The following is a 115343-nucleotide window of genomic DNA, read 5'->3' on the forward strand; positions in this document are numbered from 1 at the left end:
CTTAATAAAAATAAAATCCCCTGCTTTCCATCAATGCTTCCCTTACGCTGTGAAAATAAAATCAGCAATACCGCAAGTACACCAAGTGCAATACCAATGAGCTTAATGGCATTAAAATATTCACTGAAAATAAAATAGGCTGCGCTAAGAGAAAGCACAACAGATAAGCGCTGAGCCAATTCGGTTTTTAAAATACCTGCTGTTTGCAGTGAGCGTGCTAAGCAATAAAAAATCGTCGGCAGTAATACACCCAAAGCCGCAATTAAAACCCACGGCGTTTTATTAATCGAAATATGGGCTAGATCCGGCTTAAACCATAGAAAACATAAAATACTCGCAGATGCATAATTCCATGTGATCATTTGTGCAGGGTTAAAACCCCGATCACGACAGAGTTTTAGAATTACTGAAACGAGAACACTGCAAATCGCGGCAGCAAAGATCAATTCCATGACACGCTCTTATTCTTGAGTTGTATTTAAAGCAATTTTTCTAAGTTCAAATCAAAGAAAAGCCCACTTAATTGTGGGCTTTTCTTCAAAAATAATCTATCTCAAGACAAATTATTTATAGTGACTCACCATTTTCTCTAAAGAAATTGGACGAATCTTGTCAGCATTACCCGCTGTACCAAATGCTTCATAACGATCGATACAAATTTGTTTCATTGCATCAACAGTTGCAGAGAAGAATTTACGTGGGTCAAATTCAGCTGGTTTTTCAGCCATCATACGGCGCATAGCACCTGTAGATGCAAGACGTAAGTCAGTATCGATGTTAATTTTACGAACACCGTGTTTGATTGCGTCTACAAGTTGGTCTACTGGAACACCATAAGTTTCGCCGATGTTACCACCGAATTCATTAATTACAGCTAACCATTCTTGTGGCACAGAGCTTGAACCGTGCATTACAAGATGTGTATTTGGTAAAGCAGCGTGAATTTCTTTAATACGGTCAATCGCTAAGATGTCACCTGTAGGTGGGCGAGTAAATTTGTACGCACCGTGTGAAGTACCCACTGCAATTGCAAGTGCGTCAACATTGGTATCAGCTACAAATGAACGCGCTTCTTCAACTGAAGTTAAAAGCTGAGAATGATCAAGTACGCCTTCAGCGCCTACACCATCTTCTTCACCAGCCATACCAGTTTCAAGGCTACCTAAACAACCGATTTCGCCTTCTACTGAAACGCCACACGCATGTGCCATTTGAACAGTACGACGAGTCACGTCTACGTTGTATTCGTATGAAGTTGGCGTTTTACCGTCTTCACCTAAAGAACCGTCCATCATCACTGATGAGAAGCCAAGTTGAATAGAACGTTGACATACGTCAGGGCTAGTACCATGGTCTTGGTGCATAACCACAGGAATATGTGGCCATTCTTCGATTGCTGCCAAAATCAAATGACGCAAGAACGGAGCGCCTGCATACTTACGTGCACCCGCAGATGCTTGTACAATTACAGGTGAATTTGTTGCATCTGCTGCAAGCATAATTGCACGCATTTGTTCTAAGTTGTTTACGTTGAATGCTGGTACGCCGTAAGCATGTTCGCCGGCGTGATCCAAGAGCTGGCGCAATGAAATAAGAGCCATAATATCCTCCCAGGTAATGCCGCATATTCTACATGCTCAATCATTTCAATTCAGCAACAAATAACACTATTTAAAAAAAAATCCCTGCATTTGCAGGGACTTTTTAAATAAAGACAACAATCTTAGTGAGCTGCTGCTGCTGAAGCGGCTGTTTCAGCGTCAGCTGTTGCTTCGTCTGCAGGTGCATTTGCAATTTCAGCAGGAACATCTTGGTTCTTTTCATCCAATACTGGCTTATCAAGTTCATCAATGGCTTTTTGTTGTTCTGGCGTTGTTTGAGCATTGTCTACGGCAACAGCAGATGCTTCTGATTCCGTTGGTGCAGACTCTTTTTTAGCACAAGCTGTCAAAGTTAATGGAGCAATTAAAAGTACAGCAAGTGCAAGTTTTAAGTTCATCGTTGTTTCCTACTACTGCGAATTAGGTGTTGCGATGAATTTTATTGCAGAAATATTGCACTTTGATGACGGCAAAATGAATAGACCATAAAAAAAGGCTGACCGAAGCCAACCTTTTTTAATACTGTATTATCTTATTGATAATGCTTCATTAAGCACATTCGATAAGCGCTGCTACAGCAGGAAGAGTTTTACCTTCAACGAATTCAAGGAAGGCACCACCACCAGTCGAGATGTAACCAATTTTGTCTGCAACTTCATATTTATCAATTGCAGCAAGCGTGTCACCACCACCCGCGATCGAGAAGCCTTCAGATTCTGCAATCGCTAAAGACAATGCTTTTGTGCCTTCGCCGAATTGATCAACTTCAAACACACCTACTGGGCCATTCCATAGAATAGTTTTTGAAGTTTTCAAGATTTCTGCAAATGCTTTGGCAGTTTCAGGACCTACATCCAAAATCATGTCGTTATCTGTTACATCTTCAACTTTTTTCACAACAGCTTTAGCAGCAGCTAATGAACCGAGGAAGTCTGCAAAATCAATTTCAGCAGCATCAGCAACAACAACATCTGTTGGAAGTGGTACAGATACTTTTGCAGCAATGGCTTTTGCTGTGTCGATCAGGTCATTTTCACAAAGTGATTTACCAACATTAAAGCCCGCAGCAGCTAAGAATGTATTGGCAATACCACCACCCACGATCAATTGATCACAGATGTCAGATAGTGAAGTTAATACATCTAATTTAGTAGAAACTTTTGAGCCTGCAACAATCGCAACCATTGGTTTTGCAGGAGTTTTAAGTGCACGACCTAGCGCATCAAGCTCAGCAGCAAGTAAAGGACCTGCAGCAGCCACTTTTGCACAACGTGCTACGCCTTCAGTCGATGCTTCTGCACGGTGAGCCGTACCAAATGCATCCATAACGTAGACATCACAAAGTGCTGCATATTTAGCAGATAATTCAGGATTGTTTTTCTTTTCACCTACGTTGAAACGGCAGTTTTCAAGTAAAACCACTTGACCTGGCGCAACGTCAACACCATCCAAATAGTCAGTGATCAGTTGAACGTCTTGACCCAAAGCTTCTGTTAAATAAGCGGCTACAGGTGCTAGAGACTGTTCTGCTTTAGGCTCACCTTCAACAGGACGACCTAAGTGTGAATACACCATTACAGCAGCACCTTTTTCTACAGCTGCTTTAATTGTTGGCAACGCCGCACGTAACCGTGCATCGCTTGTAATCACGCCATTTTTAACTGGTACGTTAAGATCTTCACGGATCAGAACACGTTTACCCGCCAAATCTAGGTCAGTCATACGCTGAAAGTTCATGCATTACTCTCTTTTATTGATATCAAAACGCGACGATTTTAAATGATTATGCAGAAAAACGTTAGCTTCTTTTGCAGAAAAGCTATGTAGAGCCAAAGTTTTGTTATGATAGCGAAAAGCCTTATAAAGATTCAGCGCTTATGTCGATTCATCCAGACCCAAATATTAATCGTTTAAATGTTTTAGGCGAACCCTTGGCAAGCTGTTGTTTTGATCCGATTACCGGATATTTTAGAAATGGCTTTTGCCATACAGCAACAATAGACCTTGGTCAGCATACGATGTGTGCACAAATGACATCTGAATTTTTAAACTTTTCCCAAAAAGTTGGCAATGACCTAATCACACCCTTACCCGAAGTTGGTTTTCCAGGACTACAACCTGGTGACTTCTGGTGTATCTGTGTGACTCGCTGGGTGGAAGCGTATCAAGAAGGATTTGCCCCACCTATTAAAATACAAGCGTGTCACCAAGCGGCGCTGTCTTATGTACCGCTTGATGTACTTATGGAATATGCAGTGTAATGAGTACTCCCAAAATCATTTTGGCTTCGAGCAGCCAAACCCGTAAAGACCTGATGGACCGTTTACGGATTGATTATCACTCAATCGTACCAGATATAGACGAAACACCTCGCGGTGAGAACCACGCCGATGAGTTAGCGAAGCGACTGGCATTTGAAAAAGCTTCAGCGATTGCAAACCAACACCCAGACGCGATTGTGATTGGTTCTGACCAAGTCGCATGGCGCGAAGGCGCACCAGATATTTTTATCGGTAAACCGCTTTGCGATAAAAAAGCCATCAAGCAGCTTCAAGCCAATTCTGACAAAATCGTTTATTTCAGTACTGCACTCAGTGTCCAACAAAAATCGATAGGTTTTGAACAAACCCTTGTCGAGCACTATAAAGTGAAATTTCGCAAACTAAGCTTGCCTGAAATTGAACGTTATGTTCAGGTTGAACAACCGTTACACTGCGCTGGCAGTTTTAAATGTGAAAGTTTAGGGATTAGCTTATTTGAAGAAATGATCGGGCAAGACCAAACTACACTCATGGGTATGCCGATGATTAAACTCTGCAATATTTTGCGTGAGCTTAAGATCTTAGTCCCATAATTTTAAAATTATTATCTGTTACAGCATAATAAACACATCATTAGCTCTTTATGGGCTAATGATTAAAAAGTCACTTACTTATTTATTACAACCAAGAACTGAAAACATGAAAACGTTTAATTTAATTTCATCTAGCCTCATTAGCATTAGCCTTCTATTTTGTTCGACAAACGGTCATACCAATACAGTGAATCAAACTGTGACCAACTCTCAGCAATACAATAAAAACTTAGTCAATGAATGGGTTCAATATAAATTTATCTTTGCTGAATTAGAACAACAAGGCGCTGCAATGCAGGAGCAAATCATTCAACAGCTAGGGACTAAAACCAAAACCGGTGGTAGTAGCACGCCAGAACAACAAATCAATAAACTGGTTGCTCTAGGCAAACAAAAATTTGAAAGCATTCAACCACAAACAGTTGAAGTGAAAAAACTTCTAAAACTACAAACCGAAAATGTTGAAATGATGGCAAAAGTCATGCCGAATCATTTCAAATTAATGTCTGACAAAGAAAATACTAAAATTGACACCAATGCACATTTTGAGCAATTCATGAAATTTTCAGCGACTACGGCTGCTGCCAATAGCTATGATTTGGAAGTTGAAAAATTAGTCATGCAATATCTCAAAGACAATCCTTTAAAATAGTCTCAAGTTAATCGAAATAATTTAATGAAATAGAGCCTTGCTAAAAACTGGAATCTCAAGGGACAATATATCCATTGAAATTGTATGTATTTAGCTATGGCTCATTCTCTTGACATCCTCGGCGGTATCAGCGCTGAACAATTCCTTGCCGAATATTGGCAGAAAAAACCATTATTGGTTCGTAATGCACTCCCTGAAATTGCCCATATACTAGAACCCAAAGACATTCTTGAATTGGCTTTAGAAGATAACGTCACTGCACGTCTCATCAAACAAAAAGATCGTGATCCTAACCAATGGACAGTAAAATCTTCTCCACTACTTAAAGCTGATTTTCAAAAAATGCCGAAACTGTGGACTTTATTGGTTCAAGCTGTCGATCATTATTCTTTTGACCTAGCCGAGCTTTGGAAGCAGTTTTCATTTATTCCGCAATGGCGTCGTGATGACATCATGGTGTCGTATGCACAAAAAGGTGGCTCTGTCGGACAACATTTTGATTTTTACGATGTATTCCTCGTACAAGGCTATGGTCACCGCCGTTGGCAATTAGGTCAGATGTGTGATGCAGATACTTCATTTGTCGAAGGTCAACCGCTTCGCTTACTGCCAGAAATGGACGTTCATTTTGATGAAGTGCTTGCTCCCGGCGACTTACTTTATGTACCACCAGGCCTATCACACTATGGCGTAGCTGAAGATGAATGTCTGACGTATTCATTTGGCTTCCGCATGCCAAATGTCACTGAAATGATGGATCGAGTGACAGACAAATTCACAGACAATCCTCTACTTAAAAATCCATTAACTGACATTTTACGTGACCAAATCAGTGCGATTGGCCAAGTGACTGAAAATGAACTTGAGTATTTAAAAGAAAAGTTATTTGAACAATTGCAAAATTCAACCGTACTTGAAGATGCAATCATGAGCTTAATGTCAGAACCTAAATATCCTGACAATATTCCTGAAGCAGAAGAAATCGGCACTGGTGATTTAGAGGAAGCTCTAGATCAAGGCTATCAACTCATGTTAGAACCTGCTTCACGCTTACTTTACACAGAGCAAGATGGTGATATTTTGTTTTGGGCAAATGGTGAAGGAATCTGTATCTCAGACGAATTTGCATTGCATTTAAAAACCATTGCCGATGGTCAAAGTCTAGCGCTAGACGAATCTTTATATGATGCTGATATTTTAGAAGATATTGCCATGCTATTAAATGAATCTGTACTCATGCTCGTCCCAACAGAAGCTGAATAAAATCAATAAAAAAGGGAGCGTCACGCTCCCTTTTTATGCTACTGAATAGCATTATTTTCGCTTTCTACGATTTAAAAAATCTTCGACTTGATCGGCTTTTTTCTCCACGATGACGCGATAAACCCATACAATCAATAACACCAATCCAATAAACCAAAGATAGCGCATTACACCGTATTGACTGCCTTTGCTTTGTCAAATTTGTAATTCAATACTTTGAAACTCCACATTCCTCGACTCTAACAAACTCAGTTGACTGGTCATGCTATTTGGGTCGTTGGCAGCATTGACTGAAAAAGGTGCACCATCCATGACAAAAGTAAATTCTTGTCCTGCATCCAATGTCTCTAATCGTTCAACCTGATCAACACCTGCGTCCATTTGCATGAGATTGCTTGAGGTTTGTTGAATAGCAGCATTGTAGTTATCAATTTGAAATTTAACGGATACCTCGCCACTGGTCATTGCCCTACCTCTGACCAACAAGACTGCACGATATGGGTTTTGGCTCGATGTCGCCGTGTAATCCACTGCAAAATTTTTAGTGTTTAATGCATTTGTATGGCTTTGACTTTCTGTGAGTAATTGCTGAATTTCTTCGGTGCTTAACACTGATTGTTGGAACAAAATCTGCCCATACTCACCCGGTTTAGGCGCTTGATCCTGCGAACCACAAGCGGCGATAAAAGTGACACAGCAGAACAATGCAATGCGCTTTAGGTTATTTAATATCTAATTGATCATCATTTTTATTATTTCAACATATTATTTTATGCAGCTGATTTTAAATTAATTTCTGTTTGAATAATGGTACAGCCTTGCTGAGAATGAATTTTGAAATTTCCGCCTATACGCTCCACACGCATTTTCATACTTCTCATACCGATACTCATGCCATGATTAGAAACACTCTCAACATCAAAACCGATGCCATCGTCTTCAATGGTTAATAACAATGCGCCATTTTCGAACTGTGACAGCGTCACATTGACATGATTTGCTTGGCTATGTTTCACAATATTGGTCAGGCTTTCTTCAATCACTCGTATTAAAGTCAGACACTGAATTGCCGTTGGTTTGATCGCCCACTGCGAAGGAATACACCATTTGGCATTCATTTCCACTTCATCCATCAACTGACTAAAGCGATGTCGAACAGGTGCGATCCAGAGCAAAGGTGAATCTGGCACTTTACTGTCTAAAGATGATCCACTATCAATAATTTGCCTTAAATCATCGCGCAATAATTTCAACATCGACAAGAACTGTCTGTTTGGAATATTACTTTCACACTGATCAACCAAGATCATCGAGCGCACAATGGATGCGCCCAGACCATCATGCAGATCATGCGATAATTTAATCCGTTCCTGCAGGCGTACATTACTCAGTTCAAGCTGATGTTTATCATTCAAGCTACTACATAGTTCATCACTGACTTTCTGAACTTCAAATGCCAAATCATCATTATATTTTTCAATTTTCTGTATATTTCGATTGAGTCTCGCCCCCAAAATCACCACGATAAATAGGGTAATAATCGGTGAAGTAAAGGGAGATAACGGTGTAAAACCTTCTTTTGGAAAGAATACCAAGGCTGTGATGTCTGCAATAACAATCACAATGATCGCAGTCATACACATTGCTAATAAAGTGTAGTCTCTACGTTTTTCTTTAAAACTAATCCAGCAAAGATAAATGTAAGTGATAAAAAAGAGGATGCAATATAATAAGAAAATGAGGCTCGAAATTTCCGCATTTTGTTCAAATGGCCAAATACACACTACACCAATCAGAGATGCTGTCAGCATGGTAAATGACAGCTCAATGCGAGGAAATTTACGCCCAAGAAAGCGCAAAATATAGATGCTAAAACACTGAAAGTACAGCATTGAAAATATCAAATTGGCTTTGGTGGAAAAAATCGAATCTGGGTATGGAAAGGTTTCAGTAGTCAGAGCATTACTGAGAAATAAAATCCACAACACTGTTGAAAGCGCAAACCAGCCAAAACTGGTATCACGAGGACGCATCAACCAAATAATGAAGCAAATTAGACCCAAGACCCCGGAAAGAAAAATATTTAACTGTAAAATGGTTCGACGTGTCCATGTGGCTTCTTCGGCCTGCTCCAACGTTGCCATTACATTATTAAATTTAACTGGTCCTAATCCTGCATTTAGACTCGAGTAGCCATACACATAGATCAAAGTTTCATTATGATCATGTTTGATTCCACTTATCGGTAAAATCCAATAGCGCGCAACATTCCAACTTTTAGAAATCGGTTCTTGAAGATTTTTATTGGTCCACAGCAAGTCGCCATTCAGAAAGACTGAACCCGTATTAATGATATAATCAATATATAGTACGATGGGTTCTGCCAAACGGGCATTATTTTTACAGTACCAAGACCAGTCTAGTTTATACCAAGCACCACCTTGATAACCTTCCCAGTCTTTATCTTCTTTCCAACGATCAGGTAATTGTGTGGTTTTCCATCCCGTTCTGGGTAATTCTTGATTGGATGGTGTTTTCACCCGTGAAATGCTATTCACAGTTACATTACATTGATCATTTACAGGGAATACTTGCTCTGCATGACTCAAGCTCCCCCATACTAAACAGAGGATAAATAAGAAAAAATATCCTCCTTTACGCATTATAGAATACCCATAGATCTTGCTGTACTCACGGCTTTGGTTCGTTTCGTTACGGCTAATTTGCGATAAATATGTTTAATATGGCTTTCTACGGTATAGCGAGAAACAAAAAGCTGTTCAGCAATCTCACGGTTACTCAAACCTTGAGCAACCAAACATAAAATTTCTTTTTCACGACTGGTCAAGAGGTTCAGGTCTGCTTCATCGGCGACTGTTTGTTCTGGACTTGGCGCTTCGGCTTCGGATATTTGTTTAAGGATTTCTCGTGCAATAAATGGGTCAATCGGCGCCCCACCACGTAAAATACTCCGAATAGATAAAAGTACTTCAGCATCATCACGTTCTTTTAATACATAGCCCGTTGCACCTGCTTTAATTGCGGCAAATAAGCTTTCTTGTGTACTCCATGCAGAGACAACCAAGATCATGGTATTACTTTCGAGGGAACGTATTTTTTCAATAATTTCGATACCACTACCATCAGGCAAACCTAAGTCAACTAAGGCTAAGGATATCGGTTGGGTCTCTACGGCTTGAATAGATTCTTTAACATTTTTGGTGAAGATAAGCTCTTCACGCTTATAACCCAGCTCTGTCAAAATTTGACGTAAACGTAATTGAATAATTTCCTCATCTTCAACGACGAGCACCGGTACGGGTAGTATGACTTCTTGTGGTGACATGATTTACTTCCCCCGAAAAAATGAAATGTCTTTTACATTAATGAGTTTAATCCTTTTAGGATATCCCTATAATTAAGTAAATTTCTTATTTTTTAACAATTTATTCTAATTCAATTGATGCAGCTATGATGCATTTTTCTTCTAATTTTAAATCCATTTAACATTACAATACGTGTATAGCCATCAGTCTGACTATACACTGCACTTAGCTTAAACTTGAGTGAGATTAGCTCAAATATTGCTTCTTCAGATATTTTACAATTTTTTCAGATTCAAAAAGTTCTACACCAGTATTAGGATCTTTCAAATATGGCACTTGAATATTGTTCCCCATGATTTTTAACACTTGTTCACGCTTGCCACCTTTCAGGGGTACATATTTACCAGGTCTTAAGCGCATTACCGCTAATCCCTGATCTTGCCAACGTTCCTTAGCCACATTATGAAAGATATATGCCAATTCCATTTCAGACAATGCGCTACGTACGATACGTGTATATGGACTCGCTTCAAAACCCCATAGTTCTAAGAGTTGACTTGGAGCATCACGATGAATGACTTTACGGTGCACCCACACGCCTTGAGCCCCATTAATTAAGGTTCCAACATAGGCAACATACGGAATTTTAGGATAATTGGCATATTTCCTAGGAGTCTGACCTGTTTTGCCATAATGTTTAAATAGATGATGAATTATTTGCTGAGATTCGTACAAACGATCCCCAGTATTGTCATCCACCAAGAAAGGGAATTGCTGTTTTCCACCTAATTTCTGTACCTCTAAACGGTACTTTTTAGCCCCTTTGGGACATGGGTAAACCTCATAATCCAAATTAAGTGTGGTCAAAACTTCACGCACACGACGGCAATACGGAGAACCTTCAAATTCGTACAGTTTAAGGGCTTTATCAGGTTGTTTGGGATAAGGCGTCCCATTTGTACCTCGTCCGCCCTCTGCTACGCCTGAGAGCAACGCTTGCGCCACTTTTAATTGATGCAACAACATATATTCTTCCTTTCTTCTTTTATTTCGTATTTTTATACAACAGCCGAGAGTCCTCAGCTGAAGTTTGTATTTTTTCCAGATTTATATCGTCGTATATAAGTAAGCAATGCCAACTGATTCCATGACTAAAAACTCAAACCCACTTAAAGAACAACCAATTGCTCTTTTGAAACAACAATGCCGTTATTGTCAGCATAAATAAAATCACCAGACTGAATGTTTACACCACCAAAACTTAATGGAATATCTGTTTCACCCACGCCTTTGCGGTTACTTTTTTGTGGAATCGCAGCCAAAGCATGCACACCTAAATCAAGTTCGGCAATCGCATCAACATCACGCACGCAGCCGTAAATAATGACGCCATTCCAATGATTGTTAACTGCAGATTCAGCAATCATATCACCCATCAAGGCACAGCGCATCGACGCACCACCATCCACAACCAATACTTTACCCGTACCATCGGTTGCCAATAATTCTTTAACACGAGAGTTATCTTCAAAACATTTGACCGTCATCACCTGACCGCCAAAACTTTTTCGTGCACCATAACTTTGAAAGAATTTACCATCCAACGACGGGATCACCACTTGTAATTCTTTATCTGGATGATCATCAAGTAAATCACAGGTGACGAATGGAACTGTAGACACGGTATTTCCCTCATTTAATTGTTAGTATGCGTAAATTATCATAAATCTCGAACTTTTCAGTCTGAGTTTGTGCTGCATCGACCATAGTATGAGCCACTTGCTGTGCTGTCACTGGCTTAAATTTGAAACGGTCTGGTACAAAATGCGAAAAGCGCATATAAAGTTTCTGTGTCGCATCTTCTAAACGCCGAGATTCATGACGCTCGCCAAGTAACAGCGAAGGCTTTAATATCGAAAGTTGATTTAACTTTAAGGTTTTTAAATAATATTCCAATTCCCCTTTGACTCGATTATAAAAAAATGCGGAATTGGCGTCAGCGCCCATAGCACTAACTATGATCAAATGGGTTTCTGTATATTCTAATAATTCAGCAAAATGCGCATTGATGCTAAAATCGATCTGATAAAAATGATCTTTAGACCCTGCTTTTTTAATGGTCGAGCCTAAACAACTAAAGGCATGACTATAATCTCTCACATCATCCTGAGTCAGAGAAAGAAAGTCACTGATCACCATTTGTTGAACTTTTGCCAGTCCATTCAGTTCATGGTCACGCTGACGTACCACAGCCGTAATATTCTTACATCCTGTATTTTGACTGAGCTGACGAACCAATTCCCGCCCGACCAATCCTGTTGCCCCAATGACAATTGCATTCTCTATACTTTTAGTCATTTTTCATACAATCTCAATAACTTTAGACTAATCTAACGTTTTCTTTAAAATTTTTCTGCATCTAAAATGTTGTCAAAGCATGTCAAGACTTGACTTAAGCGCTTAGTTTAATCACAATATGGCACTTGTTTACGGGCTGGTGATAGTTCTTCTGATGTTGGTTTTCAGATGTAATTTCAGCCCGCCCAGACCAATCTATTTCAAGGAGTGCACGAGTGGCAAACTCTGCTCAAGCAAAAAAACGTGCTCGTCAAAACGTTAAAGCACGTCAACACAACGCAAGCTTACGTTCTATGGTTCGTACTTATCTTAAACGCACAGTAGCTGCTATTGCTGCTGGTGATTACGCTGTCGCTACAGAAGCTTACAAAAAAGCTGTTCCTGTAATCGACCGTATGGCTGATAAAGGCATCATCCATAAAAACAAAGCTGCTCGTCATAAGAGCCGTTTAAATGCACAAGTTAAAGCTTTAGCTAACTAATTTGTTGCGATGAAAAAAGCCCTTCTTAGGGCTTTTTTTGTGCCTATCGATTTTTAAAAGCAAAAAAATAAGGTCCTTATTGGACCTTATTTTCTATTTACAGATTATTTATTAATCAGTTTCATGTTCGTCGCTGATAAATATGTCCATAATAAGTTTTGGCTTGCTGTCAAATTTGTCCAACGTTGATTGCCACCATTGGTACAGCTATATCGAATTAAATCCGCACGGTTATTTTGCAAACGTCCCGTATTTAAATCCATACATTGACCACTTTGACGAATCGTTGTAGTCGCAGGGTCCATGGTCCAAATTTGGTTGGTTTGGTTTAACACGCAACGTTCTAGCGTCACTTTAGCTGAACCACCGTTGCCTGTTACGCATTGATCTGGATTTGACTTGCTGTGTATCCGACCAATCGCATCATATACCCACTGTTCCGATTCGTCCGCAGTACATCCGCTTGGACCACTAATATATAAGTTTAATTTTCCATCGGTTAATGTTTCTGCTTTCAAACAGTTATTACCATTTTTGATCAATGTTGCCTGATCAAACAAACCTTCCTGAGATACTGAAAGCTTTGTCATAAATGCTTCGAGTGCGCTTTGTGCCTCAGGAACTTGATTGGTTAGGTCTTGTGCATACACATTCATCCAACGATTTAGTCGGTATGCTGTGTTTTGTTGCGACTCATAACGGGTTAATTGCTGACGCGCCACACTATTCATCAATGACTTGTCATTTTTATAGGACTCATACAGCATTTTTTCAGTTGGATTTAGTGCAACAACAGCATTTGCAGCTTGCGCTTCCAAAGCACTTTCTAATTGAGGAAGTTCGATAGCACGCAATGCACTATAACCATGCTGACGTCCAATTTTGACAGCCGGCTTGATCGCTGTGCTGTAAACTGGAATATCAATATTTGCTAATAACTTGGCTTCTTCACCTGCTTTTTTACAGTATAAATTGACCTTCTGTGGTTGATCTGCCAAAGCTAAATTGACATGCAGTTTATTGGCATTACTACCTAATCGTGCAGGTGCTAAAGCAATATTGTTGACTTTATTCGTGTATTGCACATTCAACCAACATGCCGCTTGGTCTAAAGTGGTATTGGCAGCAGTTAAGTCATACACATTGCCCCAGTTTGAACGTGCAGCAGGATACAACAAACCAACTTGATTGACTGGATCATAGCCCCCTAAAATGGTAATAACAGGCTGACCAAAGACCCGTGGTCGTGGATAATTTTGATCTGCGTTATACCAAACCGGAGCCGTAGAATTTGGCATCTTCGGTTGAGCGACTTCCATTTCACGAGTGGTTTTGTTCCACTTTTTGTAGCCGGTAGGCGAAGTTTCATCCCAGACATAACGGTCAAAGTGTGGTTGAATTTTCAGGAATGTGCTGTAACCCGTATAGTGTGTGTAGCGTGATACATTACTATCAGGATACCCGCCGGACATGGCATCTTTTCCGTACGGAAACAAATTTTTAAAATTTGGGATACCATTCGCTCCATCCCACTTCCATGTCGCCGTCCATGATAGATTTCCGCGCATCATATTGCGATTGGCAATATAACCCCATCCACTGTCCGCATGATGTGCAGCCCAAAATAGATTGTCACCTACCTGACCAGGGTAATGTCCTAAACCATAGTGATGGCCAATTTCATGGCTAAATTCATTCCCTACAGAATCATAAAGCGTGAGCATGCCATTACCACCACTCAGTCCATGAGTATGCACACCATTGGCATAGTTCCCCTTCGTATGATGGACAACTACTGTTTGGGTTAATTGTGGCTGACTTTGGTTGGCCATAGATGCACTGGTAATACCCCAGTTAGCAAGGTTTATACCAACACTAAAGGTTGATTTACCGACATCCTCACGCATGTCTCCTGCATAAACACCACCATCTCCGGCACTTTTACTGTCATAAATAACACCTGAAGATACCATTGCACGTGTTAACTGAATATCATCATATTGTGCAACCGTCATTTCTGCTGCAGGAATGGTTTGGAAATAATCTGTGCCCGCTTTTTCAGGCTCTAGTAGCATATAGTGGCCGGTAGAATTTGGCTTATCTGCCAACATACCAACACGGATATTATTTAAAACCAATTCACCTGGTGCAGCAAAATCGATTTTATCCTCAGCCAATTCACCGCTGACTTTATTTGCGTCAATAAATTTTAATCTTAGACCGGGTTTAACTTCATCCCAATTGAGCTTCGTGGTCCACGCGCGTTTACTGTACCAAACATCTGGACGACCTCTTTGCCCACTCTGGTCTGAAACAGGCATTTGCGTCGGATCATCCAATGTCGCGGTACGAATTAAGCGGTTGTTTTGATAGATTTCTACTTTGAGTTGCTTGATGTTTTGCATATCAAGTGTTGGCATCACGATAAGCAGCGCTTCTTTTTCACTGGTTAACCGTGGCATTTTCTTGGATTCGTTCGCATTCGGATCGACGACATGACTTTGACCAAATTGAACTTGCGCTGAAAAGTTGCCGACTAAATCATTTCGTATTTCACGAACAGCATCATTTGCATCGTAGTCATAAAAGCCAATACTGGTATCATCGACTATGTCTTGGGTCGGTTCTGGATAACTTGAAGTTGATGCAGAACCACTTGAACTATCACCACCGCCTCCGCCGCCACAAGCAACTAACATCAATGACACAATACAAATTGATAACTTGTTATATGAAAAACCTATCACACTTTTCACTACCACTCCCCAATTAGCCACAATAAAATCCAATAAAGAGACTTATATAAAATATATAAATCAATAATTTATAAAAAAGTTAATGCTATTTTCTTTTATTTAATTATTCAATTGCCGTGTTTTGTCACTTTTTAACAATTCAAATAAAATCTAAATATTTAGTATTGTCTGAATCACGATTGGTGTGACAGGTACTTCACTTTTCAACTAAAATTAAGATGTAGGCCTTTAAATACAATCGTATATTCCCGACAAAAATTGTCAGGATATTTTTAGAAACTTTGTAAATAAAAATTTTTAGAAATGGTTTAATCCCATATATTTTTTATGGTATTTTAATTTTCATCCTAGGCAGCCATTGCTGTACAAATGAAAAGAGGGATAAAAATGTCGATTAACCAATTTTTGCCATCATTAGAAAAATTTGCAGAAGCAGAAAATCAATATATTGAATATTTTACATCGAAAGGTGAAAAAGACATTTTAGGTAAAGTCATTTCAAATATGAAATCAACCGCTGAGATTCAAGCCTCTCAAGGCGTAGACTCATGGTTAGCATATGGCGTGTATTTACCGGCTGTAGAACGCATCTTTGCGCTGCATCAAGGGGAAACGGAAGCTGCATTTTTTGAACGCACACAATATCCAGTTGAACTCGTACAAGCGTATAGCATTAAAGATCATGACATTGCCACATTGATTGCCGCAGACAAATACAGTCGAATCCACCAACAACATCTCCCTGTCAATACTAGCCGCTGGCCTTATAGTGACGACGGTTCAAGTATTGATTTAAATCAGTATCCTGCACGAATTAAAGCCAATATTTAATCTTTTATTTAATGAAATATTGAAGCAGATAAAAAAGGCATCCCGTACATGGATGCCTTTTTTAAATATTTTGTATGCGCAAAAATACTTAGAGTTGCTGCTCAGCCTGCTGAAATTCACGAATATTTAATTCATTTAGTTCTCCACGCCAAATCCATTTCAGTTTTGACTCAAGGAATACATCTCCTTCAAACCAAACAAATAAACCTTCCATCATTTTCGGCCAGTCTTCGCGTGTCACGATATTTTTACCTGAAATAATGGCAAGAATTGCAGCCAAAATCGTATCATGACTCACCGCTAGACTCAGACCATAATCATTGGTTGGATGAGTGTTGTAAATCAACTCCAAAACATCTACCACCCCATGAATGGGCTGTTTCATACCCGGCAAAGCATTATTCACAAAACTATTGATAAAGCCTAAAGCACCTTGCTTTTGAAAGTATGGTCCTGCTTTTTTAATATCGAGCACAAAACTTCCCGGCTCGACCAATAATCCTTGTTCAATGATCTCGATATGGTGGGTATTCGGTTCAATCGTGACATTATCTGCACCTTGAATCATCAATGCCGCCGTATCCACACAGCGCTGAATTGGACTCGAAATACAGTGCTGAATAACACGATCGGTATTTTCAACCAAATAGCTGCCCCACGCTTCGGCTAAATCACGTCCTTGATGGGTCAGTTGCAAGTCATAACCGGCCAAGCCTTGTCCTTGTACAACTTCACGAATGGAATGACGTGTAAACAATGTTACAGGCGTCTTTTCATCCGGCAATAAGTCTATTGCTTTCAGCATACTAGGAGGGAGCAAATCTAGGGCCATAATTGACAGTTCTTAAATGCAGGAGATTTAACGGAGTGTGCTGACACTATAGCATGAACCCGATTTAGCTCAAGTTTTGTCAGGCATGTTTGCCAAAGCATTTAAGGCCAATTCTTTCATTTCGGCATTTTTAAATGCAATAAATCCACCATTTAATAAAGTCGTGCGTTGGTTATATAGAAATGCGCGACCTTTAAAATCAACCAAACCACCACCAATACGCTCGATTAAACATTGTCCAGCGCTCGTATCCCATTCACAAGTCGGATGAAAACGCGGATAAATATCCACTCGATCTTCTAACATCATACAAAACTTATATGCACTACCAGCATGGTAGGCCTGAAAAGGAGTGAGTTTTTCTAAAGCGTCTAGATAGTCCGTATAAATCGGCTTATTTTTGGCACTTTGACTCAAGCCAACGTGTACGACACTCTCTGCAGAGGTTTGAACATATTCATACCATGTAGTGGACTGGCTATCATATTTCAGCGGCAGTCCCGCAAAGGGGCAAATATATACGCTATATTCCCCCGGGATCGCCAATATGGCAAAAGTGGTATTGGCCCCATCTACCAAACTCAGATTAATGGTAAATTCAGGTCTTTTATGTAAAAACTCTTTGGTACCATCCAAGGGATCAAGGAGCCAAAATTTTTGCCATTGCATACGTTCAGACTTGTCACCTTCTTCTGACAATACAGGCAAGTTAGAAACTTTGGATAATGCTTGAGTAATATAGCTATTTGCACGATAGTCAGCTTGCGTTACAGGTGAATCATCACTTTTACGTTCCACATCAAAATCCGCACCTGAGCAATAACGCTGATATTCTTCTCGCAAAATTTCGCAAGCTTGTGTCACAATGGGAACCAACTGCAAAATCAGTGGGTCTTGCGGTGCTGTTGTTGTTTTAAACATAGAATACCTTTATATGCCAAATTACTCAGAAAAGCCGACGATCATTTTTGATATGGACGGTACTTTACTCGATCTTGCCTATGATGATTTCATTTGGAATGAGCTGCTGCCAATTCGCTATGCTGAACAGCATCAGTGCTCACTCGAACAAAGCAAGCAAACGCTATTTAGTTTTTATCAACAGCATAATCATACCCTAAAATGGTACTCCTCTCGCTTTTGGACGTCACAAGTTGGCGTTGATGTTCTGGAAATGCAAATAGAACAAAAAGCCAAAGTGGCTAAACGTGAAGGTTGCATTGAGCTGCTTACCTATCTAAAAGAAAATGGCTATCCTATTTGGCTTGCGACCAATGCCGACTATGCTGGCTTACAATTCAAACTTGAAGAAACCGGTCTTCGTGATTTTTTCGATGTGATCGTCAGTTCAGAAACGCTCGGTCATGCCAAAGAGTTTATTGAGTTTTGGCAAATATTAGCAAGCAAACATTCCTTCGATGCAAAAAACTGTTATTTCATTGATGACACTGAAAAAGTGCTCAATGGTGCAAAACTTTTTGGGATCGAACAGCTCTATTCGATTCAGCAGCCTTCATCTGCCAAAGCGCCTCGCGAGACTTGCAATTACCCAATGCTGTCCGCATTAACAGATTTAATCCCTATTTTAGAAGCTCAAATGATTGAGCAAGCCGAGGAACAGAAAAAATATGCGTAAATCAAATCTAGCCGAAGATGCGGTTGGTATGCGTATAGACAAATGGTTGTGGGCTGCACGTTTTTTTAAAACCCGCTCTATTGCCAAAAATGCGATTGAAGGCGGTAAAGTTCATCATAATGGCGAACGCGTTAAAGTTTCTCGTGAAGTTCGTGTAGGCATGGAATTAACCATTGCACAAGGCCTTGAGAAAAAAACTGTGGTGGTGAAAGCACTGTCGGATGTTCGTGGGCCTGCCCCAACCGCTCAGCTGCTTTATGATGAAACTGAGGTCAGTATTGCAAAACGGGAATTGCTCGCATCACAAAGAAAATTGCATAATCTAGCTCGGCCAGATCATCGACCAAGTAAAAAAGATCGTCGAGATATTGGTAAATTTAAAAGAGAAAATGATCAACAGTTTGACCAGCAATGGTCTTATAATGATGATTAAGTTAAAGCGTCACAACATGTCGCACCTGTTGTGATTTTCATAGAACAAAAGGATGATTTCTGTCACTATACACTCGTGGAACAGATTTAAACTGAATACATCCACTTGAGTATATTGTTTCGTGACATCGTATTGAGGTTGTAAGATGGATGATAATAAAAGCAAGGCGTTAAATGCGGCCTTAAGCCAAATTGAAAAGCAGTTTGGTAAAAACACCGTTATGCGTCTTGGTGATAATACCGTACAGGCAGTTGAAGCTGTCTCTACAGGTTCTTTAACATTAGATATCGCACTAGGTATTGGTGGTTTGCCTAAAGGTCGTATCGTAGAAATCTACGGTCCTGAATCTTCTGGTAAAACGACTATGACATTACAAGCTATTGCACAATGTCAGAAAGCTGGCGGTACTTGTGCATTCATCGATGCTGAACATGCATTAGACCCTCAATACGCACGTAAACTTGGCGTAGATATTGATAACTTACTTGTTTCACAGCCAGACAATGGTGAACAAGCACTTGAAATTGCAGACATGCTGGTACGTTCAGGTGCCATTGACCTGATCGTTGTCGACTCTGTAGCTGCACTGACCCCTCGCGCCGAAATTGAAGGCGAAATGGGTGACTCACACATGGGCTTACAAGCTCGCCTGATGAGCCAAGCACTGCGTAAAATTACCGGTAATGCGAAACGTTCGAACTGTATGGTGATCTTCATTAACCAAATCCGTATGAAGATTGGTGTAATGTTTGGTAGCCCAGAAACCACAACTGGTGGTAATGCACTTAAATTCTATGCATCTGTACGTTTAGATATCCGCCGTATTGGTCAAGTGAAAGAAGGCGACGAAATCATTGGTTCAGAAACCAAAGTGAAAGTTGTGAAAAACAAAATGGCTCCTCCATTCCGTGAAGCGATTTTCCAAATTCTTTATGGTAAAGGCGTGAACCATTTAGGTGAGCTTGTTGACCTCGCAGTACAACAAGAAATTGTTCAAAAAGCAGGTGCTTGGTATTCATACCAAGGTGACAAGATTGGGCAAGGTAAAAACAATACCATTCGCCACTTAGAAGAACACCCTGAACTTGTGCAAACTATCGAAAAACTGATTCGTGAACAACTTCTGACTACGGGTACAGCACCTGTAGAAGACAAAGACGAAGAAGAACCAGACTTTTTAGATGCTTAATTACAGCATACTTTAATAGTAGACGAAACGCCCTACGGGGCGTTTTGTTTTGCACTCAAAATTTGTATTAAAATGACCCCATGACTAAAGACCATTTTCCACTCTTGCTCGACTACGAAGCACTAAAACAACAGTTCGCAGAAGCTGAAGAACCTACCTGCGCAAATCATACTGCACAAACTGACATTTCACATGACAATACTTCGGTGACCGATCACTCTGCGTTGCATTTTGATGCCAATGGTAAAGATGTTCATGCTGAAAAAAAACCAGGACTGCGCGGCTCTCGTTTACGCTCCTACGCCTTTGCAGTACTCACACGTAAAGAATACTCAAAAGCGGATTTAATCGAGAAATTAGCACTGTATGCGGATAGTCGTGAAGAAGTCATACACTTGGTGGAAGAACTCGCACGTGAGAACTATCAAAGCGATCAGCGTGTAGCAGAAATGCTGTTGTCGAGTCAAAAGCGTAAAGGTAAAGGTCCCAACCGTATAAAGCTCGCTTTAAAAAATAAAAAAGTAGACAGTGAATTAATTCAGGATGAATTAAAAGAAACAGATTGGGTCGCCGAAGCCTACCAGCTCAAGATCAAAAAATTTGGCAAAGCTGTTGAACGTGATCCAAAACAAAAAGCCAAACAAATACGTTTTTTACAATATCGAGGATTCGATCTCGATACGATTTTTAAAGTGATTGCACGTAAAGAATTTGATGCCGAATAACAAAGATATAGATCTAAATAAAGAATTAATAAAACTAAAATAAAGAAGAATCTAGGATTAAAAAAAATGAGAGGACGTTTAATTTATTATGATTGAAACTGGTGGCAACCCTACCAGCAAGACTTCGGCACATCATATTTCTACTACCGTTGCTACCTTCCGGTCCTGGCGGGGTTTGTAGAGTACAATTGCGAAGTAACCGGCAGGGCTACCATTGCAAGAACAGAGTATAGAGATTTTTGATAAACATGCAAGACTAAAACCAAGAATTCCTGAGTAGAAAACACTGTTTGATTATTTATAAATCAATATGATGGTCGATGATGTAGAAAACGTGAAACATCATCACTATATTTTTACTTTAATACACAACAAGATTGTAAAAGCTTATTGCAATTCAGAACTTTGGCGTTTTTAATGTGCTTATCGTTTTATCTAAAGCAGTCTGTAATAAAACTATTCAATACGGACATGCTTGCAACTACATGGAATTTTTATGATGTTTAAACAGCATGTATTGTGTGCCCTTACATTGACTTGCTCAGGTACGCTATTTGCCAATATTCCAATTGAATCTCGCGGTTTGAGTGGCGCAGATAATGGCACTGTGTATACAGCAAATAATACAGCCATTCAAACAGGTGCTGGCTCTACCCCTACGCCAACAAATTTAAATTGGCAGCTCATGCAGAAGAACCAACAGCTCGAAAATGAATTGCGTAGCTTACGCGGTAAAATGGAAGAGCAAGACAATATTATCGAACAATTAAAAAGTGAACTTACAAACCGCTATGCAGATTTAGATCAACGTTTAGAGCTACTCCAACAAAAAGTAGATCCGAGTGAAGACACAGAAGCTGCGGAGGATAACCAACAAGGTACTGCACCCAGCAGCAGCTAATACAACCCCTACACCAGCTAAACAACCTACGACCCAAGCAACATTAAGCTCATCTGCAAAACAACCTGTAAATGCAGGTGGTGACTCACTTGAGCTTGAGAAAGCAGCTTATACCGTTGCTTTAGATGCATATAAACAAGGTGGTGCGAAAAAAGCCATTGCACCAATGAAAAACTTTATTAAGAATAATCCTAATAGCGTCTACATCAGCAATGCATATTTTTGGTTAGCTGAGTTCAACCTTGCTGTTGAACCGACCAACTACGCAGAAGCGAAAAAGAACTATAGTATCGTGGTAAATCAATACCCTGAGTCGACCCGCGCGCCTAGAGCGTTATATCAACTGTATAGCATTGCAAAAGACGTAGATCGAAACAGCAGTTTAGCAACGCAGCTCAAAACCAAGCTTACCCAAAAGTATCCAAAATCTGAAGAAGCAGGCTTTGTTAAAAAATAGGACTTTTTTTTAACGCAAAAAAAAAGACACCTTATAAGGTGTCTTTTTTTATTCGCAGCATTTAGCGTACGATACCGCGCTTAGACTGCTCAAGTGAGTCGATCAACAATTGCGCTTCTGCCACTTCAGGCAAAATTTCAGTACGAATACGTTCAATCGCTTCATTCGTCGTTAATCCATCTTTATAGATCAATTTAAAGGATTCACGTAAACCTTGAATCACATTTTTAGACCAACCTTTACGACGCATTCCTTCAATGTTCATGGCAAAAGCATGGGCTGGATTACCAGATACCATGACATAAGCAGGTACATCTTTCAAAATAAGAGATGCACCACCAATCATACTGTAAGAATCGATTTTACAGAATTGATGAATACCAGAGTTACCACCTACGATGACATAATCACCGATGTGGACATGGCCTGCAACGCCGACGTTATTAGCAAAGATATTGTGATCACCTACCACACAGTCATGTGCAATATGTGTATTGACCATCAATAAATTATGACTTCCAACTTTAGTTAGACCCTGATCTTGAACAGTACCACGGTGTAAACTACAGTGTTCACGAATCGAGTTATGATCCCCGATTTCTAACCACGTTTCTTCACCAGCATATTTCAAGTCTTGGCAAACTTCACCAACACTGGCAAATTGAAAAATTTCGTTATGTTGACCAATACGGGTATAACCACCCACCACAACATGTGAATGCAGTTTAGTACCCGCTCCAATTGTGACATGAGGACCAATAATACAATATGGTCCAATTTGCACATCCGGAGCAATTACTGCTGATGAGTCAATAATGGCGGTAGGATGAATTAATTCGTTATTGCTCATGCTGTCTCTGTTTTCTGATGCGAAACCATAATTTCCGCGGTTGCTGCGACTACGCCATCTACAGTGGCAACACAATTATATTTGTAAATGCCACGCTTTTGCATCACTAATTCTGATTTTAATACAAGTTGATCGCCTGCAACGACTTGTTTTTTAAATCGGACCTTTTCTGCACCAGCAAATAAGAACAACGAACCCGCTGAAGGTTTCTCATTATTCATGATGAAACCTAAGATACCCGACACTTGCGCCAATGCTTCAACAATCAGCACACCCGGCATAATTGGGTATTCAGGGAAATGACCCTGTAAAAATTCTTCGTTAATCGTTACATTTTTATAGCCTACAATCCCGTTGTCAGTCACTTCAACAACACGATCAACCAATAAAAACGGATAACGATGTGGCAAATATTCACGAATAGTCTGAATAGTCATTGGTAATTCAGGTTTTGTGAAAGCTGGGGTATTCGACTCTGTCATCATAATTATTTACGCAATTTAAATGTTGATTCAAGGGACTCAATTTGAGACTGCATATGATCAAGTCGTTTGACCAATTGGGTCAATGGCACATCTGCTAATTGTTTAAAGCGGATTGCTGCCTTTTTCCAAGAACCACTTTCAAGCATTGGCGTACCTGAAGAATAACTCCCAGCAACGGAAATACTTTTTGTGACCATTGACATACCAGTAATTGTCACATTATCTGCAATATTAATGTGACCTACGATACCAACAGCCCCTGCTAGCACACAATTTTTGCCAATAGTTGTACTACCTGCAATGCCACATTTCGCAGCCATTGCTGTATTTGCACCAACTTTGACGTTATGCGCGATTTGCACAAGGTTATCAATAATGACACCATCTTCCAAAATTGTGTCATCTAAAGCACCACGGTCGATACTACAATTTGAGCCAATACGCACATCATTCCCGATGCGTACAGAACCTAATTGAGCAATACGATGCCATTTCCCTTGATAAGGCGCAAAACCAAACCCTTCACCACCGATCACCGTATTTGCATGGATACGTACATGATCACCTAACTTAGCTTCACCAGTAATCGTCACATGCGAATCGATAAAACAATCTTTACCAATTTCAACACCATGATCAATCTTCACTTGTGATTCAATGCGAGTTCCTTCACCCACCACGCTATTCGCACCAATCACCACATAATGCCCAATATAAGCAGTATCAGAAATGATTGCTGAAGGATGAATTTGGGCAGTACTTTCAATTCCTGTTTCTACAGATTTTTTTTCAAAAACATGCGTCAGAATAGCGAAAGCCAGATACGGATTGGGTACAACAATGAAGTTTTGCTGTGAAGGGATTTGTGACTGCATCTCTGCAGTCACAATCAGCGCACCAGCCTGAGACTGTTGAGCTTCATTCAGATACTTATCTGCGTTTAAAAATGCAAGCTGATGCGGTTGAGCACTCTCTAAACTTGCCATTCCACTGAATAGCAAATCTAGCTGGCCAATACATTGACCTTGAACAAGTTGAGCAAGCTTTTCTAAACTGAATTTTTGAGAATTCATTGATTATTTAATTGCATTAACCTTTTGAATCATTTTATCAGTTAAATCAAACTTAGGGTCATACGCAAGTGCTGAATTTTTATTCAAAACAACATCTAACTTATTTTCTGTGCGCAATTGTTCTGCAACTTGCTTGATTCGTGTATCCATCGTGCGATTTAAAGACTGAATATTCCCTTGAACCGAAGCTTGAACTTTTTGCTGTAAATCAGTCAGCTCTTTAAGTTTAGTTTGATACTGTTGACCCATTTGCTGCTTTTGCGCAGCAGTCAACTTATCACCACCCTGCTGAGCTTTTTGCTGCATTGCTTCCAGCTCTTTAGCCAGTGATTCAATTTTAGTGGTTTGTGGTTTCAATTGCTGTTGAATTTGAGCATTTTGTTGTTTTATATAAGTGCTTTGATCCACCACCTTTTCTAAATCAACCACACCGTAACCTGCTGCATGTACCACAGCAGAACATGACATACCCAATACCGCCAAACCAGTAAATAATTTATTCATCTTATCAACCTGTAATTTTGTTATTCCCAGAAGGGTCGTACTTAGAAGGTACGACCAATCTCGAATTGAATTTCTTTTGTTTCATCGCCAGCTTTGTCATTAAGCGGGAATGCATAACTCAGTGAAATTGGACCAATCATCGTGATCCAAGTAAAGCCTGCACCAACGCTATAACGCATGTTATTCATATCAAAGCCGTAGTTATCTTTACAGTATTGACGGTCTTCACTAGATTTAGGAACGTCACATTGGGTATCAAATACTTGTGCGCCTTCAGCAAATAATACTGGACGAACTTGACGCGCCCAATCGCCTTTAAATGGCACAGGTAAAGCTAATTCAGTACCAAATTGAATTAAAGCATTACCACCGACTTCTTCTGGGTCATAATCTTTTTCACCACGAGCATCATAATAGACACCGTCATATTTTGGACCTAAGGTGCTGTTGTCATAACCACGTACCGAACCAAAACCACCTGCATAGAAGTTTTTATAGAACGGTAAATCATTACCATAACCCAACTTACCATAGCCACGGAGCACAAAGTCTTTACCTAGTGGGAAATAAGCTTGTGCATCGTAAGTGACTTTTTGATACTCAACATCACTACCTGGTAAAGCAATTTCAGTATTTACGCGATGCGACATACCTGATGTTGGGAATACAGGACGGTTAAGCGTGTTATACGACCAACCTAGGTTTAAGTTATAGGTTAAAAACTTTCCTTCAAACGCACTTTCGTAATCATTATTAACTATGTTCGCTTCAGGACATGTCCATTCAAGATTGCTAGGATCAGGATTTACAATTGAACATGTATTAAATGAATTAGAATCAATGGTTTTACCACCATTTGCCTTCAAATAATCACGCACATATGTAGATACATACTCACCTGTTGTTACCTTGGTTTGATCTACATTTAAACCCATACTGATACTTTGGTTTTCATCGATCGGATAACCAAAGTTGATACCACCACCAAAACTGTCAGTGACGTAGTTGTTAACGTTATAGTCGTCATCTAACTTGGTTTTACGGTAGTACATATTATAACCACGACGTACACCATCAATAGTGAAATACGGGTCAGTTACACTGAGGTTGTAGTAATCTTGAGTCTCAGAACGTGACAAATCGATAGAAACTGCATTACCTGTACCCAAGAAGTTGGTTTGACTCAAACCTGCTTGGAAAGTTACACCGCCACTTTGTGAGAAACCAACAGCCAAAGTACTTGTACCTGAATGCTGTTCTTCAACATTCACATTTAAATCAATTTGATCTGGCGTACCCGGAATACGTGCAGGTTTAACATCAACGGTTTTAAAGAAGCCTGTACGCTCTAAACGCACTTTAGACAAATCAATTTTTTCGTTACTTGCTAATGCGCCTTCCATTTGACGCATTTCACGACGTAGAACTTCATCAGCTGTTTTCGAGTTACCTGTAAAATTAATGCGGCGAACAGTGACTTGCTGACCCGGATTCACATAGTAATTTAAATCGACCAATTTGGTGTCTTTATTGATTTCAGGAACAATGTTCACTTCTGCAAAGTAGTAACCTGCGTTACCGTATTTACGAAGTAAAAGTTGTTTCACACCATTCACTTTTTCTTGTGAATATAAGTCGCCATCTTTATAGAGTTTTAAAGCGTTTAAATCAGTTTGCGTATAAAGCGTATCACCTAAGAAATGAGTTTTACCAAACTTAAATTGTTCACCTTCATCCACCGAAACTTCGATAAAGACGTGTTTTTTATCTTCACTCAAATTCAGACTTGAATTGGTAATGTTAAAGTTGATGTAACCTTTGTTGAGATACATCGCACGTAAAGCTTCTAAACTCGCAGCCATCTTTTCACGTGCATAACGGTCATTACGAGAAATGATCGAGTTCCAACCACTTTCTTTTAATGCAAAAATTTGTTTAATTTCGCTTTCTTTAAAGACCGTATTACCAATGATATTGATATCAAATACTTTGGCAGATTGGCCTTCTTCAAACTCGATTAAGACATTAACACGGTTGTTTGGTTGAGCGGTTGTAATAACTTTGACATCAGCATCATAACGACCTTGCTGCATGTACTGTTGTTCTAATTCAGTTTCAACCGTTTGCAAAGATGATTTCTTTAAAACTTCACCTTCGGACAGACCCATTTTCTTTAAGCCTTCTTCCAAGGCTTCTTTAGGAATAAGTTTATTGCCTTTTAGCTCAACTTTAGAAATAACTGGACGTTCAACCACTGTATATACAAGGGTATTACCGACTTGTGTAGACTTCACATCATCAAACAAACCCGATGCAAACATGCTACGAATTGAGTTTGAAATGATTTGATCATTGACACGATCACCAGCGGAGAATGGGATCATTCCGGCTACATTGTCAGGAGTTAAACGCACTAAGCCATCAACACGAATATCTTGTACTACAAAATCATCTGCTGCATATACTTGTTGTGCTACGGCCATAGCACTAACCAGTGCCAATGGCATAAATAAATGTTTGTGCTGCATGCCAGTCTTTTCCGCTGTTAATTTATTTCGTATAACGTTCTTATAAACGCATAATGTCATTGAATAGAGCCAGTAGCATCATGCTACCCAGCAATACCATACCAATTTTTAATCCAACCAATTGTATTTGTTCAGAAACAGGTTTACCACGAATTAATTCAATAAAATAGTAAATTAAATGACCGCCATCGAGCATAGGAATCGGTAGTAAATTTAAAATACCCAAACTTACACTCATCAGTGCCATAAATGAAATGAAGGTTTGCCACCCCATCTCAGCACTTTGTCCAGCCACTTTCGCAATAGTAATCGGACCAGATAAATTATCTAAACCAACCAAACCACGCACCATTTTTACAATAGAATTCAGGATCATACTAGATATTTGACCTGTTTTTTCTACCGCTTTGCCCATCGCCTCTACAGGCGTGTATTGAATGGTTTGTTTGTATTCGGCTGGAATATTGACTTTACCCGGATCACTTTGTACACCTAAAAGCCCTGTGACTTTACCCATTTGGTCACGCTTACCTTGCGGCATCACGCTTAAATGCACAATTTTATTTTGTCGTAAAACATCAATTTTAAGTAACTTTTCTGGAGAAGCTTGTACAACTTGTACAACATCAAACCAGTCTTTCATTTTTACGCCATCAATCGAAACAATTCGATCACCCACTTGCATCCCTTGGCGAATCGCTGCGCCATCTTCACTGAGTTTTGAAACCACTGCAGGAATTTCAGGACGATACGGTGTAAAACCTAGAACATCGAGTGGTGACTGAGTTTGATCACGTAAGAAACTTTGAATAGGTAAACTGAAGTTTTGAATTTGCCCTGCTCGTTCAGCTTGAATTTGAATATTGCCAGTTTCACCTACACGATCAACCAAGGCATAATTCAAGCGCTCCCAAGTGGATACTTGAGTGCCATCTACGGCAGTAATTTTATCACCAGACTGCATTTGCGCAGCTGCTGCAGGCGTATTCGGTAAAATTTTACCTACGCGCGTATTCAGCTGTTCCTGAGCTGGTAAAAATAAAATCCAAAACAACACTACTGCAAAAGCCAAGTTGATGAGTGGCCCTGCCGCAACAATTGCAATACGTTTCCAAGGGTGTTGTCGGTTAAATGCTTTTGGTAAGTCTTCTGCTGCGACATCACCTTCTCGTTCATCCAACATTTTGACATAACCACCCAGTGGTAATGCAGACAGTTGATATTGAATACCCGACTTCTTTGACGTCCACTTAAGTAGTGTTGGGCCAAAACCAATCGAATACACCAAAACCTTTACGCCCAGTTTACGTGCAACGAAATAATGCCCAAATTCATGAATCGCTATCAGCGGTCCAAGTAGCAATATTGCTGCAATAATCATAAACAAGGCATTCATGTCTTAACTTCCTGAATTCAATACTGCTTTTTCAGCAACCATACGTGCCGATTTATCTGCATGCAAAATAACATCAATATTATTTGCAGCTGAGTTTTCAACTTGCCCCAACACATGTTCAACAATTTGAGGGATTTGAGTAAAGCCAATTTTCTCATGCAAAAATGCTGCCACGGCGATTTCATTGGCTGCATTTAAAATCGTAGGAGCTAAGCCTCCAGCCTTCATGGCTTGACGTGCTAATTTTAGCGCTGGGAATCGCTGTATATCAGGCTGTTCAAAATTTAACTGAGAATGAATAAATAAATCTAATGGAGGCACATGTGTTTGAATACGCTTCGGCCATGCTAATGCATGAGCAATAGGCGTACACATATCAGGATTACCCATTTGCGCCAAAGTCGAACCATCTACATATTGAACCATTGAATGAATGATACTCTGTGGATGGACAACAACTGTTACAAATTGTTCTTCAACTGCAAAAAGATGACAGGCTTCGATCAATTCCAAGCCTTTATTCATCAGCGTTGCAGAATCAACAGAAATTTTTTGCCCCATCGACCAATTTGGATGCTTACAGGCTTGTGCAGGCGTCACACTTTGTAATTGTTCTAAACTATGATGTAAAAATGGACCACCAGACGCGGTGAGTAAAATTTGTTTGACACCTAGTTTTGGCTGACCATGACGTTCACCTTGTAGATAAGCTTCAGGCAAGCATTGGAAGATTGCATTGTGTTCAGAATCGACTGGCAACAACAAAGCATTATTTTCACGTGCGGTCTGAATCATGATGTCACCCGACATCACGAGCGCTTCTTTATTTGCAAGCAACACGCGTTTACCTGCTTTCGCAGCAGCCAATGTAGGTAGCAACCCTGCCGCACCCACAATAGCTGCCATGACCACATCAACCTGTGGATGTTCTGCTACTGCGATTAATCCGGCTTCATCATGCAGGATTTCAATATCAGTTAATTTTTCAGCTACGAGTAATTGGCGCAGTTCATCCACTTTATTGAATGGAACAACTGCGATTTTCGGTCGATATTGTTTGCATATTTCGACAAGTTCTACAATTCGGCTATGTGCAGTGACTGCAAAAACTGAATACTCTTCGGGGTGCTGTTGCAGAATCTTTAAAGTACTTTGACCAATGGATCCTGTTACACCCAATATACAAACAGATTGTGACATCTATAAATCTACGCCAATTAATTTTAAAACATACATACCTGCTGCAAAGATAGGTGCTGCAGCAAGCAACGAGTCGATACGGTCCAGCACACCACCATGTCCCGGAAGAATACGACCAGAATCTTTGATCCCTGCACGACGCTTGATCATCGATTCAAATAAATCACCAAGTACTGAACTAAATACCGTTATTACTGAAAGTATTAAAAATAAAATATGTTCAGCGATGCTTAAATCAAGATAAATAATTTCAACAACAATAACAATTAGCATTGCAGTGAATAGACCGCCATATAAACCTTCGATCGATTTATTTGGGCTCACATCTGGTGCAAGTTTTTTCTTACCAAATTTACGTCCCACGAAGTATGCACCACTGTCTGCACCCCATACCAACAGGAACAGATACATGAGCCACCAAGGTGAGTTCATCCACACAGAAAAAATAGCAGTTACCGCAGCAGGAACCAAGACTAAGCCTATACCACTCAGACTTGGGTTATACCAGTTGTCGTATTCAGGATAAGACTTCACCCAATAGACACTTAAGATCCAAGTAAAGATTGAAGCTGCCCAAAGCAGTAATGCAACATCAGTAAAATGCAATGCTAGTGCTGAAAGAATAGCAGTGACTAGACCATAGCCCCAAGCGAAAGGTTTAATCACATTTTGTGTATTACGCGGCATGAGTTTAAACCACTCATAACCCGCGACAGCTGATGCAATAATCATCAGCACAAGCATTGGGTATTTAGACTCGGTTGCAAACATGCAACTCAATACAACTGAAACCAGTACCAATGCGGTTATTATCCGCTCTAACATTTATTTATTCTCAAACTGCTCTTGTTGAATCTGCTCTGAGGTCTTACCAAAACGACGTTCACGACCACCAAATACCGCTAGTGCATCGTCAAATTCTTCAATGGTAAATTCAGGCCATAATGTCTGGGTAAAATAAAGTTCTGCATAAGCAGCTTGCCAAAGCAAGAAGTTCGAAAGACGGAAATCACCACCTGTACGAATTAACAAATCTACCGGAGGTAGATCACTTAAACTGACATATTGACCAAAGACTTCAGCATCCACTGCTTCAAGATTTATTTTGTTAGTTAAAACATCTGCTGCGATTTGTTTTGCAGCCTGTGCCATATCCCACATACCACCGTAACTAATTGCAATAGTTAAAGTCATGCTGTCGAAATTAGCAGTCCTTTGTTCGGCTTGCAACATTAAGTCACGTAAGTTAGGAGATAAACGAGAACGATCACCAATAAAACGTAGGGAAATGTTAAATTTTTCCATACGCGGCAACTGCTCATGAATGGTTTCTTCGAGAAGAGCCATCAACAGATCAACCTCAAACTGAGGACGATTCCAATTTTCACTCGAAAAAGCAAAAACGGTCAGTGCTTGGATATTTCTTTTACGACAATGTTCAACGATGGGATCTAGGATGTCCTTTCCAGAACGATGCCCTTCACCTTTTTGCATTTGATTCTTTTTGGCAAAACGATTGTTGCCATCCATAATGATGGCAACATGTTTTGGAAGACGGGAAGTTTCTTCAGATGAGGTCATTAAAACTTAGACCTTCATCAATTCAGCTTCTTTTGCAGCCAGACGTTTTTCAACTTCAGCAACGAATTTGTCTGTGATTTTTTGAATGTCATCACCCGCACGACGCTCATCATCTTCAGAAATTTCTTTTTCTTTCAACAATGCTTTGATATCACCCAAAACATCACGACGGATGTTACGGATCGCAACTTTTGCATTTTCAGCTTCGTTACGTGCAACTTTCTGCATGTCTTTACGTGTTTCTTCTGTTAATGCAGCCATAGGAACACGAATGGCATCAGCAGTAATCGGGTTTAAGCCCAAGTCAGATTCACGGATTGCTTTATCAATTGCAGCAACCATTGAACGTTCAAAAGGCTGAACAAGTAACGTACGTGAATCTTCTACGCCTACGTTCGCCACTTGGTTTAATGGCACATCAGAGCCATAGTAAGGAACCATAACACCATTTAAAATTGATGGGTGCGCGCGCCCTGTACGAACTTTGGCAAAACCATGCTCTAGAGAATCTAGAGATTTGTTCATACGGTCTTCTGCGTCTTTTTTAAGATCGTTAATCATGTGATCTTCCTTACTTAATTCGAAAAGATGTAAATTCTAAAATAGCTTGTAGTATAAAGAGCTTTAGGGCCCACGTACATTAGTTCGTAACGTGAGTACCCTCTTTTTCACCCATTACCACTGAAAGTAATGAACCAGATTTGTTCATATCAAATACTTGAAGTGGAACGTTGTGGTCACGGCACAAGCAGATCGCAGTTAAATCCATCACACCCAGTTTTTCATCTAAAACTTGGTCAAATGTTAATGCATCGTATTTCACTGCATCTTCATATTTGCTTGGATCTTTATTGTAAACACCATCAACCTTCGTCGCTTTAAGGATAAGATTGGCTTCAATCTCGATACCGCGTAAGCATGCTGCTGTATCTGTCGTAAAGAATGGGTTACCCGTACCTGCAACAAATACACAAACTTCGCCACGAGTTAAATGACGAATTGCATCACGGCTAGAATATGATTCAACTACAGCACCAATGGGTAAAGCTGACATTAGACGAGTTTTGATATTACGACGTACCAAAGCATCACGAAGTGCCAAACCGTTCATTACAGTGGCCAACATACCCATTTGATCACCTGTTACACGGCCAACCAAACCATCTTTTTGTAACTGGCTGCCACGGTAAAGGTTACCACCACCGACAACGATACCCACTTGAACACCCAAACCAACAAGGTGCGCAATTGCGAGTGACATTTGATCGAGCACTTGTGCATCGATACCCATCTCTTTATTGCCCGCTAAAGCTTCACCTGAAAGCTTAAGCAGGATGCGACCAAAACGTGGTTTTTTAGAATCAAGCATCATCAACTCCGAATTATTTAATTTCAATTATTTTTAATGAATCGTTTAAGCAGACTTAACCGAGATTAGTTTTGCAAATAAGTCATATTCATCTGCATCTGTGATTTCTACTTCAAGTAAATCACCTGCTTTAATCACTGACTTATCGATATCTTCAACAAAAACATTACCGTCAATTTCAGGTGCATCTGCATAAGAACGTGCAACAGCAACTGGGAACTCTTCTTCAAGATCATCCACCAGTACTGTCATTTTCTGACCGATACGGCTTTGCAATTTCGCAGCAGAGATTTCTTGCTGAACTTGCATGAAACGTTCATAACGCTCTTGTTTGATTTCCTCAGACACATGATCTGGCAAATCATTTGCAGTCGCGCCTTCAACTGGTGAGTAAGTAAAACAACCCACACGATCAAGCTGCGCTTCTTTTAACCAATCAAGCAACATTTGGAAGTCTTCTTCAGTTTCACCCGGGAAGCCCACAACAAATGTAGAACGAATCACAAGATCAGGACATTTCTCACGCCAAACTTTTAAACGCTCTAGTGTATTTTCACTGTGCGCAGGACGCTTCATGAGTTTTAGAATCTTAGGACTTGCGTGTTGGAATGGAATATCCAAATACGGCAAAATTTTGCCTTGTGCCATTAAGTCAATCACAGCGTCTACATGTGGATATGGATATACATAGTGCAGACGCACCCAGATACCCAATTGACCCAATGCTTCACACATGTCATAGAATTTGGTTTTAACGGGCTGACCGTTCCAGAAGTCCAATTTGTATTTGGTGTCTACGCCATAAGCCGATGTATCTTGAGAAATCACAAGGACTTCTTTTACGCCTGCTTTTTTCAGCGCTTGAGCTTCAGTCAATACTGAACCTACTGGACGAGAAACCAAATCACCACGCATGCTCGGAATAATGCAGAATGTGCAACGATGGTTACAACCTTCTGAAATCTTCAAATAAGCATAATGTTTTGGTGTTAATCGAATACCTTGTTCAGGTACTAGATCAATAAACGGATTGTGTTTCGGTGGCTCAGGCACGTATTCGTGCACAGCTTCCATCACTTCTTGATATGCCGCAGCACCTGTCACTTTTAAGACATTTGGGTGCATTTGGCGAATTTTGTCTTCGTCTTTACCTAAACAACCAGTCACAATTACGCGACCGTTTGAACTCATCGCTTCACCAATGGCATCTAGCGACTCTTGTACTGCAGATTCAATAAAACCACATGTATTTACAACTACTAAATCGGCACCATCATAATCTGATGCTACATCATAACCTTCAGTCTTTAACTGAGTTAAAATTCGTTCGGAATCTACCAATGCCTTAGGACAACCTAAAGAAACAAAACCGACTTTGGGGGATTTCATGAATCTGCGCTCCACTATAATCCGCGTATTGTATGTCTTTTCAAAACATAAAAACAGGTGAAAAGGCCACTCTTTATATCACGCACCAAAATAATGCTATAAATTCATCCATATAATTTCATTTGCACCATTTTAATGCATTTTAGATTTACAGCCTGTTTTTAATCAGCTATACACTTTATTTAAAGTCTTAAATAAGCGCATTTATTCAAATAAGCATCAAAACTTAGCGTATTTCTGAAATAGTTGGCTTATATCTTGCATAACTTGCATCAATTCGAACCTTATTAGATTGAACGATTTGCTTTATGAAGATGCCATTGCGCCATTTTAAGACAGGAACCTCTCGCTAATGGATCAGACTATGACGATTGATTACCGGCTTTTAGTGGATAATTTAACCACTGCCATTTTATTGGTCGATAGCAACCTGAATATTTTTTATTTAAATTCATCTTGTGAAGCGCTTTTTGACATCAGCTTACTTCGTGCATCAGGTCAGCCTGTATTAAATTTACTCCATATGCCCGATGATGAGTTCAATACGCATGATGCATTAATGAATACACTAACTTCCGGTCAGCACTATACGCGCCGAGAAGCAACGATTAATGTCAACTTTAAAGACATTCATGTTGATTACACCGTGTCACAGCTCAACTCAGGTAAACCCTACCACCCTTTGCTATTGATTGAGCTGAATCAAATCGACCGAATGTTAAAAATCTCTAAAGAAGAAAACCTGATTCAACAACATCAAGTTGCACGACAACTGATTCGTGGTGTTGCTCATGAAATTAAAAATCCACTTGGTGGTATCCGTGGGGCGACACAACTTTTAGCGCGTAGTTTAAATGATCCGAAGTACAGCGAATTCACCGACATTATTATTAGTGAAGTAGACCGATTACGTAATCTTGCTGACACTATGCTTGGTTCAAGACAATTACCAAGTTACGAACCAGTCAATGTCCATGAACCCCTTGAACGTGTTCGTTCACTGATCGTCAACCAAACTAAAAAGAAAATTAAAATCACCCGTGATTACGACCTTTCTTTACCAGATGTACTGGCAGATCGTGATCAATTAATTCAGGTCATGCTGAATATCAGTGTTAATGCTGTTCAGGCGATGACTGAAAATAAAGAGTTCTTTGTTGAGCATCAACCAGAACTGACCTTGCGCACACGTATTCAACGCTTAGTCACCATCAATGGTGTATTAAAACGTTCTGCGGTACGCATTGACATCGAGGACAATGGACCGGGTGTCCCACAAGAAATATTAGAATCCGTATTTTATCCTTTAGTGACAGGACGAGCGAAAGGCACAGGTCTCGGCCTTAGCATTGCACAAAATATTATGCATCAACATAACGGAATGATTGAATGCCAATCAGTTCCAGGAAAAACAGTATTTAGCCTATATTTACCTTGGGAGTCAGATCATGTCGCGTAATAAGATTTGGGTCATCGATGATGATCGCGCCATGCGTTGGGTGCTGGAAAAAACATTCAAAGAAGAAGGTTTTGATGTTACCAGTTTTGAAGAAGCACAATCCGCTTTAGATCAGTTAAGTGTCGATGCGCCAGATGTTATTTTGACGGACATCCGTATGCCAGGTATTGATGGACTGACCTTTTTAGGTAAAGTCAAAGGCAACTACCCTGACTTACCTGTGATCATCATGACCGCACATTCAGATTTAGAATCTGCTGTGTCGAGCTATCAAACGGGTGCATTTGAATATCTACCAAAACCTTTTGATATTGATGAAGCCTTAGCCCTTGTAAACCGTGCAATTTTACATATCGCCAAATTACAACAACAAGAATCTGCTAAAACCGTTCAACCGATTCAATCTACAGAGATTATTGGTGAATCTCCTGCTATGCAGGAAGTCTTCCGTGCCATTGGTCGTCTTTCTCAATCACACATTACTGTATTAATTAATGGTGAATCAGGCACAGGGAAAGAATTGGTTGCGCATGCGCTGCATAAGCATTCACCACGTGGCAACAAACCTTTTATTGCGCTCAATATGGCAGCAATTCCAAAAGATTTGATCGAAACTGAATTATTTGGTCATGAAAAAGGCGCATTCACCGGTGCTAACACACAGCGTCAAGGGCGTTTCGAACAAGCCAATGGCGGGACTCTTTTCCTTGATGAAATTGGCGACATGCCATTTGAAACTCAAACACGTTTACTGCGTGTTTTAGCGGATGGCGAATTCTACCGTGTCGGTGGTCACATCCCAGTCAAGGTGGATGTCCGTATCGTTGCTGCAACGCACCAAGACTTAGAAAAGTTAGTACATGAAGGTCGCTTCCGTGAAGACTTGTACCACCGTCTAAACGTGATTCGTATTCATATTCCAAAACTTGCACATCGTAGTGAAGATATTCCGATGCTTGCACAGCATTTCCTTGCAAGTGCAGGCAAAGAACTTGGGGTAAGTCCGAAGATTCTGCGTCCTGAAACGCAAGAATACATGCAAAAACTGCCATGGCAAGGTAATGTGCGTCAGCTTGAAAATACCTGTCGTTGGTTAACGGTTATGATCACAGGCCGTGAAGTTTATCCAGAAGATTTACCGTCTGAATTAAAACAGATTCCAATTCAAGGCACAGATGGCAACCCTGCTGCTCAAGGGATTGATCGTATTGGTGTGCATCACTGGGATGAGTTACTTGGTCAATGGGCCGTACAAAAACTTAAAAATGGTGAGATGAAAATTCTCGACATTGCCACACCAATGTTTGAACGCACCCTCATCAATGCAGCACTACAGCAAACACGTGGGCGTAAGCGCCATGCTGCAGAACTTTTAGGTTGGGGTCGTAATACCTTAACCCGTAAACTTAAAGAACTCGGTATGGACAGTGCCGAAGATGATGTCGAAGAAGAATTAGAAAGTTAATTTTCTGATTTTCATTAAAAAAGCCAGTCACTTAACTGGCTTTTTTATTTTGAGATTTTTTAGCAATATTTTATGCCGTAAAGCCGACATAACGTGAATAACCTTCCACCCCTAAATCAGACTTATATATCAGAAACTCAGGGAAACTTGAGGCGGTAATTTCAGTAAACATATGATATTGATCATCATTGGCATGCAAGTCATCGACTGTATGCTGCATAGTTTGCTCAAATTCATCGGTAATAAACTCAAAACCAATATCCATTGCAATAAACAGCACATGCTCACATGGCTGTACATACTGCTCTTCTGACCAATCAATCACTTGCTGCTGACAATGTGGACACTGAATGTTATCTGAAGGAGAAATATCAAGTTCGATCAATTGATAAGACATAGAAGTAAATTTATTCATGAATATTAGATTTATTCTAACAAAACTTAGTTTCAGCTAAAGATATTTATTCAATAAAAAAGGAGCCGTAGCTCCTTTAAATATGACTGATTTCGATTATTTCTTGAGGGATGATTTATAGGCAGATAATGCAGCCACCGCGATAGCCGACAAAGCAATACCCGGCGCACTTGCAATTAAAATACCTGTCGTTCCTAGACCTAGCGCCAAAATCTTGCCTGTAAGTAATGGACCTGTCATTGCACCCAAACGTCCCCATGAAATTGCACTTCCCACACCTGTCACTTTCCCAGCTGGTGTATAGAAAATTGGAGAGATCCCATACAAAATCGATTGACCACCTGTAGAGAAAATTCCGCCCATGATGCCTGCAGCAATGAGTACAGGAATGGAATTTGTTGTAAACAGCACAAACAATGCCACAAACAAACCTGAATAGATAATCACTGCCATTTGCCATAATTTTAGGCGATCCAGCAAGTAGCCTAAACCCAGCGTACCAATCACTGCGCCCACTTGGAACATCAACATGATCATAAAAGCTTGTTGCTTTTCCAACCCTTGTTCCATAAGCAAGTTAGGCAACCAACTGATCAGAATATAGTTCACCATTAAGGTAAAGAAGAAACTCAGCCAGAGCGGCAATGTATACTTATAACGCTGTTCAGCAAAAAGGATTTGCCCCATCGGTGGAACCGTTTCCTTGGTTTCTGCCTGAACTTTTTCTGTACGCTTATCTTTTAAGATAAGCGCCATGAATGGAATCAAGATTAAAGGCGTTAAACCACCAATTAAAAATAGTGTATGCCATGAGATATCTTTAAAGACAATACCCAAGCCAGCAACAAAGATTGCACCTACGGGTAAGCCACAGTACATCAAACTATTTAAGCGCCCACGGTTAGCATCCGTCGCTTCATCACCCACCACCGAGATCATCGTTGGCATCGCAGCACCCAAACCTAAACCTGTAAAGAATCGTGCGATATATAAAATTTCAATGCTTGGTGCAACTGCCGTGATAGACATAAATACACCGAAGATAAAAATCGACAACATCAGGACTTTCTTCTGTCCCAAATAGTCAGCGACACGCCCCCCAAAGAACGCGCCAAATAACATACCAAACACACCTAAGCTAAACACATAGCCCATTTGTACCTGATCTAAGGAAAATGTCGCTGCGATTCCCTTTGCTGCGATACCGGGTGCTTGTAGGTCAAAACCTTCAAAAAATGCTACCCAGAAACACAAAAATACCGTTAGAAATTTTTGCATTTTTCCCGATTGTTGATTTGCCATAATCGAACTCCATTCATGTAGCGTAAACCCACTTGTACGCCATGCCCTGAAGTTTCGGCTTTATTGGGTAGAATAAATACCACTACAAAGGTCGGAATTCACACGACCAAAAGCCCACCATTAAGACTTAAAACTTTGTATATCAATAGTTTTAGATCTTATTTTTTGCATTTATAATTCATTATCAATCACTTAGGTTTATGGAAGATTTTAATAATCAAACCATAGCTAAAACTAATGATGATCAAAATATTCATTTAATCCGATCAAATACCAACAGCCAATAATTTTTAAGCAATAAAAAACCCGCATCTAGCGGGTTTTTCTTTCAGCTGAAAAATTATGCAGATTTTTTCGCTTGGTTATTCTTACGAATCGTAATCATCACCAATTGAACAGCCGCAGGTGTAACACCCGGAATACGGCTTGCTTGTGCCAATGTTTCAGGCAATACATTTTTCAGCTTCATGGTGATTTCACGTGAAAGACCAGAAACGACATCATAATCAAAATCAGCAGGAATACGTGTATCTTCCAAACGCTTCATTTGCGCAACGTCTTCTTGCTGACGGTTAATATAACCCGCATATTTCACTGCAATTTCAATTTGCTCACCCACAAATGCTGAAACTTCTGAACCCGTCAATTCAGCAATTTGCGCAAAGTTGATATTTGGACGTTTTAACAAATCAATTGCATTGGTTTCTTTAGACAGGTCATCACCAGTCATTTCAACGAATTTTTTGCCTAGTGGATTGTTTGGCGCTGCCCAAAGGTGTTGTAAACGTCCTTTTTCAGTTTCAACTGCTTCCATTTTTTGGCAGAACGAATCCCAACGCGCATCATCCACCAGACCCATTTCACGGCCAATCGCAGTTAAACGCTGATCCGCATTGTCTTCACGCAACATCAAACGGTATTCCGCACGCGAAGTAAACATACGGTACGGTTCTTTAGTACCCAAAGTAATCAAGTCATCAACCAATACACCCATGTACGCTTCATCACGTTTTGGTGTCCATTGCTCTTGATCCCATGCACGACGTGCTGCGTTTAAGCCTGCAAGCAAACCTTGTGCACCCGCTTCTTCATAACCTGTTGTACCGTTAATTTGACCCGCAAAATACAGGTTATTAATCGATTTGGTTTCTAACGAGAATTTCAATGATTGTGGGTTGAAATAATCATACTCAATTGCATAACCCGGACGCAAAATGTGCGCATTTTCCATACCACGAATCGAACGAACCAATTCAAACTGAACGTCGAATGGTAAAGAAGTCGAAATACCGTTTGGATAAAGCTCATGTGTGTCCAGACCTTCAGGTTCCAAGAACACTTGATGCGAATCTTTATCGGCAAATTTATGAATTTTATCTTCAATCGATGGGCAGTAACGTGGACCCACACCTTCAATCACACCGGTATACATTGGTGAACGGTCTAAGCCGCCACGAATGATATCGTGAGTTTTTTCATTGGTATGTGTGATATAGCAATTGATTTGCTCAGGATGCATCGACGCATCACCCATGAACGACATAGTTGGAGATGGGAAATCACCCGGCTGTGGCGTCATCACAGAGAAATCAACTGATCGTGCATCGATACGTGGTGGTGTACCAGTTTTTAAACGACCTACAGGTAAGTTCAATTCACGAAGGCGCGCAGCCAATGAAATTGAAGGAGGATCGCCCGCACGACCGCCTGAAGCATTATTTAGACCTACGTGGATCACACCACCCAAGAATGTACCTGTAGTCAATACAACAGTTTTCGCATCAAAGCGAATACCCATTTGGGTGACTACACCTTTAACAGTATCGCCTTCAACAATAAGGTCATCAGCTGCTTGTTGGAAAATATCCAAGTTCGCTTGATTTTCTAAGGTTTCACGAATCGCAGCTTTATAACGAATACGGTCAGCCTGTGCGCGAGTCGCACGAACAGCCGCACCTTTACGTGAGTTTAAAATACGGAATTGAATACCGCCTTTGTCGGCAGCCAATGCCATTGCACCGCCAAGCGCATCAATTTCGCGTACTAAATGTGATTTACCAATACCACCAATGGCTGGATTACAGCTCATCTGCCCTAAAGTCTCAATATTATGAGTTAAGAGTAAAGTCTGTCGACCCATACGTGCCGCAGCAAGAGCTGCCTCAGTACCCGCGTGACCGCCGCCGATAACAATGACATCGTAAACTTTAGGATAATGCATAGTGGTAAAGGAGATTAAAAAAGGATGACGGAAGATTATAGCAAAAATTCACCGATAAGTTGACTGATTAACTCGATTTTATTGTTATTGGCTACTGTTTTATGCCTATATATTTCTTTATGAACATACATACTTTGCATATTCCACATAAAAATATACATTTCTCAAGCAAATGTTACTCGAAGATTGTTGTTTTATTCTCATGATTTTTTATTCTGTTATAGATCCCATGAGAATCATAAGGACTATAAGCATGAATAAGAATATTTTGCTATCCACGGTTTTATGCGGTTTATGTTTATCACCACTTGCTGCCTCAGCCAATGATAAAGTTGAGAAAGTGTATGATGCACAGCGATATCAACAAGTCTGTAAAGGTAAAAGCCAAGGCGCTCAAGTTTCATTTGCCTATCGCGGTATTATCTGGAATGGTACTTGCGAACCACAATTTTTTAGTTCTTCCAAAAATGCAAATCTTCATGGCGAAGAAGCCGAATTATTAAGCACATGTAGTGCAGATGCAAAAGCCACTACTGCAACGATTAATGGACAAGAAATTAAAGGAAAATGTGCTTTAGGGTTCACTCCTCCTCGTCCTAAATAAACAGTTGTCGATAAAAATATCGACCAATTAACAGATCAAAAATAAAGCGGGTAAAACATCAGTTTTTACTCGCTTTTATTTATTGCTTATTTATCAAACTGAGATAAACTCAAAAACACTATAAGGATAAAAATATCAGGAAATTCCATGGATTCGGGATTATTTGCATTTTTTCTACCCATTGCTTTAGCCATTATGATGATGGGTTTGGGACTTGAACTTTCAGTCAAAGACTTTTTACGCGTTGGACGCTATCCAAAAGTTATTTTCATCGCTTTATTTACTCAGCTTATTCTACTGACCAGCATTGCGTTTTTCCTGTGTAAGTTGCTTGAGTTACCCCCTTTACTCGCGGTCGGGCTCATGTTGCTTGCGGCTTCACCCGGTGGCCCCACAGCAAACCTTTATAGCTACCTATATAAAGGTGATGTTGCATTAAATATTAGCTTAACGGCCATTAACTCAGTTGTTTCGTGCTTTACATTGCCTTTTATTGTCAACCTTTCCATTTTGCATTTTGTTGGTGAAAGTACCAGTATTGGCATGCCTATCGATAAGATCACCCATGTATTTCTGATTATTTTGATACCGGTATGTTTCGGTATGTTTATTCGTAACTCCTTTCCGACCATTGCATATCACATCAACAAACCGATGCGAATGTTATCTATTTTTTTATTAATTCTTATCTTTACACTCGCAGTTTTGCGCGAACAATCCAACATTATTACGTATTTTGCCAGCGTCGGCATTGCAACCTGTTTACTCTGTTTCAGTGGACTATTTTTGGGTTACTTAATTCCATTCCTCTCGGGTGTGCCTGAAAAACAGGCTCGTGCGTGTACCTTTGAGATTGGTATTCATAACACCAGTATCGCCCTAACCATCGCACTGAGTGTGCTTGAAAACACCACAGTGGCGATACCTGCCGGTGTTTATTCTATTTTTATGTATTTATTGGCGACCTTATTTGGTTTTATTTTGACGCGCCGTGGCAGTCACTTGATTCAACAAGTGAAAACCTAAACTATTTTTTCTAACGCAATCACCATAAGGACTTTGGTGAAAAACCATTAAATATGCTCAAGGAGAATAAATAAGATGGATTCTGGAATTATTACGGTTCTTTTGCCATTAGCACTGGCCTTTATTATGATCGGGCTTGGGTTAGAACTTACCCCCAAAGATTTCGCACGTGTCACCAAGCACCCTAAAGCCGTGTTGATCGCATTATTTTGCCAGCTCGTGTTGCTTGTTGGTATCGCCTTTCTACTATGTAAACTGCTAGCATTACCACCACTGCTTGCTGTCGGATTGATGCTACTCGCAGCCTCACCCGGTGGTAGCACAGCTAACTTATTTAGCTATCTATTTAAAGGTGACTTGGCTTTAAATATTACCCTGACCGCCATCAACTCAGTCATTGCAGCATTAACCCTTCCATTGATCGTGAATTTTTCGATCATGCACTTCATGCAAGAAGGGCAACAAATCAGTCTGCAGTTTGGAAAAATCCTCCAAGTTTTCGGCATCATTATCATCCCCGTCTGTATAGGCATGCTGCTTCGTCACTATGCACCTAAACTGACTGAGAAACTGCATAAACCACTCCGCATCTTTGCTGTGGTCTTTCTCATCTTAATTATTATCGGTGCTATTTACTCTGAACGACATAATATTGCGGCTTATCTAACCCAAGTTGGCTTAGCTACGGTTCTATTCTGTATTTTCAGCTTATGTATCGGTTATTTTGTTCCAAGACTGTTCGGCATCAATAGTGCTCAGGCACGTGCTTGTGCATTTGAAATCGGTATTCATAACAGTACGTTAGCCATGACCATCGCCTTAACGGTGATGGCAAGCTCTGCTGTAGCAATGCCTGCGGCGGTATATTCAATCTTTATGTACATCTTTGCCGCTGTATTTGGCTTCCTAATTACGCGTTTTGCACCAATCTCGACAACTACAACCGAAACAATTAAAAGTTAAGTCATTGAAAAATTAAAAGGATGCTACGTGCATCCTTTTATTTTTTGTCAATTTTGATAATCGCTAGCTGCAAGTTGCCGAGTTCCGTTACAATAGCTTTTTATAAAACTCATTTAGGTTATGTCCGTGAAGTGGTTACAAATTCATATTACTGTTGAAAAAGCTCAAGTTGATTACACTGAAACGCTGCTCAGTTCTTTAGGTGCAGTCAGTGTCACGCTAGATGATGCAGAAAATCAGGATTTACTTGAACCACTTCCAGGTGAAACACCACTTTGGAATAAAGTGATCGTTACTGGTATCTATGCACAAGAAGATGATGAAGAAATTGATGTTGCTGCATTAAAAACATTTATTAAAGCTCAACTTCCTGAAGCACTAATGCGTAGCGAATTCATTGAAGACCAAGAATGGGAACGCACATGGATGGATGCTTACGAGCCTATTAAAATTGGTGAAAAATACTGGATCGTACCAGAATGGATGGAAGCACCAGAAGCAGACGCCGTAAACATCAAACTAGACCCAGGTCTGGCATTTGGTACTGGTAACCATGCATCAACATTCTTATGCCTACAATGGTTAGGTAAAGTTGATCTTAAGGATAAAATCGTAATCGACTACGGTTGTGGTTCTGGTATTTTAGGTGTTGCCGCTTTACTTTTGGGTGCCAAAAAAGTTTATGCCACTGATATTGACCCACAAGCCGTTTTAGCAACACAACAAAATGCAGAATTGAATGGTGTACTGGAAAATCTGTATGTAGGCCTACCTGAAGAGTTCAACCAAGAGCTCGCTGGACAAAAAGCCGATGTGTTTGTTGCTAATATTCTTGCAGGCCCTCTAATGGCCTTGGCTGCAGAATTCTCAACTTTAATTAAATCTGAGGGCGAGTTCGCACTTGCAGGTGTAATTGAAGAGCAAGTTTCTGATGTTTCTAGTGTTTATTCTGAATTTTTTGATATATTAGACGTAGAAAAACGTGACGAAACATGGTGCCGAATTTCGGGTAAACGCCAACAGTATTAAAATTTAAAATGTGTACTTATGAGCGACAAATTAACTAACTGCCCAACTTGTTTTACAACATATAAAGTAACTGTTCCGCAGCTTACTGTCGCTCAGGGCATGGTTTGTTGCCCAAAGTGCTCTACATCTTTTAATTCACTGTCTCATTTGGTGGTAGATAAAGCGTTGTCTTTTTCTACCCCTGAGCAAGAAAATGCACCTCAAAAAAACTCCAATACTATTATTAATGTCAGCGAATTTAATAATACGCTTACACCAGTGACTGTTGAAGAAACACCAACCCACCATTTATTAAAACTATTTGATCAAAAAGTCGAAAACTCTAATATCGATCTAAAAACTTATTTAAATAACTTAAATTATTTCAGCACCGAACCGATCGGCAACCTTCCTGCTGTAAATTGGGCAGAACAGGCTGAAAAGGATAAAAAACGTACCCCACTGAACTATTTTATGTGGTTCTGTATTAATGCCTTCTTATTTGGTGCACTTATATTCCAGTTTTTCTGGTTCAATCCTCAATATTTAAAAAACAGCCCAGTAATGGGTGCTGCATTCACAGCAGTGTGTGATGTCTTTAATTGTTCACGTCTCGAAGAACACTACAGTTTAATTAGTACCAAAAAAGTCAAAATTCGTAGCATTGGAAATAATGAAACACGTTTTACTGGTGAAATGATCAATTTTCATGACCGTAGCCTTGCCTTACCCAATATGAAAATTTCACTAAAAGAAAATGGTACTGAAATAGCAAACTATACGCTTTTACCTGAAGAGTATTTGGACGAAAGTCTGCATGGCATCCAACGGATCCCAAAAAGTAGTCCTTTTAAATTCCAATTTAGCCTACCAATTGCACGCAAAAGCTTCGATAATTATTCAATTGAGTTGATTCGCCCCTAATATTGAAAAAAACTATTAAAAAAGTAAAAAAAACATAAAAAAAATGCAGTTTTCTTGCTCACTTTTTCCTAGACAATGGTATGATACGCGCCACGAAAGCTTTGTGCTGCAAACTCCTCGCTAATTTTTCACAACAAATACAATCCCAACCGTGCGCTTTAATATTTATTGCGTATTGAGTAGATTTTTTGTTTGTTTTTTAGGCTGTAACAATTATTAATCTATTGTTACGCTTATTTTTCGAACAATTTTGCGAGTTGTGTCAAGCTACAAGTAATGTACAAGTTTTAGAACTCCGCATTAGGAACTAAAACGGAGTTCATTCAAGTTTATAGACCACTTTTAACAAATCACTTTACCCAAGTGATATTTGATTTTTCGGATTAATTCGCATGAATAGCAAATCTCCTATTTTTACTGCACAATCTGATGTCGCTCTTCGTATTCACGTAGATCGCGCAGTTCGCCATTACTTTGCACAATTGCAAGGCGAGCAACCATCTCAGGTATACGATATGGTGCTGGCGGAAATGGAGAAGCCTCTTCTATCTGTAGTTCTTGAATATACACGTGGTAATCAAACCCGTGCTGCTGAGATTCTCGGCTTAAACCGTGGTACTTTACGTAAAAAGTTGAAAGCTCACGGTTTAATGAGTGAATAAATGATAAAATGCTTGCGGCTTCCGCAGGCATTTTTTTTAACCTGCATTTTGCTAATTTTGTTTTAATCTGTTCCTTGAAAACTGTGACGAAGATCATGACTATTAAACGCGCTTTAATCTCTGTGTCTGACAAGACTGGAATTGTTGAATTTGCACAAGAACTTGCTGCTCTAGGGGTAGAAATTTTATCTACTGGCGGAACATACAAATTGTTGAAAGACAATAATGTTGCCGTAGTTGAAGTTTCAGAGCACACAGGTTTCCCAGAGATGATGGACGGCCGTGTAAAAACGCTACATCCGAAAATTCATGGTGGTATCTTAGCTCGTCGCGGTCTAGACGAAGCTGTGATGGCTGAACACAACATCGATGCAATCGATCTTGTAGTTGTTAACCTTTATCCGTTTGCTGCAACTGTTGCAAAACCAAACTGTTCACTTGCTGATGCGATTGAAAACATCGATATCGGTGGTCCGACTATGGTTCGTGCTGCTGCGAAAAACCATGCTTCTGTTGGTATCGTGGTAAATGCTGCTGACTATGCAACTGTCGTTGCTGAGCTTAAAGCTGAAGGTTCACTTTCACATGCAACTCGTTTTGACCTTGCGGTTAAAGCATTTGAACATACTGCTCAATACGACGGTATGATCGCTTCTTACTTAGGCGCTCGCGTAGGTAAGGAAGAAGGTCAAGCAGATAAATTTGCGCGTACTTTCAATACTCAATTGAACAAAGTTCAAGACTTACGTTACGGTGAAAACCCGCATCAATCTGCTGCTTTCTATGTAGAAGACACAGCGACTGAAGCTTCAGTTTCAACTGCGAAACAGCTTCAAGGTAAAGAACTATCTTATAACAACATCGCAGACACTGACGCAGCACTTGAATGTGTTAAATCATTCGCTAAACCTGCTTGTGTAATCGTTAAACACGCAAACCCATGTGGCGTAGCAGTATCTTTAGACGGCATCCAAGCGGCTTATGACCTTGCTTATGCAACTGACCCTGAATCTGCATTCGGCGGCATCATTGCATTTAACCGCGAATTAGATGTTGCAACTGCGCAAGCCATTGTTGACCGTCAATTTGTTGAAGTGATCATTGCTCCAAGCGTTGCTGAAGGCGTGCTTGAAGTGACTGGCGCGAAGAAAAACGTACGTGTACTCGTATGCGGCGAGCTTCCTGCAATTACTGAACGTAAAGCTCAGTTAGATTACAAACGTGTGAATGGCGGTTTGTTGGTTCAAGACCAAGACTTAGGCATGATCACGAAAGATGACTTAAAAGTTGTGACTAAACGTGCGCCAACTGAAGCAGAAATTGATGACTTAATCTTTGCTTGGAAAGTTGCGAAATACGTTAAGTCTAACGCTATTGTTTATGCAAAAGGTCGTCAAACCATTGGTGTTGGCGCAGGTCAAATGAGCCGCGTTAACTCTGCTCGTATTGCTGCAATTAAAGCTGAACATGCTGGTTTAGTGGTTGAAGGTGCGGTAATGGCATCTGACGCATTCTTCCCATTCCGTGATGGCATTGATAACGCTGCGAAAGCGGGTATCAAATGCATTATCCAACCGGGTGGTTCTATGCGTGATGAAGAAACAATTGCTGCTGCTGATGAAGCGGGTATTGCAATGGTCTTCACTGGCATGCGTCATTTCCGCCACTAAGCACAGTGCTTAGAATGTAATGACAAAGTCATACATGTGGTTTAAAACAGATTTCTAATCTTGCATAAAGTCCTCTCCTATTTTTAGGCTGAGGACTTTATGTCATTTTCGATTCATGGAGTATGAACCGATGAATATTTTAGTTTTGGGTAATGGCGGTCGTGAACATGCATTAGCATGGAAAATCGCACAAGATGACAAAGTCGCAAAAGTATTTGTAGCACCGGGTAATGCGGGTTCTGCAACTGAAAATAAATGCGAAAATGTTGCACTTAACATTTTAGACAATGCTGCAATTATCGACTTTGCAAAAAACAATGCCGTTGATTTAATCGTGGTTGGCCCTGAAGCACCACTTGTAAATGGTGTGGTGGATGCTTGCCGTGAAGCAGGTGTAAAAATTTGGGGTCCAACTCAATTTGCAGCGCAGCTTGAAGGCTCTAAAGCTTTTGCTAAGCATTTCTTAAAACGCCACAACATTCCAACTGCTTTTTATGATGTATTTACAGAAGTAGATGCAGCGAAAGCATTTGTTGAAAAAAATGGCGCGCCGATTGTAATCAAGGCTGACGGCCTTGCTGCTGGTAAAGGCGTAATTGTTGCCATGACCAATCAAGAAGCATTCGATGCAATTGATGACATGCTTTCAGGCAACAAGTTTGGTGATGCTGGCTCACGTGTGGTTATTGAAGAGTTTCTTGCAGGTGAGGAAGCGTCTTTCATTTGTATGATTGATGGCGACAACATCTTGCCAATGGCAACTTCACAAGATCACAAGCGTATCTTTGAAGGTGACCAAGGTCCGAACACGGGCGGTATGGGTGCATACTCTCCCGCGCCTGTAGTGACTGCTGACGTATTTGAAAAAACCATGAATGAAGTGATGCGTCCTACCGTTGAAGGTATGAAAAAAGACGGTCACGTTTATACAGGTTTCTTATACGCAGGCTTAATGATTGATGAGCAAGGTCAACCTAAAGTGATCGAGTTCAACTGTCGTTTTGGCGACCCTGAAACTCAACCCATTATGATGCGTTTAAAATCATCTTTAGTTGACCTAGTTGAAGCAGGTATTGCGGGTAACTTACCTGCAGAAGCTGAATGGGATGAGCGTAAGACTGTAGGTATCGTACTTGCGTCTAAGGGCTACCCTGAAACTTCTAGCAATGGTGACGTGATTTCTGGCTTAGACACAGAAATGGCTGATGCTAAAGTTTTCCATGCAGGCACTAAAGCACTTGAGAATGGTGATATTGTGACTGCTGGCGGCCGTGTACTGTGCGTGACTGCGCTTGGAAACACCATTGGTGAAGCTCAAGCGAAAGCCTTAGAACTTTGCCAAAAAGTAACCTTTGACGGCGTTCAATACCGTAAAGATATTGGTTACCGTGCAATTGCGCGTGAAAATGCTTAATCTATATTTAGATTAAATAAAAACCCCGATTCGTTCGGGGTTTTTATTTATAATTTTTATTTCATTTGAGCTACTAATTCTTTCCATTCATCAAAATTAGTATCTTGTGGATTACTCCAGTTTAATTCTTTCCCGACTTTTATTTTTCTAAGGCCTATATTTCTTCTACAAGTAGCTACCTCAAGCAACTCGGATAATATTTGCCACAATTCAAAAATTACTTCATATTCTGGACGCCTTCCAGTATGCACTAGTTTATTTCGAGATTTTCGGGCACTCTCTAATTTCTTATAATTTTGTCTTGAGATAATTTTGGCTAACCTTAAAAGTTTATGCTTAGTTGCTATATTTTTTAAAAACTTAGCTTCTTCCCATGTTGTATGTAAACATCTTACTTGTCTTGGATAGCTATCCTTACATTTAATATAAATTTTCTTCCATAAAATTTCTGTAATTTGCTCAACTACAATCCACAAATTATTAAGCGCATCATTATTGTTTTGATTAATTAAAGATGTATAACCATTTAATAGAAAGAATGGTGTAAAAGATGGAATTGACTTTATTATTTCCTGCCCAGCATTATAAGCGAGTCTTAGATCATTAAAATGTAAAACTCTAGGATGCATCAACGGTACATATCGTTCAGATATAGATGCCCAATTGCATCTTAATTGATTATGAAGCGATGGCAAATTAGAAAACAAACTTTGCTTTTCATATAATGTACCTACATCTAACTCATGAGGATGCAAGACCTCTGCATGGATCCCACCTAATAACAAGCAACACAAAATCTCATTTAATTTAGTAATACCATCAAAGCGTGTTGGAAAATTTTCGCTTTGAGGGATTGCAATTGCTCCGTCATAACTAATTAAAGCACCTAAACTATCATCACTTTCTAAAGAAAGAATTCCGATTACTTTTGATAGTTGCATTCCCTCATAATCATTGTTATTGATCTGATCTAATGAAAAATTAATCCTAGGTTGTTGTTCACTAATGATTGCTGAAAAAGGTTTTAGATGAACCATCCAAGCAGGATTACTACAAACTTGCGTTTCTTGATTCTGAATCTGTTGATCATCCAACATAATTTCATCCATGTTATATTAAATTTTAATGATTAATAGATAACATCTTATATCTTGGTCTAAGTATATGTCATCAGCTTCAATTACCACCCCTCGCCTCATCCTCCGCCAATGGCAAGACTCAGACATTGCCCCTTTCATCCAAATGTGTGCAGACGACGACGTCATGCGCTATTTCCCTAACAAACTTGATGCGTCCGAAGCCACTGCATTTATGCAACGCCTACGCGATGCAATAGAAACACGTGGTTGGGGTTTATATGCCGTCGAGCTTAAAGCCACAGGCGAATTTATTGGCTTTATCGGCTTACACGTACACCCACCTGAGTTTGAAATAGCCGATGCACCTGAAATCGGCTGGCGACTACTACCGCAATATTGGCATCAAGGTTATGCCACCGAAGGTGCAAAAGCTGTACTTAAACATGCTTTTCGAAACTTAAGATTAGATAAAGTTATTTCCTTTACAGCAAGCTTAAACACACCATCAGAACATGTCATGCAACGCATTGGTATGCAAAAAGTCCGTGAATTTAATCATCCACTTGTACCACTAGAGCATCCTTTAAATAAACATATCCTGTATGAAATACAGCGTAGTGATTACTTGCACATCCCCTTTTGCTAATTGAATAATTATTCACGGCAAAACTAAAGTACATTAACTCTGCCAAACAGTGGCTATAGAAGATGTTAAAAACCTTAATTTTAGTTACTACAGGATTTCCTATAAGACAGCAAAATCATTCATGTAATCATATAAGAAACCTCGCTAAGTGCGGGGTTTAAGCAATAAAAATATCAATTGCTATAACTTAGAAATAAAAAAATCATAAGGTGTAAAGCTGAAGCAACTGCAAACCTGTCTAAGCATACTTAATCAAAATGGCATACATAATCAACAACATCGGTACATTGCACTTTGAAAATAGAATCTTGTGGAACAATAAAGCTTTCGCCAGACGTATATTGAACAAACTCGCCCTGCTCTCCAATTTGCACAACACACTGCCCCGATGTGATTTCAACACGTTCTTTCACATGCGCCTCAAACGTCATGGGTTGCTCTGATGGCAAAAATACACCGATGGTTTTTTGACTACCATCTTCCATTTTTAATACATGGTTCACAGATCTACCGCCATAATGAACCGTAGGCTTTTTTACAACTGAGACGAAATCAAACTGATTTGACATAGCGTGCCTCACATAGCAATTTATTATGATCAATTATTAAGCAGCTTATATTAAACAATATTGCGGATTCAATCTTCCTCAGATTTAGATCTAAAATTTTGAAAAACCATGAATCAGAGTTGAACTTCAAATATACCAATAAATATTTCAACTCAGCTTAGATTGAAACTCTCCGTTATTTTCACATATGAATGTTACCAATTTTGTGTATGACAGGACTTATTTCATTTTTATCATTTTTTCAGCAATACATTTTAAAATTTGTTATATAGACCTAAACATATACAAATGACGTACTTAAATAGTTTAATTATAAATAATATATTGTTTTTACTTATTAAATTATTTAATTAAACATATTCCATTTACATTTTTGGTGCTAAGCATAACTTTTTAAATCACTATATTGAATAATAAAAAATTGATATGATGCCTAGCGAAATATAGAGATTTGCTTTATTAAATCTTTTGTTTACAGCAGCTTGCAATGGCTATCTTTTCCCATTTGGAAATAGACTCAGATCTAATTGTATAAGTCTGTGTAGCATTTTAAATTATTAAGCATCTATCAGCCTGTCTGATAAAAGACTTAAGTAAATCTCTCCATAATATGATTTGTGAATTTATTAATTTTATAAATTTACTCGGGTGAATATATGAAAAAGCTCCTAGGATTAGTTCTCGGTTTATCTGTTGGCCTTTCAGGCTGTGGTAAACAAGAAGCTCCTGCAACTGACGCAGCACAACAAAAAGACACTGCAGAAGTGCAAACCGTCACTATGGCTTCGACTGGTTCGGATGCTGATATTTGGCGCTACATTGCTTCGCTTCCTGAAACCAAAGAAGCTGGCATTAAACTTGAAGTGAAAAACTTCACTGACTATGTGTCTATGAACACTGCTGTAGCGAATAAAGAAATTGATGTTAACGCATTCCAATCATATGCCTATATGGTTGCGTTCAATGACAACAATAAAGATAAAATTGCACCGCTTTCGACAACTTATTTAGAACCCATGGGTATCTATTCAAGCAAAGTTAAAAAACTTGAAGAGTTTAAAACAGGTGCAACCATTGCGATTCCAAATGATGGCGCAAACGAATCACGTGCATTGTTACTACTTCAATCTGCTGGCTTAATCAAACTTAAAGCAGATTTTGACGATGTAAAAGGCACACCTGCTGACGTAACTGAAAATGCGAAGAAAATCGTAATTAAACCAATTCAAATGGCGACTGCGGTTCGTGTTAAAGACGAAGTTGATGCGATTGTTTTGGGTAATACCCTTGCAATGGAAGGTGGTTTAAACGTACTGAAAGATGCGGTTTACTATGAGCCAATCGATCAAAGTACAAAAATGAACGTGAACATTCTTGCTGTTGCTGCTGACCGTCAAAATGACCCAGTACTACAAAAAGTAGGCGCGCTTTATCACACTCCAGCTGTTAAAGCTTACATCGATGAACATTTTGGTGGTACTAAAATTGATGTAAACAAACCAACTAGCTACCTCACTGAAGCAAAATAGTAATATAATTTCTTCAAATAAACAGGCAAAGTTTACTTTGCCTGTTTTTTCATTTCTGAACCCTTTTTTGACGCTATGATCCAATTTAAAAATATCTCCAAGCATTTTGAGCTAAAAGGCCAAACCGTTACAGCACTGGATCAGATTAATCTGGACATTCCAGATGGCTGTATTTTCGGTTTAATTGGCTACAGTGGTGCAGGCAAAAGTACCTTAATCCGTTTAATTAATTTGCTAGAACGTCCGAGTGAAGGGCAAATTATTATTCATGATAAAGACTTTACTGCTTTAAATTCGGCAGAGCTGCGTCAAGAAAGAACCAATATTGGCATGATCTTCCAGCACTTCAATTTACTGCAAACCAAAACAGTTGCAGAAAATATTGAAATGCCGCTTAAACTTTTAGGTGTGTCTAAAGCTGAACGCCAAAAACGTTTAGAAGAGTTGCTCGAATTTATTGACCTAAAACATAAGAAAAATGCCTATCCAGATGAGCTCTCTGGTGGTCAAAAACAACGTGTCGGGATTGCCCGTGCGCTTGCCAATCATCCTAAAATTTTACTGTGTGATGAAGCAACATCTGCTCTCGATCCGCAAACCACTAACTCGGTATTGGCGTTATTAAAGAAAATCAATCAAGAACAAGGCATTACTATTGTCATGGTCACCCATGAAATGGATGTGATTGAATCTGTTTGTGATTATGTTGCGGTGATGGAACAAGGGAAAATCATCGAACACGGCTCAACCTTAGAGATTTTTAGTCAGCCAAAACACAATACAACCAAAAACTTTATTCAAACTGTATTGCAGCAACAGCTTCCTGTTAATATTTTAAATAATCTAGAAAATCAAAACCATAACAGTATTTATTGTTTAAAATTTCTGGGCAGTTCGGCACAGGAAACCGTCATTCAAGCGGTAATTAAACAGTTTGATATTAGCCTGAATATTTTGTTTGCCAATATGACTGAAATTAATGGTGCGGTAATTGGTCAAATGTTCGTTCAGCTATTAGGTGATGCAGCATTGATTCAACAATCAGTGGCGTTCTTAGAACACCATGGGGTTGAAGTCACTCAAGCAGGAGTTCAGCAATGAGAGATTTAATTGTTCAATGGCTGACTCAAATTACAGCACCCTTTTGGAAAAGTTCTTTGTCTATGGATCAGTTCGTCACTGCCCTACAAGAAACTTTTCACATGGTGTTCTTCGCCATGCTCTTCGGCTGTATTTGGGGTTTTATCCAGGCCGTGATTTTATATGTCTCACGTCCACAAGGCATTTTGCCTAATCGTGTCATCTACCATGGTTTGAACCCGATTGTGAATGCGCTGCGTTCATTGCCATTTATTATCCTCTTGATTGCGGTCATCCCTTTGACCAAAGTCATTGTGGGTACTTCAATTGGTACTTGGGCTGCAATTGTTCCCCTCACAATCTATGTTGGTCCTTACATTGGTCGTCTGATTGAAACTTCGTTGCTTGAAGTGAATGACGGCATCATTGAGTCTGCTCAAGCGATGGGTGCATCTCCGCTGCAAATCATTACTAAATTTGTCCTACCAGAGTCTCGTAGCTCTTTAATTTTAAACTTAACGACTGCAACCATTAGCTTAATTGGTGCAACAGCCATGGCGGGTGCAGTAGGTGCAGGCGGTATCGGTGATCTTGCCATTTCTTATGGTTATCAACGTTTTGATAGTAGCGTGGTCATCATGACCGTGATTGTCTTGTTGATTTTGGTGCAAATTGTTCAAAGTCTGGGAGACTGGTTATCAAAACTGCGCTAAGCCTGCATAATTCATATATTTAAGCTCTCTTCGGAGGGCTTTTTAATGTTTAAGATTTGGTTTTTTTTAAGCTAAAATTAAACCAAAATTTTTTTTAGTTTTAAATTATTTTGACGGCAAATTAGCAACACCATAAAATTTAAAATATAACCTTCAATATTACGTTTACAAAAACTTGATTGAGTACAAAATATCAAAAGAACAGGATTTTATATTCCCCATGCAAACAATACTGCTAACACAAATTTTACGCTTAACTTTTTTCACAACGTGGATATTCATCACTTCAGCAGCATCTGCATCCATTGCTGATTATGACTATGTCACTAGTATTAAGGTAAATGATGTTGACTTAGCCTGACCCTTGCCTGCATCAAAAGCAAATGCATTAATCAGCAAAAATCCAGTAAAGCTTAAATATGAATATTCAGAATGTGCCGGCAATACTGAATTTCATGTCACATCAAAAGGTAAATTTCTAAAATTTGAAATTTATGCTGAGGACAATTCTCAAGTTAAAAATGATTCATTCTATAAAAATAAAAGCAGCTTCGCCCAACTTGGACAAACCAAAGGGAATGTTTGGATGGAATGGGATAAATCCACTCAAATACGCGTTAAAATTCAAATTGGGTCAAAACATCTGATAAGCCAAAATGACTATCAACAATTTGTAAAAGACTTTACCAAAAGTGCAAAATTGGCCAATCCAAATGAAGTGGCTTATGTGATTTTACTCTCACCACTCATGCAAAATCCGTACTGAAAGAGCCGCATAACTATGATTTACCCTATATTGGCAATCTAGCCTTCAACTTTAAAAATAGCAAATTAATAGCTTTTTCAGTTAATCAAGGTATTGCTTGCTAAATGGTGTTTGTCATACAGCGTTTATTGATTAAACAGTGAGTTTATAAATCTGCATAAAGCCATGCAATAAACGCAAGTTTGATCTCAGAGCATGCTAAAATCAGCAGCTGTTTTCGCAGGGACTCATCTATGCACTTTGTACATCTTGGTATTTTTACAGAATTTTCCATTACTGAATCTATTGTACGTATACCTGATCTTGTAAAAGCTGCAGCTGCAGATGAAATGCCCGCTCTGGCCATTACTGACCTTTCAAATCTACATGCTGCTGTAAAATTCTATAAAAAGTGCTTAGATAAAGGCATTAAACCCATATTTGGTTCAACCATTCGTTTGAATGATGCTGAACACAAAGCTACTCTTCTAGCGATGACCAATAAAGGTTGGCGCAGTCTAACAGAGTTGGTTTCTGAAGGTTATATTTCAGGTCAACAGCTTGATATTCCTTGCGTAAAAAAAGATTGGATTTTAAATCAACACCAAGATTTGATTGTTTTACTGGGTATGCAAAGTGATGTCGGCAAAATGCTTTGCTCTTCTAACCCGCAAAAAGCTGAACCCCTGTTAGCTGAATGGGTCGAAAAATTTGGCAATCGTGTTTATCTAGCGATTACACGAACTGAGCGCTCGGGTGAAGAAGACTTTATTCACGAAGCAGTAAAACTTGCGAAGAAATTTAACATTGGTGTGGTTGCTCATAACGATGTGCATTTTATACGTAAAGAAGATTTCGAGGCACATGAAGCACGCGTTTGTATTGCCGATGGCTATGTCCTCGGTGACAATCGTCGCCCTAAAAATTACAGTCCTGAACAGTATTTTAAAACTGCCGAGGAAATGACGGAGCTGTTTGCAGACATTCCAACGGCTATAGAAAATACCTATCACATTGCGCGACGCTGTAATGTGTCATTACGTTTAGGCTTCCACGACCTTCCCGATTATCCAATTCCTGAAGGTCATACAATTGACACCTATTTTGAACATTTATCAAAAGAAGGTTTAGAAGAACGTTTAGCGCATTTATATCCTGTCGAACAACGTGGTGACGACTGGCCAGAAATTCGTAAGCCTTATGATGAACGTTTGGCTTATGAAGTTGGGATCATCCTGACCATGCAATTCCCAGGTTACTTCCTGATTGTCATGGACTTTATTCAATGGTCTAAAGGTAATGGCGTCCCTGTTGGTCCAGGCCGTGGTTCGGGTGCAGGTTCCTTGGTTGCCTATAGTTTAAAAATTACCGACCTAGATCCACTGCGTTATGACCTACTGTTCGAACGTTTCTTAAACCCTGAACGTGTATCAATGCCCGACTTTGACGTCGATTTCTGTATTGCAGGTCGTGACCGTGTTATTGACTATGTTGCACGCACTTATGGTCGAGATGCGGTCTCTCAGATTGCAACTTTCGGTACCATGGCGGCAAAAGGTGCGATTCGTGACGTAGCCCGTGTCTTGGGTAAATCTTATGGTTTAGCTGACCGTATTTCTAAAATGATTCCGACCAAGCCTTTAGGTTTAAGTTTGGAAGAATCCATTGAGGCCGAACCACAGCTAAAAGACATTGTCACTAACCCATCTAACCCAGATAACGACGATGCAGCCGAAATTTGGGAAATGGCACTCAAACTTGAAGGCATTACCCGTAACACAGGTAAACATGCCGGTGGTGTGGTTATTGCACCAACTAAGTTAACTGACTATTCGGCTGTCCTATGTGATGCAGATGGAACTAACCGTGTCGCCCAATTCGATAAAGACGATGTGGAAGCTGCAGGTCTAGTTAAATTCGACTTCTTGGGCTTACGTAACTTAACGGTAATTGAAGATGCCATTAAGCACATTAATACCCGTCCAGATATCACTACACCTGTCGATATTTCCCTGATTCCTTTGGATGACAAACCTGCCTATGCTGTGTTCGCAGATGCGAATACCACAGCGGTCTTCCAGTTTGAATCCGTCGGCATGAAAAAAATGCTGAAAGAGGCACGTCCAAGTAAGTTCGAAGAAATTATTGCTTTCGTGTCTTTATACCGTCCAGGCCCGATGGATCTGATTCCTGACTTTATTTACCGTATGCATGGTGGCGAGTTTGAATACTTACATCCATTACTAGAAAGTGTCCTTGAACCGACATACGGTATTATGGTGTATCAGGAACAGGTAATGCAGGCAGCGCAGTTCTGTGCTGGCTATAGCTTGGGTGGCGCGGATTTACTTCGTCGTGCTATGGGTAAAAAGAAAGTCGAAGAAATGATTAAGCACCGTCAGATCTTTACTGAGGGTGCTGCAACCAAAGGTATTGATGCAGATACGGCCAACCATATCTTCGACTATATGGAAAAATTCGCAGGCTATGGTTTTAACAAATCCCATGCCGCTGCCTATGCCCTTGTTGCATATCAAACTGCTTGGTTAAAAGCACATTTCCCTGCTGAATTTATGTCAGCAGTGATGACCTCGGAAATGCAGAACACGGACAACGTGGTGTTCTTAATCGATGACTGTCGTATTAATGGTCTTGAAGTCTTACCACCTTCGGTCAATATGTCTTTATATAATTTCCATGCCAGCGATCCAAAAACCATCGTCTATGGTTTAGGTGCGATCAAGGGTGTCGGTGAAGCTGCCATGCAGTCTGTGATTGACTCACGTATCCAAGATGGCCCATATAAAGATCTGTTTGACTTCTGCCATCGTATTGACCTAAAAAAAATCAATAAGCGCACGCTTGAAGCATTGATTCGTGGTGGCGCACTGGATTGTTTAGGATTAGAACGCGCTGACTTGATGGCGCAATTGCCAGAAGCTGTACAAGCGGCTGACCAAGCCCGCACTAACCGCGAAACAGGGATGATGGATTTATTTGGTGAAGTTGAAGAAGTTCAGCGTAAACCTTCTAAACCTGTTAAACCGTGGTCAGATGAAGTTCGTCTTAAAGGTGAAAAAGATACTCTTGGGCTTTATCTAACAGGTCATCCGATCGATGTGTATCGATCAGAGTTAAAAGCCTTTATTTCACAGCGTATTAATGAACTTACGCCTACACGTCGCGGTGTCACTACAGTATTTGCAGGCCTAGTCGTCGATGTAGCCAACTTCCCGAACCGTATGATGGTGACACTCGATGATGGTACAGCACGTATTGAAGTGTCTGCGAATCACGAACGTTTTAACCGCTTCAAAGACGTGATTCAAAACGAAAAAGTGGTGGTCATTGAAGGTGAAATTTACGAACGTGAAGGTTTTGATCGGCCAATGGGTCGCTTAACTAAAGCCTTCAGTTTGAATGAAATCCGTCAAAAACGTGCCAATGCCATTCAAATTAAATTAACACCTGAACATTTTAGTAAAACGCTATCACGCGACATCCAAAATATTTTACTGCCTTTTTGCAATGTCGATATGTGTACGCATATACCTGTGCAGTTATATATTGACTATCCATATGCGACGGCCGACATTCATTTGGGCTTAAACTGGAAAGTTGCCCCACTAGATGAATTACTGTCTAAGCTGCGTGACTACTTCGGTAAAGAATCTTTGCATGTCGAATATCATGTCAAATCCAAAGCTGCCAAAGCGGTAAGTTATGAACAAGCCTCTATTCCTGCGCAGGTTCCGCCACCGCCAGATGGGATGAGCATGGATGATGCCATGGATTTATACCAAGCAGAAGCCAATCAATTTTCTTAAAGTTTAAACGCTGTTTGAACTGCTTTTTTAAATAAACATATTGGAAATATCATGAATCAAACTGACAATGCTGCGGTTTCAGCACATCTCTCCCATGTGCGTATTGTCATGGTGAATACAACATTACCCGCAAATATTGGTAGTGCATTACGTGCCATGAAAACCATGGGACTTTCAAAGCTGGTCTTAGTTGCACCGAAGACTTACCCGCATCCTGACATTAATGCTTTGGCTGCCGGTGCTGTCGATTTAATTGATCAAATTGAAATCGTTGAATCATTAGAAGAAGCCATTAAAGATTGTCATATTATCTTTGGTACTAGTGCGCGTAGTCGTACCATCCCATGGCCATTACTTGACGCTCGCCCTGCTGCCGAAATGTCTCTCAAAGCGGTCTGCGAACAACAGCAAGAAATTGCCGTGGTGTTTGGCCGTGAAGACCGTGGTTTGACCAATGAAGAATTGGCAATGGCCAACTACCATGTCACTATTCCAGTGAATACTGAATATGGCGTCTTAAACGTTGCCCAAGCGATTCAAGTCATTTGCTATGAAATGCGCATGGCCGCCCTTGCACATACTGAGTTAACTGCAAATCCTGATGCCAATATGCATGTTACCGATGACATCGATATGGAATGGGATGAACCTTTGGTGACCCATGAAATGATGGAACAGTTCTACCCGCATATTGAAAAAATGCTGGCAGAGATTGAATTTATGGATCCAAAAAATCCAAGATTATTACCTTTACGCTTGCGTCGCCTATTTGGACGTATACAATTAGATCGTATGGAATACCACTTATTACGTGGCATCTTTAGCCGAGTACAGGCTTTAAATAACGGAACATGGAAAAAATCTACAGACAATGAGGATCAATCTAATGCTTAAGCAGCTCAAAGAAGATATACAGGCTGTATTCGCGCGCGATCCTGCTGCACGAAATACGCTCGAAGTCTTAACGACTTATCCAGGAATTCATGCCTTAATCATGCATCGTATGGCACATGAACTTTGGAAAAAAGAGTGTAAAGGCTCAGCTCGTCTATTGTCTTCTTTTAGCCGCTTTGCCACAGGCATTGAGATTCATCCGGGTGCGAAAATCGGTCGTCGTTTCTTCATTGACCATGGTATGGGTGTGGTGATTGGTGAAACAGCTGAAATTGGTGATGATGTCACCCTTTACCATGGTGTGACCTTAGGGGGCACAACTTGGAATAAAGGCAAACGTCACCCCACCTTGGAAGATGGCGTAGTGGTTGGCGCTGGTGCAAAGATCTTAGGCCCATTTACGGTAGGTAAAAATGCCAAAGTCGGCTCAAATGCCGTGGTGACCAAAGAAGTTCCTGCGGATACTACCGCTGTAGGTAATCCAGCACGCTTTATCACGAAAGATAAGCCAAAAGATGAAGCTGAAAGCCGTCGTCGCGATTATGCAGAAAGTATTGGTTTCCAACCGTATGCTGCAACACAAGACCAAACTGACCCAATGTTAGAAGGTATGCGTGTGTTGTTAGATCGTATTCAGCACAATGAAAAACGTATGAATAATTTGTGTCAGCGTTTGTCTCTCCTTGACCCAACGTTCAAAAAGCAACAGCTTAATGAACAACCTTTTAGTCAGGAAGAACTTAAAATCATTGAAGATGTGCGCCGCGAATGCGAAGCTCAAAGTAATCAATCTAAAGCTTAACCAAAAGCAATCATAATAAGTTGCCTTTAACTTGCATGTTGTTCAGAGTTTTTTTAGACTGACCAACATGCTTTTTTGTATAAAATAAATTAATGGATGAATCATATGACGCTTAAGCCCTTGGCAGTTGCTTGTATTGCTTTAACCCTTGCCGCTTGTGGAAGCGCCCCAACTAAAAATAATGCTCCTAAAGATGCCATGATTTTTGTAGAGCCTGAACTGACTCCACCTTTCTACGCACTCAACCCATTTAACTACGATGCACCACCTCCTTTTGAATTAAATTTACAAAAAGCTGCAGCACAGCCTGTGACTAAGATGGTGGTAACTAGCCCAACCGACCCATCTAAGCAATTAACTCTTGAAGAAAACCGCCTGATTATCCCCACTGTTGACAGCAAAGAACGTTCGATGAAATTTGCTGCTTTAGCAGGTGACAATGAAATCGACATTACTGAAATTGATGATTTCTTACAGCTTGTTGAAGGTAAAGCACGTCACTATCCACCACGTTTTGTTCAACGCCAAGAACGCAAAGGGTTTGAGCTTAAACTTAAAGAAGTGACGCAAAAATTAGATACGCTTGCGTCTAAAGACAATGCTTCTTTTGATATTTTAGTTCGTGCATTTAAAGCCAGTGTGATGGCACGTAACCTCGACTTAGGTTCTGTGTACACAACTAAATCATTAACTTACGCACAACGTATTTTAAAAATCAACCAAGATGATGCTGAAGCAAACTTCTGGTTCGGTTTTGGTTTATCTGAAGGTGGTGGTCAACGTGAAGCGATTCCATACTTAGACAAAGCGATGAAAGCAGGTGTTCAAGAAGCCTATCTTTCTGCAGCAAATAACTATATTGCGATGGAACAAAAAAAGAACGCGATTCAGGTCTTAAAGAACTACAAAGTGAAATACCCACAAGAAGGCGAAGTCGCTGACCGCTTAATTCAAGAAATTGAAAAGCAAGGCCGTTGGAATGTTTGGCAAGTTTTAAATCCGCCTAAAGCTGCGTCTTAATTGTAACGATTTAGAAAATACTTTTGAAAAAAGACCGTTTTAACGGTCTTTTTTCATTTATGGCGAATTGAAAATCCTGACAATTATCGTATGATTTGAAAATATTTAACCCAATGTGCGACCCCTTTATGCAGCTAAATACTAAAACAATACTGCTCCTTGGAATCATGAGTACCAGCGTCCTGAGTGGATGTCAGGTCGTCAGTGTCAAAAACCAAAAACTCAACGTTTCTATTGCCAATGAACGTGAAAGTATTATTTCTCGAAACAAACTCAGCGAAGCCAGTTTAAATGTCTTGTCGATGACAGGTCGTGAAGCCAAAGCGTGTATAGAAGACCCGAAAGCCTGTGTTGATGAACTACAACAAATCCCACAAATTCAAGACGAACAGTTACTGTCTACGGCAAGTGAATTATATTTAGCAAAAGCCATTGAATATGAGTCTTCTTCTGCCTGTAAATTAGGTTTACTGAGTAGCCACAAATCAGAAGAAAAACAAAAAATTGAACAAGACACTTATAACAAATGTTTAGATCAACAGCTGACGCTACTGGATAAAAGTATTCGCTATAGCTATGCCTATATGTTTAAAACCAAACGTGCGCCTGCTGACCGTATTTTTGATAACCGCCAAGTTCAAATCCGAGATTTCTATAATCAAGGGATTGCTAAACTGGTTAGCAGCTATGCACTACGTTATAAACCGCAAGAAGTCACCCAACAGATCAAAGTCGGACAAACCACCTATCATATTGACTTCAGCCATTACCCAGAACTCAAAAATCGTAAAATTGAACAATTGATGTCAACCTATAACCTCAACTTCTCAGGTTTACGTTCAATTACCCGCCGAGATGGTTTTGGTTCCGAATTCCTTGTGGTTTTACCCGAAGAACATACAGTTGAAACAGGCAAAGCCAAATACATTATCAACCCAATAGATTTTAAATATCCGTCTGGTTCAAACCCTAATATCCATCAAGCGCGCTATTTAGCTGCAACCTTAACAGCGGAACCTGTAAGCACCACAACTTCAGTTGATCAAATTTTAAATCAGCATGAGTTTCAAATTAAGGCTTACGACCCGTACAAATATGAACAGGTCAATATTGCCAATAAAAACTATGCCCTTGCAGCCAATTTTTCTGCACCTTATGGTCTTTGGTTAGCACAAAACAACTTGGGCAAGGCAGCGTATTTATCCCTGATTGACCGTGATGAAAAACTCACGATGCCACATTTATACATGCTTGAACCATATAATCCTGACAAAAAAGTCATCGTTTTGGTACATGGTCTTGCTAGTAGCCCTGAAGCATGGATTCGTCTCACCAACGATATTATGGGCGATTCAGTGCTACGTGAGCACTATCAAGTGTGGCAAGTGTTCTACTCAACCAACATGCCGATTATTGAAAGCCGCTTCCAAATTTATTCCATATTGACTCAAACTTTTAATAAAGTCGACGCCAATGCTGCAGCTAAAAAAGATGCGGTTTTAGTTGGTCATAGTATGGGCGGAATTATTGCACGACTACTGGTTAGCCAAGCCGATACCACACAATCTGCTTTGAAAATGATGAACTCACGTCAATTAAATCAGTACCGCAATATTCCAGTCGTGAAGCAGCGTATGGTAATTGACGATATTCCAAATTTCAGCCGTGCGATTTTCTTGGCTGCACCGCATCGTGGTACTGAATACGCAGATCGTTGGTTTACCAAAGCTGCTCGAAAAATCATTAAACTTCCGGGCGCTTTCTTATCAGCCATGGGTGATGTGTTAACTCAGGAAGAAGACCTGAAAGATTTATTCCGTGAAATCGACCACGGCTTAATCCAAAATGGACCAAGTGACTTAAGCCACCAATCCAAATTTATTGCGCTCACTGAAGATATTCAGCCACGTAAAGGTTTGAAGTTTCATTCAATTATGGGAAATAACACCAATAGCCAAGATAAAAATGTAATCTCGGATGATGTCGTGCCATACACCAGTGCGCATTTAGAGGGTGCTGTTTCAGAAAAGATCATTAAAGGTGGTCATTCGATTCAAGAAACCCCAGAAGCTGTACTTGAACTGCGCCGTATACTACGACTGCATTTGATTGAACTTGGCCTCTATAAACCATAATGCAATACAACATTTAATTCGATCTACATATTTTAAAACCGATCTCAGGATCGGTTTTTTTCATTTCTGCATTTACTTGAATATGCCATTATTCACATAATTATTATATAAGCCTTTATTTTTTAATCATTTTAAAACTCAAAATCACTTGTTAAATTTTATACAAATCTTATATTAGAGATAAATACGGGTTAAATATAGACAAAAAAGTTGTGCACATATCCTAAATTTTTTATGAGCATATCGAATTATGAAATTAAAAGGCTCAAAGTTACTTCATCGGGATGAAATAGAGAGTTTAATCAAAAATAGATTAAATAAAGTTTATTTTACGCCAAATTTAGAATCCATTTATCAGCCGCTCTACCGTGATGAAGCGGCGAAAGAATTTCGTTTTCGCGGGATCATTATTTTTCTCCTGTATGCCCTGTTATGTTCGGGGATTTATCAAGTGATTCCATAACGCAGTTTTGTAGATTCCTTTGTATATTTGGGTAGTGTTTATCATTCTGATTGCATGGGATTTTTCTTTTTTTCCGCATTAACCCCTTATTTTAATGTTTATACTTGTCTAGGCTCGATGTGCGCTGTTGCAATCATATTTATCATCTTTACTGTGATTGGTAATGATCACAATGATGCGCTATTACATGCAGCCATGAAGTATGCCTTGGTCATCATCTATGCCTTTGTTGGTATGCGTTTTTATATTGCCATGGTTGCGGGTTGGTAGAACATGACCACTGACTGGGCTAGCAAACCGTTGTCCGTTATAAGGAGCTTTAGAACAGCTATGGCATTATGCCCTACGCCATCAACAGCCTTTAAGCATCATAGTGATCGATATCGAATTTTTGAAAATTAAAATGATCATTTAGGTCATCAGGCGGGTGACATCTGCCTGACCCAAATTGCAGAGGTTTTGTCTCAAATCACTAATCGAAATGGTGAGTTAGCTGCACACTATGGCAGCGAAGAGTTTTTACTCCTCTTTAGGGTGTTAACTGAAGCTGAAAATTGAACCTTTGGCAGCCGATTTATTACGCAGAATTTAATCACTCGAACTTCCACATCCAGCCAGCCATATGTCTAAATTTGTGAAGATTAGCATCGGTACGGAAACGATCATTCCATCCAAATCTTATCAAATTCAGAAATTTATATAGGCTGCCGATCGTGCACTTTACCTTGCAAAAGGTAGCTGTCGCAACCAATATCGATTAGCTCAGGCTGAAGCGCAGCTTGATGTTTGAGTCAGTTTATCGCTTTGTAAATGTATCCATTGTTGAATTTACACACAGACTTTTTAGCGTTTATAAATAATATTTTGACTGCTTTTTTTACATGCAGACAAACCTTTTCTGGCATTTTCCTACCACTTTTTTTGCTAGAATCAGCAACACGATTTGTTAACGTACACCTGTGGTTTTGAATGAAGAGACAAAATAAATATAAGGACTTTTTCTAAATCCAATTTTCATCAAAACAGTGTTTTTCGTTTAGCAGCGCACAAATTTTTATTTTAAGGTATTTCGTTTCATGCAAGCTGATAATTCCAAAGTTGACCTTTCAACCCTGACCCCGATGATGCAACAGTACATGTCAGTCAAAATGCAAAATCCGCATTCACTGATGTTTTATCGGATGGGTGATTTTTATGAGCTCTTTTTTGAAGATGCGCATAAAGCAGCAAAACTCTTAGGAATTACACTGACACATCGTGGTAAAGCCAATGGTGAGCCTATTCCTATGGCTGGCGTCCCCTACCATGCGGCTGAAGGCTATCTAGCCCGCCTTGTAAAAAAAGGTGAAACAGTGGTGATCTGCGAGCAAATTGGTGAGGTGACAGGCAAAGGGCCAGTTGAGCGCGGTATTGTCCGTATCATTACCCCGGGGACATTAACGGACGATGCACTGATTGCCTCTCATCAAAGTTCAAATTTAGTCGCAATCTGCTTACAACAAAATCAGATCGGGATTGCTTTACTGGACCTCAGTGCAGGTATTTTCAAAGTTCAGCAAATGGACTATCAGCTGGAACAATTGGCAATCGAACTTTCTCGTTTAATGCCGAGCGAAATTTTGATTGATGAAGATCTCATTGACCCGAATATTGTCGAGCAAATTAAACGTCAATTAGACTGCCCTGTTACCAAGCGTCCAAATGTCGACTTCAATTTAAATAACGCGCAAAAAACGCTGTGTGACCAATTTGCAGTAGCCACACTTTCAGGTTTTGGTATTGACCATTTACCTTTGGCGAAAGCTGCCGCTGCGGCTTTGATTCACTATGCAAAAGTCACTCAAAAAACTGCTTTACCACATATCCGCAGCATTCAACTTGAACAAAGTAGTGATTTCGTGGCGCTCGACCCCGTCACTCGTCGTAACTTAGAACTGATTGATCCTTTATTTGAACATGGCACTTCCCTGTTCCAACTGATCAATGATTGCCAAACTGCGATGGGTGGCCGTCTATTAAGTCGTACCTTAATGCAGCCTTTACGAGATACCGCTTTATTGGATGCACGTTTAGATGCATCACAAGCGATGCTGCAAGGCTATCATGAGTCTCCGATACGCTTAGTTCTCAAAGAAATTGGTGATATTGAACGTGTGCTATCTCGTGTAGCTCTCGGCAGTGCTCGACCACGAGACCTAGTTCAGTTACGTCAAACTTGTGCACAAATTCCCTATCTTCGACATGCACTTGAACCGATCATTCAGTCACACCAATCTAAGCTGATCGCTCAGTTAAATGATGAAATGGGTGATTTTCACGGCTTACATGAGCGTCTCATGTCTGCCATCGTAGAAAACCCGCCAGTGCTTTTACGTGATGGTAATGTGATTGCCGAGGGTTTCGACACTGAACTTGATGAACTGCGTAAAATTCGTGACCATGCAGGACAATTCCTCATTGATCTCGAAATCAAAGAGCGTGAACAAACCGGAATTTCAACCTTAAAAATTGGCTATAACCGTGTCAGTGGCTACTATATTGAACTCACTCGAGCGCAGGCTGAGCAAGCACCTGATCATTATATTCGCCGCCAAACCCTAAAAAATGCGGAACGCTACATTACCCCTGAGTTGAAATCTTTTGAAGATAAGGTGCTTTCGAGTGAGTCACGTGCATTAGCGCGCGAAAAAATGCTCTTTGAGCTATTACTTGATGAGTTACGTGCAGATATTGGCAACTTACAAATGATGAGTGCCGCTATAGCGCAAATTGATTTATTGGCCAATTTTGCCCATCAAGCTCGATTACGCAATTGGTCACGTCCTGAATATAGCCCTGAAGTTGGTATTAAAATCAAAGCTGGACGTCACCCTGTTGTGGAATCTCTGAGCAAATCGGCATTTACCCCAAATGATACCAGTTTGGACTTTAATCACCGCATGGCGATTATCACAGGGCCAAATATGGGCGGTAAATCGACCTTTATGCGCCAAACTGCCTTAATCAGCTTATTGGCCTACTGTGGTAGCTTTGTCCCTGCCCAATCTGCCATTTTAGGGCCGATCGATCGGATATTTACCCGTATAGGATCTGCAGACGACTTGTCTACTGGTAAATCAACCTTCATGGTGGAAATGACTGAAACCTCACAGATTCTACATCATGCGACCAATCAATCACTGGTACTGATGGATGAAGTCGGACGTGGTACGAGTACCTATGATGGCTTATCTTTGGCGTGGGCATGTGTGCTCGATCTCACGCGTCGCATTAAATGTTTATGCCTATTTGCAACGCATTATTTTGAGCTCACTGAATTAGGCAAAGACGCTAATATCGATAACTATCATGTCACTGCCCGTGAGCTAAATGGCAACTTGATCCTACTACATAAAGTCCAACAAGGCCCGGCGAGTCAAAGTCATGGTCTACAGGTGGCAAAGCTTGCGGGTATTCCCGCAGCAGTGATCAAAGAAGCGCAAAATCGACTTCGTATTTTAGAAACTCAGCAAAAACAGCAACTCAATACTGCTGTACAAACCGATCTATTCTCGGCACTCGCAGAGCCTGAAGTCATTGAACGCGTAGTTGAAGTTGAAAAAACATCGCCCGTACTTGATGCCTTAGCAGATATTGATATCGATAACTTAAGTCCACGTGAAGCATTACAACAGCTTTACGCTTTAAAGGATTTACTTAAGATCTAAATTGAGCAGAAGCGATAGATGAGATATGCAAAGAACACCAATGAAGGTGTTCTTTGCATTGACACCATTCAAACGCGTAAATTAGTGAATGTTTGCTATCTATTACTGCGGCTATTCAGCAATAAATTGATAAAAAATTAATGTTCTAAAATGTTTCATGCTTAAAATGCACATAAAAATATTGTTCGATAAACAGATGTAATTTAATTAGTTTTTGAGTATGATTCTCATTCATTGTGAAATTTACATAAATTGTTCAGTTTTTAGTGATTTTAACAGCACTGCATATAATAATTATCAATAAAAGGAATTGTTAGTTACCCTATTTTTTGCCTAAAATACACCATTAGTTTATTAGAACCATATTTTTTAGGTAGCTGTCGCCATGACCTTTGTTGTCACTGAAAACTGTATTAAATGTAAATATCAAGACTGCGTAGAAGTTTGCCCTGTTGACTGTTTCTATGAAGGTCCAAACTTCCTTGTTATTAATCCAGATGAATGTATCGACTGTGCGCTATGTGAACCTGAGTGTCCAGCTAACGCGATTTTCTCTGAAGATGAGTTACCTGAAGGTCAAGAAGTATTTATCGAACTTAATACTGAACTTTCTCAAAAATGGCCGAACATCACTCAAATTGGTGATCAACCTGCCGACCGTGAAGAATGGAACGGTAAAGCTGATAAATTACAATATCTTGAAAAGTAATTTTACGCTTTCATGAAAAGATCAGCACATGCTGATCTTTTTTTATACTTAAAGCACACATTTCATTGCAAATTATTCAAATTTTCTCAATCAAATTGGATTAAAATAGAACGAGTTTATAAATAATTGATTTCTATAATGAAGCATTTACTCAAGGGATTATTGTCCGTTGCAATATTCCCTCTTGTTTTCATTGGTTGTACAACTACACCACAAAAACAAGGTCACACTATTACAACTCCCGACGGTAAACGTATTTACATACCTCAAGAAAAAGTGACGACCATCAGACAAGCCCCGCCTAAAGTGGTGCCTTATGCCTACAATTCGTGGGTCGCGTCTGTCGATAATTTACGTCGCGTTCGAGACTATGAAGTCTTTTTAGAGAAAAATGGTGTAGGCAATATCATTCCATCATTTGAGTTGATGCGTACTGCACGTGACTGGCAAAAATGTGGTCGCTCAGAATATATGGTACCTAACCGTGAATTATGGCAAAACCAAATTGCAACCTTACGTGTCTTTAAATATTTAGTAGCTGCCAATATCTTAACGGACTTTGAAGTGACATCGGTTTATCGTGATTTGCCTTTGAACCAGTGTGCCGGTGGTGCAAGTTCATCTCGTCACTTATACAACTCTGCGATTGATTTCCGTATTGGACCTGCGTACCCGCAGCCCGAAGACTATAGTTATATTGAAAACACCAAGTTCCGTTTATGCCAGTTTTGGTCACAACATGGGCAAAGTCTCAATATGGGTCTTGGTTTATATGCCAGCGGACAAATTCATATTGATACTCAAGGCTACCGTACTTGGGGGCCTGATCACTCAAGCCGCTCATCAATGTGTAATTACTAAAACATTACATCGTCATATCAAGACCTCTTCGGAGGTCTTTTTTGTGCATAAAATATGCAAATACAGAACAATAAATTGCGATGTTAGTGGAAAGGTTTAAAATGCTTGCATCAATCACGAGGTGCGACAACATGCAACAAATGTGGACAGACATTGATGCTTACATCGATTCACATTTAATTCCTGAAGATCCAATATTGACCCAAACACTTCAACATACGGATGAACGTGGCTTCCCAGATCATCTTGCTGTAGCGGCCAATCAAGGCATGCTGCTACAAATGTTAATCCAAATGAACAAGTGTAAACGCGTTTTAGAACTTGGAACTTTTGCAGCCTACAGCACCATGTGGTTAGCACGTGCCTTACCTGATGATGGTTACATTCTGACTATTGAAGGTCGTGATACACACGCGGCCCTCGGTCAAGAAAATATTGATAATGCAAAGCTTGCACAAACGATTGAACTGAAATGTGGTCGTGCGGCAGATATTTTACGTGCCCTTCCTGAAGATACCGAAGCTTTTGACTTTATTTTTGTCGATGCAGACAAACAGAGCTACCCTGAATATTTAGAATTAAGCTTAAATTTATCTCATTCAGGTACAGTGATTGTTTTAGACAATGTGATTCGTGCAGGTGAGATTCTGAATGCTGAAAACCATAAACCAAGCATTGAAGGTATCCGAGATATGTTCAAAGCTATGCAAAATCATCCGAAAATTTTATCCTGCACGGCACTTCAAACTGTAGGTTGTAAAGGTCATGATGGTTTTGCGATTGCAATCGTTAAATAATCTAAATCGAGGTGTTTTTTAGCCACGTCGAATAAAGGTATAAAAAATAATCAATACAATATTTTATTTTAAAAACAATTACCTACAAATACTACACACAGAGTTATCCACAATTTTTGAGGATAACTCTGATTATTTTTAAATCAACAACTTATTATTTATTTACTCGTAATTGTCCGTCTATTAAATCAACTCTGTTCGTTTGCTCAACTTATTTTACAACCAACAATGGAACACTCGAATTTCTGAAAATACTGGTGGTGATACTGCCCAAGAAGAACTGATGGATTTTACTGTGGCTAAAAGCGCCAAGTACGATTAACTGAATGCCATGCTCTTGTTGATAGTCCAGAATATTTTCCGAAACATCGCCATAACGGTATTCCGTCACCACATCTAGACCGGCATTGGTTAAATAATTTTTTGGATCATCCAAGATTTGTGGGTGATCTCCAACATAAACCAAATGACATTGTAAGAGTTTGAGTAGATCACTTTGTGCCACACGCTTCATTAACTCAACGCATTTAGGCGAATATTCATAGGCAAAAATAAAGCGAGTCGGTGGTTTAAACGTTGGTCCTACGGTCATAACTGTACAACTTGCACCACGAATAAAGTTTTCAACATTACTACCCAGCGGCTTATTACGCTCTGCTGAACGTTCACCAACGCGACCAATTAAAACAATATCGTCATCTTGCAAAATATTAAAACTTTGCTCTAAGAAGTCACCCTTTTCCTGAATATGGGTGGTTTGAATCCCATGCTTATCTTGGATCATTTCAGAAATGTGTTTGAGCAAGTTATTACTATAATCTAACGCTAAATCACTTTGTTTTTGTTCTAACTCCGCGAGTTCTTTTAAGAGCATGGCATTACTTTCAAACCCAATCACGCCACTGATTTCACCTAAGTGATAACTTGCCGGATAGTAATCAAGTATTTGCAGTAAAACCAACTCGCGGTGAGTTTGTTTAGCAACCCAAGCAGCAGCATCAGCTAGTGCATTAATGCATGGAGAAGAGTCGATACAGGCGATAACTCGTTTCATGATTAGCCCTCGTTTTATTATTGCTTGGCTATAAAATGTTGTTTGTTATTTTTAACTTATCACAACTCTGTTTCACTGTGCATGCATTTGTGTAAGCATAAAAACGATTTATGACCTATTTGGCGATTATTTATTCGCGATATCGAATGAATTTTGCAGGATTTCCCGCAATTATTGCGCGCGCTTCAACATTTTTCGTCACCATACTGTTCATGCCGACTACAGCCTGCTCAGCAATGTGAATGCCATCCTTGATTCCAACATGCGCACCTAGCCAAACATCACGCTCTATCTCAATCCCTTGTGATCGTACAGCCTGCTGATAGATCGGTTGATTGACATCCATTCCATGATCAAAAGCGTATAAATGGCAATATGCCGCCATACGAACCTGATCGTGAATTTTGATGCCCACTCGCCCACCATCTAAAATACAGTGATGATTGATCGCCACTTCATTGCCTATTTCTATTGGGCCATGCAAAGTGCAATCCGCCGCAATAAAGCTGTTATCTCCAATAACAATCTTACGTCCTGGTTCGGCAAAAATATGAGCCAATGGCGATATAAAACAGTTTTCACCAATTTCAACGGTTTCCATCGATTTGAGATAGTCTTGATATTCCTGTTGCCAAGCTTCAGCCCAACCACGATTTTTCGGTTTGAGTGACCAATACAACCAAGGCATATAATTCAGACGATGCTTATGTTGCTCTCGATATTTCAATAATGGATCTATTTCATTCATCTTCAGCAGCCTCGACGATATGCAGTTGTTCGCGTCCGCGAGTTACATCTTGAATCTTTAACTGTAGCGGTTGGATTTGATGAATTTGTAATGATGCAAGTACATTTACGCCCTGCGCTGTATAGTCTTCCTGAAATTCAATTTGCTGCTGATTGAGTTCATATTGGAAAATTGCCCATTCATTAAACTGACAACTAAATTGCACTTTTTTCTTCTCAATAAGTTCAATTTTTTCAGCCTGCAACAGGCATTGACCTGCACAGCCACCATAGGCACGTACCAAGCCCCCAGTCCCGAGCTTAATTCCACCATACCAGCGATTAACCAAGACCAACACGTTGGTTAGGTCATTCCCTTCTATGGTTGCTAGAATGGGCCGACCTGCTGTGCCTGAAGGCTCACCATCATCATTAAAACGTACGGTATGTCCAATTTTCCATGCCCAACACTGATGTGTTGTTGAAATATCTTTATTGGCTTCGAGAAATTCTTTAACGGCTTGTTCATTTTCCACAGAAACTGCGATGGCTTGAAAACGACTTTTTTTTATGTCTTCTTCATATTCAAACTGTGCGGCAAGTGTAAATGGCATAACGTCTTTAGATCCTCTATCAGCGGATATTATAGCGTTTTTTGAAAGACTTACATCCACAAAAAAGCCCCCAATACTGGAGGCTTGCTTGGCACTGCGTTATTAACGTTCGCGAAGTGCTTCTTTTGCTTTATTGAATGGCTTAATTAAGTATTCAAGTACAGTTTTCGAGCCTGTGCGGATATCGACCGTTGCCACCATACCCGGTGTGATACTAAAACTTTTACCTTCTTTATTGCTTAATTTATCGCTATCTGTACGGATATAAACACGATAATAGAACTGATCTTGTTTCACTTCATCACGTAGCGTATCTGGTGAAATGACGGTCACTTTACCTTTTAACCCGCCATAGATCGAATAATCATAAGCCGTAATTTTAACTAAGGCTTCTTGACCCGGACGAATAAAAGCAATATCTCGCGGTGAAATACGTGCTTCAACCAAAAGTTGTTCATCCAAAGGTACAATGGTCATCAATTTACCATTTTGCGGAATCACACCGCCCAATGTCATCACATCAATTTCTTTGACCACACCACGAACTGGAGATTTAAACACGGTGCGACTCAGCGTATCCGATTTGCCTTTCACCACTTGTTGCTGTGATTCAATATCAGTATTGGCTTTCGACAATTCTTCCCGTGATTTCACCAAATATTGGTTACGGACATCATTTAACTGATTTTGTAAGTCATTTGCTGAACGTTTTAATCGAAGCACTTCAACTTCACTCGCTGCACCTTTGGCAACGAGCGGCTCAGTCATGGCCAATTCTTGTTGAACCAATACCAAAGCTTGTTTTAAGCCTGCAACGGATTCTTCCAAGTTTGCACGACGTGAACGATATAAAGCAGTCTCTTCATTCACTAAGGCAGGAATTTTTTGAACATCTTCAGGGAAGCTTAATGGCGTACCGTTTACTTCTGCACGTAAACGCGCTGCTGTTGCACGAGATGCCACAAGTAAAGACTCAGTTTCACCAACATTTGATGCGAAACGTGTTGGATCTAGTTGCGCAAGAACTTGTCCTTGTTCAACAATTTGACCTTCCTTCACATTCAACTTAGTTAAAATCCCCCCTTCAAGCGACTGAACAATTTGTTCTTTCGAAGATGGAATCACTTTACCTGTACCTGTAGAGACTTCCTCTAATTTGAATAACCAAGCCCAAACTAAAAGGATTGCCAAACCAATCGTAATAATCCAAATGATTAAACTCGATTTCGGTAATGGTGGCTCTTTAAAGCTAACTTTGGTCGAGCGTTGTATTTCTTGTTTATTTTCACTCATGATTTAAGCCCCAGCTACTTTTTTCTGAGCATTCTGATTCAGAATTTGATCACGTGGCCCATCCATGACAATTTTACCTTCGTTCACCACAATAATGCGGTCAACCAACTCAAGTACCGCACGACGGTGTGTTGCCACCACCATAGTTCGATTTTGTAAATAACCTTTTAAATGATCGATCAACTGCTTCTCAGATACGTCATCAATGGCCGCTGTAGGTTCATCAAGTAATAGAATATTTGGTTGACGAATCAATAAACGTGCAAGCAGCAAGGCTTGGCGTTGACCGCCAGAGAAGCCTACACCACCTTCTAAAATGATATGGTCTAGCCCTTCTTTTTTCTCTTGAACAAAGTGAATTGCACCCGTAATTTTCAGTACTTCAATCAATTGTTCATCCGTCGCCAACGGAGCACCCAAGGTCAAGTTTTCACGAATCGTACCGTAGAATAACTGTGCATTTTGGTTCAATAGCCCCATATCACGACGTACATCTGCAGGGTCTATTAAAGACAGTTCGATTCCATCTAATTTAACTTTTCCTTGTACAGGCGTTTGCATACCTGATAACAACTGAAGAAGCGTCGATTTACCAGCACCATTACGGCCTAAAATTGCGATCTTTTCTCCAGCCTTAATTTCCAGTTTTGGAATTAAAAGACTTGGACGTGGATCATCTTCACCATACTTAAATAAGACTCCATTGAGTTCATAATGACCGTTGATTGATGGTCGATGAATGAGGTGAGAATAATCCGGTTGATCGACAGGTTTCTTCATGAGTTCATCAAGACCTGCTTTCGCCACTTTAGCCTGTTGTAAACGACCTAATACCCCTGCCAGTGCAGAAATCGGTGCCAACATTCGAGAGGATAAAATCGAACAAGCCACCAATGCACCTGTGGTCATTTCACCTTTCATCACAGCAAAACAGCCGACGAGTACAACGATTGCAAATGTTAGACCCTGAATTTTTTGTGTCCATGCCGACATTAAGCCCACGATTTTACGTTGACGCATACTGACATCAGCAGACACTTCATTCATGTGGTTCCATTGGTTTTGGAAGCGTGATTCCGCACGAAGTAATTTGATATCTTCCATGCCTTGCACAGATTCAACCAATAAGGCATTACGAATCGAAGACTCGCGCATACCCATTTGTGCAAGTTTAGCCAATGGTTTTTGCGCCAAAATCCCTGGAATAATCATCAAAGGAACAACCAACAGCATGACCCAAAATAGATTGCCACCAATTAACCAGAAGATGAACAAGAATAGGAAGAAAAACGGTAAATCGGCAATCGCGGTAACAGTCGTCGAGGTGACCATCTCGCGCACACCTTCTAATTCACGAATCTGTGAAATAAAAGTACCTGTTGATTTTGAACGTTCACTATTTTTAATTCTTAATGCATGACCAAATACACGATCGGAAATTTTCAAATCGGCACGTTTACCAATAATATCCGATAAATAAATTCGTGAAACACGTAGTGCAAACTCAAATATCGCTGCAATTAACACCCCACCGGCAAGTACCCATAAAGTCGGTACAGATTGAGATGGAATGACGCGGTCGTACACGTTCATTGAGAACAAAATAGTGGCTAGGGCCAAAATATTCGCCATTAATGAAGCAAACATAATGTCGATGTAGCGTTTCCAGTCTTTTAAAACAATCGACCAGAACCAATTTTTTTCAAACGGCTTGATGTATTCATCAACACGTGCATCGGGTACAGATGACTCTGGACGCAGAATATAAATATTGCGAACGCCATGGCTCAATCGTTCAATAGAGAAGACTTGAGATAGGCCTTCATCTCCGCTCAATTGGACACTGGCATTACCGTCTACGTCGATGCGTTCTACCACACCCACTTCACCACTAATAAACTCAACCAATACCGGTAAGCGCCATGGATTAAGCAGATTTATGTCATATTTATTTTTTCGAACACTTAATCCAATTTGGCGTGCCATGACTGCAACCAGTTCATCGGCATTTTTGTGTTGATCCCAATCCAACTGCAACCGTATACGTTCTTCAGAGGGTTCAATTCGATAATGCTTTGCAATATTCAGAACCGCTTGTAGCCACGGTTGATAATTTATTGTATTACTCATGGCTGAACTTCAAACCCCTGAATAGATATATTATTAAGTTCATAAATATTTCGTGAACGTCCTGTCACTTGGATGTACTGCGCAAGTGCTGAGTAGATATCATATTGTGATGTCACAATTTCTTGTGCGGCACTATGTATGGCTTGCTCTGCATTCAGTAGATCGACAACCGTTCGAGTTCCTAATTTATATTGTTCTTGATACAGTTCTTTGGTTCTTACCGTTGTTTCACGACGCTGCACCAATATCGACATTTGACGCTTTTTATTTTCGATTTGTTCTCGAATCATTCGGACTTGATCAATCACATCCAAATATACTGTATTCACTTGTGCTTTAGCTGCTTCTTCAGCATAGCTTGCGGCACGTGTTTGCGCTGCAATTGCACCACCTTGGTAAAAATTACTGGTAGCTTCCAACATGATTGAATTATATAAACCATCATCTTCATCATTATTTGGATTACGGCCATTCACCGCCTGACTCAGACTGCCTTTGACATTTATTGTTGGATAAGCACTTAATTTTGACTGTTGCTTTTGCAATTTGGCAATTTCAACCCCAGCCTGTGCTTGCATCATGCTCGGAATCATCTTGAAGTCCGGATCCTCGTATAAAGCCGCTGCAGTTAAGATCCGATCGGGTATCACCCAATTGATCTGACTTACATCAAAACCTAACAAGGTACGAAGTCGCTGTTGGTACTGTCGAAGCTGAGTTTCTTGCACGATTAAATTTGATTCCGCAGCTTCTAAATTTGACTTGGCTTGAATAGGGTCTGCTTGACTACTGATCCCTGCGGTTGCACGTAGGTTGGCAATTTCAGCAATCCGACTCACACCGGCAATTTGTTGCTGCGCAATTTTAGCAACTTCTTGATATCGTTTAATGTTGATAATGGCATTTGCAACATCAAAAGAAACTTCATCTAAATTTACAAGCACATTGGCCTGCTCTTGTAACATTTTTGCTTCTTCTATACCGACAGCACTTTTGGTTTTACCAAAGTCATATAACATCTGCGTCGCATTTAAAGATACCAACTGACGTCCACGCTCGCCTTTAGTCAGATCTGCAGTGCTCAATCCACCTGAAATTTGGGGATAATATGCAGCATTCGCTAGGTCAATATTAGCGTTTTGCGATGCGACTGTAGCAATACTTTGTGTGATTTCTGGACGTCTTTGGACGGCGATATGTATCGCATCAATAAAACTTAGATTCTTCGCTACTGTGTTTGGATTATAGTTGCCTTGTTGCGTTCGACCATAAGCAACGGCGGGCATTTCTTGGACACGTGAGGTATCTAAATTATATTTACTGAGTTCGGTGATGTTAATTTTTTCGGCAGAAGGTTTAGGCTTATTAGGTAAAAAAATCTTATCTAATGTCTTTTGAATGGTACTTTGTGCAGTGCTAGTATCTGCTGCATACACTGAACCAATGGAAAAGGGTAATAATAATATACAAAAGAAATTGCACTTATTTTTACGCGGACGCCCAACTTTTGGACCATTCATCTTTCGTAATCGCATGATTTTTGCAGGTCGTATTTTTAGTTTAAAATATACTGAATTCTTGTTAATTTTTTAGATTAATCGCTCAGTTTTTGTCATTTCAGACAATAACATAAACCCGCTGAATGAAACTAGCGCCACTCAACGGGAAATTTCTTATTTTATTCAATTAAACAGTAAAATCATCACCAAGATAAACTTTACGTACCGTCTCATCTGCAAGGACTTCTTCTGGAGTACCTTCTGCAATCACTGAGCCTTCGCTCACGATATAGGCATGCTCACAAATCGCAAGGGTTTCTCGCACATTATGGTCGGTAATTAATACACCAATACCACGATCTTTCAATGTTCGGATAATGTCTTTGATATCACCCACTGAAATAGGATCGACCCCTGCAAAAGGTTCATCTAGCAACATAAATTTAGGGTCTGCAGCTAACGCGCGCGCGATTTCCGCACGGCGTCGCTCACCACCCGACACACTCATACCAAGAGAATCTTTGATGTGTGTGATTTTAAAGTCAGCAAGCAATTCCGTTAAACGTTGCTGACGTTGTTGCTTATTTAGATCTTTACGGGTTTCTAAAATCGACATGATATTTTCAGAAATGGTTAATTTTCTAAAAATAGATGCTTCTTGAGGTAGATAACCAATACCTTTACGTGCGCGCTCATGCATTGCCAAGTCAGACAAATCAAGATCATCTAAATGAATCTCACCTTTATCCATACGAACTAAGCCAACAACCATATAGAAGCTTGTGGTTTTACCTGCACCATTTGGACCAAGTAAACCCACAATTTGACCACTTTGCATGCTAAAGGACACATCCTTTACCACCCAACGCTTACTGTAGTTTTTGGCTAAATGCTTAATACATAAAGTTTGAACTTGCGAGGTCTGCTCCATTAATCACGTGCTCCTGGGAAGGACTTAGTGCTTGACGGCGGAATCACGATTTGTACACGACCTGAAGAAGATCCAGATTTATTTGGTGTACCTTCAGCAACGATATCGCCTTTATTCATACTGTATTTCAGGCTATTACCCCGAATACTTGCACCATCTTGTTGCAACAAAGCACCACCCGTCATGGTGATAATACCTGTTTCAGCATTGTAGACAATCTTCTGTGCTTGGCCTTTTGCATAGCCTTTGGTAGGATCAGTTTTTTGTTGGAAATGTGCTGGCCCACCCGTTGCTGTAATCGTACTGATCTCTTTTTTGCTGTTTAAATTCGCAACGATTGAGTTTGCCTGAAGCTTCATCGAACCCTGTTCAATGATGACATTACCGGTATACGTCGTAATCCCAGTTTTTTCATTAAATGTTGCACGATCGGCAACCAATGAAATCGGTTGATTACGATCTGAAGGCAAAGCAAAAGCTGCAACCGAACATATCGCCAGTGAACCGAGTAGCACTGTACGTTTTAGGAAAGTTTTTGCAGTTTTTCGATTAAAATTATGGTTCATACTTTCCTCGAATATTAAAAAATTCGTATTGACCGTCGTTTAAATTTGCTTTTAAACCTTGGCTGACAAATTCGGCTTGTGGTGAAATCACCGTTACAGTCTTGTCCGTTTCTATTTCACGCTGTTTTGGAAAAGCAGTTAGTTCCTCAGTACGAAACTCCATTTGCCCTTCACGCATCAATTTTGTTGCAACCACATTGTCACTCAGCACGACTTTTTGGTTATCGTCCATACCATTGGCTTGTTTGGCAAAAAACGTGGCATCGACAGCACCATCTTGATAGGTCGATGCTTTCAGATTGACCAAATGAGACGTTTGCTTTTGCAAATCCTGCTCAAGTCGATCGACTTGCGCACGAATATGCAATTTTCCCTGCTCATCAGTCTGCGTCAGGTTAATGTTTTCAGCTGAGTAAGTCATACTTTTCGAAGAGTCCGCCTGAAGCTTATTACCCTTTCCACCGAAATAATAAAAACCACCGCTTACTGCAGCAATGACCACAGCTGTCACGTATAAAACTTTAGTATCCATAAGCGGAGATTCAATCCAATGACTGCATCAATTTATTAATAAGGTGCACTTGCATATTTTTCAAGTAGTTCCTGGTATACACCTTTAGAAACTAAAAGCATATCGCAGATTTCACGAACAGCACCACGTCCACCCATCGCCTGCGTAACAAGATCTGCACGGCGACGTACTTCTAAATGTCCATTTGGTACGGTCACTTTCATCCCCGCAATAGCAAAGGCTGAAAGATCGGGCCAATCATCACCCATATATAGGCAATCTGAAGGATCAATACCAAACTGTGCACAGGCTTCAGTCAAGGCAACACCTTTGTCTTCACGTCCTTGAAAGACCAAATCGACACCTAAGTCAGACATGCGTTTTTCAACAATATTACTTTTACGGCCAGTAATAATGATGACTTTGATACCCGCTTTTTGCACCAACTTCATGCCCAAGCCATCTCGAATATCAAAGGATTTGATTTCATCGCCGCTATTGGTCAACGTTACAAATCCATCACTTAAAATTCCATCTACATCCAGTACTAGTGCTTCTATGTGACGCGCTTGTTCTAGCAATACATACGATGCCATTTTCTTAATTTACCCCAGCCTGAATCAAATCATGCATGCTGATAATCCCAATCACTTTATTGACATCATCAACAACTACAAATTGTGTAATTTTCTTTTCGTTCATACGTTCTAAAGCATGTACCGCGCGTTCTTCTTGTGAAATGGTCAAAGGATTTTTAATCATCACTTCTGAGACTTTCATATTCACATCAAAGCCTTGCTGTTTATCAATCAAACGACGTAAGTCACCGTCGGTAAAGATACCCAATAAGGTATCGTTTTCATCGACAATCGTGGTGAGACCCAAACGTTTATTTGAAATTTCATACAGAACTTTATTCATTGGTGTCTCTGGCGACACTTTTGGTAAGTCTTCACCTGTATGCATAAGATGTTTTACATGCAATAACAAACGTTTACCCAACGCTCCAGCAGGATGAGAACGTGCGAAATCATCTGAAGTAAAGCCACGTGCATCCAATAATGCAACTGCAAGTGCATCACCTAAGGCTAATGTTGCAGTGGTACTGGAGGTCGGAGCTAGACCCAAAGGGCATGCTTCTTGAATATTCCCCAAGGTCAATGCGACATCGGCATTTTGTGGCATTGGGCCTTTATTGTCGCCACTCATGGTAATTAGAGGAATGCCCAAATGTTTGATCAATGGCATCAGCATCATAATTTCATCACTCTTACCTGAGTTTGAAATTGCAATGAGCACATCACCTTTAACCAACATGCCCAAATCACCATGTCCAGCTTCACCCGGATGCATGAAGAAAGATGGCGTACCAGTCGAGGCAAATGTAGCGGCCATTTTACGACCGATATGACCCGATTTGCCCATACCAGTAATCACTAAACGCCCTTTGCACTGTAAAATGATTTCGCAGGCTTGGCTAAAACGATCATCTATTTGCGTCGCTAATACTTGTAAAGCATGCTCTTCAATACGCAAAGTTTCTAATGCGACTTTCTGAAAATCGACTTGATTCGGCATATTTGGTGGATTCAAAGTTGTTATACCTTAAGCCGTGAGAGGTGCGCTCTCACTTTCAAAATAAAAAATTTTCACAATTTTATCATATCTATGCAAATAGCACGTTTCCAAATGTATAAGAATTCATGAATTATGCAGAAAAGATGCATTTCTTCATTTTTATCTTCCGGACAGATAAATTGAATTCAGCACTCGAATGAGATTCAGACCGAATCCAATTAACCTTCTACGCTATTTTTAGCAACGCAAAGACATCAAGCATTAAAAAATATCTGCTTTTTTGGGTTTTAACTTTATGAATAAAAATGCTTAGGTTAAGATGAGCTATCTTTTGGTAGAAACAATTTGAAGACCTATGCAACCTTTTGTTCTATATAACTCAGAGCAACGTAAAAAAGTAGAATTCGTACCTCGTAAAGAAGGACATATCGACATGTATGTCTGTGGAATGACCGTGTATGACTACTGTCATATTGGTCATGCTCGAGTTATGGTTGCATTCGACTACATTATCCGTTTCCTGCGCAGTCAGGGCTGGAACGTTAAATACGTTCGCAACATTACCGATATTGACGACAAAATCATTGCCCGTGCCAATGAAAATGGCGAAAGCATTACTGCTTTAACCGATCGCTTTATCAAGGCCATGAACGAAGATGCTGCCAATTTAGGTTGTGCAGCACCTGATGAAGCACCACGTGCAACAGACTATATCGATCAAATGCAGAATATGATTGGTAACTTGGTTAACAAAGGTACAGCATATCCATCTGCAAATGGCGATGTTTATTTTGAAGTTGAAAAGTTTGCCAAATATGGTCGTCTTTCGGGTCGTAAACTTGACGACATGCAGGCTGGTGCTTCTGAACGTGTTGATGTAGAAGTAGAAAAGAAACATCCTTTTGACTTCGTGCTTTGGAAACATGCCAAAGAAAATGAACCTTCTTGGGCTTCGCCTTGGGGCAATGGCCGTCCGGGCTGGCATATTGAATGTTCAGCGATGTCGACCTGCTGCTTAGGTAACCATTTTGATATTCATGGTGGTGGTTCAGACTTAACTTTCCCGCATCATGAAAATGAAATTGCGCAATCTGAGGCATCTACTGGCGAACAGTATGTTAATTACTGGATGCATGTCGGCTTTATTAATGTCGATGGCGAAAAAATGTCGAAGTCTTTAGGTAACTTCTTCACTATTCGTGATGTGATGGATAAATTCCACCCTGAAGTGATTCGCTTCTTTATTGTGTCATCACATTACCGTAGCCCAGTAAACTTCTCTGACACTGCTTTAAAAGAAGCGAAAAATACCCTTTCCCGTTTCTATCATTCATTTAAAGCTTATCAGCAAGTCTATGGTGAAAAAACCGTAGAAACTTTGGATGATGCTTTAGTTGAGCGCTTTAATGCCGCTATGCGTGATGATTTCAACACCGCAGAAGCAATTGCGGTATTGTTTGAAGTCAACAAAGAATTGAACCGTGCCGTAAAAGATGAAAATGCTGAACAAGCGGCTGTGTATTATTCGACATTGCGTCACTTGACCAATATTCTGGGTTTGGTGCAACACAATGTGGATGATTTCTTGAAATCTGATATCGGTCAGGAAGCATTAGGCTTGTCAGAAGAACAGATTGAAGACTTGATTCAACAACGTAAAGATGCGAAAAAAGCCAAAGAGTTTGCCAAAGCCGATGAAATTCGCCAGTCTTTACTGGATCAAGGTGTGGTTCTGGAAGATACGCGTCAAGGCACCATTTGGCGTCGTGCTGATTAATTAAACACTTGGAAGCATAAAGAGTTGACAGTTTCGTTAAATTCTCTATAATTCACAACCATTGCGGGAATAGCTCAGTTGGTAGAGCATAACCTTGCCAAGGTTGGGGTCGCGAGTTCGAGTCTCGTTTCCCGCTCCAGAATACGAAAAACCCTCATCGAAAGATGAGGGTTTTTTTATGTCTAAATTTTTCTTCAACGGCTTATTTTTAGATTTATTTACTCATGTTATGCACATAAAAGTAATTTCGCATTTAGGGATTGAATAAAGAGATTAGCCTTCGGCTGGAGGTACACATACGATACGTTGTTTTTCATTCGGCAAAATGAGATGCGAAGCTTCGCAAGGAAACCATCTTGCGGTGCAATGCACCTCACCAACAAAACTCGTTCACTACCGTCAAATTATTCAACGTATCGCAAAAACATTTTTGATTAGAAGTCGTCCTGTCTCAAACAATTGCGCATGACATTACCGCGTATCTTTATTATTTGAAGCAAAGTACGCTTCTGATGCTACTGCGTCACCTCAGTTATTTATTATATTGTAGCGACGTTAATAGGCCTTAATTTTCCCCCAACGAATAAGGCTTCCCCTATTGCCACACGACCTTTCACCTACCTGTTAAAAAATAATCTGATGAAATGCTCATCTCGCCAATTTTCCTCAATTTTTCTCCATAATTTTCCGTTATTCTTTGCCAAAATTACATTTGGACAACCAAATAATGCACGGCGCGCACACTACACTCAAACTGACCAGCTTAAGTTACGCATTACTTACGATCTCAACATCAATTTGGGCCGCAGATACTGTTCAAAATCCGCAAGAATCTGTAGCAGTTCAGCAAATGGAAGCTTTAACATTTGAAGTTCCGACAGCAAGCACTAAGCCCAAAGACCCAGATATCAGTGCTGTCGCAAAAACTATTATAAGCCGTGATGAAATGTTGAAATTTGGCGATCAGTCAATCAATGATGCGCTGCGCCGTGCTGCAGGGTTTCAACTGCCCGGTGCTGGCGGTGGTCCACGTGGTGGTGCAGGTGCTGGCGGCATGCGCTTTCGTGGTGGTGGCGCACCCGTGTTTTTAATCAATGGTGAACCTGTACAAGGTGGTCCTCGCGGCGGTATGTCAGTTGTTGATAGCATTACACCGGAAATGATCGAACGCCTTGAAATCACCAAGCAACCCAGCGTTGCTCAAGGCTCGGTTGCTTCATCTGCAGTCATTAATATTATTTTAAAAGAACCATTGAATGGCACGCGTTTGAGTGGATCTGTACGTGCTGGTTATGGCCTAACCAAGTCAAATACACGTGAAGAAGAACGCACCAATTTAAACTTTCAAATGGATGGTCGTTCAGACCCTTGGATCTATAGTTTATCTGGGAGCCAAATGTGGAATGATTCAGATACACTCACCCGTACACAAGATGCAACAGGAACGAAAACTCAAAAACGCATCACCAATCGTACGTCGCAAATGCTGACCCCACGTGTTGAATATCAACTTGATGATCAACAAAAACTGGTCGCTGAAATGTTTTATCGCGACAATGAAAGCGAAGGCACAAGTGGCTCCCAAGTCCAAAAAGATAAAAATGACAGCATTCGACTCAACACACGATATGAGCGTAAAGACCAAGGTAATTCCGACAAAATTCGCTTATCAATCGAGCAGCAAAATGAAACGGAATTAACAGAGTATAGAAATTCTCAATCATATATTGATGAACAAATTAATGAATATGGCTTAGGCTACGACGGTGTCCGCAAGTTCGACTCAAAACGCCAAATAAAATTTGGTACTGATCTACGTAGCAATGAACTTGAAAGCAATATTGCAGAGACCTTGGATGAACAATTGTATGCTGCCTATGTTGAAGGAAGTTGGAAATATACGCCGCGCCAAACCTTAACTCTAGGTGTACGCCAAGAGTGGATTGATCGTTCAGGTTTAGTGGATTATCAAGATCAGCATTTAAGTCCTGTATTAGCACACCGTTTTGACTTTAATGACCAATGGTCACTCCAAACCAACTTGAGTCAGGCTTTTAAAAATCCACGTAGCAATCAATTGATGCCGACGGTTTCAGTTTCTACAGATAGCGATGCAGGGACACTAAACAACCCTGATCGTGGTGGTAATCCTGACCTAAGACCTGAAACTATTAATGCTTACGAAACAACCCTAGGTTATAACCCCTCTGCTGGCGGCGTAAATATCACAGCATATTATCGAGAAATTAATGACTATATCGAAAAATCGATCCTGTCAGAAAATACTACAGGTGGTCGTTGTGAAGCAGGAAATACCGATTGCCGTTTTGTCGAACGTCCATATAACCAAGACAGTGCAACTACTTATGGTGTGGAAATTGCTGGACGTTATGCACTGAAGCAAACGGAGAATGGTCATTCATTTATGTTGAATGCTCAGCTTTCAACTATACGTGCAAAAATTGAAGAAACTGACGGCTCTGATCGTTTGGCAAGCGATGTTGCACCTTATACCGCAAGTGCTGGCTTATCTTATAACTATCAACCGTGGCGTATTGCAACAAGTGTGAACCTCAATTACACCCCTGAATATACACGTGCACTGAGCAACGAACCGTACAATCGCACCAGCAATGAACGTGTCAACATGGATGTGAGTTTTACTAAACGCTTTGATCAAAATTGGTCTGCATCGGTCAATGCACGTAATATTCTCAGCTCAGATTATAAAGAAGTGTTAAAAGAACAAAGTTCTGGCGCGCTATACCAATCTCGTATCAATGAATCAATTCCAAGCTTTATGTTTACCTTAGAAAAGAAATTCTAAACCGTTTCTAAGAGACTTCTAAGAGATTTAAAATAAAAAACCGATACGGACAACGAATCGGTTTTTTTATGCGTACACGACCGCAAACTAGCGCTCAATTGCCTTCAACATTTTCGCAATTTTTAGGGTATGTTCCTTCCTCCCTTTTTTCTCTAAGACTTTTTGCTCAACCCACCATAAATATTCAAAAATTTCTGATTCACTTGAATCCTCTTGAATTAATTTAAAAATATTGGGCAAATAATCATCATACTCATCACGTAAAGCAGGAATACGGCGAATCCCTAACGGGTCCCATTCCTTTAATAAAATTTTATGTATCGCATGCAAGAGACTGGCATCTCGATTATGTTTTGACTGCATACAAGTTCCCTGGCTTATATTTTTTTACTTTTAAAATCAGTTATCTAATTATGTGATGATATTAAAAGAAAAATGAACTGTTGTTTGTCGAAGATTTCATCATACGCATCTCTAAACGCTTTTCCATTGGTTTTTCATCTTTTTTTTATACTAAACCAAAGCTTTATCTAAATTTCATGCACTTTTTCTCATAAATTTTGCCAATAAAGCCTTGCGGGATCCCTTAATTCACAGCACCAAAGTTTTAAATGCTAAGTTCTATCGTCGAACATAATCACTCAAAGAAAAAACAATCCGCTTCAACCAACTTCTATATTTATTTCTTTTCGAAATTGTGAAAAATTTACAGTTTTCCTTTTTAATCTCCGGCAATTCAAGCTACATTCTATTTTGAAATCTTAATCCTGAAAAATCCCTATGAGTACTGCATTAAACGAAACCATCTACGTCATTCAACACCTTGCATTTGAAGATTTGGGTTCATTGGAAGATGTATTTTACCAACTGGGTTATCGGGTGAGATACTTCGAAGCTGGAGTCGATGACCTGAGTAAAGCTATGCAACATACAGGGCTTACCATCATTTTGGGTGGCCCGATCGGAGTCTATGAAACTGATGACTACCCATTCCTACAAAAAGAAATAGACTTACTTAAAGTACGTTTAGAGAGTAAATTACCGACTTTAGGCATTTGCTTAGGTGCTCAGCTTATTGCGTATGCATTGGGCGCTAAAGTTTATGCAGGTCATAGCAAAGAAATCGGTTGGAGTTCCCTAGCGCTTGAAGCCATTACTCACAATATTTTAGCGCCATTAGATCAAGTACCGGTACTGCATTGGCATGGCGATACCTTTGATTTACCTGCAAATGCACAGCTACTCGCCAGCTCGGCAATTTATCCAAATCAAGCGTTTAGCTATGGGCCCAATATTCTAGCTCTACAGTTTCATATTGAAGCAGAAACACAGGCCATGGAAAAATGGCTAATTGGGCATACATGTGAACTGCATAAAGCACAAATTAACATCCCAAATTTGCGCATGCAAAGCCAACAACAAGCACCTCATTTAGAACGTGTTGCTCCCCTTATTTTGCAACAATTTTTACAACAGCTTGAGCTTTAAAACAGCTATTAATTTAATGCTAAATGGCTTATAACGGTTGCACTTCAAAACGTATAAGCCATTATAATGACTCCCTTACTCAGCATTGCGCTCATCCACTTTTTTGCTCTCATCAGCCCAGGCCCTGACTTCTTTTTTGTCACCCAAAGTGCTATTCGACAATCCAGATCACATGCATTATTTGCCGCATTAGGTATATCACTTAGTATTTTAGTTTGGTCAATTTGTGCAATAAGTGGCTTACATTTTCTATTTCAAAAAATGGCTTGGTTACAACAAAGCCTCATGATTTTGGGTGGCTTATATCTTTTATATTTAGGCTCTCAGTTATTAAAATCTGCATGGAGTAAAGACCTCGGCACAATAACAAGACCAACCGAGCAAGCCGTACAGAAAAAAACGCCTTTGACGCTATTATTCCAAGGTTTCTTGACCAATATGGCCAATCCTAAAGCATTGGTTTATTTCAGTAGTGTATTTTCTATTGGAATCAGTGCAAAGGTCAGTATTTTTGATCAAAGCTCTTTACTGGCTTTAGTCTTTATTGAAAGTTTGATTTGGTTTGCATTGGTTGCGGTCTTATTCTCAGCACCTAAAATGACCCATTACTATCAAAAATTTAGTAAAAAAATTGACGCCATTACCGGTGGAATTTTCATCAGTTTTGGCTTCCTGTTACTACTCAATCGCGATTGATCACACACCAGTTAAATAAGACATAAAAAAGCACCCAAATGGGTGCTTTCCTAACTTAGCTGAGGGAGCTAAATCTTATTTCGCTGCTGCCTTTGCTGTAGATACAGCGGCTTCAGTCGTAATATTTACCGTAATTTTGTCGCCTACATTCGGTACATATGCACCAACACCAAATGCTGAACGATCAAAAGAAGTCGTTGCATTAAAACCAATCGTTTCCGCCTTAGTCATTGGGTGCACGGCTTGCTTGTTCAATACAGCGTCCAATACCACTGGTTTAGTCACATTTTTAACTGTTAAATCACCCGTGATTTTGTATTTAGTTTTGCTGATCGCTTGAACTTTTGTGCTTTTAAACGTGATATTTGGATATTTTTCAGCATCAAAGAAATCTGCTGTTTTTAAATGATCATCTAATGCTTTGACATTGGTATTTAAGCTTGATAATGGAATCGTCACATTCACAGACGAATTTGCAGGTTTTGCATGATCGACATTAATTGTCCCTTGAATGTCACTAAAGTTTGCAGAAGGTGTTGAGAAACCAAAATGATTCCACGTAAATACTGTTGCTGTATGAGTAGGATCAATTTGATAGGCAACAGGTTTTGCCATAGAAATTGTTGTAACTGATGCTACCGCCAAACCGATTGTTAATGCTTTAAAGTTCATGTTTTTATCTCACTTTCGAATACCATTAAGTCTATAGATTTTTAGCCGTATTACAGCTTTAAAGATAAAACGTTTTGTTGCATGTTTAGAACGATAGTTTTGTAAAATCTGTAGCAGCATCTACAACCACTCTTAATTATTAAATTTCCCATATATTTCAAATAATTAATAATTTAATTGATCCATGAGTTATTTATCCTAAATTTAGGAAACATCAACCTATCAGAGTCGTAGGTTTTCTAAACAAATCCACTTAAGATTTTTAGACATCATAAAAATCTGAGTACCCAAAAATGACAGAACAATCGCTGGCTATTGAAAAAGCCTTAAAGACTAAAACGCCCAAAGATGTCGTTTTGGCATTTCTTATGAATACTTCAAAAGAACTCGTCGAAAATGCAACTCAGCTGCTGGTTGCAGAAGACGCGGCATATGTTTCCTTAAACTTCAGCAACCCAGAACTTAAACAAATTGAGCCGTGGGCTGGGTCTGGCACAGGCAGAGACATTTATATATATACCTTTGCCAACGTTGGGACCTACTGGAATATCGACGACTTTCAAATCACGGATATGATCGCTGAAAATGAAACCGTAGCTGTATTTGGTCAATTCACCTACACCTCAGTCTATGCAAAAAATACTTTCACCTCGCCTTTTTCAATTAAAGCCAAAGTTCAAAACGGTTTAATCAGCTTTTTCCAATTTATGGAAGATACCTACGCCTCAGCATCATCATTCCGCGTAGGTGGAGAATGGATCATTCAGCAAGATGCTGACTCAGCTAAAAACTTTAAAGTTTCAGCTTAATACTGAGATGCGCAAAAGCTGCTGTTGATTTGGAGTTGATTTGGAATGGCCTTTTACATTGAGTTAATGACAGCGGTATTGGATAAATCCGGTTTTTCTCGCGATTTGATCATACAGCTTTTGCGCAGTTTCATTGTCCTGATGCGTCAGCCAATACACACGGTCACACTGCCGCTGATCACAATATTCTTTCACTTTCGCGATCAGCGCCTTGCCAATACCCTGCCCGCGATATTCTTCAAGCGTATATAAATCTTGCAAATAGGCATAAGGCTGCAATGTCCAGCAGCTCTCATGTTCTATGACATGCACGATCCCAACCACTTGATGTTCAATTACGGCTGCAAAGCCATACATATGTTCGCACTCAGCAGCATGTAACCTTTGCCATGTTCGCTCGGTCACTGCATCCGCCACCTGACTTTTATAAAATTCTAAATACAGCTCCCAGAGCGGCTGCCATTGGCTTTTTGAAATTTCAGTTAAATTTTTAATTTGTATTTGCACGTTCAATGTCTTTTTTAAATGATCACTGGATTTTTATAACTGAAATAAAGCTTCATGTGTTGAAAACACTGTATTTAATGCGCTCTTTTTTAGTCTTGATAAGTATTGGATGGACTTTTTCTTATCCGTTTTATAAATACGATAGGCAAATAAAAAGCCCGAACAATCGGACTTTTTAACCATTTAGCTTATAGCTTCTCAACCAAAATGCGGTCAACCTGCTTCAAGCCTGTATGCTTTTCATGGTTCTTACGGCGAATCTTAATCACTTTGTCTTCTTGCAAATCTTGCAGCATCAATTCTACTGCAACCATTGCTTCAAGCTCTAAGTCTGTGCCAATCCATTTCTGTTCACCAGCATCCATCAGTACAATTTCATCATTTATCTGATCGTAAAGGCTCATCGTTTCCTCACTTGGGGCAACATTGCACCCGTGGCTGAATACTGCATGAATGAATTAATTTTAAACCAATGCTTTAATTCATTCGTTACAAATCGTTATTTCACAATTAAAAAATATATTTAATCTCTGCAATAAAAAACGCCCCTTCTCTGGGGCGTCTTTTTTACGGTTAATCTTTATAAATTAAGCGGTAATTTCTTTCACAGCAGCAACAACAGCATCAGCAGTAATACCAAAGTGTTGATACAAGTCTTTTGCTGGAGCAGATTCACCGTAAGTCGTCATACCGATTACACGACCATCAAGACCAACAAATTTCCACCAGTAGTCCACATGCGCAGCTTCAACAGCAACACGCGCACGGATCGCAGCAGGAAGAACCGCTTCACGGTAAGCAGCGTCTTGTTTTACGAATTCTTCAGCACATGGCATAGAAACGACACGTACACCGTCAAGCTGTGCGTAAGCATCCATTGCCAATGAAACTTCTGAACCAGTCGCAATGATGATTGCTTTCAATTCGCCTTTTTCTTTTGCAAGTACATAACCGCCTTTCGCAACGTCAGCAATTTGATCTGCTGTACGAGTTTGGAATGGCAAGTTTTGACGAGAGAAGATTAATGCTGTAGGGCCTTCTGAACGAAGCAGCGCAGATTTCCAAGAAATAGACGCTTCTACAGTGTCACATGGACGCCAAGTGTTCAGATTTGGTGTACCACGTAAAGATGCAATTTGCTCTACAGGTTGGTGTGTAGGACCATCTTCACCTAGACCAATTGAGTCATGGGTATACACATGAATCACACGCTGTTTCATCAATGCAGACATACGTACTGCATTACGCGCATATTCCATAAACATCAGGAATGTTGCTACATAAGGAACGAAACCGCCATGAAGTGCAACACCGTTAGCAATCGCAGTCATACCGAATTCACGTACACCGTAATGAACGTAGTTACCCGCTGGGTTAGATTCAACACCTTCTGCGCCTTTCCATAAAGTCAGGTTAGAGCCTGCAAGGTCAGCAGAACCGCCTAGAATTTCTGGAAGCTGCGGCGCAAATGCTTGAATGGCATTTTGGCTAGCTTTACGAGTAGCGATTGTTTCAGCTTTAGCATTTACTTCAGCAATATAAGCATCCGCTTTTGCTGCGAAGTCAGCAGGAAGATCACCAGAAAGACGACGTTTTAGTTCAGCTGCTTCTGCTGGATATTTAGCAGCATAAGCAGCAAATGTGTCGTTCCAAGCAGATTCAGAAGCAGTACCTTTGGCTTTTGCATCCCAAGCTGCATAAACATCAGCAGGAATTTCAAATGGACCTTCTGCCCAGCCCAAAGCTTCACGAGTTAAAGCGATTTCATCATTACCAAGCGGCGCACCGTGGCAATCTTCTTTACCTTGTTTGTTTGGTGAACCTAAACCAATAATGGTTTTACAGATAATTAAGGTTGGTTTCGCAGTTTCAGCTTTTGCTTCAACAGTTGCCGCACGGATTGCATCTGCATCATGGCCGTCGACTTTCAGTACTTGCCAGCCGTATGCCAAGAAACGCTGTTCTGTATCATCAGAGAACCAGCCTTCTACTTCACCGTCAATTGAGATGCCGTTGTCATCGTAGTAAACAACTAATTTACCTAGACCCAAAGTACCAGCCAATGAACATGCTTCGTGAGAAACACCTTCCATTAAACAGCCATCACCTAAGAAACAGTAAGTATTGTGATCTACAACTTTAATGTCTTCTTTGTTGAATTGAGCCGCTAAAGTTTTTTCAGCAAGTGCAAAACCTACAGCGTTTGCAATACCTTGACCCAATGGACCAGTCGTTGTTTCAATACCCGGTGCATAGCCCAATTCTGGGTGACCTGGAGTTTTAGAATGCAATTGACGGAAAGATTTTAAATCTTCAATAGACAGGTCATAACCTGTTAAGTGCAATAACGCATATTGCAACATAGAGCCATGGCCGTTTGACAATACGAAACGGTCACGGTTTGCCCATTGTGGGTTTGCAGGGTTGTGGTTGAGGAATTCACGCCATACCACATCAGCAATATCTGCCATCCCCATTGGAGCACCTGGATGTCCTGAATTTGCTTTTTGCACAGCATCCATTGCCAATACACGAATTGCGTTTGCAATACGACGTTCGTTAAGCGGGGTTGTCATAGGTCAGAGTCCAAACAAATGGTTTAAAAGAGTAAAATGAATAAGAATTCAAAGATGCGCATATTGTCTTAAAAAAAGCGGAATGGGTAAAGCCTCAGGGGCAAATTTTCGCTAATTATTCCTGCACCACCTGTATTTTGGGCGCTTATTGCTCAATTTCAAGCCTATGCATGTCGTTTATTTTGTATACAGTGACGCTTTTATATGGCGAATCAATGACAGCGCAATGCATATTTAGAGTTTGGCAGAGAAAGCAACCGCTTCATAACTGATAAAAGTCCGCTACATCGAATGGAAATCGTGAATATAAATAGCAGCCAAAGCCGATCCAGATAAATGACCATTTGAAATTTGATTTCATATAAAATACACCCTCTACGGTTTGGGTAACTCAAACAGCAAACTCATCCCTTTGAAATCAGCACTTATCCAATATACTCACGGTTTCACATTCAATATTTATATACCACGACATGTAGCAGGTAAATTTCGCTGCGAAATATCATCAGATTGACAATTCCAAGCACCATTTAAACCATCTGGAATACTAAAATAGATCTGCTTTGAGCGAAGAGCAAAATTGACATCTGTTGATTTAAAGGTAAAAACCACTGAACACGTTCCTGCCACATCAGTAATTTCACTACTCGCAATATACTTGGTACTGATACTTTCATTCAACGCTGTATTCAAATCTACACAGCTTTGCTCCACTGAATAATTTTCAATCAGTTTTAATTTATAGGGTGAAATCATTGTTAATACTTCAGCCACTTGCGCCCGAGCGACATAGCCATTGTAAGATACAGTAGCAATTGCAGCCAAAATACCGATGATTGCCACCACGATCATAATTTCAATGAGTGTAAAACCAGACTGTTTCATTACGTTTCCCCATTCAACGTAATGACAAATAGGCAATTTGCGTACCAAGTCTCAAAAGCCCGCACTTATTGTGTTTTATTTTTCAAATTAAACGAATAATTGTCGTTTACAGTCATATTCTGGCAGTTCATGACATTCATTATTGATAAATCTCAGGATATTGATTTGATTTTTTCTTATAATTGATTCACTTAAAATGCCACTTTAGGCATTTTAACGCCTAATCCCATTGTTGCTTGTGCCAAAACAAAATATCTCAGTTTTATCTCATCATAAAAAATTAAATTGAGAAATCCATAGCTCATATCAATTTTTTAGATGCCTATATCAATTAAAAAGTCATTGAAATGAATTAATTTCATCCAATTTGGTCATGTTGAGCTAGTCCTAAACGCTTTCTCGATGTAACATATTGCGTCTTTAAATTTAACTGTGATAGGACTTATGCGCGAGTACGCTGTATTTACCTCGGAATCTGTAAGCGAAGGCCATCCGGATAAAATGGCTGACCAAATCAGTGATGCTATTTTGGATGCAATCTTAAAAGAAGACCCATATGCACGGGTTGCTTGTGAAACGCTTGTAAAAACGGGTGCGGTTGTACTTGCCGGTGAAATCACAACAACTGCAAATGTTGACTTTGAAGCGATTGTTCGTAATACCGTAAATGGTATCGGATACCATCATTCAGATCTTGGCTTTGATGGTTCAACTTGTGCCGTGATCAACATGATCGGTAAACAATCACCTGAAATTGCTCAAGGTGTAGACCGTCAAAAACCAGAAGATCAAGGTGCGGGCGACCAAGGTTTAATGTTTGGTTATGCAAGCCGTGAAACTGATGTGCTTATGCCAGCACCGATTTCATATGCGCATCGCTTAATGGAAAAACAAGCTGAACTACGTAAACAAGGCAAACTTGCTTGGTTACGTCCTGATGCAAAAAGCCAAGTAACATTTGCTTATGAAAATGGCATGCCAGTTCGCTTAGACGCAGTTGTACTTTCAACTCAGCACGATCCAAAAATTACTCAAGCTCAATTGAAAGAAGCGGTAATTGAAGAAATTGTGAAAAAAGTGATTCCTGCTGAAATGTTCCATGCAGACACTAAATTCCATATCAACCCAACAGGTATGTTCGTGATTGGCGGCCCTGTAGGTGACTGTGGTTTAACAGGCCGAAAAATCATTGTAGATACTTACGGTGGTATGGCTCGTCACGGTGGTGGCGCGTTCTCTGGTAAAGATCCATCAAAAGTTGACCGTTCTGCTGCTTATGCAGGTCGTTATGTTGCTAAAAACATTGTGGCTGCTGGTTTGGCTGACAAATGTGAAATTCAAGTGTCGTACGCGATTGGTGTTGCAGAACCAACATCTATCTCGATCAACACATTCAATACTGCAAAAGTATCTGAAGATTTGATTATTGCACTTGTACGTGAACACTTTGACTTACGTCCATACGGTATTACTCGTATGTTGAACTTGATCCAACCGATGTACCAACAAACTGCTGCGTATGGTCACTTTGGTCGTGAAGGTTCTGATACCGCATTCACATGGGAAAAAACTGACAAAGTGGAAGCGCTTAAAGCATCTGCTGGTCTTTAATCTTAATGGATTAATTTCTCAAAAAAGCCTGCATTGATTGCAGGCTTTTTTATGGCCCTTATGTCCATAACTAAAACATCTAGGATAAAAATAACTAGTGTAAAAAATATTGACTAAAATTTACGCCTAGCTTATTCATAAAATATCAAAATAATTTAAGAACAATATCATGCCCTTTCCATTAGACTTAAAATTTATTACGGCAACTGAAGAACAATTAGGATTTAAGTTTCCAGAAAAATATAAAGCCAAAATGCAAATTGAAAATGGTGGCGAATTCGGCATTAGCTTTTCTAGTGCGGATGAATTTGAAGATGGTGATGATATCGAAGCATGGTGGCTCTTCCCCTTCCAGGACACCAGCGATGTGAAAAGAATAAAACGTACAACGAATCATCTAGCCGCAGAACATCAATCCATAAGTGAAATCGAAGACTTCCCTGAAAACAGCGTTGCCATTGCACATAACGGCGATGGTAATTATTTATTGATGCGCACGGTTGACGATACACAATTGGGGGAAGAAATATATTTATGGCGCCATGAAGACAGTGAATTTATCTATCTACTTGTGACTTCAATTGAAGAATTATTTAGTCAAAACCCTTAACGCCATAAGTAGATATAAAGCCTTTCAAACTACAAAATATGCTGGATAAAATTACACTAAATCAACAATTTTTGATCGATTTTTGAATATTTTTTCAGCTAATATAAATTCAGCCCATGCTACGGGCATAACAACAAAAGGAAAGATCAAAATGAATAAATTACTTGTTGCTTTAGGTTTGGCTGCAACTGTTGCACTTGTTGGCTGTAATAAAGACAAAGCGCCAGAAACAGGTGCAACAACTGGTGAACACCTAGAAAACGCTGCTGACCAAGCAGGCCATGACATTGCTGATGCAACTTCAGAAGCGGCAACTGCGACAGCTACTGCTGTAGATAATGCTGCAACTGCAACTGCGACAGCAGCTGACAATGCTGCAGAAAATGCTGAAGCTGCTGCACACAATGCAAAAGAAGCAGCTAAAGACGCGACTGCTGCAACTGCAGGTGCTGTTGAGCAAGGTGCAGCAAACGTGAAAGAAAAAGCTCAACAATAAGCATTCTTAAAAAAAAGCACCTTCGGGTGCTTTTTTTATATCTGTATTTTATTCAACTTACTGTTTCAATCTATTTTTAACTTGAAATTTAACTGATGTCAGGTCAATCTTATGAGGTCATATAAATAACAAATTTAGAGAAAAGAATGTCTTACTCACATCATGCCGAAAAACATTTTATGGAACGTACAGGTTGGCTACGTGCATCTGTACTCGGTGCAAATGATGGCATTATTTCCGTCACCAGTTTAATTATGGGCATGGCTGCAAGTGGTGCTTCTAGCCATACCTTACTCATTACATGCATTGCAGGACTCATCTCTGGTGCAACCTCTATGGCTGCGGGCGAATATATCTCTGTGAAATCTCAAGAAGACGTCGAAAAAGCAGATCTTCACATGGAGCATAAAGAATTACAACGTAACCCAGATATGGAGCTTAAAGAGCTGACTCAAATTTATGTAAATCGTGGGTTAGAGCCGAACCTAGCACATGAAGTTGCAGTCCAATTAACTGCCCATGATGCACTAGAGGCCCATGCACGAGATGAAATTGGAATCCATGACAATACCGCAGCAAAACCCATTCAAGCAGCACTCTCATCGGCTTTAGCATTTTCAATTGGTGCGCTATTTCCGATGGTTGCGATCTTGATCAGTGCTGACATGCATATTGAAAAAACTGTTATGGCCGTTGGCGTAATTTCCCTAGCACTCCTCGGTGCCTTGGCCAGTTATGCAGCAGGTACTTCTATGTTGAAAGGCAGTCTACGTGTTGCACTCTGGGGCATTGCAGCCATGCTATTTTCAAGTTGGATTGGTTCTTTATTTAATGTAAATCCAGTTTAATGTTTCTTTTATCAGTTTTACAAATATTGAAAATCAATTATTCACAGCAATGATTGTGTGAATTCCAAACAATATTAATTTTTACAATATATAAAAACCGTAAAATAGAGATACATTTTTTAAGCTTTTTTTTCCCATGTCTTTTATTGCTACGCCAGCCAATCGATCCAATGTATCGATTTGGGTGGCTTTTGTTTTATTAATTTTAGGCACCCTTGGTGCTTATCTGGTTGTAGGCGTTAACCAAGCATTGCTATTTTTAATTGGCGGTGCTTTGGGTATGACCCTTTATCACGCATCTTTTGGTTTTACCTCAAGTTGGCGTGTCTTTATTAAAGAGCGTCGTGGTCGTGGCTTGCGTGCACAAATGATCATGTTGGCTTTGGCTATACTGCTCTTCTTCCCTGCTTTAGGTGCGGGTGAATTATTTGGCAACCCAGTCAAAGGTAACGTTAATCCTGTTTCAATGTCCGTGATGATCGGTGCCTTTATTTTTGGTATTGGTATGCAAGTCGGCGGAGGCTGTGCATCAGGTACACTGTACACTGTGGGCGCTGGTAGCGCACGTATGATTGTAATGTTGATCTTTTTCTGTACAGGTTCACTGATTGCAACTTCACATATTCAATGGTGGTTTGACCTTCCCCACTTTGAGCCGATTTCTTTAGTCAAAAGCTTTGGTGTAGTTCCTGCACTGGCATTAAACTTTGTAGTTTTTGCAATCATTGCAGCAGCAACAGTTTACTTTGAAAAGAAACGCCATGGTCAGCTTGAAGTTGAGCCGCAAGCTAACCAACACGGCTGGAAACGCTTTCTACGTGGTCCATGGCCATTGGTTTGGGGCGGAATTATCCTGACTTTACTAAACTTTGCCACACTCGCACTTGCAGGCCGTCCTTGGGGCATGACCTCTGCCTTAGCCGTTTGGGCAGCAAAATCAGCAAGTATCATGGGGATCGATGTTGCATCTTGGGCATATTGGCAGCAACCTGCAAATGCCAAAGCACTGACCGAATCATTATGGTTTGATATTACGTCAATGATGAATTTCGGCATCATGCTCGGAGCTTTACTCGCAGCGAGCCTAGCAGGCAAATTTGCACCGAACTTTAATATCCCAAAACGTTCACTGCTAGCAGCTGTGATCGGTGGTTTGATGTTGGGTTATGGCGCACGTTTAGCATACGGCTGTAACATTGGTGCATATTTCAGCGGTATCGCTTCAGGTAGTTTACACGGTTGGTTATGGTTAGTATTTGCCTTCATTGGGAACGGTATTGGCGTCAAACTACGTCCAATCTTCTTCCCTGGTGAACGTCCACAACCGGAAAAACTAACAGGCTGCTAATTTCAGTAAATAAAAAGCCCCTCAAATGAGGGGCTTTTTTTAATCTGTCAGAGCTGCTTTTAGATTACAACCATATTGCATGGTTTCTTGTGCCTGTTTGTATGTGGTATAGCGGTTGATAATAAAATCATAAAATTGGTCTGCATTCGCAAATACCTGACTCAAATCTTCGTTTGCGGCATTTGGCAGTTTAACGTCTTTCACCAAGGCTAAGTTCACATGTCCGAGATGATACATTTCAGAAAAATAATGATTCATTACTTCGCAATAGGCAATTTTTGAGCTTTTTAAAGCGGTGTTGGCAACAAAATGCTGATTTAAAGTTTTTAAGTTATGAACATCTAAAGCGGATTGGTCTGAAAAAGCCAAACTTTCTACTTTTTTCAGTTGGCTAAAATCTATAGCTAGAGTTTGATTTAATTGTTCAAAGCGTCGTTGTAATCCAGCAGTATCAGCAACTTGATAACTTTTTGGATCGAATGTTTTCTTTTCTTGTTCATTTGCAGAACACGCCGTTAATGCCATTGTCGTCAAAATGGTCGTAACAAGAAATAATTTCATCAAAGTCTCACTTAAACAATCAAAAGCGCAATCATTATGCCCGAAATTCTTCAAATGATTTGAAATTAAATCGCTTTCTCATTCATATAACGCCAATAACGACGTGGCACATACTGCACATGTAATTTCATATTACGTCGGGCTTCAATATTGACACTTCTAAAATAATCTTTCCAAAGCTGATCATACAAAACCTCATCATCATCCAGTTCGATATTAAAGGATTGACTATGGCCTGATTGTATTTGCCTATCTATGGTTGTGGCATCCATATCCACTTGATGCACCAGTTTTAAATCATAATAAATGCCATAATTGCGTTTTTCATCGTAAATCAGCCAACGTTGATCTTGATAGCGTGATTTGAAATGCCGTTCGATCAAAGGCAATACATTAAAGTCAGGTGAGACTAAACTGATAAACAAGCCATCCTGACATTTTTTAAAGCGCACAAAAGCTTCCATTCGGTGCTTTTCACGCCCCACTTGCTTCGCCCATTGGCTCATCCCTAATACATCAGCATGACCATAGTTTTTAGACACATCACGCTGTTGCTGGAACACATAAATCGCAAAATTAAAACAATGTTGAAAAGCCTGCTGCTGCTCGGATAAAAACGCATAATAAAACTGCTTCAAAGCACTTTCAGATGCTTTAAGCTTTAATCCTTGCCATACCCGCTGTGCTTGTTCATCGTGACTAGCCACATCAATGACTTCGGCGAAAAGACCTGCCTGCACTTGCCCATCTGTACAAATCTGAATGTCAAATTGCTTAAATTGAAAGGCCCGAAAAACACAACTTAACAATCCTGTCATCGTGCCATCAAAGACATAAATACTCACGACTGTATCCTAAAAACCGAAGTTCAATTGTGGAGAAATTTGCTGCGTATATTTCGACTGGCCACTTTGCAAAATCTGCTGTCTTATTTGATGAGGCTGTTGTTCACGAATAAATTTAGGTGAATCTTCACAGCGTATAAAATGTTGTGCTCTGTTGTAGGAAATACCCATACGTTTTAATTGGTCGATATGAATTTTACCAAAACGTCGTGCTTGAACAATTTTTTTAGCAGAACGCACACCGATGCCCGGCACACGTAAGATCATTTGATATTCAGCACGATTGATATCCACGGGAAATTGCTCGGGATGACGCAGTGCCCACGCTAATTTAGGGTCAATATCCAATTCTAAATTTGGATGCTCTTCATCGACCAATTCCGTCGCTTCAAACCCATAAAAACGCATTAACCAGTCACTTTGATACAGCCGATTTTCTCGTAATAAAGGTGGCGCAGACCCCACAGCTGGCAGCGCACGCTCCTCTTCATTAATTGGAATATAGCCCGAGTAATACACACGCTTGAGCTTAAACTCTTTGTAATGACGGTCTGCCATCAGTATGACATCACGGTCAGACTCTTGATGTGCGCCCACCACCATTTGCGTCGTTTGTCCTGCGGGTACAAATTTAGGAACTGTGCGTATTATTTTTCGTTCATCTTTGAATTGAATCAAACGATCTCGCACGATACCTAAGTCTTTTTGGACTTCAACATGACTTTTTTCAGGTGCAAATTTTTTTAAACCATCTTCTGTCGGCATTTCCAAATTAATACTCATACGGTCGACATATAAACCTGCTTCGGTAATGATTTCCTGAGATGCCCCCGGAATGGTCTTCAGATGAATATAACCATTGAAATTTTCTTCTAAACGCAGCTTTTTCACCACTTGCAACATGCGCTCCATGGTGTAATCTGCTGATTTAAAAATTCCCGAACTTAAAAATAGCCCCTCAATATAGTTCCGACGATAAAAATTCATGGTCAAATCGACCACTTCCTGTACCGTAAATGCTGCGCGCTTTACGTCGTTACTTCGACGGGACACACAATATGCGCAGTCAAAAATACAGACATTGGAAAATAGAATTTTTAATAACGAAACACAGCGACCATCTTCGGTATAGCTATGGCAAATGCCGTTTCCAGTATTACCCAGACCTTTGTCTTTATTTTGGCGCTTACTACCACTCGAAGAACATGAGACATCATATTTGGCAGCATCGGCTAAAATTTGCAGTTTTTCACGGATACGTTCAGACATGGGAGAATTATAAATTTAAAGTGAACACAGCATTATTTTAAAAGGATCCACCTCAAAAGTCGGGTCATACATCATTACTACGACACGAGGTGTCGCTTAATTTCAAGTACAACTTTCGTGTAAGCATAAGACCATTTTGATATGAAATAACGAATATTATTTGCTTAATTTCACTCGCTTGGGCAAAGTAATTAGAGTGATTGGAGTATGCACATGACTTTATTAGAAAAACTTGGCATCAAACACCCTATATTTCTTGCCCCAATGGCAGGTGTTTCTACACCTGAGCTTGCTGCAGAAGTGTCAAATCAAGGTGGACTTGGTTCACTGGGTTTAGGTGCAAGCAGTGTTGAGAATGCACGTCAGCAAATTTTACAAACTCAAGAACTTACTGACCAACCTTTTCAGGTGAATTTCTTTTGTCATGATACAGTAGAACTCGATGAACAAGTTGCTGCCAAATGGATCATGCAATTTAAATCACGCTTTGCTCAATATAATGCAGAAGCTCCAGAAGCACTGAACTGTATTTATCCAAGCTTTAAAGATAATGACCATTTTCTAAACCTCTTACTGGAAACGCGCCCTAAAGCGGTAAGCTTCCATTTTGGTATTCCACATCCACATCAAATCCAGGCCTTGAAACAAGCGGGTATTTTGACTCTAGTTTCTGCAACCAACTTAGCAGAAGCTAAACTGATCGAAGCTGCGGGTATTGATATCGTGATTGCTCAAGGTATTGAAGCTGGTGGTCACCGTGGCATTTTCAATGAAAACTTCGATAGCAGCGTTAAAACTCGTGACTTAGTTCAGCTCTTGAAACGCCATATTCAATGCCCCGTTGTTGCAGCTGGTGGCATTATGAATGGACATCAGGCCTATCAAATTATGGAGTTGGGTGCAGATGCTGTTCAACTGGGCACTGCTTTTGTGCAATGCAAAACATCAAATGCAAATGAGGCTTATCGCAAAGCACTATTTGATGCGCCCATCACGCAGATTACATCAAGTATTTCAGGCCGGCCTGCACGTGGCATTATCAATAACTGGCACACAGATATTGATACGCCGACTCGCCCAACCGTTCCGGCTTACCCATATAGCTATGATTTAGGCAAACAATTACATGCAGCAGCCAGCAAGCATGGCGTACATGAATATGGTGCATTTTGGGCAGGAACTAATGTCTCTCAAATACGTGAATTGGAAGCACCCGACTTGATCAATCAATTGGTTTTAGAAATGCGCTTTAACTAAGACCTCGCTCAACGGGTCATTCAAACATGAATGCCTAATAAAAAGCCCTCAACATTGAGGGCTTTTTATATGTAATTTAGGCCATCATCGATGCACAATTCAAGAATTGTTTCAGATCATTTGAATCAAGTTAGTTAAATCTATTTCAAATCAATCTAACTAACTTAAAGCAGCCTACTTTGCATCAAATTGTGCAGATCCATTTCGTTTGGCTTTAAATTATTTGGTTTCAAGCAAGTTGACCTGATCAACTTGAACATCACTCATGATCTGACCATGATCAAGTAAGTGATTAAAATAGTTCTCGACGACTTTATATTGATCTGCTGTAGATTCAACTTTATACATATTTTGGCGGAATTCATTACTAGAGCGTAGACCCTTGGTGTACCAAGCAATATGTTTGCGTGAAATTCGACAACCTGAATATTCGCCATAAAAACCATATAATTCAGACAAGTGTCCAAGCAATACGTCACGGACTTCCATAATACTTGGCGCCGCCATATGCTCACCTGTCGTCAGGTAATGTCCTATTTCACGGAATATCCATGGGCGACCTTGAGCTGCACGACCAATCATGACTGCATCAGCACCAGTATAATCCAGTACATATTTGGCTTTTTCAGGTGTATCAATATCACCATTGGCAATCACAGGAATATTGATCAACGATTTCACATCTTTAATTAAGCTATAACGCGCCGTATTCAGATACATATCTTCACGTGTACGACCATGAAGCGCCAACGCAGCAATCCCAGCTTCTTCGGCACGCTTCGCAACGCGCATAATGTTTTCATGACCATTGAGATAGCCCAAACGGGTTTTTAAGGTCACAGGCACATCAACTGCTTCGACCACAGCATCTAAAATGCGGGCCACCAAATCTTCATCTTTGAGCAGCGCAGAACCTGCCAACTTATTACAAACTTTCTTCGCCGGACATCCCATATTAATGTCGACAATTTGTGCACCATTTGCCACTTGATAGCGAGCGGCTTCAGCCAGTTCAGCTGGATCTGATCCTGCAATTTGAGCTGAGATAGGTGCTATTTCACCATCAAAATTCGCACGATAAAGACTCTTTTTACTCATGCGTAAGGTCTTATCTGCCGTCATCATTTCACTAACAGCATGACCTGCGCCAAAGTATTTGCAAAGTGTACGAAATGGGCGATCTGTAACCCCTGCCATAGGTGCCACCCACAGTTTTCTCTCGATGGGACGATCGAATAATTCTTGAATGACATTGTTTTTACTCAAAATCTTTTAACCTCGTTTAACTTCGTTTAGTCGCTTCGTATTGACTTTTAATGCTCTTTAGTTGCAACCTATTTGCACCACGAAATTTCAATGTTGCAAATTTATAGGTACAGTCACTAAGCGACAAACAAAAGACGGTACAACTCGGTATAGAGCTCAAGTCCGCGTACAACTTCAAGGCTACCCAGAATTCAAGCAATCCAAAACATTTAGCTAAAAGTCTTTGGCTGATGAGTGGATTAAACGCGCAGAGGCAGAAATTGAATTGCACCCTGAAAAAATGTTGAACCCTGAGGTGCAACTTAAGCAAAAACACTCAGAGAATTCATATTTCAGTATTTGGATGAGGCGGACAGTTTTGCTAGGACAAAAACAGGAGCACTACAGCATATCGCTAGTTTAGATATTTCTGAAAAGAATATCTATTATTTAACGCGACAAGACTTTTCTGATTACGCCGCTTCTTATAAAAGTATTAATCTTTCTGAACCCCAGCATTCTCTGCATTAAATTCTAATGATATTTTCTCATATAGTTTACTTTCAGCTGCTTCTAAGCGAGCTTTTGCGTCAGCTAATGCTTTCGGGTAATAAAGATAGCTTTTCATATCTTTATCACAGCTATCCAGTTTTTTCTCACAATCACTATCATTCCTTTTGGCTTCTCTAGACTCTCTCATTATTCTGTTGTAATAATTTTTGGCTTCGTACCATTTAAATTCAATTACATTATGAGCATTTGATGGTTCATCTTTAGCATAGCAATTCACTGATGCTAGGAAGCAAATTGTTAGTCCGTTAATAATTTTGGTTAGATAATGCACTATTTATACTCATTAAATTGGATGTTATTGTAAATAGTAACGTAATCTAACCCACCTGCCATAGGTGCCACCCACAGTTTTCTCTCGATGGGACGATCGAATAATTCTTGAATGACAGGATGTTGACTCAATGTTTTAACCTCTAGCTATATTTAGCAAATGATGCCCGAACCACATTCGAAATCTTCCAAGCCACTTTTACAATGCTAAATTCAAATGTATGTTCGCAAAATCTGTTGAGCGTAAAAACGTTTCATGGCAATGATTATGCAATTGAATGATGACAATGAATATCAACATTGCTCAACGATTGAATTGAGGAATTTGAAGCTTCGGAATTGGACGGCAAATTTGCAATGCGATAGTTTAGTAATTCCAAACAAAAATTTCTACGCTTTTGCTTAAGAGTCGTTGAAACTTATGCATCAGCCATGTAGTTAACACACTATCGATTCAACATCAGACTTTCAGCAGATCTGCCTGTACAGGTGTTACTATAGAGGGATACTGCTAAAATCATTGAAAACTTAAATCTATAAATTCACATCAGTGAGTTGAACTTTATGAAAAAATTGAAAATTCTCTCTTTTATATTTTTCGCTACCATTCTTACTGCCTGCCAACAACCCAATGACGAGGTGGCTGCAGCTGAAAGCCAAAACGCTGATTTAACAACGGAACAAGCGACTCAACAATTTGAGCAGTCAGATGCGCAAATCAGTCAATACCTTGATGTTTTAGATGCCCCAAGCACATCTATCAAGGAAAAAACACAAGTCTTATGTCATGACTACCCTCATGAATATAAAACCAACTATATGCCTGCCATGCTCAAACTCGCAGCCCAAGACTATACTCAAGATAAAATGTTGAATGATTTGAAGATTGCACAGGACTATTACAAAGAAAAACTCAAAATTGAATGCCCTGCTGAATAACCTCCTTTTCATCATGGCGTCATAATTGAGCGCTAAATTGTTATTAAGCGAAAGTGTGTAAGTTTCGCTGTAATAACAACGTAAAATACACTTCCCGATTTATTCGGGTTTTTCTTTTTAAAGCCTTTCAAATAATAAACGACAATTTAAAGACACATATTATTTTGTGATAAATTTCAAACTATTGATTTATTTTGATAAGTTTTTCGTAAGTGTTCACAAGCTAGACACATAACAACCCATTTTAATTACACTTTTATCATGATTAATACATTAAGTTGTTTTTTCCAAAAAAATAGACTGAAGATTGAATCATGAAAACTTTAAACAAATTACTTTTCGCTACACTTATCTCTGCTGCTGCTGCAACTACATTTGCTGCTGAAGAACAAAAAGTTGAAGCTGCTGCATCTGAAGCTCAAACAACTGAAGTTGCTCAAGACGCAACTGAAGCGGCTCCTGCTTCTGAAGCTGTTGCAAAATAATTGAGCAAAAATTTAAAAGCCCACAGATTGTGGGTTTTTAAATTCACAGACATTTTAAGTCTTTCGCAGTTTTCAATGAATTTGACTTCAATTATTTAAAATATAAACGTTGAATTTGACGTGCCCGCCGGTTTAAACCTAATACTTCTTTTCTTTGTAAAATGTCTTCTTCACTAAATCCCAAGCGCTGGATTAATTCAGACATAGCTAAATCTGCATGTTCGATCAACACGGCATCTTGTTCAGTTGACCAAACCACGGTTGATACCGTTAATTTGTGCTGGCGTTTTAACTTTCTCATTTGCTCAGTATAAAAGACTTTAGACATATCGACAAAAAAGCCCACCCGATGTGAGCTTTTTGCAAAGACTGTGTATTCATCATCTATTGGATTGAAAAATAGATTTACTGAACGATGATGTTAAAGATTTTCATCCTTCGTGATCATCACTGAGGTTAAAATTGGAACAGCAAAACAAGGTAATAAGAGTAAGATCCAATATTCCACCATCGGTTTAGCCACAACAAAGTTAATAATGATTGCCCCCAATACCATAACTAACGCAATCAAACCCAAGAAACGACTGAAAAATTTAGCTGGCATAATAATTCCCTTAAAAAATTATGGATTTCAGCTAGTATATACCTTCATTTTTATAATCTGTTGAAAATGATATTGGAATATTCATCTATTTAGCTCAAAAAGCATTCTTTTTCCAATCATCCTGACAGAACTGCTTGTTTTTACACGCGTAGATCTCCATAAATAGATTGACAGTCCCCTATGAGGCATATACATATTTATTCATTACTTATGTATTTTGCATAGTATACTGCTCCTGCTTTGTCGCCCCCATATGGCTGAGTTTATTGGAAAATATGAACAAAACTTTTTCGACCACATTATGCTTTAAATCCCTTTCTGTACTGGCTTTATCCATTGGCTTGGCTGCCTGTGGTAATGGTTCATGGTGGAGCAAAGATGAACCCACTATGGAAGCAGAACAGATTAAAAAAGCCATTCCACCTCGCGTGAATGAACGTCTTTCATGGGCCAATGATATCTATGACATTAGTGATCAGCTCGGTATTCCGACCACGAAAGAAAATGTCTGTACGATTGTTGCTGTGGTCGATCAAGAGTCCAATTTTGTTGCTGACCCACATGTGCCGGGACTCGGTGAAAAAGCCGTTAAAGAAGTTCAAGATCGTCTTGAAGAAAAGTTTAAAGATAAATTGGGTGATGGCATCGGTGGTACAGTCGCTGGCTATTTCCAAGATGTGTTAAAAAATCAGCCAAGTCCAGAAGATAACTATTTGAGCCAAATGCGCCGTGTTCAAACTGAACGTGAACTAGACGAACTATATCGTGAAATTTTTGACTATATGTCTAAACATTATCACGTGAGTGCATTAACAGGCGCAGCGAAACTGGTTGGACAAGATATTGGTGAAAAGCTCAACCCAATTACCACTTTGGGTTCGATGCAAGTCCATATAGGCTATGCCAAAGACCACAAACGCCAAGGTGGAAATATTGCTGCACTGCGTACAGACATGTATAGCCAATATGGCGGTTTGTATTATGGCATCCACCGTTTAATGATGTATCCAGCTGAATATGACAAACCAATTTATCGTTTTGCAGATTATAACTCGGGTCGTTATTCGAGTCGTAATGCGGCATTCCAAAGCATGTTAAATGACTTAACCCCTGCTGAGCTCGGCTTAGATGGTGACCTCTTGCTTTATAATAAAGATGGTTCTCCACGTTCAGCAAAAAGCCAGTCTGAAACCGCGCTGATTGCCGTTTTTGCAGAAAACAATGTGATCGCGACGCCACGTCAAATTCGTTCAGATCTTAAAAAAGAAAAAGATCAGGACTTTGAAGATACTTTGACGTATAAAGCGGTCAAAAAGTTGTACCAAGAAAAGACTGGTAAAGAACCGTTTTATGCCATGATGCCTGAAGTCGTAATTTCGGGGCCGAAATTAAGCCGTGATTACAATACCAATTGGTTTGCCACACGAGTCGATGGACGTTATCAAACATGCATGCGCCGCATCAAAAATCTAAAACTCTAGCCTTATTTGATTTTGACGGAACCCTGTGTAACAAAGACAGTTTTACAGGGTTCATCTTCTATTCCCTGCCTAAACGGCATATCGTGCGCCAAGGGATTAAAATTCTCCCTTGGATTCAAGGCTATTATCTCAAGCTATATCCTGCACATGCAATGCGTCCTCGCCTTTATGCTGCAATGTTTAGCCAAGCCAATCATGAGCAGGTTTTAAATCAAGCAGCACAATATGCTGAACATTTGATGTCAGAACTCAATCCTTCACTGTATGAACAATTACAGCAACACCAAAAACGCGGTCATGAAGTCGTATTGGTTTCTGCATCCGTCGATTTATATCTTAAACCTGTGGCGGAAAAGCTCGGGGTCAAACTGATCTGTACTGAAACTGCAACCAATAACCAAAAACTGACTGGTTTATATGAAACCTTAGACTGTAGTGGTGAGCAAAAGAAAAATCGCGTTTTGGAGCAATTTAACCTTCAAGACTATGAGCATGTTTATGCCTATGGAAATAGCGATGAAGACCTCGCTATGTTCGAATTGGCCACCCACCATTTCATGAATGGAAAGGATAAACGCCTACCTGAACTCGACTAAAGTCGAGTGATTTAGTTTGGTTTATTAATCAAAGTTAACAATCACAAACTTAAATTTAAGTCGCTCTAATATATGATTAAATTTTGAAAATTCTGCTTTTATTTTGACTTTATAGTGTGCTATTTTTCTCATTAATTAGAAATAATGCGGTCAAATATTAAAAGCGGGAAAAGAATATGAATCAATTCAATCCACCGAAATATGTCAAAGGCCTCCATATTAAATTTGGCGAAAATCCATTTGTACTCCTTGCTCAATTTGCCTTCTCAGCCACTCGCCAGATGTGGACGAAAGAAGAAATTGAATTGGTCATTCGTATGGCTAAAAAAGGAAATTATATGAATTTGATTAAGATCCTCAAATTACATATCAAAAATTGAAATAAATATTTTCCCCAAAGTTAATATAAAAAAGCCATGCAATTGCATGGCTTTTTTTCCCGTAAATTTAGTGTAGCGTTTATTACTTTTTAAATGGAAACGCATATTTCACAATACGTTTTAGTACACTGCCGTACTGTTTCACTAAACTTGCGTTGTTATAGTTCAAACCATATTTTTCACAGACCGCCTGCACTTTTGGCGCCATTTTACGATAACGACGCGCAGGAACGTCAGGGTATAAATGGTGTTCGATCTGATGGCTTAAATGCCCTGTCAAAATGTGAAATGCTTCTGAACCAGTAAGGTTTGAAGAACCACGGATTTGACGCATGTACCAATGTCCACGGCTTTCATTTTCAAGTACTTTTTTCGGGAAAACTTCAACATCTTTGGTGAAGTGACCACAGAAAATAATACTAAATGTCCAAATATTACGAAGACCATTCGCAACGAGGTTCCCTGTGAGCACAGGTAATGCTGCAGGCCCTGCAATAAGCGGGAAGAACACATAGTCTTTAAATAATTGCTTGCCGATTTTGGCTTGCATTGGCTTCCATTCTTCTTTGGTCTGCTGTTTTGTTTTGCGACCTTTAAAGTATTTACCCAATTCAAGGTTTTGAATGGCAACACCCCATTGGAACAATAAGCAAAATGGAATGCTATAAATCGGTTGTAATAGATAGCCCGGCTTCCAACGCTGTTCTGGGAACAAACGAACGAGACCATAACCAATATCATCATCCATACCTTTAATGTTGGTATAGGTATGATGTTTAAAATTGTGAGTTTGGCGCCAGTTATCTGCAGTACCCACGATATCCCATTCATAAGTCTGACCATTGAATTTAGGATCATTCATCCAGTCATATTGACCATGCATGACATTATGACCTAATTCCATGTTTTCCATGATTTTGGCAAAACCTAAAAGACCTGTGCCTAAAATCCACGCTGGCGGAAACCAACCTGCAAACAATAATGCACGACCCGCCATAGATGAATATCGAATAGTCGAATATACACGGCGAATGTATTTCGTATCCTTTTCACCTAAGTCATCTAAAACTTCTTGCTTAATTGCGTCAAGCTCACGCGCAAGTTCATCTAATTGCGATTGGGTTAACTCACGGTTTTTAGGATTTTTAAAATATTCAATTTTTACAGGCATGTTCATATTTTTTCTACCTTATAAATCAATAACAAGATCTGACTGTGCTGAGTTCACACAAATTTTGAGTAAATTACCCGGCTCTGTATTTTGGCTACCATTGACCATATTTTTAGTCGAACCTTCTACTTTGTTGCAGGCACATTTATTACAAATGCCCATACGGCAACCGTGATTTGGTTTGATATTTTGCTGTTCAAGACTGGCTAGAATTGATTGGCCTTTTGGAATACTGACGGTTTTATTGGATTGTGTAAGCGTGACATTCACAAAGCCAATGTCATCCGTTGCAATTGGACTCATGCTAAATGCTTCACTCATAAAGCACTGTGCATGATCAAATAATGCTTCGGCCTGAGTGACGAAACCTGATGGACCACATGCAAACACTGTACTGTACTCAATGTCGTCAATTTGAGCAGCGTGAGCGGCATTTAATCGTGGATCGGGAACATCTTCTTGGGTAAAGAAAATTTGAAATTTAAAGTTTGGATATTGATTTGCCAAAGCTTCGAAGCGTAATTTGAATGCGGCATCATCGTGATACTTAACCCAATACATTAACTGAATTGGTTGCTCCGCAATTTGCTTGGTTTTGCTCATCGTTTTCAACAAACTTAACATTGGCGTAATACCACTACCCGCAGCCAATAGTAGCAACGGCGCAGAATTTGACACCAAAGTCATATCACCAAAAGGCTGACCAAATTCTAAGATATCGCCCACTTGCGCTTGTTCTACGAGCCAAGTACTCACAATACCCGTATTCACTTTTTTTACACTAAGCAATACGTGTTGATCATCTAACTGAGTCAAACTATAAGTACGTTCGTAACGAATACCATTTACGCGAGCAAAAACAGGATGATGCTGACCAGCTTCGCCAATTTTAAATAAACGGTTCACCTGTATGGTTAGGCTGACCATCTCATTTGCTGCATTTTCTTTTTGTACAATTTTGCCGAGTGCCTGATTACCAGACCATAACGGATTAAATTTCTGCAACCAGAAATTTACCGCATTGACGTCTACAACACTGTCTTTGATTGCGTTTAAAGGCTTTTTCGCTTTTTCGAGTACATGCATAATCAAATACAACTCATGGGAGGTTTTTAATTATTATACACATGTATATATATTTGTATATACGCTTGTGCATTTAATCGACATTTTCACAAAAGCTATTAGCAGACGCTATAATATGTTAATGTTTTTAATCTATTAAAAAATATGACTCAGTCTGCACAGACGAATATGGTTAACATGTACCAGGAAGAATTACATTCTGAAGCTGAAACTCCACTTGCAGTTCGCACTGTAGGCCGTAAAGCAACAATTACCAAGGAAGAACTGTTTCAGGCAGCGCTTAATTTAATTGGTCCACAAAAAAGTATTTCATCACTGAGTTTGCGTGAAGTTGCACGTGAAGCTGGCATTGCTCCAAATAGTTTCTATCGTCATTTCAAAGATATTGATGAATTAGCCATTGAGTTGATTGATCGAGCTGGCGGTGTGTTACGTCAAATTTTGCATGAAGCACGCCTTCAGGCATCACGCCAAAGCAGTATTATTCGTAGTTCAGTTGAAGTATTTATTCAGCAGCTAGATGCCGATGAAGGCAACTTAAGCCTGTTGCTTCGTGAAGGCTATACTGGTTCGCATTCTTATAAAAATGCAGTTGAGCGTCAACTCAACTATTTCCAACAAGAATTAAGAGAAGATTTAATCGTCCTAGAGCGTTTAAATCAGAGCAAGTTGGCTCATCCTGACATCGTGGCACGTGGTATTACCCAATTGGTGTTTAACATGGGTGCGAAAGTCATTGATCTACCGACAGAACAACGCAAAGAAGTTGCCGAACAAACCATGATTATGATTCGTATGATATTGGAAGGTGCTCGCCATCTAGACGAAGCCCAAATTCGCTAAAAATTAACGGTGAGAAAAAAAGAAGACGTTCAGGTCTCCTTTTTTATGAGCAAAATATATTTTTCTAATGCTGTAAGTACTGCATGACGTGTAGCGCTGTCTGTTTCGGCTGCTCAAGTGGAAACATGTGCCCACCATCAACCACACTATAATCTATACCATAGGTTTTCTTCATTCCGTCAGGCAAACCTTGTTTATAAAAATGGCTGTCATTTGCGGTGATAAGGTGTACAGGCATTTGAGGGGCTTTCCGTGGGGTACGCCACCACCATGCAGGCACTGTACGGAAAATTTGTGCTTCGACGGCTTTTGGAATGCTGAGGGTCACGCCACCGCGTTTTTCATCAGCTTGAATGCCTTGTGCAAAGTAATCTTCAAAACACTGCGAATCAAAACTTTTAAATAAACGATTATTCCGCAGAGCCGTATAGGCTTCATCCAAATTTGACCAATGATCATTGCGCTTCAGTGTAATTGCTGCAGGCGTGATTTTATCGACAGTTTTGAGCTTTAATTTTTGCATGCCTTCAAAAATGGCGGACTTAGGACCGATTACAAAAGGTGGATCCATAATAATCAGTTGTGAAAACAAATCTGGACGTTTATAAGCCGCCATCAGGGTGACTAAAGAGCCAAAAGAATGCCCTAGCCCAATCACTTGTTGCTTTGGAAATTGGTGCTCAATATCTGCGATGACTTGATCGACCAAATATCGCCAATCTTTGGTGATCGGATAGCGCTCATCCATACCAATCAGCGGAATCGCCTTCACATCAAATTGCGGTGAAAAGTAGGATAAAAACTTTCGATAACTCGCGGCAGGAATACCATTGGCATGGGTAAAATGGATCGCGCTTTTCATCTAAAACTCATCCAATCAACTGATGATGACCCATCATAAAGAGATCAATACGATTTAAACAGGACTCAAAGAGCTTATCTAGATGACCTAAAAGTCAGTATGCAGATTATTTTTGTGAACCGACCATTGATTGATTTGGTAAGAAGGTTGCGCCACAAGTGGTTTTATCTCCAGCAACCACAACACCACGCCCCTTTACCGTTGTACTTTGATCTGCCGCGATCGCAGCCACAGTCGAATTACATTTCGGGCAATAATGTTTCATGCCATTTAAATGCACCGCAATACCATTAATCACAAATGAAGGTTCACATTCTGAAACCACACCACCGTGTGACGTTTTACTACCTAAGGTAATTAAGGATTTCATATTTTTATTTTCTTCTAACGAACTGCTGAAATTTGAAGCATTTTAACGGAACTGCCCTCAACTCGCTAGCATCGAAGTATAAATTTAACCAAGCCAAAACTTTACTTAACTAAAGCATCAAAACACGACATTAAGACAGTTCGTGAACAATCATTTGATTATGATGCTATCGCTATATGTCCGAATACATTTAATCATTTCACTTTCAGGATTCAATCGATATCAATAACGACAGTTTATGTCGCGACGCCGATTCTTTTACTAATCAAAGCATGTATATTGGGTCTAGCAATGAGCATGAAGCGTAGCGCCCTATATTAACAATTTCATATTTAACTGAGCTACGAATCAAAAAATGTTGCATTTCTACGCCATGATTAACCTTAGAACGTTCTTAGACTAAACACATTATCCAAAACCATTTGTAGAAAATTTTAGATTCCAAACGTAGCGCCATTTCATTTTATAACGCAGATAAATAAAGCATAACCATTCTATTTTCAGGAGGTTTTATGATTTTAATAGATGACTTTGATTTAATCCAACCGCAAAAAGTCATCGTGCTAGACCATACACTAGATGACTCAACCCTGTTAACTGAAGTACTCGCTTTGTGTAAGACCGCAGCCCCAGAGCTAATCGTGGCGGAAAGCAAAGAGGCTGATTTAGTCTTACGTTTATTACCTGAAATACATGCTTATTGTGGTGCCATTGCCTTAAAACAGCCGCTATGCATTGACATCAACTTTGATTTACTTACTGCTCATTATGCAACACGCAGCCAAGCAGACCGATGTACGATCCAAATTCAGTTAGCAAAAAATCATCCGGACTATACAAAGCTCGAAGCCATATTTTATATGTTGGATGAACATGAAGACTTTGATCAAGCTGTAGAATTGCTGAAGAATAGTTACTTTTTTTATGCTGATGTCGACAATTTAGATTAAAAATAAACAATACAAAACTTAGATTTAGCGTAAATCTGTCGTGATTAATTTTGCAGTTATATTTTTAGCCATAAAAAAAAGCACCCGAAGGTGCTTTTTGAAGATTCTTAACTTATGGCTTAAC

114 protein-coding genes, 1 tRNA gene, 1 other RNA gene and 2 pseudogenes (2 of these 118 cut by a window edge) are annotated in these 115343 nt (G+C 39.9%); 58 read left to right on the forward strand and 60 right to left on the reverse strand.

The annotated features are described in order from the left end of the window. The 4 genes from FTT88_RS01545 to FTT88_RS01560 form a co-directional block, all read right to left on the reverse strand. On the reverse strand, positions 1–452 hold the 5' portion of the coding sequence (locus FTT88_RS01545; protein WP_078193508.1) for an EamA family transporter. Its footprint begins 403 nt before the window's first position; 452 of the gene's 855 nt are visible here — the first part of the coding sequence; it begins with the start codon at positions 450–452; the stop codon falls past the left edge of the window. Between the two features lie 111 nt (positions 453–563). Next, positions 564–1601 (reverse strand): class II fructose-bisphosphate aldolase, encoded by a 1038-nt coding sequence (gene fba / locus FTT88_RS01550; RefSeq protein ID WP_078193509.1) that lies wholly within the window; start codon positions 1599–1601, stop codon positions 564–566. 122 nt (positions 1602–1723) lie between these two features. Further along, positions 1724–1999, reverse strand: coding sequence for a hypothetical protein (locus FTT88_RS01555; RefSeq protein ID WP_078193510.1), 276 nt, complete (start codon positions 1997–1999; stop codon positions 1724–1726). 151 nt (positions 2000–2150) lie between these two features. Then, positions 2151–3338 carry a phosphoglycerate kinase gene (locus FTT88_RS01560; protein WP_180173662.1) on the reverse strand — a complete coding sequence of 396 codons (1188 nt, stop codon included), beginning with the start codon at positions 3336–3338 and terminating at the stop codon, positions 2151–2153. A 140-nt stretch (positions 3339–3478) separates the two neighbouring features. Between FTT88_RS01560 and FTT88_RS01565 the strand changes: the two genes are divergently transcribed. From FTT88_RS01565 to FTT88_RS01580, 4 genes are all read left to right on the forward strand, one after another. Next, positions 3479–3862: a DUF2237 family protein gene (locus FTT88_RS01565; RefSeq protein WP_180004637.1), complete on the forward strand. Its 384-nt coding sequence runs from the start codon at positions 3479–3481 to the stop codon at positions 3860–3862. Then, entirely contained in the window at positions 3862–4455 is a 594-nt protein-coding gene (locus FTT88_RS01570) for a nucleoside triphosphate pyrophosphatase (RefSeq protein WP_180173663.1), read from the forward strand. Before FTT88_RS01565 ends, FTT88_RS01570 begins: the two co-directional genes overlap by 1 nt. A 106-nt stretch (positions 4456–4561) precedes the next feature. Beyond that, the gene (locus tag FTT88_RS01575) at positions 4562–5107 is read left to right on the forward strand and encodes a hypothetical protein (RefSeq protein WP_168379856.1); all 546 of its coding nucleotides are present in this window, start codon (positions 4562–4564) and stop codon (positions 5105–5107) included. Positions 5108–5203: 96 nt separating this feature from the next. Continuing rightward, positions 5204–6370: a cupin domain-containing protein gene (locus FTT88_RS01580; protein WP_180004635.1), complete on the forward strand. Its 1167-nt coding sequence runs from the start codon at positions 5204–5206 to the stop codon at positions 6368–6370. A gap of 195 nt (positions 6371–6565) precedes the next feature. On the opposite strand, the gene FTT88_RS01585 is transcribed toward FTT88_RS01580, so the two are convergent. The 6 genes from FTT88_RS01585 to FTT88_RS01610 all read right to left on the reverse strand — a co-directional run bounded on the left by FTT88_RS01585 (position 6566) and on the right by FTT88_RS01610 (position 12054). Further along, a complete protein-coding gene (locus tag FTT88_RS01585; protein ID WP_180004634.1) occupies positions 6566–6997 on the reverse strand; it encodes a hypothetical protein in 432 nt (143 codons plus the stop codon). 143 nt (positions 6998–7140) lie between these two features. After that, positions 7141–8979, reverse strand: a complete 1839-nt coding sequence (locus tag FTT88_RS01590; protein WP_306669632.1) for an ATP-binding protein — start codon at positions 8977–8979, stop codon at positions 7141–7143. A 53-nt stretch (positions 8980–9032) separates the two neighbouring features. Next, entirely contained in the window at positions 9033–9716 is a 684-nt protein-coding gene (locus tag FTT88_RS01595) for a response regulator transcription factor (protein WP_078188703.1), read from the reverse strand. A gap of 226 nt (positions 9717–9942) precedes the next feature. Further along, positions 9943–10722, reverse strand: coding sequence for a glutathione S-transferase N-terminal domain-containing protein (locus tag FTT88_RS01600; protein ID WP_180004632.1), 780 nt, complete (start codon positions 10720–10722; stop codon positions 9943–9945). A gap of 143 nt (positions 10723–10865) precedes the next feature. Further along, positions 10866–11378, reverse strand: coding sequence for a ribonuclease E activity regulator RraA (rraA, locus tag FTT88_RS01605; RefSeq protein ID WP_168377554.1), 513 nt, complete (start codon positions 11376–11378; stop codon positions 10866–10868). Positions 11379–11388: 10 nt separating this feature from the next. Further along, positions 11389–12054: an NAD(P)H-binding protein gene (locus FTT88_RS01610; protein ID WP_180004631.1), complete on the reverse strand. Its 666-nt coding sequence runs from the start codon at positions 12052–12054 to the stop codon at positions 11389–11391. 215 nt (positions 12055–12269) lie between these two features. Between FTT88_RS01610 and rpsT the strand changes: the two genes are divergently transcribed. Continuing rightward, positions 12270–12536 (forward strand): 30S ribosomal protein S20, encoded by a 267-nt coding sequence (gene rpsT, locus FTT88_RS01615; RefSeq protein WP_078188707.1) that lies wholly within the window; start codon positions 12270–12272, stop codon positions 12534–12536. 104 nt (positions 12537–12640) lie between these two features. On the opposite strand, the gene FTT88_RS01620 is transcribed toward rpsT, so the two are convergent. Further along, positions 12641–15235, reverse strand: coding sequence for a M66 family metalloprotease (locus tag FTT88_RS01620; RefSeq protein ID WP_180004666.1), 2595 nt, complete (start codon positions 15233–15235; stop codon positions 12641–12643). Positions 15236–15679: 444 nt separating this feature from the next. On the opposite strand from FTT88_RS01620, the gene FTT88_RS01625 reads away from it, so the two are divergent. Then, entirely contained in the window at positions 15680–16123 is a 444-nt protein-coding gene (locus FTT88_RS01625; RefSeq protein ID WP_180004630.1) for a hypothetical protein, read from the forward strand. An 88-nt stretch (positions 16124–16211) separates the two neighbouring features. Here FTT88_RS01625 and FTT88_RS01630 read toward each other — a convergent pair whose 3' ends face one another. Then, complete coding sequence (locus FTT88_RS01630) at positions 16212–16955, reverse strand: histidine phosphatase family protein (protein WP_078188709.1); 744 nt, start codon at positions 16953–16955, stop codon at positions 16212–16214. Between the two features lie 69 nt (positions 16956–17024). Then, on the reverse strand, positions 17025–17876 hold the full coding sequence (locus FTT88_RS01635; protein WP_180004629.1) for a 3'(2'),5'-bisphosphate nucleotidase CysQ: 852 nt from the start codon (positions 17874–17876) through the stop codon (positions 17025–17027). Positions 17877–17889: 13 nt separating this feature from the next. On the opposite strand from FTT88_RS01635, the gene FTT88_RS01640 reads away from it, so the two are divergent. The 4 genes from FTT88_RS01640 (at position 17890) to FTT88_RS01655 (ending at position 20938) form a co-directional block, all read left to right on the forward strand. Beyond that, positions 17890–18591, forward strand: coding sequence for an HAD-IA family hydrolase (locus FTT88_RS01640; RefSeq protein WP_180004628.1), 702 nt, complete (start codon positions 17890–17892; stop codon positions 18589–18591). Continuing rightward, the gene (locus FTT88_RS01645) at positions 18584–19024 is read left to right on the forward strand and encodes an RNA-binding S4 domain-containing protein (RefSeq protein WP_168377604.1); all 441 of its coding nucleotides are present in this window, start codon (positions 18584–18586) and stop codon (positions 19022–19024) included. Before FTT88_RS01640 ends, FTT88_RS01645 begins: the two co-directional genes overlap by 8 nt. 145 nt (positions 19025–19169) lie before the next feature. After that, positions 19170–20213 (forward strand): recombinase RecA, encoded by a 1044-nt coding sequence (gene recA / locus FTT88_RS01650; RefSeq protein ID WP_078193524.1) that lies wholly within the window; start codon positions 19170–19172, stop codon positions 20211–20213. A gap of 80 nt (positions 20214–20293) precedes the next feature. Next, entirely contained in the window at positions 20294–20938 is a 645-nt protein-coding gene (locus tag FTT88_RS01655; RefSeq protein ID WP_180004627.1) for a regulatory protein RecX, read from the forward strand. A 108-nt stretch (positions 20939–21046) separates the two neighbouring features. Here FTT88_RS01655 and ffs read toward each other — a convergent pair. Further along, positions 21047–21143, reverse strand: an RNA gene (ffs, locus tag FTT88_RS01660) — signal recognition particle sRNA small type. A gap of 291 nt (positions 21144–21434) precedes the next feature. Between ffs and FTT88_RS01665 the strand changes: the two are divergent. Further along, positions 21435–22296 (forward strand): annotated as a pseudogene (locus tag FTT88_RS01665) (YbgF trimerization domain-containing protein). A 61-nt stretch (positions 22297–22357) separates the two neighbouring features. Here FTT88_RS01665 and lpxA read toward each other — a convergent pair. The 12 genes from lpxA to rimO all read right to left on the reverse strand — a co-directional run bounded on the left by lpxA (position 22358) and on the right by rimO (position 34671). Then, positions 22358–23146, reverse strand: coding sequence for an acyl-ACP--UDP-N-acetylglucosamine O-acyltransferase (gene lpxA, locus FTT88_RS01670; RefSeq protein ID WP_180003887.1), 789 nt, complete (start codon positions 23144–23146; stop codon positions 22358–22360). Beyond that, positions 23143–23628 (reverse strand): 3-hydroxyacyl-ACP dehydratase FabZ, encoded by a 486-nt coding sequence (gene fabZ / locus FTT88_RS01675; RefSeq protein WP_171263789.1) that lies wholly within the window; start codon positions 23626–23628, stop codon positions 23143–23145. The genes lpxA and fabZ overlap by 4 nt, the downstream gene beginning before the upstream one ends. A 5-nt stretch (positions 23629–23633) precedes the next feature. Beyond that, a complete protein-coding gene (lpxD, locus tag FTT88_RS01680) occupies positions 23634–24704 on the reverse strand; it encodes a UDP-3-O-(3-hydroxymyristoyl)glucosamine N-acyltransferase (RefSeq protein WP_180003885.1) in 1071 nt (356 codons plus the stop codon). Positions 24705–24707: 3 nt separating this feature from the next. After that, positions 24708–25208, reverse strand: a complete 501-nt coding sequence (locus tag FTT88_RS01685) for an OmpH family outer membrane protein (RefSeq protein ID WP_180003883.1) — start codon at positions 25206–25208, stop codon at positions 24708–24710. A gap of 41 nt (positions 25209–25249) precedes the next feature. Beyond that, positions 25250–27796 (reverse strand): outer membrane protein assembly factor BamA, encoded by a 2547-nt coding sequence (gene bamA / locus FTT88_RS01690; RefSeq protein ID WP_373683921.1) that lies wholly within the window; start codon positions 27794–27796, stop codon positions 25250–25252. Then, complete coding sequence (gene rseP, locus FTT88_RS01695) at positions 27777–29132, reverse strand: RIP metalloprotease RseP (protein WP_078193531.1); 1356 nt, start codon at positions 29130–29132, stop codon at positions 27777–27779. Before rseP ends, bamA begins: the two co-directional genes overlap by 20 nt. A gap of 3 nt (positions 29133–29135) precedes the next feature. Next, positions 29136–30332, reverse strand: a complete 1197-nt coding sequence (gene ispC, locus FTT88_RS01700) for a 1-deoxy-D-xylulose-5-phosphate reductoisomerase (protein ID WP_180003881.1) — start codon at positions 30330–30332, stop codon at positions 29136–29138. Then, positions 30333–31157 carry a CDP-archaeol synthase gene (locus tag FTT88_RS01705; RefSeq protein WP_078188722.1) on the reverse strand — a complete coding sequence of 275 codons (825 nt, stop codon included), beginning with the start codon at positions 31155–31157 and terminating at the stop codon, positions 30333–30335. Further along, positions 31158–31913 carry a polyprenyl diphosphate synthase gene (gene uppS / locus FTT88_RS01710; protein ID WP_111883757.1) on the reverse strand — a complete coding sequence of 252 codons (756 nt, stop codon included), beginning with the start codon at positions 31911–31913 and terminating at the stop codon, positions 31158–31160. Positions 31914–31919: 6 nt separating this feature from the next. Then, positions 31920–32474, reverse strand: a complete 555-nt coding sequence (gene frr / locus FTT88_RS01715) for a ribosome recycling factor (protein WP_078188724.1) — start codon at positions 32472–32474, stop codon at positions 31920–31922. Positions 32475–32553: 79 nt separating this feature from the next. Further along, positions 32554–33282 carry a UMP kinase gene (pyrH, locus tag FTT88_RS01720; RefSeq protein ID WP_078193535.1) on the reverse strand — a complete coding sequence of 243 codons (729 nt, stop codon included), beginning with the start codon at positions 33280–33282 and terminating at the stop codon, positions 32554–32556. Between the two features lie 45 nt (positions 33283–33327). After that, complete coding sequence (gene rimO / locus FTT88_RS01725; RefSeq protein ID WP_078193536.1) at positions 33328–34671, reverse strand: 30S ribosomal protein S12 methylthiotransferase RimO; 1344 nt, start codon at positions 34669–34671, stop codon at positions 33328–33330. 352 nt (positions 34672–35023) lie between these two features. Here rimO and glnL point away from each other — a divergent pair, with 352 nt between their 5' ends. Both glnL and glnG read left to right on the forward strand, forming a co-directional pair. Further along, a complete protein-coding gene (gene glnL, locus FTT88_RS01730; RefSeq protein WP_078188727.1) occupies positions 35024–36130 on the forward strand; it encodes a nitrogen regulation protein NR(II) in 1107 nt (368 codons plus the stop codon). Next, the gene (glnG, locus tag FTT88_RS01735) at positions 36120–37595 is read left to right on the forward strand and encodes a nitrogen regulation protein NR(I) (RefSeq protein ID WP_168377613.1); all 1476 of its coding nucleotides are present in this window, start codon (positions 36120–36122) and stop codon (positions 37593–37595) included. Before glnL ends, glnG begins: the two co-directional genes overlap by 11 nt. 70 nt (positions 37596–37665) lie before the next feature. On the opposite strand, the gene FTT88_RS01740 is transcribed toward glnG, so the two are convergent. From FTT88_RS01740 to mnmG, 3 genes are all read right to left on the reverse strand, one after another. Further along, on the reverse strand, positions 37666–37992 hold the full coding sequence (locus FTT88_RS01740; protein ID WP_078193710.1) for a hypothetical protein: 327 nt from the start codon (positions 37990–37992) through the stop codon (positions 37666–37668). A 114-nt stretch (positions 37993–38106) separates the two neighbouring features. Continuing rightward, a complete protein-coding gene (gene mhpT, locus FTT88_RS01745; RefSeq protein ID WP_180003880.1) occupies positions 38107–39312 on the reverse strand; it encodes a 3-(3-hydroxy-phenyl)propionate transporter MhpT in 1206 nt (401 codons plus the stop codon). A 340-nt stretch (positions 39313–39652) separates the two neighbouring features. Then, positions 39653–41533, reverse strand: coding sequence for a tRNA uridine-5-carboxymethylaminomethyl(34) synthesis enzyme MnmG (gene mnmG / locus FTT88_RS01750; RefSeq protein ID WP_180003879.1), 1881 nt, complete (start codon positions 41531–41533; stop codon positions 39653–39655). A 253-nt stretch (positions 41534–41786) separates the two neighbouring features. Between mnmG and FTT88_RS01755 the strand changes: the two genes are divergently transcribed. The 8 genes from FTT88_RS01755 to purD all read left to right on the forward strand — a co-directional run bounded on the left by FTT88_RS01755 (position 41787) and on the right by purD (position 49804). Further along, positions 41787–42137 (forward strand): hypothetical protein, encoded by a 351-nt coding sequence (locus tag FTT88_RS01755; protein ID WP_078188731.1) that lies wholly within the window; start codon positions 41787–41789, stop codon positions 42135–42137. Positions 42138–42284: 147 nt separating this feature from the next. Further along, entirely contained in the window at positions 42285–43163 is an 879-nt protein-coding gene (locus tag FTT88_RS01760) for a bile acid:sodium symporter family protein (protein WP_180003878.1), read from the forward strand. 75 nt (positions 43164–43238) lie between these two features. Then, a complete protein-coding gene (locus FTT88_RS01765; RefSeq protein WP_180003877.1) occupies positions 43239–44126 on the forward strand; it encodes a bile acid:sodium symporter family protein in 888 nt (295 codons plus the stop codon). Positions 44127–44252: 126 nt separating this feature from the next. Next, a complete protein-coding gene (gene prmA / locus FTT88_RS01770) occupies positions 44253–45155 on the forward strand; it encodes a 50S ribosomal protein L11 methyltransferase (RefSeq protein ID WP_168377617.1) in 903 nt (300 codons plus the stop codon). A gap of 18 nt (positions 45156–45173) precedes the next feature. Next, positions 45174–46058, forward strand: a complete 885-nt coding sequence (locus FTT88_RS01775) for a DUF3426 domain-containing protein (protein ID WP_180003876.1) — start codon at positions 45174–45176, stop codon at positions 46056–46058. A 392-nt stretch (positions 46059–46450) separates the two neighbouring features. Beyond that, positions 46451–46720, forward strand: coding sequence for a DNA-binding transcriptional regulator Fis (fis, locus tag FTT88_RS01780; protein ID WP_001086304.1), 270 nt, complete (start codon positions 46451–46453; stop codon positions 46718–46720). Positions 46721–46815: 95 nt separating this feature from the next. Then, the gene (gene purH / locus FTT88_RS01785; RefSeq protein WP_180003874.1) at positions 46816–48390 is read left to right on the forward strand and encodes a bifunctional phosphoribosylaminoimidazolecarboxamide formyltransferase/IMP cyclohydrolase; all 1575 of its coding nucleotides are present in this window, start codon (positions 46816–46818) and stop codon (positions 48388–48390) included. Positions 48391–48520: 130 nt separating this feature from the next. Further along, a complete protein-coding gene (purD, locus tag FTT88_RS01790; protein ID WP_180003872.1) occupies positions 48521–49804 on the forward strand; it encodes a phosphoribosylamine--glycine ligase in 1284 nt (427 codons plus the stop codon). 56 nt (positions 49805–49860) lie between these two features. Here purD and FTT88_RS01795 read toward each other — a convergent pair whose 3' ends face one another. Continuing rightward, positions 49861–50901, reverse strand: a complete 1041-nt coding sequence (locus FTT88_RS01795; RefSeq protein WP_180003869.1) for a hypothetical protein — start codon at positions 50899–50901, stop codon at positions 49861–49863. Between the two features lie 67 nt (positions 50902–50968). Between FTT88_RS01795 and FTT88_RS01800 the strand changes: the two genes are divergently transcribed. After that, complete coding sequence (locus FTT88_RS01800; RefSeq protein ID WP_180003867.1) at positions 50969–51529, forward strand: GNAT family N-acetyltransferase; 561 nt, start codon at positions 50969–50971, stop codon at positions 51527–51529. Positions 51530–51777: 248 nt separating this feature from the next. On the opposite strand, the gene FTT88_RS01805 is transcribed toward FTT88_RS01800, so the two are convergent. Continuing rightward, entirely contained in the window at positions 51778–52098 is a 321-nt protein-coding gene (locus FTT88_RS01805) for a pyrimidine/purine nucleoside phosphorylase (RefSeq protein ID WP_180003865.1), read from the reverse strand. 656 nt (positions 52099–52754) lie between these two features. Here FTT88_RS01805 and FTT88_RS01810 point away from each other — a divergent pair. From FTT88_RS01810 to FTT88_RS01875, 16 genes are all read left to right on the forward strand, one after another. Then, positions 52755–53627: a MetQ/NlpA family ABC transporter substrate-binding protein gene (locus FTT88_RS01810; protein ID WP_168377622.1), complete on the forward strand. Its 873-nt coding sequence runs from the start codon at positions 52755–52757 to the stop codon at positions 53625–53627. Between the two features lie 75 nt (positions 53628–53702). Further along, positions 53703–54728, forward strand: a complete 1026-nt coding sequence (locus tag FTT88_RS01815; protein ID WP_180003863.1) for a methionine ABC transporter ATP-binding protein — start codon at positions 53703–53705, stop codon at positions 54726–54728. Next, entirely contained in the window at positions 54725–55420 is a 696-nt protein-coding gene (locus tag FTT88_RS01820; protein WP_078188742.1) for a methionine ABC transporter permease, read from the forward strand. The genes FTT88_RS01815 and FTT88_RS01820 overlap by 4 nt, the downstream gene beginning before the upstream one ends. 364 nt (positions 55421–55784) lie before the next feature. After that, the gene (locus tag FTT88_RS17225; RefSeq protein WP_257222563.1) at positions 55785–56186 is read left to right on the forward strand and encodes a hypothetical protein; all 402 of its coding nucleotides are present in this window, start codon (positions 55785–55787) and stop codon (positions 56184–56186) included. Positions 56187–56419: 233 nt separating this feature from the next. Continuing rightward, positions 56420–59992, forward strand: coding sequence for a DNA polymerase III subunit alpha (dnaE, locus tag FTT88_RS01830; RefSeq protein WP_180003861.1), 3573 nt, complete (start codon positions 56420–56422; stop codon positions 59990–59992). A 51-nt stretch (positions 59993–60043) separates the two neighbouring features. Next, positions 60044–60886: an RNA methyltransferase gene (locus tag FTT88_RS01835; RefSeq protein WP_180003859.1), complete on the forward strand. Its 843-nt coding sequence runs from the start codon at positions 60044–60046 to the stop codon at positions 60884–60886. Then, entirely contained in the window at positions 60879–61688 is an 810-nt protein-coding gene (gene cysE, locus FTT88_RS01840) for a serine O-acetyltransferase (protein ID WP_180003858.1), read from the forward strand. The genes FTT88_RS01835 and cysE overlap by 8 nt, the downstream gene beginning before the upstream one ends. A gap of 105 nt (positions 61689–61793) precedes the next feature. Next, positions 61794–62708 carry an ABUW_2363 family tetratricopeptide repeat lipoprotein gene (locus FTT88_RS01845; RefSeq protein WP_180003856.1) on the forward strand — a complete coding sequence of 305 codons (915 nt, stop codon included), beginning with the start codon at positions 61794–61796 and terminating at the stop codon, positions 62706–62708. A gap of 167 nt (positions 62709–62875) precedes the next feature. Then, positions 62876–64843, forward strand: coding sequence for an esterase/lipase family protein (locus FTT88_RS01850; protein ID WP_373683043.1), 1968 nt, complete (start codon positions 62876–62878; stop codon positions 64841–64843). Positions 64844–65093: 250 nt separating this feature from the next. After that, the gene (locus FTT88_RS17230; RefSeq protein ID WP_257222565.1) at positions 65094–65306 is read left to right on the forward strand and encodes a hypothetical protein; all 213 of its coding nucleotides are present in this window, start codon (positions 65094–65096) and stop codon (positions 65304–65306) included. A gap of 117 nt (positions 65307–65423) precedes the next feature. Then, positions 65424–65576 carry a hypothetical protein gene (locus FTT88_RS17235; protein WP_257222567.1) on the forward strand — a complete coding sequence of 51 codons (153 nt, stop codon included), beginning with the start codon at positions 65424–65426 and terminating at the stop codon, positions 65574–65576. Between the two features lie 189 nt (positions 65577–65765). Further along, positions 65766–65864 carry a hypothetical protein gene (locus FTT88_RS17240; protein ID WP_257222568.1) on the forward strand — a complete coding sequence of 33 codons (99 nt, stop codon included), beginning with the start codon at positions 65766–65768 and terminating at the stop codon, positions 65862–65864. Between the two features lie 518 nt (positions 65865–66382). Beyond that, positions 66383–69013, forward strand: coding sequence for a DNA mismatch repair protein MutS (gene mutS, locus FTT88_RS01860; RefSeq protein ID WP_180003853.1), 2631 nt, complete (start codon positions 66383–66385; stop codon positions 69011–69013). A 385-nt stretch (positions 69014–69398) separates the two neighbouring features. Next, positions 69399–69722: a ferredoxin FdxA gene (gene fdxA, locus FTT88_RS01865; protein WP_004651686.1), complete on the forward strand. Its 324-nt coding sequence runs from the start codon at positions 69399–69401 to the stop codon at positions 69720–69722. 138 nt (positions 69723–69860) lie between these two features. Then, positions 69861–70583, forward strand: a complete 723-nt coding sequence (locus tag FTT88_RS01870) for a D-Ala-D-Ala carboxypeptidase family metallohydrolase (protein ID WP_078188751.1) — start codon at positions 69861–69863, stop codon at positions 70581–70583. Positions 70584–70714: 131 nt separating this feature from the next. Further along, positions 70715–71380 (forward strand): O-methyltransferase, encoded by a 666-nt coding sequence (locus tag FTT88_RS01875; protein ID WP_078188752.1) that lies wholly within the window; start codon positions 70715–70717, stop codon positions 71378–71380. Between the two features lie 211 nt (positions 71381–71591). On the opposite strand, the gene FTT88_RS01880 is transcribed toward FTT88_RS01875, so the two are convergent. The 11 genes from FTT88_RS01880 to FTT88_RS01930 form a co-directional block, all read right to left on the reverse strand. Further along, positions 71592–72434, reverse strand: a complete 843-nt coding sequence (locus FTT88_RS01880) for a universal stress protein (protein ID WP_078193559.1) — start codon at positions 72432–72434, stop codon at positions 71592–71594. Positions 72435–72564: 130 nt separating this feature from the next. After that, positions 72565–73182, reverse strand: coding sequence for a DapH/DapD/GlmU-related protein (locus FTT88_RS01885; protein WP_180003851.1), 618 nt, complete (start codon positions 73180–73182; stop codon positions 72565–72567). Continuing rightward, positions 73175–73774, reverse strand: a complete 600-nt coding sequence (locus FTT88_RS01890; RefSeq protein WP_180003849.1) for a YigZ family protein — start codon at positions 73772–73774, stop codon at positions 73175–73177. The genes FTT88_RS01885 and FTT88_RS01890 overlap by 8 nt, the downstream gene beginning before the upstream one ends. Before the next feature lie 102 nt (positions 73775–73876). Continuing rightward, the gene (locus FTT88_RS01895) at positions 73877–75067 is read right to left on the reverse strand and encodes an HlyD family type I secretion periplasmic adaptor subunit (protein WP_180003848.1); all 1191 of its coding nucleotides are present in this window, start codon (positions 75065–75067) and stop codon (positions 73877–73879) included. 3 nt (positions 75068–75070) lie between these two features. Next, positions 75071–77197, reverse strand: coding sequence for a type I secretion system permease/ATPase (locus FTT88_RS01900; RefSeq protein ID WP_180003846.1), 2127 nt, complete (start codon positions 77195–77197; stop codon positions 75071–75073). Beyond that, positions 77194–78717, reverse strand: coding sequence for a TolC family protein (locus FTT88_RS01905; RefSeq protein WP_180003893.1), 1524 nt, complete (start codon positions 78715–78717; stop codon positions 77194–77196). The genes FTT88_RS01900 and FTT88_RS01905 overlap by 4 nt, the downstream gene beginning before the upstream one ends. A gap of 166 nt (positions 78718–78883) precedes the next feature. Next, positions 78884–79627 carry an LPS export ABC transporter ATP-binding protein gene (gene lptB, locus FTT88_RS01910; RefSeq protein WP_078188759.1) on the reverse strand — a complete coding sequence of 248 codons (744 nt, stop codon included), beginning with the start codon at positions 79625–79627 and terminating at the stop codon, positions 78884–78886. Next, on the reverse strand, positions 79627–80193 hold the full coding sequence (gene lptA, locus FTT88_RS01915) for a lipopolysaccharide transport periplasmic protein LptA (protein WP_180003844.1): 567 nt from the start codon (positions 80191–80193) through the stop codon (positions 79627–79629). Before lptA ends, lptB begins: the two co-directional genes overlap by 1 nt. Next, on the reverse strand, positions 80183–80725 hold the full coding sequence (lptC, locus tag FTT88_RS01920) for an LPS export ABC transporter periplasmic protein LptC (RefSeq protein WP_078188761.1): 543 nt from the start codon (positions 80723–80725) through the stop codon (positions 80183–80185). Before lptC ends, lptA begins: the two co-directional genes overlap by 11 nt. A 35-nt stretch (positions 80726–80760) precedes the next feature. Next, positions 80761–81300: an HAD family hydrolase gene (locus FTT88_RS01925; RefSeq protein WP_078188762.1), complete on the reverse strand. Its 540-nt coding sequence runs from the start codon at positions 81298–81300 to the stop codon at positions 80761–80763. Positions 81301–81304: 4 nt separating this feature from the next. Then, on the reverse strand, positions 81305–82282 hold the full coding sequence (locus FTT88_RS01930; RefSeq protein WP_078193567.1) for an SIS domain-containing protein: 978 nt from the start codon (positions 82280–82282) through the stop codon (positions 81305–81307). A 355-nt stretch (positions 82283–82637) separates the two neighbouring features. On the opposite strand from FTT88_RS01930, the gene cysS reads away from it, so the two are divergent. From cysS to FTT88_RS01945, 3 genes are all read left to right on the forward strand, one after another. Beyond that, complete coding sequence (gene cysS / locus FTT88_RS01935) at positions 82638–84059, forward strand: cysteine--tRNA ligase (RefSeq protein WP_180003842.1); 1422 nt, start codon at positions 82638–82640, stop codon at positions 84057–84059. Positions 84060–84122: 63 nt separating this feature from the next. Continuing rightward, positions 84123–84198 (forward strand) — tRNA-Gly (locus FTT88_RS01940). A 588-nt stretch (positions 84199–84786) separates the two neighbouring features. Further along, positions 84787–86886, forward strand: a complete 2100-nt coding sequence (locus FTT88_RS01945; protein WP_180003840.1) for a TonB-dependent siderophore receptor — start codon at positions 84787–84789, stop codon at positions 86884–86886. Positions 86887–86973: 87 nt separating this feature from the next. Here the strand turns inward: FTT88_RS01945 and FTT88_RS01950 are convergent, their stop codons facing one another. Further along, positions 86974–87249, reverse strand: coding sequence for a hypothetical protein (locus FTT88_RS01950; RefSeq protein WP_168377639.1), 276 nt, complete (start codon positions 87247–87249; stop codon positions 86974–86976). 417 nt (positions 87250–87666) lie between these two features. Between FTT88_RS01950 and FTT88_RS01955 the strand changes: the two genes are divergently transcribed. Next, entirely contained in the window at positions 87667–88374 is a 708-nt protein-coding gene (locus FTT88_RS01955; RefSeq protein WP_180003838.1) for a glutamine amidotransferase, read from the forward strand. 66 nt (positions 88375–88440) lie between these two features. Then, positions 88441–89070, forward strand: a complete 630-nt coding sequence (locus FTT88_RS01960) for a LysE family transporter (RefSeq protein WP_180003837.1) — start codon at positions 88441–88443, stop codon at positions 89068–89070. Positions 89071–89145: 75 nt separating this feature from the next. Here FTT88_RS01960 and FTT88_RS01965 read toward each other — a convergent pair whose 3' ends face one another. Next, on the reverse strand, positions 89146–89742 hold the full coding sequence (locus FTT88_RS01965) for a YceI family protein (RefSeq protein ID WP_180003836.1): 597 nt from the start codon (positions 89740–89742) through the stop codon (positions 89146–89148). Between the two features lie 293 nt (positions 89743–90035). On the opposite strand from FTT88_RS01965, the gene FTT88_RS17245 reads away from it, so the two are divergent. Next, the gene (locus FTT88_RS17245) at positions 90036–90551 is read left to right on the forward strand and encodes a hypothetical protein (RefSeq protein WP_257223035.1); all 516 of its coding nucleotides are present in this window, start codon (positions 90036–90038) and stop codon (positions 90549–90551) included. Between the two features lie 63 nt (positions 90552–90614). Here the strand turns inward: FTT88_RS17245 and FTT88_RS01975 are convergent, their stop codons facing one another. The 4 genes from FTT88_RS01975 to FTT88_RS01990 form a co-directional block, all read right to left on the reverse strand. Continuing rightward, positions 90615–91058 carry an N-acetyltransferase gene (locus tag FTT88_RS01975; RefSeq protein ID WP_227591806.1) on the reverse strand — a complete coding sequence of 148 codons (444 nt, stop codon included), beginning with the start codon at positions 91056–91058 and terminating at the stop codon, positions 90615–90617. Between the two features lie 188 nt (positions 91059–91246). Beyond that, positions 91247–91462, reverse strand: coding sequence for a hypothetical protein (locus FTT88_RS01980; RefSeq protein ID WP_078188774.1), 216 nt, complete (start codon positions 91460–91462; stop codon positions 91247–91249). A 183-nt stretch (positions 91463–91645) separates the two neighbouring features. Next, positions 91646–93634, reverse strand: coding sequence for a transketolase (gene tkt / locus FTT88_RS01985; RefSeq protein WP_180003835.1), 1989 nt, complete (start codon positions 93632–93634; stop codon positions 91646–91648). A gap of 459 nt (positions 93635–94093) precedes the next feature. Then, positions 94094–94519: a pilin gene (locus tag FTT88_RS01990; protein ID WP_180003834.1), complete on the reverse strand. Its 426-nt coding sequence runs from the start codon at positions 94517–94519 to the stop codon at positions 94094–94096. Between the two features lie 444 nt (positions 94520–94963). Between FTT88_RS01990 and metK the strand changes: the two genes are divergently transcribed. The 5 genes from metK to FTT88_RS02015 all read left to right on the forward strand — a co-directional run bounded on the left by metK (position 94964) and on the right by FTT88_RS02015 (position 99432). Next, positions 94964–96130, forward strand: coding sequence for a methionine adenosyltransferase (gene metK, locus FTT88_RS01995; protein ID WP_078188779.1), 1167 nt, complete (start codon positions 94964–94966; stop codon positions 96128–96130). Positions 96131–96299: 169 nt separating this feature from the next. Beyond that, the gene (locus FTT88_RS02000) at positions 96300–96740 is read left to right on the forward strand and encodes an SMI1/KNR4 family protein (protein WP_180003833.1); all 441 of its coding nucleotides are present in this window, start codon (positions 96300–96302) and stop codon (positions 96738–96740) included. Positions 96741–96891: 151 nt separating this feature from the next. Beyond that, complete coding sequence (locus tag FTT88_RS02005; protein WP_078188782.1) at positions 96892–97236, forward strand: hypothetical protein; 345 nt, start codon at positions 96892–96894, stop codon at positions 97234–97236. Between the two features lie 146 nt (positions 97237–97382). Continuing rightward, on the forward strand, positions 97383–98084 hold the full coding sequence (locus FTT88_RS02010) for a VIT family protein (RefSeq protein ID WP_180003832.1): 702 nt from the start codon (positions 97383–97385) through the stop codon (positions 98082–98084). A gap of 136 nt (positions 98085–98220) precedes the next feature. After that, a complete protein-coding gene (locus FTT88_RS02015; protein ID WP_180003831.1) occupies positions 98221–99432 on the forward strand; it encodes a YeeE/YedE family protein in 1212 nt (403 codons plus the stop codon). A gap of 39 nt (positions 99433–99471) precedes the next feature. Here FTT88_RS02015 and FTT88_RS02020 read toward each other — a convergent pair whose 3' ends face one another. The 3 genes from FTT88_RS02020 to FTT88_RS02030 form a co-directional block, all read right to left on the reverse strand. Next, the gene (locus tag FTT88_RS02020) at positions 99472–99993 is read right to left on the reverse strand and encodes a hypothetical protein (protein WP_180003830.1); all 522 of its coding nucleotides are present in this window, start codon (positions 99991–99993) and stop codon (positions 99472–99474) included. Between the two features lie 65 nt (positions 99994–100058). Next, positions 100059–100838 (reverse strand): TIGR03915 family putative DNA repair protein, encoded by a 780-nt coding sequence (locus tag FTT88_RS02025; RefSeq protein ID WP_180003828.1) that lies wholly within the window; start codon positions 100836–100838, stop codon positions 100059–100061. Between the two features lie 9 nt (positions 100839–100847). Beyond that, positions 100848–102107, reverse strand: a complete 1260-nt coding sequence (locus FTT88_RS02030) for a putative DNA modification/repair radical SAM protein (RefSeq protein WP_078193581.1) — start codon at positions 102105–102107, stop codon at positions 100848–100850. Positions 102108–102320: 213 nt separating this feature from the next. Between FTT88_RS02030 and FTT88_RS02035 the strand changes: the two genes are divergently transcribed. Continuing rightward, positions 102321–103364: a nitronate monooxygenase family protein gene (locus tag FTT88_RS02035; protein ID WP_180003826.1), complete on the forward strand. Its 1044-nt coding sequence runs from the start codon at positions 102321–102323 to the stop codon at positions 103362–103364. 219 nt (positions 103365–103583) lie between these two features. On the opposite strand, the gene dusB is transcribed toward FTT88_RS02035, so the two are convergent. Continuing rightward, a complete protein-coding gene (gene dusB / locus FTT88_RS02040; RefSeq protein ID WP_180003824.1) occupies positions 103584–104630 on the reverse strand; it encodes a tRNA dihydrouridine synthase DusB in 1047 nt (348 codons plus the stop codon). 103 nt (positions 104631–104733) lie between these two features. Between dusB and FTT88_RS17255 the strand changes: the two are divergent. Continuing rightward, positions 104734–105089: pseudogene (locus tag FTT88_RS17255) on the forward strand (site-specific integrase); the annotation flags it as partial. A 16-nt stretch (positions 105090–105105) separates the two neighbouring features. On the opposite strand, the gene FTT88_RS02045 reads toward FTT88_RS17255, so the two are convergent. Beyond that, the gene (locus FTT88_RS02045) at positions 105106–105453 is read right to left on the reverse strand and encodes a hypothetical protein (protein ID WP_180003822.1); all 348 of its coding nucleotides are present in this window, start codon (positions 105451–105453) and stop codon (positions 105106–105108) included. A gap of 563 nt (positions 105454–106016) precedes the next feature. On the opposite strand from FTT88_RS02045, the gene FTT88_RS02050 reads away from it, so the two are divergent. Then, the gene (locus tag FTT88_RS02050; RefSeq protein WP_180003820.1) at positions 106017–106391 is read left to right on the forward strand and encodes a hypothetical protein; all 375 of its coding nucleotides are present in this window, start codon (positions 106017–106019) and stop codon (positions 106389–106391) included. Positions 106392–106705: 314 nt separating this feature from the next. Continuing rightward, a complete protein-coding gene (locus FTT88_RS02055; protein ID WP_180003818.1) occupies positions 106706–106876 on the forward strand; it encodes a hypothetical protein in 171 nt (56 codons plus the stop codon). A gap of 91 nt (positions 106877–106967) precedes the next feature. Here the strand turns inward: FTT88_RS02055 and FTT88_RS02060 are convergent, their stop codons facing one another. After that, positions 106968–107204, reverse strand: a complete 237-nt coding sequence (locus FTT88_RS02060; RefSeq protein ID WP_257223033.1) for an acyl-CoA thioesterase — start codon at positions 107202–107204, stop codon at positions 106968–106970. A 93-nt stretch (positions 107205–107297) separates the two neighbouring features. Next, positions 107298–107480, reverse strand: coding sequence for a hypothetical protein (locus tag FTT88_RS02065; RefSeq protein WP_168377709.1), 183 nt, complete (start codon positions 107478–107480; stop codon positions 107298–107300). A 275-nt stretch (positions 107481–107755) separates the two neighbouring features. On the opposite strand from FTT88_RS02065, the gene FTT88_RS02070 reads away from it, so the two are divergent. The 3 genes from FTT88_RS02070 to FTT88_RS02080 all read left to right on the forward strand — a co-directional run bounded on the left by FTT88_RS02070 (position 107756) and on the right by FTT88_RS02080 (position 109937). Continuing rightward, the gene (locus FTT88_RS02070; protein ID WP_180003816.1) at positions 107756–108961 is read left to right on the forward strand and encodes a DUF1615 domain-containing protein; all 1206 of its coding nucleotides are present in this window, start codon (positions 107756–107758) and stop codon (positions 108959–108961) included. Continuing rightward, a complete protein-coding gene (locus FTT88_RS02075; RefSeq protein ID WP_180003814.1) occupies positions 108928–109557 on the forward strand; it encodes an HAD-IB family hydrolase in 630 nt (209 codons plus the stop codon). The genes FTT88_RS02070 and FTT88_RS02075 overlap by 34 nt, the downstream gene beginning before the upstream one ends. A 176-nt stretch (positions 109558–109733) precedes the next feature. Further along, positions 109734–109937, forward strand: a complete 204-nt coding sequence (locus tag FTT88_RS02080) for a hypothetical protein (RefSeq protein WP_180003812.1) — start codon at positions 109734–109736, stop codon at positions 109935–109937. Positions 109938–110019: 82 nt separating this feature from the next. Here the strand turns inward: FTT88_RS02080 and FTT88_RS02085 are convergent, their stop codons facing one another. Both FTT88_RS02085 and FTT88_RS02090 read right to left on the reverse strand, forming a co-directional pair. Then, on the reverse strand, positions 110020–111114 hold the full coding sequence (locus FTT88_RS02085; RefSeq protein WP_180003810.1) for an acyl-CoA desaturase: 1095 nt from the start codon (positions 111112–111114) through the stop codon (positions 110020–110022). A 12-nt stretch (positions 111115–111126) separates the two neighbouring features. Beyond that, positions 111127–112194, reverse strand: a complete 1068-nt coding sequence (locus FTT88_RS02090) for a ferredoxin reductase (protein WP_180003808.1) — start codon at positions 112192–112194, stop codon at positions 111127–111129. Between the two features lie 168 nt (positions 112195–112362). On the opposite strand from FTT88_RS02090, the gene fabR reads away from it, so the two are divergent. Beyond that, positions 112363–113037: an HTH-type transcriptional repressor FabR gene (gene fabR, locus FTT88_RS02095; protein ID WP_372491111.1), complete on the forward strand. Its 675-nt coding sequence runs from the start codon at positions 112363–112365 to the stop codon at positions 113035–113037. 64 nt (positions 113038–113101) lie between these two features. Here the strand turns inward: fabR and FTT88_RS02100 are convergent, their stop codons facing one another. Together FTT88_RS02100 and FTT88_RS02105 are read right to left on the reverse strand one after the other, a co-directional pair. Next, a complete protein-coding gene (locus FTT88_RS02100; protein ID WP_180003806.1) occupies positions 113102–113899 on the reverse strand; it encodes an alpha/beta fold hydrolase in 798 nt (265 codons plus the stop codon). 106 nt (positions 113900–114005) lie between these two features. Next, a complete protein-coding gene (locus tag FTT88_RS02105) occupies positions 114006–114269 on the reverse strand; it encodes a PAAR domain-containing protein (protein ID WP_078193592.1) in 264 nt (87 codons plus the stop codon). A gap of 512 nt (positions 114270–114781) precedes the next feature. Here FTT88_RS02105 and FTT88_RS02110 point away from each other — a divergent pair. Continuing rightward, a complete protein-coding gene (locus FTT88_RS02110; RefSeq protein ID WP_180003804.1) occupies positions 114782–115219 on the forward strand; it encodes a hypothetical protein in 438 nt (145 codons plus the stop codon). 112 nt (positions 115220–115331) lie between these two features. Here the strand turns inward: FTT88_RS02110 and rapA are convergent, their stop codons facing one another. Then, positions 115332–115343, reverse strand: the 3' end of a protein-coding gene (gene rapA / locus FTT88_RS02115) for an RNA polymerase-associated protein RapA (protein WP_180003802.1). The gene runs 2826 nt beyond the window's last position; only the last 12 of its 2838 coding nucleotides appear in the window; its start codon lies beyond the right edge, outside the window; its stop codon occupies positions 115332–115334.

This window comes from Acinetobacter sp. YH01024 (genome assembly GCF_013420195.1).
Classification (GTDB): domain Bacteria; phylum Pseudomonadota; class Gammaproteobacteria; order Pseudomonadales; family Moraxellaceae; genus Acinetobacter; species Acinetobacter amyesii.

Coding starts and splice junctions, on each gene's coding strand:
- fba (WP_078193509.1), bottom strand. CDS start 1,601: ATGGCTCTTATTTCATTGCGCCAGCTCTTGGATCACGCCGGCGAACAT.
- FTT88_RS01555 (WP_078193510.1), bottom strand. CDS start 1,999: ATGAACTTAAAACTTGCACTTGCTGTACTTTTAATTGCTCCATTAACT.
- FTT88_RS01560 (WP_180173662.1), bottom strand. CDS start 3,338: ATGAACTTTCAGCGTATGACTGACCTAGATTTGGCGGGTAAACGTGTT.
- FTT88_RS01565 (WP_180004637.1), top strand. CDS start 3,479: ATGTCGATTCATCCAGACCCAAATATTAATCGTTTAAATGTTTTAGGC.
- FTT88_RS01570 (WP_180173663.1), top strand. CDS start 3,862: ATGAGTACTCCCAAAATCATTTTGGCTTCGAGCAGCCAAACCCGTAAA.
- FTT88_RS01575 (WP_168379856.1), top strand. CDS start 4,562: ATGAAAACGTTTAATTTAATTTCATCTAGCCTCATTAGCATTAGCCTT.
- FTT88_RS01580 (WP_180004635.1), top strand. CDS start 5,204: ATGGCTCATTCTCTTGACATCCTCGGCGGTATCAGCGCTGAACAATTC.
- FTT88_RS01595 (WP_078188703.1), bottom strand. CDS start 9,716: ATGTCACCACAAGAAGTCATACTACCCGTACCGGTGCTCGTCGTTGAA.
- FTT88_RS01600 (WP_180004632.1), bottom strand. CDS start 10,722: ATGTTGTTGCATCAATTAAAAGTGGCGCAAGCGTTGCTCTCAGGCGTA.
- FTT88_RS01610 (WP_180004631.1), bottom strand. CDS start 12,054: ATGACTAAAAGTATAGAGAATGCAATTGTCATTGGGGCAACAGGATTG.
- FTT88_RS01620 (WP_180004666.1), bottom strand. CDS start 15,235: ATGTTAGTTGCTTGTGGCGGCGGAGGCGGTGGTGATAGTTCAAGTGGT.
- FTT88_RS01625 (WP_180004630.1), top strand. CDS start 15,680: ATGTCGATTAACCAATTTTTGCCATCATTAGAAAAATTTGCAGAAGCA.
- FTT88_RS01630 (WP_078188709.1), bottom strand. CDS start 16,955: ATGGCCCTAGATTTGCTCCCTCCTAGTATGCTGAAAGCAATAGACTTA.
- FTT88_RS01635 (WP_180004629.1), bottom strand. CDS start 17,876: ATGTTTAAAACAACAACAGCACCGCAAGACCCACTGATTTTGCAGTTG.
- FTT88_RS01640 (WP_180004628.1), top strand. CDS start 17,890: ATGCCAAATTACTCAGAAAAGCCGACGATCATTTTTGATATGGACGGT.
- FTT88_RS01645 (WP_168377604.1), top strand. CDS start 18,584: ATGCGTAAATCAAATCTAGCCGAAGATGCGGTTGGTATGCGTATAGAC.
- recA (WP_078193524.1), top strand. CDS start 19,170: ATGGATGATAATAAAAGCAAGGCGTTAAATGCGGCCTTAAGCCAAATT.
- FTT88_RS01655 (WP_180004627.1), top strand. CDS start 20,294: ATGACTAAAGACCATTTTCCACTCTTGCTCGACTACGAAGCACTAAAA.
- lpxA (WP_180003887.1), bottom strand. CDS start 23,146: ATGAGCAATAACGAATTAATTCATCCTACCGCCATTATTGACTCATCA.
- fabZ (WP_171263789.1), bottom strand. CDS start 23,628: ATGACAGAGTCGAATACCCCAGCTTTCACAAAACCTGAATTACCAATG.
- lpxD (WP_180003885.1), bottom strand. CDS start 24,704: ATGAATTCTCAAAAATTCAGTTTAGAAAAGCTTGCTCAACTTGTTCAA.
- FTT88_RS01685 (WP_180003883.1), bottom strand. CDS start 25,208: ATGAATAAATTATTTACTGGTTTGGCGGTATTGGGTATGTCATGTTCT.
- bamA (WP_373683921.1), bottom strand. CDS start 27,796: ATGACATTATGCGTTTATAAGAACGTTATACGAAATAAATTAACAGCG.
- rseP (WP_078193531.1), bottom strand. CDS start 29,132: ATGAATGCCTTGTTTATGATTATTGCAGCAATATTGCTACTTGGACCG.
- ispC (WP_180003881.1), bottom strand. CDS start 30,332: ATGTCACAATCTGTTTGTATATTGGGTGTAACAGGATCCATTGGTCAA.
- FTT88_RS01705 (WP_078188722.1), bottom strand. CDS start 31,157: ATGTTAGAGCGGATAATAACCGCATTGGTACTGGTTTCAGTTGTATTG.
- uppS (WP_111883757.1), bottom strand. CDS start 31,913: ATGACCTCATCTGAAGAAACTTCCCGTCTTCCAAAACATGTTGCCATC.
- frr (WP_078188724.1), bottom strand. CDS start 32,474: ATGATTAACGATCTTAAAAAAGACGCAGAAGACCGTATGAACAAATCT.
- pyrH (WP_078193535.1), bottom strand. CDS start 33,282: ATGCTTGATTCTAAAAAACCACGTTTTGGTCGCATCCTGCTTAAGCTT.
- rimO (WP_078193536.1), bottom strand. CDS start 34,671: ATGAAATCCCCCAAAGTCGGTTTTGTTTCTTTAGGTTGTCCTAAGGCA.
- glnL (WP_078188727.1), top strand. CDS start 35,024: ATGGATCAGACTATGACGATTGATTACCGGCTTTTAGTGGATAATTTA.
- glnG (WP_168377613.1), top strand. CDS start 36,120: ATGTCGCGTAATAAGATTTGGGTCATCGATGATGATCGCGCCATGCGT.
- FTT88_RS01740 (WP_078193710.1), bottom strand. CDS start 37,992: ATGTCTTATCAATTGATCGAACTTGATATTTCTCCTTCAGATAACATT.
- mhpT (WP_180003880.1), bottom strand. CDS start 39,312: ATGGCAAATCAACAATCGGGAAAAATGCAAAAATTTCTAACGGTATTT.
- mnmG (WP_180003879.1), bottom strand. CDS start 41,533: ATGCATTATCCTAAAGTTTACGATGTCATTGTTATCGGCGGCGGTCAC.
- FTT88_RS01755 (WP_078188731.1), top strand. CDS start 41,787: ATGAATAAGAATATTTTGCTATCCACGGTTTTATGCGGTTTATGTTTA.
- FTT88_RS01760 (WP_180003878.1), top strand. CDS start 42,285: ATGGATTCGGGATTATTTGCATTTTTTCTACCCATTGCTTTAGCCATT.
- FTT88_RS01765 (WP_180003877.1), top strand. CDS start 43,239: ATGGATTCTGGAATTATTACGGTTCTTTTGCCATTAGCACTGGCCTTT.
- FTT88_RS01775 (WP_180003876.1), top strand. CDS start 45,174: ATGAGCGACAAATTAACTAACTGCCCAACTTGTTTTACAACATATAAA.
- fis (WP_001086304.1), top strand. CDS start 46,451: ATGAATAGCAAATCTCCTATTTTTACTGCACAATCTGATGTCGCTCTT.
- purH (WP_180003874.1), top strand. CDS start 46,816: ATGACTATTAAACGCGCTTTAATCTCTGTGTCTGACAAGACTGGAATT.
- purD (WP_180003872.1), top strand. CDS start 48,521: ATGAATATTTTAGTTTTGGGTAATGGCGGTCGTGAACATGCATTAGCA.
- FTT88_RS01795 (WP_180003869.1), bottom strand. CDS start 50,901: ATGTTGGATGATCAACAGATTCAGAATCAAGAAACGCAAGTTTGTAGT.
- FTT88_RS01800 (WP_180003867.1), top strand. CDS start 50,969: ATGTCATCAGCTTCAATTACCACCCCTCGCCTCATCCTCCGCCAATGG.
- FTT88_RS01805 (WP_180003865.1), bottom strand. CDS start 52,098: ATGTCAAATCAGTTTGATTTCGTCTCAGTTGTAAAAAAGCCTACGGTT.
- FTT88_RS01810 (WP_168377622.1), top strand. CDS start 52,755: ATGAAAAAGCTCCTAGGATTAGTTCTCGGTTTATCTGTTGGCCTTTCA.
- FTT88_RS01815 (WP_180003863.1), top strand. CDS start 53,703: ATGATCCAATTTAAAAATATCTCCAAGCATTTTGAGCTAAAAGGCCAA.
- FTT88_RS01820 (WP_078188742.1), top strand. CDS start 54,725: ATGAGAGATTTAATTGTTCAATGGCTGACTCAAATTACAGCACCCTTT.
- dnaE (WP_180003861.1), top strand. CDS start 56,420: ATGCACTTTGTACATCTTGGTATTTTTACAGAATTTTCCATTACTGAA.
- FTT88_RS01835 (WP_180003859.1), top strand. CDS start 60,044: ATGAATCAAACTGACAATGCTGCGGTTTCAGCACATCTCTCCCATGTG.
- cysE (WP_180003858.1), top strand. CDS start 60,879: ATGCTTAAGCAGCTCAAAGAAGATATACAGGCTGTATTCGCGCGCGAT.
- FTT88_RS01845 (WP_180003856.1), top strand. CDS start 61,794: ATGACGCTTAAGCCCTTGGCAGTTGCTTGTATTGCTTTAACCCTTGCC.
- FTT88_RS01850 (WP_373683043.1), top strand. CDS start 62,876: ATGAGTACCAGCGTCCTGAGTGGATGTCAGGTCGTCAGTGTCAAAAAC.
- FTT88_RS17230 (WP_257222565.1), top strand. CDS start 65,094: ATGAAATTAAAAGGCTCAAAGTTACTTCATCGGGATGAAATAGAGAGT.
- FTT88_RS17235 (WP_257222567.1), top strand. CDS start 65,424: ATGTGCGCTGTTGCAATCATATTTATCATCTTTACTGTGATTGGTAAT.
- mutS (WP_180003853.1), top strand. CDS start 66,383: ATGCAAGCTGATAATTCCAAAGTTGACCTTTCAACCCTGACCCCGATG.
- fdxA (WP_004651686.1), top strand. CDS start 69,399: ATGACCTTTGTTGTCACTGAAAACTGTATTAAATGTAAATATCAAGAC.
- FTT88_RS01870 (WP_078188751.1), top strand. CDS start 69,861: ATGAAGCATTTACTCAAGGGATTATTGTCCGTTGCAATATTCCCTCTT.
- FTT88_RS01875 (WP_078188752.1), top strand. CDS start 70,715: ATGCAACAAATGTGGACAGACATTGATGCTTACATCGATTCACATTTA.
- FTT88_RS01880 (WP_078193559.1), bottom strand. CDS start 72,434: ATGAAACGAGTTATCGCCTGTATCGACTCTTCTCCATGCATTAATGCA.
- FTT88_RS01885 (WP_180003851.1), bottom strand. CDS start 73,182: ATGAATGAAATAGATCCATTATTGAAATATCGAGAGCAACATAAGCAT.
- FTT88_RS01890 (WP_180003849.1), bottom strand. CDS start 73,774: ATGCCATTTACACTTGCCGCACAGTTTGAATATGAAGAAGACATAAAA.
- FTT88_RS01895 (WP_180003848.1), bottom strand. CDS start 75,067: ATGAGTGAAAATAAACAAGAAATACAACGCTCGACCAAAGTTAGCTTT.
- FTT88_RS01900 (WP_180003846.1), bottom strand. CDS start 77,197: ATGAGTAATACAATAAATTATCAACCGTGGCTACAAGCGGTTCTGAAT.
- FTT88_RS01905 (WP_180003893.1), bottom strand. CDS start 78,717: ATGAATGGTCCAAAAGTTGGGCGTCCGCGTAAAAATAAGTGCAATTTC.
- lptB (WP_078188759.1), bottom strand. CDS start 79,627: ATGGAGCAGACCTCGCAAGTTCAAACTTTATGTATTAAGCATTTAGCC.
- lptA (WP_180003844.1), bottom strand. CDS start 80,193: ATGAACCATAATTTTAATCGAAAAACTGCAAAAACTTTCCTAAAACGT.
- lptC (WP_078188761.1), bottom strand. CDS start 80,725: ATGGATACTAAAGTTTTATACGTGACAGCTGTGGTCATTGCTGCAGTA.
- FTT88_RS01925 (WP_078188762.1), bottom strand. CDS start 81,300: ATGGCATCGTATGTATTGCTAGAACAAGCGCGTCACATAGAAGCACTA.
- FTT88_RS01930 (WP_078193567.1), bottom strand. CDS start 82,282: ATGCCGAATCAAGTCGATTTTCAGAAAGTCGCATTAGAAACTTTGCGT.
- cysS (WP_180003842.1), top strand. CDS start 82,638: ATGCAACCTTTTGTTCTATATAACTCAGAGCAACGTAAAAAAGTAGAA.
- FTT88_RS01945 (WP_180003840.1), top strand. CDS start 84,787: ATGCACGGCGCGCACACTACACTCAAACTGACCAGCTTAAGTTACGCA.
- FTT88_RS01950 (WP_168377639.1), bottom strand. CDS start 87,249: ATGCAGTCAAAACATAATCGAGATGCCAGTCTCTTGCATGCGATACAT.
- FTT88_RS01955 (WP_180003838.1), top strand. CDS start 87,667: ATGAGTACTGCATTAAACGAAACCATCTACGTCATTCAACACCTTGCA.
- FTT88_RS01960 (WP_180003837.1), top strand. CDS start 88,441: ATGACTCCCTTACTCAGCATTGCGCTCATCCACTTTTTTGCTCTCATC.
- FTT88_RS01965 (WP_180003836.1), bottom strand. CDS start 89,742: ATGAACTTTAAAGCATTAACAATCGGTTTGGCGGTAGCATCAGTTACA.
- FTT88_RS17245 (WP_257223035.1), top strand. CDS start 90,036: ATGACAGAACAATCGCTGGCTATTGAAAAAGCCTTAAAGACTAAAACG.
- FTT88_RS01980 (WP_078188774.1), bottom strand. CDS start 91,462: ATGAGCCTTTACGATCAGATAAATGATGAAATTGTACTGATGGATGCT.
- tkt (WP_180003835.1), bottom strand. CDS start 93,634: ATGACAACCCCGCTTAACGAACGTCGTATTGCAAACGCAATTCGTGTA.
- FTT88_RS01990 (WP_180003834.1), bottom strand. CDS start 94,519: ATGAAACAGTCTGGTTTTACACTCATTGAAATTATGATCGTGGTGGCA.
- metK (WP_078188779.1), top strand. CDS start 94,964: ATGCGCGAGTACGCTGTATTTACCTCGGAATCTGTAAGCGAAGGCCAT.
- FTT88_RS02000 (WP_180003833.1), top strand. CDS start 96,300: ATGCCCTTTCCATTAGACTTAAAATTTATTACGGCAACTGAAGAACAA.
- FTT88_RS02005 (WP_078188782.1), top strand. CDS start 96,892: ATGAATAAATTACTTGTTGCTTTAGGTTTGGCTGCAACTGTTGCACTT.
- FTT88_RS02010 (WP_180003832.1), top strand. CDS start 97,383: ATGTCTTACTCACATCATGCCGAAAAACATTTTATGGAACGTACAGGT.
- FTT88_RS02015 (WP_180003831.1), top strand. CDS start 98,221: ATGTCTTTTATTGCTACGCCAGCCAATCGATCCAATGTATCGATTTGG.
- FTT88_RS02020 (WP_180003830.1), bottom strand. CDS start 99,993: ATGAAATTATTTCTTGTTACGACCATTTTGACGACAATGGCATTAACG.
- FTT88_RS02030 (WP_078193581.1), bottom strand. CDS start 102,107: ATGTCTGAACGTATCCGTGAAAAACTGCAAATTTTAGCCGATGCTGCC.
- FTT88_RS02035 (WP_180003826.1), top strand. CDS start 102,321: ATGACTTTATTAGAAAAACTTGGCATCAAACACCCTATATTTCTTGCC.
- FTT88_RS02050 (WP_180003820.1), top strand. CDS start 106,017: ATGAAAAAATTGAAAATTCTCTCTTTTATATTTTTCGCTACCATTCTT.
- FTT88_RS02055 (WP_180003818.1), top strand. CDS start 106,706: ATGAAAACTTTAAACAAATTACTTTTCGCTACACTTATCTCTGCTGCT.
- FTT88_RS02060 (WP_257223033.1), bottom strand. CDS start 107,204: ATGTCTAAAGTCTTTTATACTGAGCAAATGAGAAAGTTAAAACGCCAG.
- FTT88_RS02065 (WP_168377709.1), bottom strand. CDS start 107,480: ATGCCAGCTAAATTTTTCAGTCGTTTCTTGGGTTTGATTGCGTTAGTT.
- FTT88_RS02070 (WP_180003816.1), top strand. CDS start 107,756: ATGAACAAAACTTTTTCGACCACATTATGCTTTAAATCCCTTTCTGTA.
- FTT88_RS02075 (WP_180003814.1), top strand. CDS start 108,928: ATGCATGCGCCGCATCAAAAATCTAAAACTCTAGCCTTATTTGATTTT.
- FTT88_RS02080 (WP_180003812.1), top strand. CDS start 109,734: ATGAATCAATTCAATCCACCGAAATATGTCAAAGGCCTCCATATTAAA.
- FTT88_RS02085 (WP_180003810.1), bottom strand. CDS start 111,114: ATGAACATGCCTGTAAAAATTGAATATTTTAAAAATCCTAAAAACCGT.
- FTT88_RS02090 (WP_180003808.1), bottom strand. CDS start 112,194: ATGCATGTACTCGAAAAAGCGAAAAAGCCTTTAAACGCAATCAAAGAC.
- fabR (WP_372491111.1), top strand. CDS start 112,363: ATGGTTAACATGTACCAGGAAGAATTACATTCTGAAGCTGAAACTCCA.
- FTT88_RS02100 (WP_180003806.1), bottom strand. CDS start 113,899: ATGAAAAGCGCGATCCATTTTACCCATGCCAATGGTATTCCTGCCGCG.
- FTT88_RS02105 (WP_078193592.1), bottom strand. CDS start 114,269: ATGAAATCCTTAATTACCTTAGGTAGTAAAACGTCACACGGTGGTGTG.
- FTT88_RS02110 (WP_180003804.1), top strand. CDS start 114,782: ATGATTTTAATAGATGACTTTGATTTAATCCAACCGCAAAAAGTCATC.